Here is a 101,147-nt window from a genome sequence, read left to right as displayed (position 1 = left end):
GATCGAGTCGTTCAGTTGATCGCCCGTTTGGTTGATGGGAATCGTTTGTGTTGCCCATGACGACGCACAAAAATGATGAGAATCTGACCGCCAATGAACCCGGCTGGACACAGCGGCGGGAGAAGATCTGTGTTGATCGGTATCCATCCGTGATGATGTGGGGAGCGGAGCGAGGTTGAGCATGGCCACAGCCACATCGAGCCTATCCGTCCAGATGGAAGCGGCGCGCGGGCGGCTGCCGACCTATTTGGTTGTGTTGTTGTCCGTGCAAGTTTTCTGCACCTTCTTGACGGAAACCAAGTTCATTGCCGAGCTGAAAAACAACATCGGGGCGTTTGAAGTCTCCGGGCTTATCTTATTTGTAGTGGCGTTTGACTATTTCTTGCACCAGCAATTGCCGATACGCACGCATCCGGTGATGCGCTGGCTCGGGGTGATGGCGCTGGTGGCTACGCTCTCGCTGTTGCAACTGACGCCGGATCGGCAATGGAACGGCATCGTTGCGTATGTGCTTCTGTTGTCGTCGCTGGCCTTCACGTTGACGCTCTACAATGTAATCACGTTGCATGAGCAGTATTTTGTCCGGTTGATGCGGGCGATTGGCTACGCTGTTGGTGTGATCGCGTTGTGGTTGTTGGCCGACAGCATTCAATCGGGCGGACAGGTCAATGCCGCTGGCCCGTTTCGCAATCGCGCGCATGCCAGCGTTTACATGTTTACCAGTTTTTGGATATTGCTGCTGAATCTGAGTTGGCCAGGCACGACCCGTCGCCAGTGGTGGACGTTTACGGCGATTCTTCCGTTGGCGCTCTATTGTGTGATGGTCGGTGGCCGGCGCTCGGTTTATCTGTCGCTGCTGGTTGGTTTGGTTGGTTTGGCGCTGGGATTCATTGTCTCGCGGGCGCGTGCTCAGTTCAAACTGCTGACGCCGTTTGTCGTCAGTCTGATCGCGGTGGGCCTCTTCTATTTCGTCCTCAGTGAATTTTGGTATCCGGCGCAATTCTTTCGCCAACGGGTTGGCATGGTCAGTTCGCGCATTGAAATGGCGACAGCCCGCAGCGCGGAAGATGTGGAAAACGATTTCATGCTACAACAACGCGCCGGCGTGCTCGACGCATTCCGGGATCATCCAGTGTTGGGCATTGGCTGGGGCGGATTCTACCGTTCGGTTTACTCACGGACAGGACATGAAGTGCACAGCACGCCGATGCGCTTTTTGGCTGAAACCGGTTTGCTCGGCCTGCTCGCCTACACGATGTTCATGGGCTGTTTGCTGTGGCGCTCGTTGCGGCTGTGGTGGTTGAGCCGACGTAGTGATTTTGAGTTGTCCAGTCTGATCCTCTGCTTGGCGCTCTGGAGCCTGTCGGTGAGTTACGTCTATAACCGGCAAATGACCGACCGGACATTTTGGCTGATGCTGGTTGTGTTTATCAGTTACGAGACCATCGTGCTGAACCGGCACCGGCGCGCTCGATGGTTCCGCGAGCAGGCCGTCTGATCGCTATGAGGCCGCGCTGAGCTGAGTGGAGTGTGAGGCCGCGCTGAGCTGACCGTATGGCGTATCAAGTTAAACCGCTGACCCGCGAACTGACCGGTGTGTACCTGGAGCAATTTCTTATCATGGATCAGGTCGAAGGGGGTGAAGTTTGGGAGCGTCGCCACTTCCTGCATGAGCTGCCGGGCAAATGGGAGTGTTCATGGATCGCGCTCGAAGCAGATGAGGCCGTCGGGTTTGTGATTGCATCGCTCAAATCGCACGGGCTACACGTTCATCGGATCGTGGTGCACAGCGAGCATCGGCGGCGCGGGCTGGGTCGCATCTTGTTGCAGCGCGCGGCCGAGCGAGCCGTCGAGCGCAATCTCCCTCAGTTGACGCTGCGTGTGCCTGAACAGAATCGCGGGGCAGTCGCGTTTTATCATCGCCTTGGATTCCAGCAGCAGGATCGCCAGGCGGGACATTTGGAGCTTGCCATTGATCCGCGACGGCTGCTGCATGGTTCTCATGATTCGTGATCACCGGCTGAGCACGGCTGAGCAAGAACGCCTGTAAGACAAGGGCGCAATCAACCTTTTCTCATAGCTTTCATGATTCGGCTCGCCACGAAGCATGAAAATGATAATTCTCGAGGCACAATCAACCTTTTCTCATAGCTTTCATGATTCGTGATCGCCGGTTGAGCAAGAATTCGGGCATGTTCAATTCGACACGCCACGAGCCGATCAAAGTGCTCATTGTATGCACCGTTGATCATTCGGTGCAAAAGCTGCTGGCTCCACAAATTCGTGCGCTGGAGCAAGCTGGCTATCGAGTTGATGCGGCCTGTGGGCCTGGGCCGGTCGTCCAGTCGCTCCGGCAGGATGGTTTTCAGATTCACACGGTGGAGGCCATCAATCGAGTCCATCCGCTGGTCAATTTGAAAACAGTGCTGGCGTTGTATCGGCTGATGCGTCGGGAGCGGTATGAGATCGTCCATGTGCATACACTATCGGCGGCATTTGTCGGTCGGCTGGCAGCGTGGTTGGCCGGTGTGCCGTTGATTCTTTACACATTTCGCGGGTTCGCGTTCTATGCGGGCGCGCCGTGGTATATCAAGCCATTGAATCTGCTGATCGAGTGGTTGTGTAGGCCGATGACTGATTTTTTCTTTTCGCAGTCGGAAGAGAATCGGCAGCGGGCGATTCGCTATGGCGTTATTGACCCGGCGCGAAGTCTGACTATTGGCAACGGGATTCGATTGGCTGACTTCATCACGTCGCCGGCAGACTCAGCGGCCATTGGCGCGGCTGTGAGGCAAGAGTGGGGCATTCCGGCCTCAGCCATCGTCGTCGGCATGGTCGGCCGATTGGTCAAGGAGAAAGGCGTTGTTGAACTAATCGAAGCGGCTGAGCACATCAGGCGCGTTCGCCGTGACGTTGTGTTCCTCATGGTCGGCGAAGCGCTGCATAGTGATATTGGCATGCGTGAGCAGCTTCGCCAGATGATCGAGCGGCGCGGTTTGACCGACCACTTTGTGTTCACCGGATTTCGTCATGATGTGGCGCGGTTTTATCACGCCATGGATATTTGCGTGCTGCCGTCCTATCGGGAAGGGATGCCGCGCAGCATCATGGAAGCGATGGCCTGCGGCAAGCCGGTCGTGGCCAGCGACATTGCCGGTTGTCGCGATGAGGTAGTGCATGGTCAGACGGGCTGGCTTGTGCCAGTGAAAGATGCCGCAGCGCTTGGCGACGCGCTGCTGAAATTGATCAATGATCCGGCGCTCGCCCAGCGCATGGGGCAAGCCGGTCAACAACGCGCCAGAGAGCTGTTTGACGAAGAGCGCATCTCTGAGCGAATTGTCGAGACGTATCATCATCTGATCGAAAAGAAGCTGGGCCTTCGCTATCAGCCGCTGAACCGGTCAACGCGAAGTCAGTCTGTTGCTGGCGAGAAGGCAGGGTGAACAGCAGAGGGCAGTATGCTGGGTTACCAAAAAAGACCCGTTTCGTTTGCGATCAAGCAACTGGTGGATTACCTGGCGGCCGCCCTGCTGTTGATTCTGTTGTCGCCGCTGCTGGCGCTGATTGCGTTGTTGATCAAATTGGATTCATCCGGTCCGGTGCTGTTTCGTCAGGTGCGCGCCGGGCGCTTCAATCGGCCGTTCTGGATTCTCAAGTTTCGCACCATGATTGACGGAGCAGACAAGATCAGCCTGGAGATTATCCAGGATGATCCGCGCATCACGCGCGTCGGCCGATGGTTGCGCATTATGAGCTTGGATGAATTGCCGCAACTCATCAATGTGCTGCGCGGCCAGATGAGTTTGATTGGTCCGCGCCCGCTGCTGCCAGGCACGGTCCGTCCAAGTGAGGCGCGCCGACAAGAAATGAAACCGGGACTGTCATCATACCCCGTCTTATTCGGTCGTCATGCATTGAGCTGGGACGAGAGAATGCGGCTCGACATCTGGTATGTCGAGCACTGGAGCTTATGGCTTGACCTGAAAATTGCCCTGCTGACCATCCCACGCCTGTGGGCGCGGCAAAACGCGGGTCAGTCCCGCCGACGCCCCGACGCAGCATCGGTCGTGTCGGTCGAGCAAAACAACGCGCGATGAGCAAAGTTGTAGCCATTCATCAGCCGCAGTACTTGCCTTACTTGGGCTTCTTCCACAAGCTGCGCCACGCGGATGTGTTTGTCATCCTGGATAACATTCAGTTTCAAAAAAACGGGTTGCAAAATCGCAACAAGATCAAGACGCATCACGGGTGGCAATGGCTCACTGTGCCGGTGCTTCACCGGCTGGGGCAAGCCATCCGCGACGTTCGCATAGACCAGCGACAACGCTGGCAGAAAAAACACTGGAACGCGCTGGTGACGAACTATTCGCGGGCGCCTTATTTTCATCAGTATGCCGATGGAATCAGGCGACTGCTGGAACAGGAGTGGGAGCGCCTGAGCCAGTTGGATGTGGCGTTGATCAAGTGGGCGATGCAAGCGCTGCGGATCACGACGCCGCTGCTGTATGCCTCAGAGCTGAACGTCAGCGGGCAGCGCACCGACTTGCTCGTCAACGTGTGTCGCGCGGTCGGCGCCGATGTGTACTTGTCAGGGCCGGGCGGACGGCGTTACATGGAGTTGGACAAATTTGATGCAGCCGGCATTCGGGTTCTCTGGCAAGATGTGCCGTCGCCGGTCTACCAGCAGCTTTTTCCTGAAGCTGGTTTCATCGCTGATCTGTCTGTTGTGGATGTGTTGTTTTGTTGTGGAGCGGCAGCGCGACAATGGATTGAGTCAGCGGGTGCGCCTGCCGCGCCGTCCGTCGCCGTCGGTCACGAGGCTGACGAGGAGAAGCTGGCCGGTGTTCAACTGATGGGAGAACTCTGACGTGGAGTGCTACCAGCGATGACGCGAATCTTGGTGATTGCGCCACATCCGGATGATGAAGTGCTTGGCGTCGGTGGCACGATGGCGCGACTGGTGCGCGAAGGCCATGATGTCTATGCGGCCATCGTCACGCGCGGAGACCCTTCAATGTTCGACGCTGCATCGGTTGAGCAGACTCGTGAAGAAGCCCGCGCAGCTCACAAGCGGCTCGGCATCCACGAGACAATCTTTCTGGAAGGACTACCGGCGGCGTTGCTTGATACGGTTCCGCACGCCAGACTAAACGAAGCGCTCACGGAATTGCTCAATACCGTCAGGCCGGATTATCTGTTCATTCCATTTGCCGGCGATCTGCATCGGGATCATCGGCTCGTGTTTGAATCGGCGTTAGTAGCGGCTCGTCCCACGGGCTCGTCGCTGGTTCAGGCCATTTATGCTTACGAAACGCTATCTGAGACAAATTGGTTTGCGCCGCCGTTGACGCCCGGTTTCGTGCCAAATTCCTATGTAGACATCTCGATGGTTCTCGATGTCAAACTCGATGCCATGAGGGCCTATCAAAGTCAACTCAAATCGTTTCCGCATGAGCGTTCGCTGGAAGCGGTGGAGGCGCTGGCTCGATGTCGGGGCGCTGCTGTTGGGGTTCCGGCGGCGGAAGCGTTTGTGCTTGTTCGCCGCGTGGTGAGCGTCGGTGGCGTCGGTCTCTGAAAGCCCGTGATGGTTGGCGCGCAGTCCGATTGGCTGATGACGGTCACACCGCGCTGCCCGCTGTGTGACTCCGAAGATTACGCTGTGCAGTGGCGCTCTGGCCGCCGCGCCTACGGTGTCTGTCGCTCGTGCGGGTTGGCGTTTGTTCAACCGTTTGAGCAGGGCGCGCCCGATGACGTGGGTGAGGCGGCTGCGTCCGTGACGAAGCCTTCATACTTGCGCATGATGAGCGAGCAGGCGCACGCTCGCGCTCAGGCGGCTCGCCGGATGGCCGTTCGGCGCTTGACGGTCTATCAATCGCTGTTGGGGCGAAAGCCAGCTCGCGTGTGCGAAATCGGCGCCGGCGATGGCGCGTTCGCCGTCGCTTATGAGGCGCTAGGAATTTCCTATGTGGGCATTGATGTTAATCCGCGCATGGTCGAGCTTGCTCACTCGCTACAGCGTCATGTGATTTGCGGTTGCGCTGAGACAGCATTGACGCTCGGCGTGACATTTGACGTGATTTTTTTCTCGCAAGTGCTCGAACATGTGTTGCAGCCGAGGGCGTTTCTGGCGGTGGTGCGACGCGCGCTGGCTGACGACGGACTTGTCCATCTGGACGTGCCCAATCATGATGGGTTGTCGTCGTGGACACGTCGGCTCTGGCCACGTCGTGGCGAGTACGGGTTTCTTCAGCCGCCTCATCATCAGATTGCCTACACGGCAGACACACTGGCCAAGCTGCTCCGCCGGACGGGGCTGCCGCCGGTGTGGATTCGCGCCGTAGGAAATTTCCACGACACCTGGGGGCAGCTCACCGTTGGCCCGTCGTTGGTGGGACGGTTGGGCTTGCGGCTGGCCGGCCTCGTCGGCATGGGCAGCCTGCTCGTCGCTCTTGCCAGGAAAGACGCAGCGTGGTCGGCTTGAGCCGGTTTCATTGGAAGCTGGAGCGATCATGAGCATGAACATCATGTTCACCAGCGTTGGCCGTCGCGTTGAATTGGTGCGCGCGTTCCGCCGCGCGTATCAAGCGTTGGGGTTGGATGGGCGGATCATCGGGTTGGATATGGACCCGCTGGCGCCTGCCTTGCAATTGGTGGATCGGCCTTACATCGTCCCACGCTTGGACGCGCCGGATTATATCCCTACATTGATCGGCATCTGTCGAGCCGAGCGGGTGAACTTGATTTTTCCATTGATTGATCCAGATATTCCGCTGCTGGCACGACACAAATCGGCGCTGGAAGCGACCGGCGCGCGTGTCGTTGTGGTCAGCGAGCAGGCCGCAGAGATGGCGGCTGACAAGTGGCGCACGGTCGAATTTTTTCAACGCTTATCTATACCGACGCCGCGATCGTGGCTACCGACCGACATCAATCCCTCTGCCGCCGACTATCCATTGTTCATCAAACCACGCGGGGGCAGCGCCGCGCAGCACACCTATCGTGTGCAGAATGCTCGTGAGCTGGCGTTCTTTGTGGAGTACGTGCCCAATCCGATTATTCAGGAATACTTGCCTGGGCCGGAGATTACTAACGATGTGATTTGCGACCTGGACGGAGAAGTGATGGGCGTTATCTCTCGCCGTCGGATGGAAGTGCGATGGGGCGAAGTGGCCAAGGGCGTGACACTCTATGATCCTGAGATCACGCACGCGTGTGTTCGTATTGCGCACGCATTGTCGGCTATCGGTCCGATCACCATTCAGTGCATGATGAAAGACGGTGTGGCGCACTTCACTGAGATCAACGCGCGGTGGGGCGGCGGAGCGCCGCTTGGCATAGCCGCCGGCGCTGATTCGCCGCGCTGGTTGTTGGCCCGCGCTGCCGGACTCGCGATCGAGGTTCCGCCGCTTGGCGCTTATCAAACCGGACTCTTTATCACGCGGTATGACGATGCGTTTTACCTGACGGAGGCTCAACGTGAACAGATGGCGGGCCATCGTCTTTGATTTGGACGATACGCTCTATTTGGAGCGCGACTACGTCATGAGCGGCTTCCGAGCGGTCGCCGCATGGGCTGAGCCGCACTTGAAGATTCCTCGTGAGCAGGGATTTGACGAATTGAAAAAATTGTTTGAGCAGGGCGCGCGCGGCACAACCTTTGATCAGTGGCTCAGCGCTCATGATCTGTTTGATCCCGGTCTCGTGCAGCGACTCGTCGCTCTCTACCGTGAGCATGAACCGAGCATTGCGCCGTTTGATGGTGTCGCGCCATTGCTGCGCTCGTTGCATGAAACGTGTTGTCTTGGTCTACTGACGGATGGTCTTGTGGCTGTGCAGCGACGGAAGCTGGCTGCATTGGGCCTGGCCGAGCATTTTGATGTCGTGGTGTTTTCCGACGAATGGGGCCGCGACGCATGGAAGCCAAGTCCTATTCCGTTCAACATCGTGTTGGAGCGCCTGCAAGCGTCTGGCCGAGAGGTCGTCTATGTTGGCGATAATCCGCAAAAGGATTTCAGCGGCGCCCGGCGCGTTGGCATGACCACGGTGCGCGTGCGCCATCCAGAGGGTCTCTATGCGCAGATGGAGCCGCTCTCGCCCGATCATGCCCCTGACCTGGAGATCACGCATGTGGCTGCGTTGAAGGAAATCTGCGCTCCATGTCCATCGGCGCGAGCTAAACAGGGGGTAGAAGCGCCCAGGAGCGTCATGTGTTGTGATGAAGGAAGCTGAATCGGTGAGCCAGCGCATTTACCTATCACCGCCGCACATGGGCGAGGCGGAATTGGCCTTGGTCAAGGATGCCTTTGCGTCCAATTGGATCGCCCCGCTCGGGCCTCATGTGGACGCTTTCGAGAAGGAATTTGCTGAGCTGATCGGCGTTCGACATGCAGCCGCGCTTTGCTCAGGCACAGCCGCGTTGCACTTGGCGCTGCGGCTCGTGCAGATTGAGCCGGGCGATGAAGTTATCTGCTCGACGTTGACGTTTGTCGCCAGCGCCAGTCCGATTGTTTATGAAAGGGGACGTCCGGTCTTCATTGACGCCGACGCGGCCACGTGGAATATGGACCCTGATCTGTTGGCCGAAGAATTGAAACACAGCGCGAGGCGGGGCAAGCGACCACGCGCCGTGATTGTTGTGGACCTGTATGGTCAGAGCGCCGATTATGATCGAATCGAGCGCGTCTGCGCTGAGTACCAAATTCCACTCATCGAAGATGCCGCCGAGGCGCTGGGCGCAACCTATAAAGGCCGAATGACTGGCGCATTTGGTCGGCTAGCCGCATTTTCGTTCAATGGAAACAAGATCATCACTACGTCGGGCGGTGGCATGTTGGTCTCGGACGACGGAGCGTTGATCGAGCGGGCGCGATTTCTGGCCACGCAAGCCAGAGACCCAGCGCCTCACTATCAGCATTCAACCATCGGTTACAACTACCGCATGAGTAATATCCTGGCAGCCATCGGGCGCGGCCAACTAAAGGTGCTGCCTGATCGCATCCGCGCGCGCCGCCGCAATTTTGAATACTACCGACAGGCGCTCGGCGACTTGCCGGGGATTCAGTTCATGCCCGAAGCGCCCTACGGCCGTGCCACACGTTGGCTCACCTGTCTGACGATTGACCCGTCGGCGTTTGGCGCGACTCGAGAAGACGTTCGACTGGCGCTGGAAGCGGCCAATATCGAAGCGCGACCGGTGTGGAAGCCGTTGCACATGCAGCCGGTCTTTGCCCAGTGCCGCGTCAGAGGCGGTCGCGTGGCAGAGACTATTTTCGAGCGCGGCTTGTGCTTGCCCAGCGGGTCCACTCTGACTGAATCGGATTTGGAGAGGATTGTTACGCTCATCCGGCGGCAGCATGGCGCACATGAAGTGAGCGAGTGAAATGGCATACCGTTTTTATAGTCGAACCACGCAGGTGACCATTGACAGCGTGATCTGCGCGCTCGCCTTTTCATTAGCCTATCTGCTTCGATTTGACGGGTGGCCGCCGGCGCGGTATGCCGACCAATGGGTGACGTTGTTGCCGTACGTCGTGGTTGGTTCGATTTTGGTCTATGGCGTGAGCGGCATCTATCAGTTCATCTGGCGCTACGTGAGCACACGCGAGATGCTGATTTTGGCCGCCACGCAAGCGGCCATCGGCGCTGCTTTGATGGTCATCCGATTGACGTTTGGCCCCACTATCAGGGTGCTGGAAATCCCGTTGGGCATCATCGCGCTTTATCCGTGTCTGTCATTTTTGGGGACGGGCGGTGTTCGGATGTTGCGACGTTTGATCGCTGAACAGCAGGCGGCGCTCAGGCAGCCTGCAGCCGCTCCTGAAAAGCGCGTGTTGTTGGTTGGCGCCGGTCAGGCCGGCGTGCTCGCCGCCAAGGAATTGTCCGTTCGTCCAGACGTTGGGCTGCGGGTTCAAGGATTTGTGGATGACGACCGAGCGAAGTTAGGTCGGGTCATCGGCGGAGTGAGAGTGCTGGGCACCACTGAGGACCTCGCTCGGTTGGTTCATCAATATCGTGTGGATCAGGTCATCGTGACAATGGCCACCGTGCGACGTCGAGACCTCCGGCGGATCGTGCAGACCTGCGAGCAAATCGGCGTACCGGTCAAGATCATGCCGGCGCTGTACGAGATTCTCTCAGGACGTGTCCGCGTCAGTACGTTCCGCGACGTTCGGATTGAAGACTTACTCGGCCGTGATGTGGTTCAATTTGATTGCGACGATCAAGACGTTCGCCGCTGGTTTACAGGCAAACGCATTCTGATCACCGGCGCTGGCGGCTCGATTGGGTCTGAATTGTGTCGTCAATTGCTCCAGTTTGCGCCGACCCAGTTGTTGATGCTGGACAAAGATGAGAACAGCTTGTTCGAGATTCACCACGAGTTACAACGGCTCGGTTCGGCCACGCTGCTTACACCGCTGATTACCGACATTCGGCATGAGCTACGATTGCGGCGAATCTTTGAGCGGCATCGTCCACAGGTCATCTTTCACGCCGCGGCGCATAAGCATGTTCCGTTGATGGAACTGAACCCGTCCGAAGCGATTCTCAACAACGTATTCGGCACTCGCTTGCTGGTTGACCTGGCTGACGAACACGGCGTTGAAACGTTTGTGATGATTTCCACTGACAAAGCTGTCAACCCAACCAATGTGATGGGCGCATCCAAGCGACTGGCCGAGATGCTCGTTCAAGCAAAAGCGGCGACCAGCCCGACACGTTTTTCTTGCGTGCGCTTCGGCAATGTATTGGGGAGCCGGGGCAGCGTCGTGCCGCTCTTCCAAAAACAGATTGCTGCCGGCGGCCCGGTGACGGTCACGCATCCTGAGGTGACGCGCTACTTCATGACAATTCCCGAAGCCGCGCATCTGGTGATCAAAGCCGGCAGCCTGGGCGAGCACGGCGACATCTTCGTGCTCGATATGGGCGAGCCGATCAGGATTGTTGATCTGGCCAAAGATATGATCCGACTGTCAGGCCTGAAGCCGGACGAGGATATTAGCATTGAATTCATCGGATTGCGCCCCGGTGAAAAGCTGTTTGAGGAATTGTTGATCGGCGCCGAAGGAGTCCGCGTGACACGCTATGAAAAAATTTTCATTGCGCCGCCAACGCGCGTGGACGTTGACCAGATGCAACGCGTGTTGGCCCGCTTAGAAGTCGCCGCCAAGCAGGATGATCCCGCTGCCATCGCCCATGTGTTGGAGGCGTGGTTCAACGCCCATGACACGGCAGCCAGCACGCCGGGGCGGTCGCTTCGTTTCCTTCTGGCTCACGGACAGGGCAGGGGCGACTAATGCGATCCAGAGGTGAAAGGCGTTGCTGATGTACGCTGTGAAAGCCCATCGGCTCTATTGGCTCATCAGGCACTGGTTGCCGCCGGTGATCTGGATGGTGTTGATTTGTCCGTTCACCGGCGACATGTGGAGCTTGAGCGGCAACTCGCGGTTTCTTATCCCGTTGCTCCGTTGGTTGCTGCCGGAGATGCCCGAAGAGCAGATTCGCTCACTCTATTTGCTGATTCGCAAAATCGGTCATTTTATCGCGTATTTTATTTTGGCATGGTTATTCCTGCGCGCGCTGCGGGGGCGGTCCGTCGAGCGATGGCGTCCGGATTGGGCATTGAAGGCTGCACTGCTGACCATCGGTTATGCCGTGTTTGATGAGGTGGCTCAGAGCTTTCTTCCAACCCGCACGGGATCGGTCTTGGATGTGTTGATTGATTCAGCCGGCGCCATCACGGCGATGCTTATAACGATGCTCTATCATCAACGTGCGCCTGTCTCCGGCTGGGGGGCCGGTCGGCCTGCTCTGAAGCCTTCTGTCGGTGAGAAGGCGCGATGATTGAGCCGTTGAACGTATGCGCAGACGTCCATCTGATTGGCTGATGCACGTGAGCGAATCACCGGCGATGTCGCCTGCCGTCGGTCAGATGTCCGTTGGGCGCCGTTTGGCCGGGGCGATTGATCATCTGATATTCGGCGGTGTGGTGGTCACTGTCTTGATTACGCCTGTGCAATCGTTTGCCATTGAATTTCTCCTCGTCATGAGTGTGACGCTGTTGTTTCTGTGGGGACTGCAAGCGGCGCTTCGGGCGTATTTCAGCTTGGTGTGGAGTCCGGTTTACTGGTGGATCATGGCGTTTCTGTGTGTGGCGCTGATTCAATTGATCCCGCTGCCGTGGCGTCGCGCTCCGTTCAGTGATGTGGTCGGGCTGAATGGAACGTGGTCTGCGCTCACCATGAGCAGCGCAGCAACAGCGCAAGTTGCCATCGCGCTGGCCGCGCTGCTGGGGCTGTTACTCGTGGCCGCCCAAGTTGTCACCACCGTGCAGCGGTTGCGCCGGCTGGCTGCCTGGCTGATTTTCCTCGGCTGTTTTGTCTCGCTGATCGGTATTGCCGAGATGTTTTCCGTCGAAGGCGAACCGTTGATCAGTGGCCGACCAAATCCGCTGGGTTTGTCTTTCCCTTCGTTGACCAGCTTGGTCGGTTTGATCGAGCTGATCTTTCCGCTGGCATTGGCGACAGCGTTCTCGTCGGCGGTTGAGCCGGATCAGCGCGTGATGAGCGGTCTGGCAGCAATTGCTATGGGCGTCGCCGTCGCGCTGGCCAATACGACCGGTGGAATTTTCGTGCTGATCGTTGCCCTGTGTGCGTGGATATGGTTAATCGCACGGCAGCGCGTCGCGTTTGATCAAGCGCATCGGAGCAGCGCAGGCTTGAGGCGACTCTGGATTGGAGTGGCCGGTATTGTCATGGTGATCGTCGTTGGCGTTTCGTTGTTGGCGACAGCTTCGATTCCACAGCAAGTTCGATCAGACGTCGCAGCAGAAATAGAATCGTTGGTTGGAACCGGTTTCGATCCTGCTTCATCACATCAGAGTCGGATTCAGACGTGGAGAAATTCATGGTCAATGATCAGCGACTATCCACTGCTCGGCGTCGGCGTGGGCGCATATCCGGTGGCTTACTCGCGCTACGATACCGGCGCAGGTTATATGATGATGAACGCTGCTCATAATGATTATTTGCAGGTCGTGTGTGAGACCGGCCTGATCGGGGCCAGCTTGCTGCTGTTTTTTTTGATCGCAGTGGCGCGGCTCTGGGGTCGCGCGTTGCGTTGCCGGGAGCCTCGCTTGTGGCACGTGGCGGGAGGCGCTACGGTGGGGTGTATCGCGATACTGGTGCACAGTCTCGTGGATTTTTACCTGCAACAGCCGGCGACGGCGCTCGTCTTTTTTCTCTTGTTGGCCATGCTGATCGGCGTCAGTCGGTTTGAGCTGAGCACGGCGGCGAACGCTCAACCGATGGGCATGCAGCAACCGCGGCGCCTGTGAAGATTTGCGGGGCATACTTGTGTTGACGGCGCGGGCGCCGCGACTTATATTCAAGCTGGCGATCGAGTGCGGTCCGGCAATGCCGGTCGCGCCGGCAGGTTCAAGGAGTTTGGCATCATGAATGAACCCAGAGATTTCTCCAAACCGCAGACCGGTTTAAGTCAATCAGCTTGGTTTGATCGTTGGGCTGGTGAAGAAACCCTCGATTTGAGGCGCTACGGTCGCATCATCCGCAATCGGTGGTGGGTGATCCTGAGCATCCTGAGCATTGTCTTTGTAGCGTATGGCATCAAGGTGTACCGCACACCCTCCGAGTACAAAGCAACAGGAACGATTGCCGTTGAGCCGACGACGCAACAGATCATGACCGAGGTCGAAGGCTTTGATGTCAGCGATAAACGAGGCTATGAGCCGCAGGCCATCCAATTGCAGTTGGATATTCTGCGAAGCCAAGCGGTCGCCGAACGGGTGGTAGACCGACTGAAGTTGTGGGAGCACCCGGATTTCAGCGCCGCTGTGGCTAAAGAAACGGACCCGGAAAATCGGCGCACGCGATTGCTTGACAAGTTTCGCGAGCGATTGACGATTGAGAAACCGAGAGACATAAACTCGCAACGGGTCATTCCCGTCAGCTACCGATCATCTGAGCCGCGCCTGGCCACCGAGATCGTCAACACGTTGTTTGAAGAGTTCATTGCCTACAATCGCAAACGCAATGCCGACAGAGTTGATTTCGCCGCCGATTGGTTGGTTCAGCAATTGGCGACATTGGAAGATGAGATCAAAAAGAAGCGGGAGAATCTCGTCAAGTATCAACAACAGGCCGAACTGCTCCACATGGGTGACGCAGAGAGTAAAGAGGATCAAAACCCATCGCATGAACGATTCGCCAAGCTCAATAGCGCGTTGGCTGAGGTGGAAGCCAATCGCATTCAAGCGGAGGTGCTCTATCGGTTAAGTCAAAGTGGCGGGGTGAGCCAACTGCCGTCAACGATGACCAATCCGGTGCTAGACGAATTGAAGCAGCAACGTGTCAAATTGCAGATGCAACTAGATCAACAGCGCGGCATTTACCAGGACGATGCGCCACCCATCAAGCAACTGAAACAACAATTGGCTGAGCTTGACCTGCGCATTGAGCAGGCTCAACAAGCGCTGCTGGAGCAGGTTCGCAAAGAATATCGCCTGGCTGTTGAGAAAGCACAAGCCATGACGGAAGCGGTCGAGCGAGAGCGAGCGGAAATCCTCAAACAGAATCAAGCCTCGCTGCAATTTAGTCTACTCAAACGCGAAATCGAAGTGGACGAGAAAGTCTTCCAGATGCTCTCTGAGCGATTGCGCGAGGCCAATCTGATGAAGACGTTGGCGCCCAGTAGCAATATCCAAGTTGTGGATCGAGCGAGAGTGCCGCTTGAGCCGGCAGACTCAAAGGTGGCCGGTTATTTGCTTGGATTGCTGGTGGGGTTGGTGCTAGGCGTGGTCGGAGCGTTTGTGCTGGAGTTTCTCGACGATAGTCTGAAGACGACTGAAGAAGTCGAATCGCTGCTGCGATTGCCTCATCTGAGTATGATTCCCAAAGTTGCCGGTTACACCGACAAACCTGTATTCGCTCGCCAACGCTCGATTGAATCACGACCTCTGTTGTTGGAAACGGGCTACAATGTCGGTCATGCCTTTACCGAAGCCTATCGGACACTCCGTACGTCACTCCTGTTATCGTCAGCAACCCATCCGCCTCGGACAGTTGTCGTCACCAGCTATGAAAGCGGCGTCGGCAAGACCACCACAGCAGCAAATTTGGCCATCGCGTTGGCCCAAGCGGGCAAGCGCGTGCTCTTGCTTGACGCTGATATGCGGCATCCCAACTGCGCCGCAATGTTTAATGTGGATGCTGAGACGGGACTGAGTACCTACCTGTCCTTCGATGATAAACCAGTCAGCATCTGCCATGACTGTGGCGTAGTTGGGTTGGATGTGCTGCCGAGCGGGCCGGTCCCGCCCAATCCGTCGGAGCTGCTGCATTCGGAACGCATGGGAGTGTTACTGGAGTCAGTGAGTCAGCGCTATGATCACGTGATTATTGATACACCGCCGCTAGGCTTGGTCTCTGATGCGTTGATCTTATCCACATTGGTAGATGGCGTGTTGCTGGTGGTCAAACTGCGTGCCACGTCGCAACGAGGCATCCGTCGAGTGAAAAATCGGCTTGATGCGGTCAATGCCAAGATTCTCGGCGTTGTCCTTAATGCCGTGGATACACGCCAGTCTCAGTATGGTTACTACGACTATGGCTCCTATTATTATGGCCGAGCCGAGAAGTCGCCCAAATCAGAAAGCGTGGCGCGGTCGTAATGCGAGTCACCAGACTCGAGGAGTAGGTGCTTGATATCAGTTTCGAGCGGGCTACAATCGCTGGCTCGTTCAATTAAACTAGCATTCAATTAAACTCGGGAGGGATGATCATCGTGAGAATGAAGTGTAATGTTAAAAAACCTGAAACTGTAAACAGTATCACCAAATTCGTCGTCATGATATTGGCCGTCACAATGACGGGCTTTGGTCAATCGAAATCAGTTAACAAACCAGTGGGTGAAATCGTCACTCGTGAGGGTCAAGTGAAGATTGATGGCACTTCGGCTCAACGGGGAGCGACGGTTTTCAATGGCAGTGAAATCGAGGTAGTTGATGGATCAGCTTTCTTGAATTTATTGGCCGGCAGCGGCGTGTTGTCATTGACGGCTGGGTCGCGAGTGAAAGTGTCCCGTGATGAGCAACGGGTCATCGCTGAGCTGATGGCCGGGACGATCACGGTTCGTAGCGCGCTGGCTTCGACAGTGGTCGCGCCGGATCGCGTGATCACATCGGAGCCGGATAATCTCTATACGGTTTCTGTGCAGAAGTCGGGGACAACGGTCAGCAGCTTATCCAAGTCGCTCATGGTTCGGACGGCGGACGGAGCCGTCCAGACCGTTGCGGCGGAAGCCGCCGACACGTTGGCCAAAGCCATTGCTCGGATTGAGCCACGCAACGATCAACCAGCGCAAGCCACCGAACGAACGCGCACAGCTTGGGTCTCGGCTCGCTGCATGTTGACAGGCCTCACACTGATGGTCTCAGGTGATGTCAGTTGTCGTGGCGTTCTCATTGCGGGCGCTGAAGTCAGATTGAACGTTCAGTTGCGCGACGGAACGATCATTACACAGACGACTACAACCGATTCAGTTGGCGCATACAAGTTCACCCTGACTATACCACCACAACCGCCGGGATTCCGTGGCGCGGCTCACGTTGTGGCCATTACTAACATCCCCGGCTGCGGCGATGCTGGCAATCGGTGTTACTTCTAGTTCGGGTCGCTCGCCGAGTGGTGATTGAACCGATTTCGTGCCCCGTAGGAGCAACGCCGGCTCTGGTGGCTGCTTCTACGGGGCTTGTTGTGTTTGCACGCATGAGATGCATCTCGACAGAAGATTATGACCAGACGATGATAGTCCATTGATCGAACTTTGACGCTGGCGAACTGGGCAACTACATTTCTCGGCTCGCCCAAGACGTGAAGATATGAGGTGACCGAAAATGGGCAAAAGAAGAGCGTTAATCACAGGCATTACCGGACAAGATGGTTCCTACTTAGCAGAGTTTCTGCTGTCTCAAGGATACGAGGTTCACGGGCTTGTGCGGCATGTGAGCCTGGAATACCCCGAACAACGGTTGTGGCGGATTCAACCGATCCTCGATCGCGTGACGCTGCACGCTGCCTCGCTGGAAAGCTATGCCAGTTTGCTCAAAGCAGTCGCTGTGGTTCAACCGGATGAGTGTTATCATCTGGCCGCGCAGAGCTTCGTCGGTTATTCGTTTGAAGACGAATTTTCGACGATGAACACGAACGTCAACGGGACACACTATATCTTGGCAGCGATCAAAGAACATGCGCCGAACTGCCGTTTTTACTTTGCAGCAACGAGTGAAATGTTCGGCTTGGCCCACGAGACGCCGCAGAGAGAAACAACCGCGTTTCATCCTCGTTCGACCTATGGAATTTCCAAGGTGGCCGGTTATCACCTGACGCGATATTATCGTGAAGCATACGGGTTGTTCGCCTGCTCAGGCATTCTGTTTAATCACGAGTCGCCGCGTCGGGGATTGGAGTTTGTGACGCGCAAGATTACTCATCAGGCAGCGCGCATCAAGCTCGGCCTGGCGCGCCAGTTGCGTCTGGGCAACTTGGCAGCAAAGCGCGATTGGGGATTTGCCGGCGAGTACGTGCAGGCAATGTGGCGGATGCTTCAGCAAGATCAGCCCGATGAATATGTGGTGGCGACAGGCGAGACGCATTCAGTGGAGGATTTCGTGCGGGTCGCGTTTGAGTTGCTTGACCTTGATTATCGCCAGTATGTGGTGATTGACGAAAAGCTCTATCGTCCAGCCGAAGTTGTGGCGCTGCGAGGCGATTGGAGCAAAGCCGAGCGCGTGCTCGGCTGGCGACCGACCGTTGGATTCGAGGCGTTAGTCAAGATGATGGTAGAAGCAGACCTGGAGGCTGTTCGCCGCGAGCTTTAACCTCATGGCCGGCAGCAAACCTGCTGACCATGGGCGCCGCTCGGTGGCTAGACAGCGGCTGGCCAGCGCCAGTCATGGGGTTTCAAGCAGAGCAGAGGCAAAGCGGCTTCGAGGTTATCGGTGCGTGGCGAGTGGCAAGCGCCGGTCAATGCTGGGAGGAGGCGCTGAAGAACTCGTCGAATGAAAGCTGTTGACGATCGTCCGGTGTGGCCTCAGAAGGATTTTTCTTGGTGGCATCGGCTAGCGCGGCTTTCACGTCACGCAGATTGAAGCGGATTAAGCGATTGGTCACTTTGATCGCGGGGATGCGCCCTTGTCGTCGAAGCCGGTGGATGGTCGTTTCACTGACCTGTAAGATGTCGGCCAGTTGTCGAGCCGTTAAGAACTCGGTGCGTTTCTCTGCATCTTTCATGGCTCTGGCTCAAGCTGAATGCTGACGTGACGCCGTTCGTTTCCTGCTATGTCAATGCTCGTTGATTGTGATTTGTAGCCTTTCAAGGACGCTGTCAACCGATAGCGCGCTGGCGCTGCCGAAACGCGGAAGGCAAACGCGCCACCATCGTTGCTGATGCTCTCTTGTCTGAATGAAGGGACGGGTTCTGCTTCAAAGGGGATACGCTCAATCACGACCGTGGCGCCGCGAAGCAGGAAGCCACGATGGTCGAAGACTGCCCCTTCGATCACGGCATACAATTTGACCGGCTTCAATTCAACCGGATCGCGCAACCGTTTTTCCTGTCCCGCTTTTATTTCAACGGGCGAGACGATGGCCTGTTGAAAACGCGGCGAGTAAAACGTTAGCGTATAACGTCCTTCAGGGAGCTGGTCAAAGACGAAAACGCCTTCATCATTGGTGATGACTTCAGCCACTCGTTCATCTGTTCGCCGATTGATCGCTCGGACTCGAATATCGGCTAGAGGCTTGCCGTCCTGATCTTGAACTGAGCCGCGCAGACGCCCGCTCGTTGCCCGTTTGTCTTGGGCCAGCGTTGGCGCTAGCGCCGACGCCATACAAAAAATAATTAAGACGTATCCGCTCGCTTTGGTCATGTTTGTTTATCTTTGAGAGGTTGCAAGCATAGCATAAAGCGCCACTGGCGGTAAAATTTTGTCAGCCAATTTCTCTGTGCTACAATCCAGCCCATGAAGCGGCGAACGTTGTGGCTACTTGGTTACGGATGGATAGCGATGATACTCGGACATGGCCTCGTCTCGTTGGCTCAGGAGGTCAGGTTGGAAGGCAAGCTCGTCCCGATTGATGTGACGGTGATGGATCGCGATGGCAATTACGTGACGGATTTAAAGCAAGAGGATTTCATCCTGACCCACGACGGCGTCAACTATCCCATCGCCTTTTTTGAGGCCCAGACGACCCGTTCGTTCACGCGGCCAGTTGCCATTGTGTTTGCGCTGGATGTGTCCGGCAGTCTGGGAGTGCAAGTGAAAGATCAACAGCGCGCCGCGCAGCAGTTTGTGCGCGCGATGAGGCAACAAGCCGTCTGCGCTGTCATCGGGTTCAACGATCGCATTCACGTCTACCAAAACTTCACCACTGATATAGAGAAGCTGCAACAGGGTTTTGCGAAGGCTCGCAACATTGGTGGGCGCACACGGCTCTACGATGCGATTGACCGCGCCGTGACGATGCTGCAACGGGACGCGCCCGCGCGCGTTGACGGCCGTCGCGTCCGCCGCCTTGTGGTTGTCGTCACAGACGGATTCGACTACACGAGCTTGATCAGCGCGCCGGAAGTGATTCGACGGGCCAACCAAGCCGGCGTGACCGTCTATGCGATCATCTTGCCGTCATACATTCTGTCGCCCCAGGGGAAGCATCGCGTGCCGACCTTGCTGGATGCCACAGGAATTGTTGAACGGACGGGCGGAAAAACATTTTCGATTGATGATCAAAACTACGTGCAGATATTCAGCGAGATCGCTGAAGAGATTCGCGCCAGCTACCTGCTAGCTTTTTATCCACTGTCGCCCCCTTCAACTGGAGGACGCTCTCATCGGCTTAAAGTGATGACGACTCGCCCAGGAGTGCAGATACGTCAGAGTCGGTACGAGTATTCTTCGGCTTTGCCAAGCCGGCGCTAAGTGGCTGGAGCCTACCTGTCAGCCGACCAGCATGGATCGCGCCCGTGAGGAAAGATTACCACTCCTCCTCTTCATCAAAATAATCTTCTTCGTCGCGCTCCTGAACAACGTCCAGCTCTAGCGGGTCTGTTTCCAGAACTTCCAGTTCAACGCCGCATTCGGGACAAGACACATAGTCGCCGATGTCCACATCCGACGAGACTCGAATCTCTCCATCACATTCCGGACAAATTCCAGTTGGCATAACGCATGTCCTCTTTGAATCGTAGTCTGAAAACCTCACAACGTATAGCAAGATTTTTTACAACGCGCAATAGCAAAACTCAAGCCATACGGAAATTCATCAAGCTGGCGACCGGCGTATCATTGCGTGCTGATGTTCCATCATAAAATTGACTGAAACTGATGGCGCGCGCACTGGGACTCGAACCCAGAACCCCAGGCTTAGAAGGCCTGTGCTCTATCCTGTTGAGCTATGCGCGCGCTCGTGACGTTCATCGCGTGGCAAAGATACATCATCCGTTTTGCTACGTCCAGCAGCGATTTTCAGCAAGCAGGCCTTCGGTGTTGTGTCTTGTCGTTGAGCAGAGTGGAGGCGTCAAGCCCTGCGCTAGTCAGAGGAGCCGATGAATGCGGCGCAGAGCGTACAATGGTCGTTATGCAAATGTGTTTGAAGGAGCCAGCGCCTCACTGAGCGCATGCTGTCGCAGGTTGGTGACCAGTGATGGTCGGGGCGGGCGGATTTGAACCGCCGACCTCTTGATCCCAAATCAAGCGCGCTAACCAGGCTGCGCCACGCCCCGATCAGGTCGGCTACTTTAGCCCACCGATAAGAGATTGTCAAACCTGTCCCCAGCGGATGCCCGAAGGGCGTTTGCAACGCGAGCAAATTCTTCCAGGCTGAGCGTCTCAGCGCGACGGGACGGATCAATGCCGACGTGACGAAGCCGCCCGGCGATCCTCTCACCATCCCATCTAAGCGGCATGCGTTTCAAATTGTTCATGATCGTCTTTCGGCGCTCCATGAACAAGGCGCTGACAACGCGCAGGAAGTGAGCTTCGTCGGCAACCTCGACAGCCGGTCGCTCGCGGACTTTCAACTGCACAACCGTAGATGTCACCTTGGGTACGGGTCGAAAGGCCCCTGGCGATACAGTGAACAACTTTCGTCCTTCGCAGAAGTATTGCATCAAAACTGACAAGTAACCATATTGCTTCGTGCCAGGTTGACTCAGGATGCGATCCACCACTTCGCGTTGCAGCATGATGGTCATGTCATCAATCTGTTGGCGAAACGCGATCAAGTGCTGCAGGATAGCCGTGGCAATGTTATACGGGAGATTGCCCAGAATGCGCACTTTCCCGTCAATGTGGTGTTGTTGCAGCAGCTCATCCAGATTCGTTTTGAGGATGTCCTGCGCGATCAACACGAGTTTGCCAGCATGAATCTGGTCGGCCAATTCGATTTGCAACGCACGAGTCAGCTCGTCATCTACTTCTACAGCGATCACGCGACAAGGTCTTTGCAGAAGCACCTTGGTTAACGCGCCGCGTCCGGGACCAATTTCAATGACGACGCTGTCTGGTTCGAGCTGGATCGCCGAGACCAGCCGCCGGCCAATCGTTTGGTCAACCAGAAAATGTTGTCCGAATCTCTTTTTCGCTCGCATCGGGCGTGTGTCCTTCAGGAGTACATCGGCTTGTTGACAGGCTCAGTGCTGAACGGTACATTCTAGGCGCACCTGGTGGAAGGGGCAATAAGACGTGGCGAAAGGGCAAAAAACGGTCTACAGTTGCCAGCAGTGTGGCTATCAATCCCCCAAATGGCTCGGCAAGTGTCCTGACTGCGGCGAGTGGAATTCGTTTGTGGAAGAGCGCCCAACCTACAGCCCGCCCGACAGTGCCAAACGAGGGCAGCGCCTCAGCGGCGCGGTGCCAGTCGCCTATCACCAGATTGAGAGCCAAGATGATGTGCGCGTCACGTCGGGCATTGTCGAATTCGACCGCGTGCTGGGCGGCGGCATTGTTCCCGGCAGTCTGGTGCTCGTGGGAGGTGATCCAGGCATCGGCAAGAGTACATTGCTGCTACAGGTGGCCGAGCAACTGCAATCGGGTGGCCAGACGGTGTTATATGTCTCAGGCGAGGAATCGCACCGGCAGATTAAGATGCGCGGTCAACGATTGGGACTTCGGGCCGAACGACTCTATGTGCTGGCAGAAACGCATCTGGAATCGGTGCTGATCGAGGTGGATAAATTGAATCCAGCCGCCATGATCATTGATTCGATTCAAACGGTCTACTCCGAACGGCTCGATTCATCACCCGGTAGCGTCTCGCAGTTGCGCGAGGCAGCGGCTCAGCTTCTGATGTTGGCCAAGAGTCGTAACATACCGATTTTCCTCATCGGGCACGTGACCAAAGAAGGCATGATTGCCGGACCCAAGGCGCTCGAACACATGGTTGATACGGTGTTGTATTTTGAAGGTGAGCGCCATCATAATCATCGTATCATTCGCGCTGTTAAGAATCGCTATGGAGCGACCAATGAGGTAGGCATTTTTGAGATGACGGGGCGCGGACTCATGCCGGTGATTAATCCTTCGGCATTGTTTCTCAGTCAGCGTCCCAAAGGGGTCTCCGGTTCGATTGTCGTTGCTTGCATGGAAGGCACTCGTCCCATCTTGGTGGAGTTACAGGCGCTGGTCAGCTCCAGTCAGTATGGAACCGGACGGCGCATGACGCAGGGCGTGGATCAAAATCGAGTCGCCTTGTTGATTGCCGTGTTGGAAAAACGGGTCGGGTTGCATCTGTTAGGCGAGGATGTATTCGTCAATGTGGCCGGCGGCATCACGATTGACGAACCAGCGATTGACCTGGGCATCGTCGCAGCGATTAGTTCGAGCTTCAAGAACATTCCTCTCGATCCTGAGACGGTTGTGTTCGGTGAAGTCGGATTGGCCGGCGAAGTGCGCGCCACGTCGGCCGCCGCCATCCGGTTGCGCGAAGTCGCGGCATTGGGTTTCAAACGATGCCTCATGCCGAGCATCAATTGTTCTGGCCTTGATCCCGTTGATCACGTGGAAATCATTGGCGTGCGATCGGTGCTGGATGCGCTCGACGCGCTGTTTTGACGAGCATGAAGGAGATTTGATTCGGGCTGGCTATTTTCTATCAGACAAGTTTTGTTATAATCAACTGGCACGGGTAATTGAAGGAGGATTCATAGATGTATGTCATACAAGCGATTTTCGTTTAACACAGATGTGTTTATCCTTCGGGCCGTATTCACCTTGATTTTGGTTGGGACGGGCTACTTTTTGAGACCAATCCCCAATAGTCGCTTCTACTCGATGCTAGCCGCTGGAGCGTTGGCGGCGGTGATTCTGTTCTTTGAGACGCGCGTGCGGCGGGCGAGCTTAAAATCGTTAATTGGCGCGGCCATTGGCTCGATCCTCGGCATCGTCGGCGCGACGTTGATTGGCATTTTGCTCTCTCAACAACCGGCAATGGGACAAGGGGCACGCACGTTTGCCACGATTGCCATCCTGATTTTTATGGCCTACGTTGGACTGATGGTCGGCGCAGCCAAAGGGGAATTTCTTGATCTGTCGGCGCTGGGCGGCATCTTGATGGACCGAGGGCAGAAGCAGAACTACAAGATTCTGGATACGAGCGTCATCATTGACGGTCGCATCGCTGACATTGCTGAGACCAAATTCTTAGAGGGTGTGTTGATCGTTCCGCAGTTTGTCTTGCGCGAGCTTCAGCAGATTGCCGATTCGGCTGATGCCAGTAAACGCAATCGCGGTCGTCGCGGGTTGGACGTCTTGCGACGGTTGCAGAATAACCCTCAAATCACTGTACAAATCTCTGAGGCCAGTTTCCCAAATGTTCGTGAAGTAGACCTGAAGCTGATCGAGCTGGCCAAGCAGTTGAATGCGCGTATCATCACCAACGATTTCAATCTGAATAAGGTCTCCGAACTGCGCGGCGTAGAGGTCCTCAATATCAATGAACTCGCCAATGCGCTCAAGCCGGTGGTCCTGCCGGGCGAAATCATGAAAGTGTTCATCCTCAAGGAAGGGAAAGAGCATAATCAAGGCGTTGCCTATTTGGACGACGGCACGATGGTGGTTGTGGATAATGCCCGCCGGATGATTGGCAAGACGGTGGCGGCCAGCGTCACCAGCGTGCTGCAAACCACCGCCGGGAAGATGATCTTTGGTCGTTATGTCGAGGAGACGCGCTCAGGCAAGATTCGCCCGGTTGACGCAGAAGAATGATGGCGCCGGGCGTTTCCTCCGCGCTGCTGCATCCTATCGCCGCAGGCATGGTGTGTACAGCTCAGCCGCGCGCATCTGTGACGATGCCCGATGGCAGCCGTGGCGCTGTTGGCGCAAGCCAAGCGCAAGTTCTGTCAGAGTGCTATGAATGTCGCCATCATCGTCGCCGCCGGCGCCGGTCAGCGCATGGGCGGGGAGTGCCCCAAGCAATTTCTTAACCTGTGCGGTGAGCCGGTCTTGATTCATACACTGAGAGCATTTGAACGATGCCAATCAGTGGATCAGATCATCGTTGTATTGCCCCAGCAGCACCAGGCCGAGGCGGCAAAGCAACTGTCGGCGGCTGGATTCAACAAGATCGTCAGCCTCATCCCAGGCGGGCCAGAGCGACAGGATTCCGTGTGGAACGGACTGCAAGCCATAGATGCGACTCAAACGCAGATCGTGGTGATTCATGACGGCGTGCGGCCGCTGGTCACAGAGCAAGAAATCACAGCCGTCATCGCTGAAGCGCGAGCGACGGGCGCCGCCGTTATCGGTTATCCGGTGACGGACACGCTCAAGGAAGTTCACTCTGGCCGAATCATCAAGACAGTTGATCGTCGGCGCTTTTATCTGGTGCAAACGCCTCAGGCGTTTCGCGTCTCGATCATCCTGAAGGCTTATCAACAGGCGTTGGCTGATGGATTTCGTGCCACCGATGATGCGAGCTTGGTGGAACGCAGTGAGCACGTCGTGACCGTCGTTCAGGGGTCTCGTCAGAACATTAAGATCACCTGGCCGGAGGATTTGGCATTAGCTGAATTTTGGCTCAACAGGAGACGAGGCGGATGAGCGCAACGGCGCGTGTTGGGATCGGCTATGACATTCACCGGTTAGTCGAAGGGCGACGATTGATTTTGGGTGGCGTGCGAGTGCCATTCGACAGGGGATTGCAGGGACATTCAGACGCGGATGTGCTGACGCACAGCATTTGTGATGCGTTGCTTGGCGCCGCCGCGTTGGGCGACCTGGGACAACACTTTCCTGATACCGATCCACAATACAAAAACGTATCCAGCCTCACATTGCTGCGAGAGGTCGCCAGTCTGGTTGCTCAGCACGGTTTTACCATCCAGTGCATTGACGCCACCATTGTGACCGAAGCGCCCAAACTCAGGCCGTATCTTGATCGCATGCGTGTTCGGCTGGCGCGCGCGTTGCGCCTCAAGGTGGAAGCTGTCAACATCAAAGCAAAAACGAATGAAGGACTCGGCGACATTGGCGCCGGTCGAGCCATGGCGGCGTATGCCGTCTGTTTGTTGGCGTCCCGCGAGGTTGATTACAAAGGAAGAAGCCATGAGAGTCGTAGACCTGATTCGGAAAAAGCGCGACGGCGGCCAGTTAACGCATGAGGAGATCGCGTTTCTGGTGAATGGTTATACCCAGGGGCGCATCGCTGACTATCAAATGTCAGCGTTTCTGATGGCCGTCTTTTTTCGCGGCATGAGCGCGGCAGAAACAGTGTCGCTCACGCATGAAATGATTCATTCGGGCATCGTCGTGGACCTGTCCGAATTGCCAGGGCGAAAAATTGACAAGCACAGCACTGGCGGCGTGGGCGATAAAACGTCTTTGATTCTAGCGCCGCTAGCGGCTGCCGCCGGTGTCTGGGTGCCGATGGTATCCGGGCGCGGGCTGGGACATACCGGCGGGACGTTGGATAAGTTGGAATCTATTCCCGGATTCCGCGTTGGGCTGACGCTGGACGAATACAAGCACGTTTTGAAAACAACAGGACTGGTCTTGATTGGCGCCACAAAGGAAATTGCTCCGGCTGATAAGAAAATCTATGCGTTGCGCGATGTGACGGCTACTGTCGAATCCATTCCGTTGATCACGGCTAGCATTCTCAGCAAGAAAGTGGCCGAAGGCATTGACGGGTTGGTCATGGATGTGAAGTTTGGCAATGGCGCGTTCATGAAGAGTTTTGAGCAAGCGCGCCAGTTGGCCCAGTCGTTGGCCTCGGTTGGTCGTGGGTTAGGACTTGACGTCCGCGTGTTGCTGACGGATATGAGTCAGCCACTGGGCCAGGCTGTTGGCAATGCGCTGGAAGTGATCGAATGTATCGAAGTGTTGAAGGGACGCGGTCCGGCTGACTTGAAACAACTGTCGGTTGAGCTAGCCGCTCACATGGTGGTGCTCGGACAAAAAGCGGCATCGCTGGACGAGGCGCGGCGGCTGATGAAACAGCAAATCAGCAACGGGGCAGGGTTGGAAAAACTTCGCGCCGTCATTGCCGCGCAGGGTGGTGATCCACTCGTTGTGGATGATTACGCGCGCATGCCGCAAGCCGCTTATCGCGCCGAGGTGGTTGCCTCCGTTGATGGGTTCGTGGCCGACATCAACGCTGAAACGATTGGGCTGGCAGCCATGCAACTGGGCGCCGGACGCGAGCTGATTGATTCACTGATTGATCCAGCCGTCGGCATCGTTTTGCACAAGAAAGTCGGCGATCAGGTGCAGGTCGGTCAGCCGTTGGCCACGATTTATTACAATGCCGCTGAAAAGATGGAACAGGCGCGCCGGATGGTCATTGAAGCGTATTCCTATTCGGACGCGCCTCCAGCACCCCGACCGCTCGTAGCCGAGACGTTCTAGAGCAATGTTCATTGGCTTTGTATCGGGAAGCGCCCGCTTGTTGTTGGCTCGTTCCCGCGCGTGCGTTCAGGACAGGCGCGTTCGTTGGCTTTTCTACAACAGCATTCCGGCTATGCAGGCTGATAGGAAATTGGCAAACGTGCCGGCCAGCATGGCGCGGAAACCAAGCTGCGCCAGGTCTTGTTTCCGGCTTGGCGCCAACGCGCCGATGCCGCCGATTTGAATGCCAATTGAGGTGAAATTGGCAAACCCGCACAGGGCAAATGTCGCGATGGTAAATGAGCGAGGATCAAGCGTCGCTTTGAGGGCTCCAAGTTCTTTGAAGGCGACCAGCTCATTAAGCACCATGCGCGTGCCCAAAAGATTGCCGACCAGTTGACTATCCTTCCAGGGCACGCCCATGGACCAGGCAATCGGGGCAAACAGGTAGCCAAGAATCTGCTGCATGCTTGTGCCAAAAACCGACAGAATACCGTTGATCAGCGCGATGAGGGCCAGAAAGGAGATCAACATAGCCGCCACATTCAACGCTAAATGAAGTCCCTCACCGGTTCCGCGGGCGACTGCCGCCAGCACGTTAGAGTCCTGCTTCTCGGTGGTAATCACAACGCGACCTGCCGTTTGTGGTTGACCTGTTTCCGGCTCGAAGATTTTCGCCAGCATGATCGTGCCCGGCGCTGTCATGATGACGGCTGTTAAAATGTGCTTGGCCTCAATGCCAAAAGCGATGTATGCCCCCATGATGCCACCAGCCACGTGAGCCATTCCGGAGGTCATCACACACATTAGCTCTGAGCGCGTCATCCCAGCCAGAAATGGACGGATCGTCAACGGCGCTTCGGTCTGTCCCATGAAAATCGAAGCGGCCACGTTCAGCGATTCAGCGCCACTAGCGCCCATCAGCCGCGTCATCACGATGGCGAACATCTTGACGATCAATTGCATGATGCCCACATAGTAGAGAATGGCAAACAACGCAGCGATGAAAATAATCGTGGGCAGAACCTGAAAAGCGAACATGAACGCGAACTCTTTGGGAAAAAACGGCGGGCCATCTTTTTTCCCAAGGATGCCAAAAACAAACTCCGAGCCGACGTAGGAATATGCCAGTAAGCGATTGATTGCCTCGCCGGCCTTGGTAAAGATCACCTGTCCCCACGGTGTTTTCAAAACGAAGAGAGCAAACACCACTTGCAAGGCGAGTCCCCAGCCCACTGTCTTGAGTGAGATCATTTTTCGATTGGTGGAGAGCAGGTAGCTAATACCCAAGATAACGGCCATGCCGATGAGTCCAGAAAATGCTGTCATAGGCGCATACAGGAGTTGGGATTTCTGATGACGCGGCACTATATCAGCTTGAACAATCAAGCGTCAACCAAAATCCAAATGAGGTCGTACCGGCTGCTTCGTTCCACCGCGCATAGACACGTCCGGGCCCCGACTCGGCTGGCTCCAGCCGTAGCCAATGGCTGGGTTGATGTCAATGCTCCAGTATGCCATAATGGCAGCCGGGATTATCAGCAATGGCCATGAAACTCTCCGAAGAGCTTATCAACTTGCTTAGGAACGACCCGGTGTTTCGTGAGGAAGCGCGTCGTCAGATTCTGACCGACGAACTTTTGACACTACCGGAACGATTCGAACGCTTGACGCGAGTGGTCGAGCAATTAGCCGCGGGCCAGCAGCGGCAGAGTGAGCAGATCGAGCGGTTAATCGCAGTGCAGGAGCGGCAGAGTGAGCAGATCGGCGAGTTTTTAGCGGGCCAGCAGCGGCAGAGTGAGCAGATCGAGCGGTTAATCGCGACGCAGGAGCGGCACAGTGGGCAGATCGGCGAGTTTTTAGCGGGCCAGCAGCGGCAGAGTGAGCAGATCGAGCGGTTAATCGCAGTGCAGGAGCGGCACAGTGAGCAGCTTGCGGAGTTAGCAACTCGCCAGGAGCGGCAGAGTGAGCAGATCGAGCGGTTAATCGCAGTGCAGGAGCGGCACAGTGAGCAGCTTGCGGAGTTAGCAGCTCGCCAGGAGCGGCAGAGTGAGCAGATCGAGCGGTTAATCGCGACGCAGGAGCGGCACAGTGAGCAGCTTGAGCGATTGACGGCGGCGCAGATTCGGCTGGAAGAGGCCCAAGCGCGCACCGAACAGGCGTTACAGGCGCAGATTAGGCGGATGGACCAACTGATCGTGGCTCAAGCTCACATGGATGAAGCACTGCGCGAGTTACTGGATTGGCAGCGCGGAACGGATGGGCGTTGGAAAGGCGAGCAGTATGAGCGTGAGATCGTCAGAAGTGCGCCGATGTTATTCAACGGCGGGCAGGGTGGTACGACCGATCAGCCGTGGGTCCAGCAACGGCTGACTGATTTGCTAAGTCCTATTCTCGCCGATGGCGTGGAGCGGTTGCAGGAAAATCCGTTTCTCGCGGACCTGATTTGGTGGAAGGGCGATCAGGTCGCTGTTGTCGAGGTATCGTTGCAAGTCAATGGGTACGACGTTGAACGCGCTGCACAGCGCGCTCGGGTGCTCCGGCGCGTGGGGTTGCAGGTGGTGCCCATCGTTATTGGCAAGGAGTGGGCCAACGATGAATCCCGGGATGTAGCGCAGCAAGACCACGTCGAATGGAAGGTCGGTTCGGATATTTCTTCCGGCTTCATTGCGTTTCGCCGCATCCCGCATGCCAGTGGGCCAACTTAAGCTCACGGCGTTCACGGTCTCAGGTCTAATCCATCCACAATCTCACTAGGGTCATGCTTAGAGTGAGTGTCAATTGCCTTTAGCCTGGAGGCCCGCATCTTGCAAGCTCAAGCAAGCTGGCGTGTGCTCTCAAGATAAACACATTCGCAAACCGCTCTCGTACGGACGTCCTGAGGAGCGTTTATGATCTCAGGTCCAATCTCCCCACAATGGTATTGAATGCTTTGACTAGATCGTCGCGCATCTGTTTCGTGTAAGGATTGTAGCGTTGCAAATCGTGAAACAGTTGCCAGGTATCGTGGTTTGTCTGTTCAATGACGCCGAGAATTGCCTCAAAGCCTTTGGTTGAAATGTCGCTTGGAGACAACTGAAGCTCGCCTAGCACGCGGCCTAGTAGGTGGGTGATGCCTTGAGAATAAGCAGCGAGGCGATCATGTTCGTCTGGGCTTTTCGTGATCACCTGAACGCCGCGTCGTTGCCAGAACTCTTGCCAGCCGTGGAGTCGCGCTGCGGCGATTCGCAGGGGACAGAAAACGATCCGCAGGCCAGCCAGGCCGGCGGTGGCGCTATCAGGCCCAAACAGCGGATGGGTTGCCAGCAGCTCGACCGTCTCTGGACAGAGTTGTTGCATGAGCCGCGCCGGATGCAGCTTGACCGAACAGGTGTCCATGACCAGCGTGTTCGGCTGTAGATGTGGCCGCGCTTGACGCAGAATCGACTCAAATGTGGAAATCGGCACACAAAAGAAGATGTTTTCGGCTTGGCAGGCTTGCTCTAAGTCAACGACCCGGATGCGCTGAGCAGCAGCGGCCGCCATTGCTGATCGGTCAGTGTCATGCACAACGAGCGAGAATTCATCCATTAAAATTGAGGCAAGCAGTCGGCCAAATCGGCCGAAGCCAATGATTGAGCATGATGGACGTTCATTGGTCAGCATAAATGGCAGAGCAAAGTAGCAGACGATATGAGTGATCGTCCAGAGCACGAGCGCTGAATCGTGGGTCGTTGAAGTTTTGAGATTTTTTGAAGCGAGCGGCCTCAACGGTGGCGGCGACAGACGCCGCGAAGAGGGTAGCCAGACGCGCAACGTCTGAGCAGCGATCATCTCAGTCGCGCCTCTTGTCAGTCACGCCTCTTGAAGAGGCGCGCCGAGACTGGTCATCCTTCCATTCAAGCAAGCTCAATATAGCCACGCGGACATCGCCACGATCATGACACGAACTTCGCTGACGGCCTTTTCACAGATACTCGTGGCCCCATGCACGATGCTTCAGAGTTTGATCGCAAGCCGCAACAAATTATAATTCAGGCTTCAATGAGGAGGATTTCCGATGAACACGCTTCGATGTGAACACCGATGTGAATCAGGCCTGTGGATCAAGCTGATTCAAGGGGACATCACACTTGAATCAGTTGATGCTATTGTTAATGCGGCGAACTCGCAGTTGGCGCATGGGGGCGGCGTGGCAGCGGCTATTGCGCGTCGAGGTGGTCCTGAGATTCAACGCGAAAGCGACCGGTGGGTTGCTCAGCATGGGCCTGTGCCCACTGGCGGCGTCGCCATGACAGGCGCCGGCCAATTGCCAAGCAAGGCAGTGATCCATGCTGTCGGTCCTATCTGGCGTGGCGGTCAGGCAGATGAGGATAGCAACCTGCGTTCGGCTGTGTGGGAGAGTCTCCAGTTAGCCGACCGGCAGGGCTTCACCAGTATTGCTTTGCCGGCCATTAGCGCCGGTATCTTTGGATTTCCTGTTGAGCGGTGCGCGCAGATTTTGTTGAAAACGACCAGGCAATTTGCTGAGGAGCATCCTCAGAGCTCGCTACGCGAAGTGCGGGTTGTCCTCTACGATCAACCTACGCTCGATGTGTTTGAGCGCGAGTTTCGCCGGCTTTTTCCCATTCAAGCTGAGTAACGGCGTTTGTATTCCGCAGCCGGCCTCCCCAGCCAGCGCCAAGGCTATAACAACATCGGCGCGTGGCCATGCAGTGAAGCCGTGGGGATACACACTCAACGTGAAGCCGAATCAATGAGTGCTTTTCCTCTTGGACAATCGCGGTAGAATCTCAGCCGCTTTCCCCAGGATGGTCGTATCAGCCAGCGGAGTGAGCGGGGTGGTTTCTGGATTGATTTCCAGCAGGTATGCGCCGGCCTGTTTGGCAATGACCGGCAATTGGGCGGCTGGGTAGACCACCGCCGAAGTGCCCACCACAATAAACAGGTCACACGCCGATGCTGCCTCGACCGCCCGTTGCCAGGCCTCTTCTGGTAGCATTTCGCCAAACAGCACAACGTCCGGGCGCAGCAACCCTGTGCAGGAGCAACGGGGCGGGTTTTGTTGTAGCGGCACTTGTCGGTACTCGCTGCGTTGACCGCACGCTTGACACACGACCCGCCAGATGTTGCCGTGTAACTCGATGACATCGCGACTGCCGGCTCGCCAGTGTAAGCCATCAATGTTTTGTGTGATCAACGTGAATTGTTCAAAGTCGTCTTGCCATTGCGCGAGCGCTCGATGAGCGGCGTTCGGTTCGACCCGGCTGATGATCTCGCGGCGATAATTGAACCATTCCCAGACGAGCGTTGGATTGCGAGCGAGCGTCGCAACGGACGAGAGCTGTTCAAACGGATACCCACGCCACACCAAGCTCTGGCCGCCACTACGAAATGTAGGGACGCCGCTTTCGGCTGAGATGCCTGCACCTGTCAAAACACTCACCCTCGCAGCGCGTTGGAAAATAGCGTAGACGGATTCATCAATGCGTTGATCCATCATGGGCGTCACTCCTGCTGACTTATATCCGGTCGGATCATCAAGCGTCAATATCGGCCATGCAAGCTGAAGGTGGATTGGGAAAGGCTACCGGCTCGTTGCTCAGCGTCATGACTGAACGCTATAATGGCTGCTCTAACAGGGGAGCCGTTCTCGGGCTGGCTCCTGCAGAAGCTGTGCAGGGCGTCGTTGAGAGGGTCGCTTGTTGGTATCTGTTTAGATCAATCGTGCGGAGGAGTACCGTCATGAGACTTGCGAATCGCCGAGGTTGGTCAGTCCTGCTTGCGTGGATGCTTGTCTTGGCTCCTATTGAACCTCTGAACAATGCGCGTGCAGACGCTGCGCAGGCGCTGTCGAGCTCAGGCTCAAAATGGAAGCATTCATTGCTCAGCGCCTCTGTTGGCGCAGTCTCTTTGGCAGAAAGGTTACCCAGCCGGGACGTCGAGATTGCTTGGAAGCAGTTCAAGCAGACAGCGGCTGAAGAATTAACCGTCTTTTGGCAACGCCACGTAGGCACGGCTGAAGCGATCTATGGTGTGATGGCTGATATGTCAGCAGAGGCGGCGAATCCTGAAATCGCAGCGCGGCAGTTTCTGGCTACTGAGGCAGCCTTGTTCAAGCTTCATTCAGTCGAGGACCTGCGCTTGCTCGGTCAAACGGAAAGTGGCAGTGGCCACCATCTTTTCTTTGAGCAAACCTACCGGGGGCTGCCTGTCTATCATGCGCTGATGGATGTTCCGGGTATGATCGGCGTACATCTGACGCCATCGGGATATGTTCACGCTGTTGTCAATTCTTCAGTGCCTGCGATTAGTTTGAAGTCGGTTCAGCCTCGCGTTACGGCCGACCGCGTCTACGGGGCCATGTTGGCCGAGCTCGGTCAAAGCCATGCCGGGCCGAGTTTACTTTATGAGTCGCGTCGCGCTCTCGTTGTTTATGCTACGCCGCAGGAGGCTCGGCTTGCTTGGCAAATTACGATTCCAGCGCGTGAGCCGCTGGGCACGTGGGAAGCCTTTTGGGACGCGCAGACGGGCCAACGCCTCAGCGCGTATATGGATCGGAACTACTATGCCGACGGTGTGGGCCGCGTGTTTGTAACCAATCCGGTGGCCATGCTAGGAAAGAACGATTTGACAGATCAACGGGACAGCGCGGCCGCTGTTCCTGAAAGCGCCTACGTGGAGGTGACACTGAGCGGGCTTGATAATAGCGGGTTCTTAACTGGCCCTTATGTGAACACGCGGCTGACAGCCAATCGGATCAATCGGCCTGATCGCAATTTCACGAACTTGAATCGCAGTCATTCGCCTGGATTTGAAGAGGTCCAGACCTATTGGTCGGTGACCGACTCGCAGCAGTATATCCGCCAGCTCGGCCTTTACAATGTGGTCAATTACTCGATTCCATGCAATATCAACGGGATTACTGCCGACAACTCGTTTTACATTAGCGATGGCGGCGGACGTGGAAGGCTCACATTCGGCTCCGGCGGCGTGGACGATGCGGAAGATGCAGAGATTATCTGGCACGAATACGGTCACGCCATCCTCGATCATCAAGTCCCCAACATGAATCAAAACTTCGACGGTATGGGCGAAGGCTGGGCAGATTACTGGGCGTGCACGAATGCCGCGCGTCATCCCAGCGCTGATCATGCCGTATATGATCCAGCAGAAGGCGAATGGGACGCCGTATCGTACAATCCGGGCAATCCGCCGTTTTTGCGTCGTGTGGATACCAACGCGCATTATCCTGAGGATCGGCATAGCGACCCGCACGTAACCGGCATGATCTGGTCACGCGCGCTGTGGGATATTCGCCAGGCGCTCGGACCGGCAGTCGCTGACCGACTCTTTCTCGAAGGGAACTTCCTGATGCCGTTTGCGCCGACCTTGCCGCAGGCCGCTCAAGCTATGCTTCAAGCCGATAAAAGGATGACTGAAGGGAGTAACCAAGCCATCATGCGTGCCGCGTTCGAGGCGCGTGGGCTGATTGCTCCAGCAGGAGCGAAGATGGACCCCGTGGATAGAGGCGAATCGTGGCAAACTCGCCGCCACTCACCTGCCAGCGACTCAAACGGGCTGATGGTCTCGGAACAGCTTGGTGAGGCAGTGAGCGTCAACGTAGGCCGCAATGGTGGACCCGCTTGTGAACTCTTATTGGCCCGCGCCGATAGCGGTTCAGATGAACACTGGCCGATCAAGAATCTGCTGGTTCATAACGTCATGCGGATTTCCACCTTCCGCTCGCTCAGCGGTGCACGAGACTCGTGACCCTGTCTTTCTTCAGAACTGATTTTGAGGCAGTATCTGGGCGAGGGAACCGAATCCGATTTTCTGGCTTTTTCGAGCGACAGGGTGTAACATCGAGGGCCTCATTGGTTCGATGGTCGCTCGGTCACTGCCCAGTTGGTTGCCGGTGCCTCCGCTCGTAGGTTGCCAAGACCCTGCGCCGCTGATTGTCAATGCCTTCGCTTGTAGGTTGCCACTGCCGTCCATTCGTTGATTGCCACTGCTCTTCGCTCGTGGGTTAGCGAGGCACTCCGCCGTTGGTTGCCAATGCTCGTATCGGGCATTATAATCGCCTCTCCAGCATGAAGGCACCCATTGATCAAATGACTTATTCGACGTGCTTCAGCCAGCATGTGCTGGCAGCCTCCTGTTGGTGTCCGGGAATTTAATACGCGAGGAGAGAATGTATATGTTTTCATTCCGTTTTAGAAGCCAAGCCCGACGTAGTGCTTGGCTTTTTATATTTGTGCTGCTTGCCCAAGCATGGATAAGCGGACTAGCAGCCGCGCAATCAACCGAAAATCAATCGAAATGGACCGGCGCACGCACAGAAGCACAACAGCCGTCGCCGCCGCCCCTTGAAGGTCAACCCGACCCAGCAATCCTGCCGGCCTGGGAACGATTCCGACGACAGGCACTGGGCGAATTGAAAGTCTATTGGCAGTACGCAGTTGGCACGCCTGAAGCGATCTACGGTTTTATGGCTGACGTGTCGGCCAAGGCCTCTGACCCTGAAGCTGCGGCGCGTGCGTTTTTGGCTCAGGAAGCCGGTTTGCTCAGAATTCAATCCGTAGCCGACTTACACTTGATTAAACGCTCTGAAAGCATCGGCGGTCACCACGTCTTTTTCCAACAAACTTATCGAGGTTTACCGGTCTACCATGGTCGGATAGAAGTGCCGGGCATGATTGGCGTCCATATCAATCGAGCCGGCCGGGTTCATGCCCTTGTCAATTCCTCTGTGCCGGGCATTGCGTTGGCCAGCATACAACCACGGGTCACGGCGGACGTGGTCTATGATCGCATGTTAGCTGAGCTGGGCACAGACGCGCGTCGCGTTCAACTGCGTCGCGAGGTGCGCCGGTCTCTGGTCGTCTATGTGACGGCCAATGGCACTGCTCGGCTGGCTTGGCAAATCACGATTCCGGCACGTGAGCCGCTGGGCACGTGGCAGGCCTTCTGGGATGCGCGAACCGGTCAGCGCCTCAGCCCGTTGCGCGATACCAACTATTATGTGAATGGCACGGGTCGCGTGTTTATCACCAACGCTGTTGTTGCCACAGGCATTGATACGTTGACTGATCAAAACGACAGTGCCGCCGCCGTCCCTGCTCACGCCTATAGTACGGTGACGTTGTTCAACCTTGATGGCAGCGGGTTTCTCAATGGCCCTTACGTCAATACGAGCATCACCTCGCCGCGCGTGCAGCGCACTAATCACGATTTTACCGATTTGGATCGTTCCACCGGCGGATTCAGTGAAGTAGAAGTTTACTGGGCGATTGATGATGCGCAGCGGTACATTCAAAGCTTCGGCATCACCAGCGCGTGCAATTACTCGATCCCGGCCGACGCACATGGGACATCGGCCGACAACTCGTTCTACTCGCCCAATGGCAACGGCACTGGTGAAGTGGAATTTGGGACAGGCGGCGTTGATGATGCCGAAGACGCTGAAATCGTTTGGCACGAATACGGCCATGCCATGCTGGATAATCAAGTGACCAACATGAACCAGAACTTCGACGGCATGGGTGAAGGCTGGAGTGACTATTGGGGGGCGACAATGCCGGCTCGCCATCCCAGCGCCAATCACGCCAAATATGATCCAGCCGTCGGCGAATGGGATGCTGTCTCCTACAATCCGGGCTCGCCGCCATACTTGCGTCGGGTTGATACCGACGCGCGCTATCCCGACGACCGAAGTCCCAGCCCACACGTCACCGGCATGATCTGGTCAGGCGCCTGTTGGGATATTCACCAGGCGCTGGGGCAGTTGGTAGCCGACGAGATTTTTATCGAAGGAAATTTCCTCATGCCGTTTGCTCCGACGTTGCCACAGGGCGCCACAGCGATGCTGCAAGCCGACACCAACATCAACGGCGGCGCCAATAATGCTGTCATGCTCAATATCTACATCGCTCGTGGATTGGCCAGCGGCCCCTCGATCACCGTCAATTCGCCCAACGGCGGGGAGACATGGCTGATCGGTTCGACGCGGACGATTCAGTGGACAGGCACCGGCTTCTCCGGCGATGTCAAGATCGAACTGTCGCGCGATGGCGGTTCGACGTATGAGACGCTGTTTACGAGCACGGCCAATGACGGCTCGGAAAACTGGGCAGTCACCGGCCCGGAAACAGCCCAAGCCAGAATCAAGGTCTCCAGTGTCAGCTCGCCAACTACCAGCGATACCAGTAACGGCAACTTCACAATCACATCTACATCAGTGACCGTGATTGCGCCTAATGGTGGCGAGATATGGACCGTCGGCTCAACGCAGACCATAAGCTGGAGCACCACGGGCAGCATCAGCAACGTCAAGATTGAGCTATCGCGCAACGGCCCCGGTGGACCATTTGAAACCTTGTTTGTCAGCACCGCCAATGACGGTTCGCAACCGTGGACGGTGACGGGTCCAGGAACCATACTGGCGGTTGTGCGGATTTCCAATTTCGATAATCCACTGGTCGCTGATGTGAGCAACGGTAATTTTGAGATTGTGGACGCGCCGCCGCCACCGCCGCCACCGCCGGGTGGATGTTCAGCCAAGACGGTTGTTGAGGGACAAGAGAATGCCGATGAGACATTGGCGACACTGTATCGCTTCCGTGATGAGGTGTTGTCGCAAACGTCCAGAGGACGCGCGTTCATACAGCAGTACTATCAGGTTTCGCCAGAAATGGTGAGGATCATGCTGTTGAATCCCAGCCTCTTGTTGACCACGCAATCGAAATTGGAGCGCCATCTCTTCGTCGTGCGCGGCTTAGTGGAGCGCGGCGTTGTGACCGTCACGCAGGCTGACATCAATGACGTGGATCGGTTGGTTGAATCATTTGCCATGAAGGCCGACCCATCGGTGCGACCGATCTTTGAGCAATGGCGGCGCAATTTGCGCGATCCGCAGGTGTTGAATGAATTCGGCGTGCGCGTCAGGCCGTGAGGCGTGCCGCGTGCGGCCCGGCAGATGGCCGAATGGAATGCGCTCTGCTTCCGTTACGAGCCTTCTGTTAGGGCGTTCAATGATGAGATGTCAATCATGACAGAGGTATTGGTTTGGGTGATGATGCTGTTGGCGACATGGTCTGTTCAAAGCCAGCAACCAGGCGCTGATCTGGTCTTGCTCAATGGCAAGATATGGACTGGCCATTCGCAGCAACCATGGGCCCAAGCCATCGCCGTTCGCGGAGATCGCATTCTGGCGGTCGGCAGCGTGGAGCAGGTTCGTTCGCTGGTGGATCGTCACACTGAGGTGATTGATCTGCAAGGAAAACTGGCGCTGCCAGGTTTCATTGATAACCACACACACTTTATGAGCGGCGGCTTCCAGCTTCTGACCGTCAGTCTCCGCGACGCTGCGACGCAGCAGGAATTTGCTCGACGGCTAGGCGAGCAGGCCGCCTCGCTGCCGCCCGGCCGATGGATCACCGGCGGTGAATGGGATCATGAGAACTGGCCGGGCGCGCCGTTACCAAGAAAAGAGTGGATTGATCCGTTGACCAAGCACAATCCGGTGTTCGTCACGCGGCTGGATGGGCACATGGGCTTGGCCAATAGCTTGGCGCTTCGCTTGGCCGGCATTACCAAGCGTACCAAGGACCCGCCGGGTGGAACCATTGTTCGAGACCCGGCCACGGGCGAACCGACTGGCGTGTTGAAAGATGCCGCCATGGACCTGGTCTGGCGCGTCATCCCACCGCCAAGTGAGCAAGAACAAGATCAAGCGTTACGAGCGGCAATGAAAGAGGCTGCGCGCGTCGGTGTGACCTCGATTCACGATATTACCTCGTGGGCCGACTGGGAGGTCTACCGCCGATTTCATCGGCGCGGCGAATTGACCGTTCGCATCTATGCTCGCACGCCGATTGCTTCGTGGCAACGCCAGCGCGATTACATCGCCCGGCACGGCGCAGGCGATCATTGGTTACGGCTCGGCGGCCTCAAAGGTTTTGCTGATGGCTCGCTCGGTTCAACAACAGCGTTGTTTTTTGAGCCCTACCTGGACGCGCCTCATACCAGCGGATTGTGGCACGAAGACATGCTGCCTCCTGGACGTATGAAACGACGGGTGGCAGCCGCCGATAAAGTCGGCTTGCCCGTCTCCATTCATGCCATCGGCGATCGTGCAAACAAAGTCCTATTAGACCTGTTTGAGCAGGTGAGCCGGGAGAACGGCCCGCGTGATCGTCGGTTTCGCATCGAACATGCGCAGCATTTGCGGCCTGAAGATATTCCACGTTTTGCCCAACTCGGCGTCATTCCGTCCATGCAGCCCTATCATGCCATTGATGATGGCCGCTGGGCAGAGAAACGGATCGGTCGCCAACGATGCAAGACCACCTATGCCTTTCGCTCCTTGCTTGATGCGGGGGCGCGACTGTCGTTTGGGTCGGATTGGAACGTCGCCCCACTCAGTCCATTGCTGGGTATTGACGCGGCGGTGACGCGCCGCACGATTGATGGGCAACATCCACAGGGCTGGGTGCCCGAGCAGAAGATCAGCGTGGAAGAGGCCGTCCGCGCCTATACGATCAACAATGCTTATGCGGAATTCGCCGAGCAGCACAAGGGAACACTCGAACCAGGCAAATTAGCTGACATCGTTGTATTGTCTCAGGATATTTTCACGATTGATCCAAACCAGATTGTTGCGACGCAAGTCATTTACACGATCGTCGGCGGTCGGATTGTTTGGAAGCTGAACTAATTGGCGACTGCCCATCGCACGTTATCATCAGCTAGACCGATGGAAGCGCATCTCTATCCGAAAGGGGGTTATGATATTCAAACAACTCAACGCCGGACCATGTCGAACTTACCTGATTGCTTCAGCTAAGACCCGCGAAGCCGTGCTGGTTGATCCGCTGTTGGATCATGTTGGGGATTATTTGAGAATGCTTGAGCAGGAGCAGTGGCAGCCCGTCTGCATTATTGACACTCACACTCATGCCGACCATCTCTCGGGCGGCGCGGCGCTGCTGGATCATCTAAACGTGCCTTATGTGATGCATGCGTCGGCCAAGCCGCAATGTGTCACTGAACGTCTGACAGATGGCGATACCATTCAAGTCGGCGACCTCTCTATCTTGTGTCGGCACACCCCTGGGCATACGTCCGACAGTATGACGCTGGTCGTCGCAGACAAACTGTTGACCGGCGATTTTCTCTTCATCGGCGAAGGCGGCGCCGGTCGGACCGATTTACCATCGGGTGACCCCGGCGAACATTTCGATAGCCTGCAAAAACTCAAAGAATTTGCCGATCACTTTCTGGTCTTTCCCGCTCATGATTATCACGGACACACGTACTCGACGCTTGGACAAGAACGGCGGACCAATCCACGATTGCAATTCACCTCGCGCGAGCAATACGTTTACTGGCTGAGCAATCTGGCGCTTCCACCTGTCGAATGGATGAAGGATGTACTCAACGCCAATTATGCCTGCACACGCGACCCCAACGCCGTCTGGATTCCAAGGGACTTGCCGGCCTGCGAAGTCAAAGGAACAATCAGCGAGGTTGAAGCAGATTGTCCCGTGATGACAATCTCTCCTGAGCAAGCTCACCACATGTTGCAAAGTGGCGGCGATACAATCGTTGTGCTCGATGTTCGGACCGAGGAGGAATACGGGGGCGAGTTAGGACATATTCAAGGGGCCTACCTGCTGCCCGTTCAGGAGCTGGCTTGCCGGTTGCACGAGCTGGAACCTTATCGTGACAAGTGCATCCTGACAGTGTGTCGGAGTGGCGTCCGATCGGCCAAAGCAGCGCGCATCTTGATGCAGGCAGGCTTCACCAATGTTCAGTCTGTTGCCGGTGGAATGCTCGAATGGAACCGACAGGGCTATCCGGTAAATTATGGAGAGTATTAGCTCCCTGCTCGATATTCACTCCAAGCAGGCAAACAGATTTTGGCCTCAGGGAATGAGTTGCCTGGGTGGCCCAGCTCGTCTGGCAACAGTATCACCACAGGCAGACGGATTTTGGCCTCAGGGAATGGACCGCTGGCCTACCGTCGCTGGTCTGTACATTCGTTGCGTGACGCTGGCTGGAGCGGGTTCTTGTGCACTTAGGCTGTCAATTTTTTGGTTGACACGAGTCTTTCAACTTCATATACTACCGCCCGTAGTTTTATTCCAAAAACCAAGCAAGGAGGTAGGTTTATGATTTCTACTCCAATAGTGCTCGCTCTCTTGGCTGTGTTGCTTCTTTTAAGTAAGAAGTGAGCGTAGGAAGTTTTCCATAAACAGGTTCAATTAGAGATGGCCCGGTGGCCCCTCTGTGGGAGGTTAGTTTTGCAGCCTTGATGGCGAAGCGTCCTCCGAAGGTTTTGGGGATAGCCACAACGCATCAGTTGAGCCGAGCGTGCCGCCGAAGTGGCGAAGCGTCCTCCTACGATTTTGGAGGTAACCCACCGGGCACTCTTTCCTCGCATTTCATTCCACTGCCTTCGTAAACCACCTTCTCATGATATGGCTTGCATTAGCAAGGTTGTTTCCTCATGTTTCTTTTAGCCGAACCACACAATATCTCATTTTATTCTCACAGATTGTCCTGATATTCGCCACCGCGCTGGTTTTTTATCCGGCCTACCAAACGCTTGTGCCATTGGCGCGACGGTCTTTTCCTTCGACGGATTTAAGCCTTCTCATCAGGGTTGGGCTTGAAGTTGGGACTGCGTTACTGCTCATGGTTGTTTTGGAGAGGATCATCCATTACCGGATTGCGCCGATGCTTGTGCTTCGGCTCAGATTCTCTCAGGAAGAGATTCAAGGCCAGACATTAACAATAGCCCCGGGCAAACCCGTGATCGAAATCCTGATGGGCGAGGTTTATGACTACCTGCGGTTTTGGCGACGGAAGCCAACACCGAGACTGTTGACGGTCCTGCTCTACATCGAAACGTATAAGGGGTTGCTCGAACTCCAACGAAGGATCCGAGCTGGCTCGTGGCTTCTGCCAGAGTGGACAGTATTCATGGTCCTCACGCCGTTGCTCACAGAGCGGGCAGCGGAGCGGTTACAAGCTGCTGTCTCATCAGACGTGGTAAAGCCCCATCAGATGGCAAGGGGCAAGCTCGTGTACTATCGAGTGATGATGTTTTTTGCCACGCGAAGGAATCCTTTTGCTAGCGATTTTCCCTTGCCCAGTTTCTACCGTCGGGGGTACTTTCCGGCCCGTTCACTCGTGACTAAAGAGGTGGAAGAGTTCCTCAGGTCCGAGATCGCCAGATTATCTATCGTTGTCGCCAAGATGAGCGGTTCAATCAGCCCACCTTCGAGCCTGGCTCCCAAGCCTTGATCGAGTGCCGTTCAGACATATCTTGGGTCAAAGATCGTTTGCTGCTACAATGCTTGCCTTGCGTATGAATCAAGCATTGAGCGCAGCGGGAAGGAACCATCGCGCATGAGTGTCAGTCCTGCGTTGAAGCGATTGTTAACCTACCATCGTCGTCACCGACGAGCCTTGATTCTTGGCCTGATCTGTATCTTCGTTGGCAACGCGATTGGGATCACGGCGCCGATGGTTGTGCGTGACGCCGTCAATGAATTAACGTTGAAAGTTACCGCACGAACGTTATTGATGTATGCGTTGTTGGTGGTCGGCATCAAGCTCGTGCAAGGCGTGTTCTTGTTTTTCCAGCGATGGATACTCGTCGGCATGTCGCGCGATATTGAGTATGAGCTGCGGAACGATCTGTTCGCTCATTGGCTCACGCTCGATATGCAGTTTTACCACGAGCACCGAACGGGCGATCTGATGGCGCGCGCCACAAATGATCTGAATGCAGTGCGGATGATGGCTGGGCCAGCCGTGTTGTACGGGCTGCAAACGTTGAGCATTTTCGTGCTCGCGTTGCCGTTGATGATTCGGATCAACGGGCTGCTTACGGTGCTGGCGCTCATCTCGTTACCGTTGGTGTTCGTGGCCACCAAGTATTTTGGTCAGCGGATTCATGAACGGTTTGAGAAAATCCAGGAATTCTTTTCGATGATGAGCGCCAAGGCGCAAGAGAATCTCTCCGGCGTGCGGGTAGTGCGCGCATTCGTGCAGGAAGAGCATGAGATCAAACAATTCCGACAACTCAACGCAGAGTACGTTCGGCGCAACATGTCACTGATTAAGTTGAGTGGCATGTTCTATCCATTGTTACAGGCTCTGATCGGATTAGGATTCGTCAGTGTGTTGTGGTACGGTGGACATTTGACGTTGAACGGCGCGATCACAGTCGGCGAGTTTATTGAATTCAATCTCTACATGGGACAGTTGATCTGGCCGATGATCGCGTTGGGATTTGTTGTGAATTTGGTGCAGCGGGGCATGGCCAGCATGGAGCGTCTGGATCAGATTTTCAATCGCCTGCCGCTCATTCAAGATGCGCCGGATGCTATTGACGTTCCGTTGGAGGGCAAGGTCGAATTCCGCAATTTGACATTTAGCTACAACGGCCGCGAGCCTGTGTTGAAGAACATCAACCTGACAATTGAGCCAGGGGAGACGGTGGCGATCGTCGGTCGAACCGGTTCAGGCAAAACGACGCTGCTGGACTTGGTCACGCGCTTGGTAGACCCGCCGCCGGGGCAACTGTTTATTGATGAGATAGACAGCCGCCAATTGAAGTTGGAACGCCTTCGCGCCTCAATCGGTGTTGTGCCGCAGGAGCCGTTCCTGTTTGGGTTGACGTTGAAAGACAACATTGCATTTGGCGCTCCGGGCGCGCTCATGGAGGAGATCGAGCGAGCCGCTGTGATTGCCGGGCTTGACGGCGACATCGCCGATTTTCCCAACGGTTATGATACCCTCGTTGGCGAGCGTGGCATCACATTATCCGGTGGACAAAAGCAACGCACGGCCATTGCGCGCGCCGTGATTCGCCGTCCAGAGCTGTTGATCTTGGACGATGCGTTGTCCTCTGTTGACACGCAAACGGAGGAGCGCATCTTGCATCACCTGCGCGATGTCATGCGAGATCGCACTTGCATAATTGTGTCGCACCGTCTTTCAGCGGTCAAAGATGCCGACAAGATCATTGTGCTGGATCACGGCCGCATCGTTGAGCGGGGCACACACGATGAGCTATTGGCGCGCGGCGGACTCTACGCTGATCTCTACGAAAAGCAAATGTTGGAAGAAGAGCTGGCGGCCAGCGATTGATTGAGCAGCCGACAACAGATTGCGCGAGAATGGTTCGGGTACAAATTGAGGTAGAGGTACACGGGCGACGCTGCCGATTTCGGCTGCCTGCGCGGCCGCTGGAGAAACTTCAACCTGCTGATATTGAACCCAGGCACCGGTTTTTGCGAAAACTTGAATCGGTTTATGAAAACTCGATGCAGGCTCTGGAGCATGCTGATCGCGGCCTGCTGCTTTACCTCAAGAAACTAATCCGGTATTTGGAATCGCATATTAGCCCAGATGAGTCGCTGATGAAACAGTTGCGAAAGGCTGATCTGGTGGAGATCAGACATCCACCACAGGCCCAGGAGAAATGGGTACGTCGCATGTTTCGACGGTTTATCAATAAACAGGTGCGTTATCACCGACAGTGGTTAGTGATCAACTTACTGGTTTTACCGTTGACCGGCGCGATGGTGGTTATTCCAGGGCCGAATGTGTTTTTTGGTTGGAATGCCTTTCGCTTGATCTCGCACTACCTTGCTTGCGAAGGCGGCAAGCGAGTGCAGTCCGGTCAGTGCGAGATTCAGGTGAAACCGCAGTCCGTCTTGGGCGATCCGCACGTGATATGATGCCCCGCGTCTATGCCATCACGGATCGGGTTTTGACCGGTTTGTCTCACGCCGAGCAGGTTCGCCAGTTGGCTGCCGGCGGGATTTCCTGGATTCAACTGCGCGAGAAGGCGGCGTCGCCGCGCGCGTTTTACCAGGCGGCTGAAGAAGCCATGCGCGTAGCCCGCGATCATGGTGTCACATTGCTTGTGAACGACCGTGTAGATATTGCGCTGGCTGTGGATGCCGATGGGGTGCATCTCGGTCAGGATGATGTGCCGGTGCAGAAAGCGCGTGCCGTGATCAAACCGGGTAAGATCATCGGCCTCTCCACGCATTCACTTGAGCAGGCTCTGGCGGCTGACGCCTTGCCGGTTGATTACATCGCCATCGGTCCGGTGTTTGCTACCACAACGAAGCCCGATCATGAGCCGGTCGTCGGTCTAGAAACGATCAGACGCGTGCGCCAGCGCATCAGTAAGCCACTGGTCGCCATTGGCGGTATCACGTTAGAAACTGCGCCCCAGGTCATCGCAGCCGGCGCTGACGCCGTCGCTGTGATTAGCGATTTGTTAACCAGCGGCTCGATCACCGAGCGGGCGCGCGCCTTTTGCCGGGTGCTTGAAGCTGTAGAGCGAGCCGACATCAAGTGATGGGAAAGAACGAGGCCTTTGGGCCAGATGAGCAACGAGCACGCACTTGCTGGACTACGCTCAGCCGGCGCTGACCAACGCGCGCCGTATTTCTTCAGAAACTTCCTCAAACGCGCCCATCCGGCGGAACTTTTCGTACCGTCGCTTGATCAGCTCATCAATTGGTAAGTTTTTGGCTTGGTTGAGCGCAGCCACCAAATGCTCATCCAGGATGCGGGCTGTCTCAGTGTGGCTGAGATGGGCGCCGCCGCGTGGCTCTGGGATGACGCTGTCAATCAATCCTAACTGGAGTAAATCCTGGGCTGTGAGTTTGAGGCTTTCGGCTGCCTTCTCAGCTTGCCCGGCATCCTTCCACAAGATGGCCGCGCAGCCTTCAGGCGAAATGACCGAATAGATGGCGTTTTCTAACATGCCAACATAATCGCCGACGGCGATGGCCAACGCGCCGCCTGAACCTCCTTCGCCTGTGATGGTGACAATAATCGGCACGCGCAGCCGCGACATCTCGCGCAGGTTATAGGCTATTGCTTCAGCCTGCCCGCGCTCTTCGGCTTCAATGCCCGGATATGCGCCCGGCGTGTCAACGAAACAGAAGACGGCTCGACCGAATTTTTCAGCCAGCTTCATCACGCGCATTGCCTTTCGATAGCCATCGGGTTGCGCCATGCCGAAGTTACGGTATTGGCGTTCCTTCAAATCACGACCCTTTTGTTGGCCAATGACGACGACCGGCTCACCATGAAATCGAGCCATGCCGCATACCATGGCCGGATCATCAGCGTAACGACGGTCACCGTGGATTTCAGAAAAGTCGGTGAACATGTGCCGAATGAAATCCAACGTGTAAGGACGGTTTGGATGCCGGGCTAATTTGACTCGTCCCATCGGGGTTAAATTCGCCATGATGTTCGTCTGAAGACGCTCCAGCCGTGCAACGAGTCGTTCCAATTCTTTTCGCGCTTCGGCAGTGGTCGCAAGAGGGATCAACTGAGCGATCTTCTGCTCTAGCTCGTCGCGCATCTGGTCAAGTTTTTCGAGTTGCTCACTCATGCATCAGTTCAATGGGCGCATCATTGTAACCAATCAGGTGGATAAAGGCGAGAGAACGCGAGAAACAGTGAAACACTGAGCACAGGGCAGCTCATTGAGGCGGCGACACAAGCCAAACGCAGTCACCGCCTCATCACATCACGTTATCACCTTTTGTCACCTTTGATCGGCTGGGCGTCGCCGCGGTCTATCGCTCTATGCGTTCATTTCCTGGCGGCTGCATCCTGAGTCCGCGCAGTCGCGGCACGCCCGATGAACGCGCCCGCTAGGCGTTCATTTCCTAGCGGCTGCATCCTGATTCAAATAGTGGGTGAACCACTCCAGATTGCGCTTCATGGCATCCAGCCGCAGCTTAGGCTCACGCAGACCGTGCGGCGTGCGTGGGTAAACAATCATTTTCACCGGCACGTTCTGCCGCTTGAGCGCGTTGTACAACTCAAATCCTTGCGAAATCGGCACGCGCTCATCCTGTTCGCCATGTTGAATCAAGGTTGGCGTCGTCACGCCTTTGATGTTGAACATGGCTGAATGATTTCGGTAGACGTCCAGATTGTCCCAGAATTCAGCCCTCATGTAATCGGGGATGAAACTAGGAATATCCGTTGTGCCGGTGAAGCTCATCAGATTGGTAACGCCGGCGCCGACTGAGGCAGCTTTGAATCGTTTTGTTTGTGTGATGATCCACGAGGTCATGAAGCCGCCGTAGCTCCATCCCATCACGCCGAGGCGCTCTGGGTCTGCGATGCCCATGCTAATGACGTGATCCACACCGGTCATCAAGTCCCGAAAATCGCCGCCGCCCCAGTCTTGGTAGTTCGCGTAGCGGAATTGCTTCCCATAGCCTGACGAGCCTCGCACGTTCGGGCGCAGCACGGCGAATCCTTGATCGGCAAAAGCAGCGATCGGATAAGCGCCGCCTCCACCGGCAATGAATGTCTCTCGAAAGACGCCAGCAGGCCCACCATGAATGATGAGCAACAGCGGATACCGGAGCCCGGGTTTGTAATTGACCGGGTAGGTCAGCAATCCTTCGATCTCCATCCCATCCGATGACTTCCAGCGGATGACCTCGGTGCGACCGGTCACATGATTCAAGAACTCAGCGTTGACGCGACTGACTTGCACAGGCACATACGCTGGTAATCGGCTCACGTAAGCCTCGTTCGGACGCGCCGACGTTTGCCCGATAAATCCGATAGCCGTTCGTGTGGCGTTTAGATTGACACCCAGCATGTCCACGTCTCCGCGATCGAGGTCTTGCGGCCGTCCGCCGGTGACAGGCAACGCTGAAAGTCGGCCTACCGTGCCGCGCGTTTCGGTGAAGTAAACCGATTGACCATCGGCTGACCATCCTACGAGGTCTGGCTGGCGATCATAGGTTTCGGCCAGTGGCCGCGCTTGCCCGCCGCCGGCGCTGATGATATAGACCCGCGCATCTCGTGCCCATGTTGGCGGATTGTCTGTCGCCACGAAGGCAATCTGACGACCGTCAGGCGAAAACAGCGGCGAACTCTCTGCTGCGCCGGTGCTGACAAGCCGCTTCACTTCGCCAGACGCCACAGCCACTGTGGATATGTCAGCCGATGGCCAATCATCTGCGCGCGGCGTCAACGTGTGAGAAAAGACAATCGTTTTGCCGTCGGGCGACCAGTCGAAATTGCCACTGACGTTGTAATTTTCTTTGGTCAGTTGCCTCGGCTCACGTTTGCCGTTGGCGTCTTTTTCGATAGGAATGACCCAGAGCCGATTGAACTTGATGTTCTCATCAATGACCTTAGCGTCGTTCTTTCCTTTTTCAGCTTTCTCCTGCGCTTCGGTTGGTGGATCAGGCATGGTGAACGCGATCAATTTGCTATCAGGAGACCAGCGGTAGCTTCCCACGCCGCTTTTGACATCGGTCAATTGTTGGGCTTCACCGCCATCGGCGCGGATCAACCAGATGTTCTCCTTGCCCGACCGACTCGATGTAAACGCGATCCAGCGCCCGTCCGGCGACCATCGTGGGTTGGAACAGGATTTATCGCCGTAGGTGAATTGATAGGCGTTCGACCCATCGGCGTTGGCCATGTGGATGTGAGTCAGCATGTCGCTTTTGTCATCGGTCATGATGGCCTCAGTCACAGTGAAGACCACGCGCCGGCCATCAGGCGAAACCTGAACGTTCCCAACCGATTTGACTTTCATCATTTCATCGAGCGTCCAGCCTTTCGGTTGTGATGTCCCATCCTGGCTCAGGGCCGGCGTGCAGGTTCCGACGACCACCGACCAGATGAGCAGAGTCGTGACAAGATATGGTGAGATCAAACGACGACTGTAGTGCATAGTGCCTCCTCAGATGGTGAACCAACAAGGGCACGAAGCGCACCAGGCCAGACAAGAGGCTCTTTGTGTCCTTCGTGTCCTTTGTGGTTTTTTGTTCATTATCTTTCGGCCATGAGCGCCTCAAACGTGTGTATCGCCACGTGCGGCGAGGCCGGCTGTGGATGATTTCCCGGACGAACGGCCAGTCGCGTGGCCATGCCGGCTGATTGCGCGGCATCCAGTTCTTCCGTCACATCGGAGATGAAGAGCATCTGTTCGGCAGCGTGTCCGAGCGTTGTCGCGATCCGCCGATAACTTTCCGGGTCTCGTTTCGAGCCGATCGTTGTATCGAAATAGGCATGGATGAACCGCGTCAAGTCGCCGTCCGTGGTGTGCGCGAACAAGAGTTGTTGCGCCAGGACGCTGCCCGAAGAGAAAATGCAAATTTCTATTTTCTGCCGTTGCCACTGCTCAAACGCCATAGGCACATCGGGAAAGACCTGGCTTCGCAGGTGACCGGTTCGGTAGCCCTCTTGCCAGATTTTGCCTTGCAACGACTTCAGGGCTGTTGACTTTCGGTCGTGATCAATCAACCAGTGAACGTAGCTGACCAATGATGAGAGACGCGCTTCCGGCGGACTGGCCGACAGAGGCGGGGGCGTCAGCCCGTTTTTCACATCATCGGTGTGTTGCTGCCAGAGGCCAGCAATATCAGCGCAGACTTCATCAGAGGCAGCGTGCTGCCAAAGAAAATCGGCTACGTACATCTTGGCGTAGGGAAACAACACCTCATAAACGAATGCAATTGGCGTCGTTGTCCCTTCGATATCCAGTAAAATGCTGCGAATCGGACCAAGTGATGGCATGATGATAGGCCTCAACTTGCTTGCAGAGGAAGATGACTGAAGCCGAAACAGACAGGCTGATAGTTTTCGTCAACGTGGCTGTCTGTGTAATGCGGAGTCCAGCCAGCCGGGTCTTGGAATAAACGGATCACTCGAATACGCCGGTCGGCGCACAGATTGAACCAGTGCCAGGTCCCGCGCGGCACGCAGATCAAGTCACCGGCTTCAACTTCGATGGCCGTGACCGGCCCTTGCTGCGGTCGAATATGAAACAGCCCGCGACCATCAATAATGAAACGGACTTCGTCCTCATCGTGCCAGTGTTCGCGGCTGAACTTGGCCAGCATCGCGTCGAGGCCCGGCGTCTGCGGGGTGACGTCAACGACGTCGGCAGTGACGTAGCCGCCACGCGCTTTCAGCGCTTCAATCTCGGCGGCATAAGCTGCTAGGATGGCCTCGGGTGGGGCATCGGGAGCGACAGGATGCGCCGGATTCCATCGCTCGTAAGCGATGCCGATGCTGGCCAGGTGTGACCTGATGGCCGTTGGATCGGTCAATGTTTGGTGCTTGTCGGGAATGGTGACAATTGCCATAGGTTTTTGCCTCATTGATCAGGGGCGACCGTTGACATGCGGCAGCGTTCGTCCTGTGACTTCCAGCAGGAACTCCAAAATTTCCACGTGCCGTTTCGCTGCGGCCAGATCGGCGCCCCAGGTATAGAGTCCATGTCGGTAAAGCAAAAGGCCATGTGTGTTGGGATGACGTTGTAAAAGCGCCTCAACCGCGCCAGCCAGTTGCCGATAATCCTGCGAGTTATCCAGAATCGGAATCCACTCGCAATGCTCGTGTGAGCGGACGCCCTCCAATCCTTTCAACATTTCGTAGCCTTGAATCGTCAAGCCTCCTTCATTGAGATGGGCTTCTGAGACCAGTGTGCTCCAGATCGAATGAGTGTGAAACACAGCGTTGGCGCCAAGCGTGCGCGCGATCGCCACATGCAGGAGCGTTTCCGCCGATGGCTGGCCTGTTCCATCCACCGGCTGGCCATTCTCATCAACCAGCAAAATATGCTCAGTGGCCAACTGCCCTTTATCTACGCCGCTGCTTGTAATGGCCAGTCGCAATGGATCACGGCTGATCACGGCGCTGAAATTTCCGCTCGTTCCCAGCGTCCAGCGGCGGTCGTAAAACATCCGACTGATGTGAGCCAAGCTGGCCGCTATTTCAGTGAATGGAACATCACCTGGAGGATTGTTGACTGGGTTGGTCATCGCGGTCGAATTGTAGGCAGACGCACGCGGACAGTCAATGAGCGCGTTGACGCGCCAATCACCGAGCGCCAGCAAATTGCCTCTGTTGTTGGTGAGAGAGTATAATGCCGCCTCGTGAGCTGATCTATGAAGCAAGAGAGTATGCTGGCTGCTGTCCTCTATGGCCAACGTGATGTGCGCATCGAACGTTTGCCGATCCCCCGCGTTGAGCAAGGGGAAGTGCTCGTCAAAATTGATACGGCGCTGACCTGTGGCACAGACTTGAAAGTCTATCAACGCGGCTATCATGCGCGGATGATCGTGTTGCCATCGGTCTTCGGCCATGAATTCTCAGGGACGATTGTTGAAGTCGGTCCGGGCGTCAGTGACTTTCACGTCGGCATGCGTGTGGTGGCCGCCAATTCAGCGCCGTGCGGTCAATGCTTCTACTGCCGGAAGCAGAGTTTTAGTGCCTGCACGGATTTGCTCTTTCTCAATGGCGCCTATGCCGAATACATCAAAATTCCTGCACGCATCGTCCGGGTGAATCTTCTGCCGATTCCTGATTCAGTTTCATTTGCCGCCGCCGCCATGGTTGAACCAGTGGCCTGTGTTGTACAAGGGCTTGAAGAAAGCGATATCAGGGAAGGTGACACGGTGATGGTGCTGGGACTGGGGCCGATTGGGTTGTTGTTCGTCCGCTTAGCGAAATTGCAAGGCGCGCGCGTGTTGGCATTCGGACGACGTGCAGCGCGATTGCACGCCGCTGAGCGACTGGGAGCCGATGCTGTCTTCGATGTGAATACAACCGGCGACGTTGTCGGGAAGGTTCGCTCATTGACCAGCGGGTACATGGCCGACAGAGTTGTCGAGTGCGTCGGGCTGCCGGCTGCTTGGGAGTTGGCAGTCAGTTGCGCGCGCCGGGGCGGCACGGTGACCTTGTTCGGTGGATGTGCAGCCGGCACGGCCGTCAATCTGGATGCTGAACGAATCCACTATGACCAACTGACCGTCAAATCGCCATTTCATCACACGCCGCGCCATGTGCGCGAAGCGTTGCGCATCATCGCTGCTGGCATGATCAATCCCGCTGAATGGATTTCGCATACTGCGCCGCTCACCGAGTTGCCTCAGGTGTTGGCTGACTTATCGCAATCAACCGACATGTTGAAAGTTGCCATTGATCCGAAGCAGTGATCACACCGCCGATGATCGGCTTCCGTCACCATGGAGCAAGAGTGGAGTCGGCCAATCAGCGCGTGTTTGTTTCAGGGCAACATCGAAGCGAGCCTGGGCCAGACACGCAAAGTTGAAGCAATGGTGAATCGTGGGTTTGTTTCAGGGCAACATCGAAGCGAGCCTGGGCATTTTCATAGGCGACCTATGGCGATCTTCAGATGATCTTCGTCCTGGAGCGCCCGCGCCTTGCCAAATGATGCTGGCTCCGGCGGGTGCCCCAGGATGAACTCATTTTATGCACTGCTCTCCAGCAGTTTGTGAATGAGTTTACTCTGGGGGTGCACACTTGCAGCGTGCATGAGCCGGCAAGATGCGGGGCTCCTAAGGAAGGCAATTGAAAATTGCTCTAAAACCTGAGTTTCAGGCTTGAGCTCAGCAAATGGGCGCGATAATCCTGAATCGCGACGCCCTTTTCGTTGTAGCCATACCAACCCCAACTGGCAATCCAACTGAGCCGTCGGTGCAGATCAAGCGACAGGCGCGCGCGCGGTTGGTGATAATTAAGTGGAAATGTCCCCTTGGAGTTAATCACGCCATAGCCGACAGACAGATGAACCCGCCTCGACGGCGAAAACGTGAGGTCCGCGTTCACGGCATTATCATCGGCTCGATAGGGCGAGTTGCCGCGTTCGAGCGTGCGTGGATTCAGGATGATCGAAGTGTCTGATGAAATGTCCACGCGCGTATAGCCGAGGTCCATATCCAAGCGTTCGTTCAACGATACGGTGGAATGAATGTTGAAGGCGCGATGCCGGTGCAGGGTGTCAACAAACGGATTGGGATTGCGCGCGTCGGTGAGCGTGTACTCGCCGCTCAGCCGCCATTGCGAGAGCGGCTGGAAACTGGAGCGCACGCGCAGTCGCGTCAGGTGATACGGCGCAATCCGGGTGAAGACATTATCGGCAGAGCCGCGCTCCAATTGAGCCATCAGGCGAAATTGCTTCGGCGCGCGCAGGGTCAGGCCAGCAATCCCGGTGTGTGTATCGAGGCTTGACTGGTCAATAGCGCGAAACGGAACGGGAATCGTCAACCGGGCGCGCCGGTTGGTGAACCGGTATCCGCCGCGCAGTGTCAGGCGAGGATGCGCCTCAAGGCTCGCTTCAAACAGATTGCGCAGCGAACGCAGCGACGTGCGTTCATCCAGAAACGAAGAGACCAGGCGCTGCATTTGATTCGGTGGCGGCGGCGTCCCTTGAAAGGTGAGACCGAGAATTTGAAGTGTCTCTAACAGACTGCCGCCGGCGATGACGAAGTGATTGAATGAGGTCGAATTGGTCAGCGTCAGGCGCTCGATTGGGCTGACGCGCAACGCAGTGTCAGCGGTGGTGATGGGGCGAGAGGCTGCTGCCAGCGCGTTGGAGCGTTGCCGCGTGACGAAGCTGAGCGCTGATAAATCGAAGAGATTGCCCGATAGGATTTCGTTTCGATTGAAATCGAATTCGGCATCGCTGTAGACCACGCGGCCGGTGAATTGAACCTGTTTGCTCGGTCGGATATTCAGGCCGAGGCGCGTGGCCGGCATGAAGCCGCGTACCGCGCTGTCGCGCTGAAACGAGGTCAGCAGAATTTGTTGCGGGTTGACAGCGCCAATCGGCCCAACTCGCGGGCTATTGCCGTTGTTGATCAGGCCGGGCGTTTGGAACGTGGTCATATCATCCTTGAACGTGCGGAAGGTTTGCTCAATGGTCAGGTCAACCATACCGAGTGTGGTATCCACTCCGACCAGATAATCATTCGTCGTCGTTCGCATTGGGTCTTGGAGCACAAACTCATCCAGTCCGATAGAAAACGTGGTGAGTGCCTGGCCAAACGCAAAGTTTCGTTCGTAGCCCAGTCGGATTTGAAAGTCCCGGTTGGGCAGCAGCGTGAGCCAGTAGCTGGAGACGCGGCGAGCCTGATTGAAGCTATGTTGGTTGATCAATAGTCCTTGGTTGACCAGTGGATTGGCAAACGTGGGCAGCAGGTTGACGTAATCCATGCGCCAGTATCGTAGATCGAATCGGTAGAGGTGACGCTTCTGGATGCTCAGCCGGACGGTGTTGTAAGGGTCGCCGCCCCAGCTTGTCATGTGGTAAGAGAGCGTGTCATAGAGTGGGCCGGCGTTATCGGGCGAGCGCGATTGCACGGCGATGTCAAAGAGGCGCACCCCGGCGCCTAAGTTAACTTGACTGCGATAGACATCTTGATTGCCGCCGATCCACGTCTGGCGCGTCCCCATTTCAATCGTGCCTGAGGTGATCAGGCCGCCAAGTTTGAATCCTTCGACCGGCCCTTGCTGTGGTGTAGGCTCCTCTGGCGACGTTGATTGCGCGTAAGCCGTCGAGGTGGTCAGCCCCAGCGTGAGCAGGAGCGCGAGCATGATCGGAAACGCGATTTGTCGAGTGTCCAATATCGTGTGCTGCATATAACCTCCGCTGGCCCTCATTGCAGAAACAGGCGATTGACGTATGAGCCGTGAATCTTCACGTGACAGGTTGTGCAGTTTTGGTATCGCGGGCTGCGAATATCGTGAAATGCAGGCGGCTCTGGACCGAAGATGCCCGGCGTATCGGAGTGACATTCCAGACACAACTGTTGCACTGTGCTCCGTTTGAGCATCTTGGGATTATTGGAGCCATGCGGCACGTGGCAGATGACGCAGCCTTCCAACCGAACCGGCGCATGCTCAAAGGCGAAAGGTCCTTGTTTCTCTGTGTGGCATTTCAAGCAGATGGCATCGGTTCCGCCGGCTGACGCCCGTGTTTGTGCGAGGTTGAAGCCGCCGTGCGGATTGTGGCAATCCTGACAGCTCATGCCTTTTTCATGAACGCGATGATGGAATGGGCGTTGAAATTGCTGCTTGATTTGGCCGTGACATTGATAGCAAAGCGCCGGACTCTCCTTCACCAACAGGTTTTCGAGCGGTTTGGCCGGATGCGGTGAGTGGCAATCAATGCAGGCCACTTGATTGAGTCCATGCTCGCTTTGGCGAAAGTTGTGACGCTCTTCCTGTTGTTGATGGCAACTGAGGCACCGCTCATTGGCGAGGCGCGGCGGCTTGCCTTTTGGATTGAAAATTTTGGTCGCGTCGCCGCCGGCATCCACATGTTCCTGGCCAGGCCCGTGACAGGCCTCGCAGCCTTTCATCGGTTGCTGATAGCGGGCGCTGGTGTCGGTCACGTAATGAGCGGTCATCGCATATTGTTTGTGAATGTCTTCATGACAACCCATGCAAGTTTCCGAACCGACATACGAGCCGGTGGCCGCCGTTTCTTGTGTTGCCGACTGCGCTTGCTGCGGCAGAGCGAACGACGTTGTGACCGGTACATCCACGCTGACGGCAATGACCGTGATGAGAAGAAAGCAGAGCGTCGTGACGAGCTTCACATGTGAAAGAGCTGATCGCGTTCTCATAGAGCGCCTCAAAAGTTACCGGCAGAGATCGCTGCGCGTGCTAAGCGAGGCTGAAAACGCGCCTGGCCTGCTGGCCGCTGTCTCTGCTGAATCCACGAACATTATTTGATCTCCAACTGCTTGAGCACTTCTGGGTCTTGTTCATCCTGAGCCAAAATCGTATGACACAAACTACAATCCTGGCTGATCGTCTTGCCGGTCTTGCTCACGTGCTGATCATCATGACAGCGGAAACAACCGGGGAATCGTTCATGACCGATATGATCGGGATGCGTTCCCCATGTGACGTTCATGGATGGAAATATATTGCGACGATAGATCGCCTGAATTTCCTCGATGGCTGCTTCAATCGCTGGTTTCTTCGAGATGACCAGTTCAGGGTAGTTTTGCTGGAAGTGGTCGCGAACGCGCCGGGCAATCTTTTCCAGCGCCTCCTGTTTCGGTCCGGTGGCTTGTTTCAGCGCTTCAACGCCGACTTTCTTGATGTAAGGCAACGAACGATCAATGCGGCCGGCTGCCAACGATTCGTCCATAGCTTGATCGGGCAATTTGAAGATATGCGTCGGACGATTATGACAATCAATGCAATCCATGGTGCGTTTCTGACCCTTGGCAAGCTGTTCGGCCGTTGGCGCACCTTCGCGGGCGACAAACTCATGAACCGTTCCATCGGCTTCTCTGACATGAATCCACGGGATGACTTCTCGGCGCGGGTCCGTGGTGATATAGGTTGTTTCTTTCTTCGGATCAATGTGCCAGCTATGAATGCCGCCTTGGCCGGTCGCGCCGCCACCGATATGCAAGAGCAAGACCGTTTTGGTTTCAGTGTTCGATTCGTCTTCGGCAAATTTGGTGATGACTTTGATACGATTGCCGGTGAATCGTTCAGGCCAGTGACACTGTTCGCACGTATCGCGCGCCGGGCGCAAATTCTCCACCGGCGAGGGCACAGGTCGGCTATAGGTGTTGAAGGCGACGGCCAGCACCTGTCCTACGCCGGAGAGTTTGGAACGAACAAACCACGGCGCACCTGCGCCAATGTGACATTCCACGCATTTGACTTTGGAATGCGGCGAGTTGAGGTACGTCGTGTATTCCGGCTCCATCACGGTATGACAGGTCGTGCCGCAAAACGCCACTGAATCCATGAACACGACGCCTTGATAGCTGACGAATGACAAAATCATCAGGTTGATAGCCGTCAACACGGCCACCACGCCGGCCATGCGTCGTAGACGAGGCTGATTGAAGTCAAAGACGGGGTAAAGCTCAGGTTCGTCTTGACGCGTGGCGCGTTTTTTTCGGTCGTAGTGAAGGCCAATCGGGATCAGAAACAGCCCGACGATAAATAGGGCCGGCATCACCAGAAATGCCATGACGCCCAGGTACGGCGTGTCAAGTCCGAGAAATCCAAGCGCGACGAACGCGATGATTGAAAGGGCGCTGAATGTGGCCAGAATCGAGCCGAGCGACGTGAGCCAGTTGCGCCAAAACAACGTCACCAGCGTCCATACCCATTTCCGCGATAATAGTCTCATAGGAACCTACCTCATGCGTACCAGTTTTGTCATGCCGATTGCAGTATCAACAAAGAGCTTGCCCAAGACGCGCGCCGGATGTGGCCGATGGCAGGCATACTGTTTTGTCTGCCATCGGCCGCCTTCGCTCATCGGGCATCAGGTCGCCGGAAGTGCGACTTCGATACGGCAAACTCGCGCCCTTCGCCGTGACAGACGGCGCACGATTCGCCGAATAGAGAGGTGTTCAATGAAACATGAGCCAATGTGGCCTGACTATCGTGGCAGCCAACGCAGGCCGCAGAAATCGGCGGTGTTGGATTGATCAGACTTCTGGGCGTGACCGTTGGCAATCGTCCGGCGGTCGAACCAATCAAGTGGGTTCCAGCCACATGGCACATCGTGCAGTTGGTCAGCCGTCCAGGGAAACCAACGTTATTGTAGTTATACGCCGTGCCGCCGAATCCGTATACGGTGAAGTCGCTGGATAGCTCTTTGCCAGCGTGGATGCGGTGAATCATGTATTTGAAATCCACGCTCTCAGCAGGCAGCTCCGCTTGCGGTCGGCGCGCCACGTCCGTCTGATTCGGGTTGTGACACACGGCGCAATACTGCACATTGTTAAACCGATTGTCGCCGTGCACCCGCAACATATCATGACAAGCGTTGCACTTGGCCAAATCCACAACGACACGACGTTCGACCAGCGGTCCGGTCACAGCAAATGACTTGGTGACATTCGGACCGGTGTCTTGAATTGTTGTTGGTTGAAAGTTCGGGCCGATGATCTGAACATTGCGGCGGCCCTCCAACGTCACTGTGTACGTGCCTGTGGCGTCAGCAGGAATGGCCGTGTTAAAGGTGTAAGCGTAGTTGCCGTCGCCGGTCGGCGTGGCCATGCGAGCATCTTCCGTCCACCAGCGGCTGTAGTCGCTCGTTGGCCCGCCCAGCACAAGCGCCAGTCGGCTCATTTGACTGGGTTGAATCGGACGGCCGGCATTGTCCGTGATGTTGAATATAACTCTGGGGCGTTGTCCTGCCGCCGTGTTCTCAACCCTGACGATCGTGTACTTGATGCCGGGCAGTTGTCTGGATTGATTGGGAATCACGTGCGCGCCGGCAACCGACAGATCGAATTCTGTTGTGGAGGTCGGTTGATGGCAGAACCCGCAGGCTAGGTCATTGGTCTGCGGGATGCCCGGTCCATGACCCTGACCAGTAGCGAAGTTGACGTTATCATGGCAGGAGCCACACGCTATCCGCGACGGACGGGTTAGTGCATTCATCCCTTGACTGCCCGTGTGGCAGCTATCGCAGTTGCGAATGTCTTGCGGAAATCGAACCTTCGAGTAGTCATGAACGACACCGCGATTGCCAATCAGTTGATAGGGCCGGCCAGCTCGCACACTGGGCAGATCAGCGCCCCGATGAATCTTATGGATCATGACATTGAAGTCGGTTGTATTGCCAGTATCGGGATCGGGTGTTTGTGGCGTATGGCACAGCACGCACAACGCGACGCTGCGACGCACGCCATGCGCTGTCAATTGATCATGACACTTGTTGCAGGCCGCGTCATTGACAACATCCCGCTTGACGGTTACCGGAGTGCCGTTCGGCACAAAATCAAACGTCGCGGCAGCCACATAATCATTGCCATCAACATGTGTCATGTCTCGATTGGCATAAACGCCGACTGTATGTGTGACCGTCCGATCATAATTGGCCGGCAGCGTCGTTCCGAATGTGTACGTGTAGGTGCCGGGACCGACCTGCGCATACGTGCCGCCTGAATCGGCTGCTGCTTGGTCCACCGTTCCCAGGGCGGCGCCGGTTTGCTGACGAACAATATAGGATGTGTACTGCCGCTCGCCACGTCGAATACGAGCGATCAAAAATCGTAACGTCACCACGCCTTCAGTTGTGACGCCGTCTTTGTCCAGAGGCATTCCCCGTTCATCGGTGATTTTGAATGTAACTTCTGGCTTGCGACTTTCGGGAATGGTGACGCCCAGAATCTCCAGTTTCAAGCCCGGTCGCGGCAACACCTGCTGCTGCGCAATTAAGCCGCCCGGATCAAATCCGGCCACCAGGGCAATGAACCCGGCGATTAAGAATGCGAGCTTGATGCGTGTTCTCATTGTAGTGCTTCTGATCATGACACGGCCTCCTTGCAGTGAGTTGGGGTATGAATTGGTTCATCTGGCATTGGTTCGTTCATAGAACTACACGTTGAGCAATTGGTATGCCGACCATTGCTGCTTGCTCAGTTGTGCTTCTAATCGCTACTGACGCAACCATTTCTTGACAACGAACAGATCTATCATGGCTCCCCGCCCATGGGTTATATCGCGCAAGCGGGTGATAATCCCCACACTGTTGCTGTGGGTTTATCACCGACCGATTGTGCAACCTTCGCTGACGAAGGGATCACGTTGCAGCTTGGTCAATCAGTTCTCATCCTGGCGTGGAAGGTTGTCTCGCCACGGGCGATCCACCACTAGGTCGGGGTATTGACGACGGAAGCTCTCGGCAATGTGGCAATTCCAGCAAACCGGCGCGTGCGTTTGCAGCACCTGCGGCAACTGCTCCAGATGAATATCCTGCCAACTGTATGTTCGACCCTGCTGATCCCTCAAGGCCGGCTTATGTTCGGCCCAGTGAATTTTTTCAAAAACGTGGCCGCACAGCACACAGGACTTGCCCGCATACCAATTTGATAGCATCGTTTGTATCAAACAAGCTTCGGGTGCCGCTTCAATCTGTCGCAAGCACTCTTGGCCGCAGTGTGCTCGTTCGGGCCAGCGAGAGCATGCATCAAGCTCAAGCTGCGGCTTGCCAACCATCGCGGTCCTGGCCGCCTGCAGCGCGTTGACTTCAACGACAGCCGGCTGGTTCGTTTCCGGGCAGGTGACCAGCCGTTTGCCACGATAGGTCAGATAGGCGCCGATAACAAGCCGCATCACCAGGTATAAGACGCCCAGCGCCACGACGATGATGATCGTATACAGCACGGTGCTCATGACTCCATCTCCTTACTGAAAAATTCCCAGAGAACCGGAATCAATAAAGAGGCAATCTGCATGCCACGTCTGAGTCTATGATCTGGACGCCATAAATAGGGCTTCTTCACCGATCCGCAAGCAGTGCGGGGCTTGACGACGAAGCTTGTGGGGAATTTGGCGGAGCAGGTTGGGTCAAGAGACTCAGGTGTTGTCAACTTGGCCGTGGCGATTGTGCATGAGTCATTGACGGCCACACCGAGTTATACCAATTGAGCGGGAAAGACCATGTTGTGTGTAGGGGCGTCGCTCTGTGGGCGTTGACTGAGTCCGAGCGGCGGCGGCAGCCGGACGCATGATGATAGCCAGACGTGCAATGTCTAGCAGCCGTCATCCTCCCATCCGTCGCGCCTTCAAGAGCCGCCACCTGTTCTTCCATCGGCTCGTTCGTGTGCAACGGCGTCGAGAAGGCCGAGCCTGACGCTGCTCTCTTGCCTTCTCGACGCCCTAGATCGGTTTACGAACGAGCTTACCCTGGGAACACACACCCAACGTGCCTCAGCCCCCAAGGTGCAGGCCCCCGGGCTAAGTGCAATTGAAAATCGCTCTAAGTAACGTGACAAAAGTTCGTGACGTTTTTGGAAAGCGGTGACACGTCACCGCACTCCAAAACGTCCCGTATCCCCAGAACCTTTGTCCACGTACTTAGGCCAAGGCAAATGAAAATCGCCCTAGCAATTCAACAACGAGTTATTTTTTCTTAGCCAATGCACGGATATGCCCCACCAGTTGGCGAATTTCCTTTTCACTCATGCTCTTTTCAAGTTGATGGAAGGATTTTTCGCCTTTGGCAATCGCTTTGAACAATTGGTCGTCTGTTTTCTTTTGAACCTCACTGGAACGCAGATCAGGCGCTTTCATCTTCTGGCCCATCTGTGTTGGGGTGCCATCAGCGCCGTGACATTTGGCGCATTTGGCTTCATAGAGTTTGGCTGCGTCGTTGACCAGCGTAGTGGCCGTCGGCGCAGGCCATGAGGAAATCATCGTCAGCGTAAGGAGAGCGACAAAAAGGCTGAATGTGAGTTTCTTGATTAACACCATCATAGTCCCTCCGTGTTAATCATCTCCGCTACTAGCCGGAGATGGTTTGAATTCGTCAGTTGAATCATGCCGCGCCGGTTTGCCCGCCGGTTCGCGGCGTTCTTGTTCCTGCTCGGCAAGCATCTGCTGGTAAGCCAGCGGGTGTTCGTGGCGGAACTGTTCGATAGACATTCGCCCGTCCCACCAAGCCCAGTTCATCGGGTAAACGTCTGGGTCGAACACAACATGATATAAGTGCCATACGATGATAGCCAGCGTGGCCAGCACGGCTTCGTAAAAGTGAATGGTCAAGGCGACATCAATAGACCAACGAGGAAGCAGTTTCGTCACGGTCACTTCAAACCAGGCCATCAGACCGGTGATGCCCATGATGATGATGCCCCAGACCAACGCCCAGTATTCCAGCTTCTCGGCATAGGTGAACCGCCCAAACAGGGGGCGGTCTGATCGGCGGCCAAGATAATACAGTATGTTGTGGACAGCATCATACACATCTTGTTTTGTCGGGCGAAACGCTTTGAATCCCTCCCATCCTTCTTTTGTGCAGAAGACGTAGACGATATGGTAAAGCCCAACGCCGATCATGACAGCGCCGGCCACGCGATGGGTGATTCGCCGAAATGGTTCACTAGAACCAAGCAACCAAGCCAGCCATGAATCGGGATACTTCAACGCGAATCCGGTCAACGCCAGCACGGTGAAGCTGATGAGCAACAACAGATGCTGCCATCGTTGTTGCGGCGTCATGCGGATGATGGAGCGGTCTTGCGCGCGACGCACGGCGATCGCTTTTTTCCGCCAGATGATCACATTGTGACCGACCATGCCGCCAATGAGAATGACGATCAACCAGATGTAGAACGTCCTGATCCACGCGCTGACAATGCTGCCCGTATCCTCTGAAATCGGCACATCTACGTGGACTCGGCCGCGAATGAAGTTTTCGCTGGCGCCCGGATGACAGCGCCCGCAGGTACTGACCAGATTGGCTTTTGAGATCGTCGAGCGCGGATCAGACGAAGGAAGGATATTGTGCACGCCGTGGCAACTGGCGCAATTGGCAGCGACCTTGGAACCCAGTCGCGAGGCCAGGCCGTGATAGCTATCCAAATAGGTGCTGGTGCGCCGGCCTGGCACGCCAAACTCTTGCGATAATCGCACGCCTTCATGACACGTCGCGCAGGTGGTGCGCGCCAGCGCTTGCGCAGCTACAGAAGACGTCGGATCAATGTGCGACTTGATCGAATGAATGCCGTGACAATCGGTGCAGACAGGCGCTTGCCATCGGCCGCGCTGGATGGCTTGTCCGTGGATACTCTGGTTGAACTCAGCGGTCACTGATTCGTGGCACTTGCCGCACAGCGCGGGCACGTTGAATTTGAAAATCTCCGATTTTGGGTCGCCGGGGGAACGAATGTCGTGGCTATGATGGCAGTCTGTGCAGACGGCAGCTTTCAGCGAGCCGGCGGCGACCGCTCGTCCATGCACGCTCTCTTGATACGAGAAAAACGGCTGGGCGCTCAAATGTGACGGCTCCATGACGAACTTGAGACTATGACACGAGCCGCAGGTCTGCGGAATGTTGCTGCGATAGGTTTTCGACGTCGGATCACTGGACGGCCTGATCTGGTGGGCATCGCCATGACAATCTAAACAACTAGCCGCTTGCGCCCTGCCGCCATTACGGGCTTTGGCGTGCAAGCCCTGCATGTAGGCCTGATGTGCCTCAGCATGGCAGCTTGCGCAGGAAACCGCTTTGGGCGGCGGCTCGTGTGGGTAGTCTTTGACATCAGTGTGGCAGTCGGTACAGTTCAAAACGCCGTGAACCGACGCCTCGAACGTTTCTGGTTTGATAGCAAGACTGACCGTCCGTCCGTTCACTTGCTTGGTCAAGGTGGCATCCTGATGGCAGCTCATACAGTCCACCGATTGTTTCGCCGATTGGGCGAAGACCGCTGCCGTGCTTGCCAATATCACAACTACTGCCATCCAGCGATGCCGTGCCATGATCTCACCTCCTTTGGGTCGCTCAGACCCGAGCGACTGATTGACGCCGCTCGATATGATACTTCTTGATCTTGTAGCGAATCGCATCGCGCGAGATGCCCAATAGATCGGCCGCGCGCGTCTGGTTCCACCCGGTTTGCTCCAGCGCTTGTTCAATCATGGTTTGTTCCATCTGTTCCAACGTCATCCGGCCGACCAGCTTCGGCGTGCCCAGTTTGGGCGTGAGATTGCTGGCCGGCAGGCCGTGGTGGCTGATGCGTGTGTGCAGATGCTTAGGCGTGATATAGGGTGATTCCTCGAAGATCATCGCGTGTTCAATAGTGTTGCGCAGCTCACGCACATTACCCGGCCATGTGTATTCCAGAAATAGCTTCTTTGTTTCGGGCGCCAGTCCGATGATGTTTCGCTTCATTTTGACGTTGAAGTTCTTGATCAGGTGCTCGGCGATCAACAGCACATCTTCTTTCCGTTCGCGCAGCGGTGGAATGGTGATCTGCACGACGCTGAGCCGGTAGTAGAGATCAGCGCGAAATCGGCCCTGTTGCACTTCTTCTTCCAGATTGCGATTGGTGCTGGCGATGATGCGCACGTCAATGTTGATGTTGCGCACGCCGCCGACGCGGCGGAATTGTTGTTCTTCGATCACACGCAGCAACTTAGCTTGCAGGCCGAGGGGCAGGTCGCCGATTTCATCGAGCAAGATGGTGCCGCCGTCAGCCAATTCAAACACGCCTTTCTTTTGGCCGCGAGCGTCGGTGAAGGCGCCTTTTTCGTGACCGAACAGCTCGGTTTCCATCAGCGTTTCAGGGATGGCCGCGCAGTTGATGGCGACGTAAGGATACTGCGCCCGACGGCTCTGATAGTGAATCGCTTTGGCCACAAGGTCTTTGCCGACGCCCGATTCGCCCAGCAGCACGACGCACGAAGCTTCGCTCTCGGCGACGCGCCGCACCGTCTCCAGTAGCTCGCGCATTTGTGGCGATTCGCCGACAATCATGTCGAAACTGAATCGCTTCTTGGAATATGATTGAACGCGGTCGAGCGTGTCGCGCAGGTGGCTGGCTTCCAGCCCGTTTCTGATGGATGCTTGCAGCTCGTCGTAGTTGATTGGCTTGCAGATGAAGTCAAACGCGCCCAGGCGCAGCGCCGCGACGGCGTTGTCAACGGTCGTATTGGCAGTGATGATGATGACCGGTGTGTTGGGATTCTCTTCTTTGATCTTCCGGAGGATGTCAATGCCTGAGCCGTCCGGCAATTTGATGTCCAGAATGACGAGGTCTGGCGCTTCGTCAGTGAATAGTTTCAGACCATGACTGGCCGTCTCTGCTTCGATCGTCTCGTAGCCCCATTTTTCCAGCTTGGTTTTGATAGACCACCGCAGCAGGTCTTCGTCATCCACGACAAGAATTTTTTGTTTGCTCATGGTTGCCTCCGTTCAATTGACTCGCTAAATTGATTCACGCTACCATTGCTGTGCGTCTTGAATTATGCCGGTCAGGAAAAACAAAGCGCCAGCCGTTGCCATCCCTCATTCTGCGGGCATTGCCACTGCCGCGCCGGCTCAGCCCCCAATGAAACGAGTAGCTGCCTTGAGCCGGTTGGCTGCGGTGTTGAGTCATTCGCAGCAGTTGGACCCGCTGATGGAAGAAGCGCTCGCGGTTGTGACCGATGTGATCGGCACCGATATGGCGCTCGTCTTGCTCTTCGACCCGCACAGCGGCGACCTCCGTGTTCGCGCAGCGCGGGGCGTTGCGCGTGAGTATATCGCCGGCATTGATCATCTGAAGCCGAGCGAAGGATTGGCTGGTCAGGTGTACGTCAGCGGTGAGCCGTTGGTCGTTCGCGATGCTGCCCGTGATCCACGTGTGACTCGTTCGGTGGTGGCGAAGTTCAATGTTCACGCGTTGGCCTGTGTCCCGCTGATTGCTGTAGGCAAGGTCATCGGCGTGCTGGTGACAGCAAGCTATGATCCTGAGCGCGCGATTGCCGACGACCTGGAGCTGCTCGAATGTATCGGTTTGCAACTGGGCATGGCGATCGAAAATGCGCGGCTGCTGGCCGAAAGCACCTACGCCAGCAAACTGTGGGAGAGCACATTTAACGCCATTCAGGATGGCATTTCGGTTCATCGGCCTGACCTGCAAATCATTAAGGCGAACCAAGCCTTGTCGCGCATTTTGGATCAACCGTTGGACACGTTGGTGGGCAGCTCGTGTTGCTTGGCCATACTGGGTCGTCAGGGCAGCTTGCCAGATTGCGCTGACCACCGAGCCACCGTTAGCCGCTGTCCCACAACTGAGATTGTCGAGCGACCCGGCGGCAAAGTCCTGCGCGTGACGGTCAGTCCCTTGTTGGACGATCAACAACAGGTGATCGGCTCGGTTCACGTTGTCTCCGACATCACCGAACACGTGATGCTGGAGCGGCGCATCGCCCGCGCTGAGCAACTGGCCTTGATCGGCGAGCTGGCGGCAGGACTGGCTCATGAGGTGAAGAATCCGTTGGCTGGCATCAAAGGCGCCTTGGAAATTGTCTTGGAAAATTTGCCCGAAGGCGATGCCAATCGCGCCGTCTTGAAGCATGTGTTGGATGAAACCATGCGTGTCAATCGCGTCATCAGTGACCTGCTTGATTATGCGCGGCCGCATACAGCCAGTAATACGCGAACCAATCTGAATCAACTGATCGAACATGCCATCACGATGACCCAGATGCAGGTCGCCGACGGCCATGTTGAGATCGAATTTCGTCAAGACCCTCACTTGCCTACCGTCATGGTAGACCCCGATGAGATGCAAAAGGTGATCCTCAACCTTTTGCTGAACGCCGTCCATGCTGTCCAGGGCAAAAGCAAAGGCCGAATTATCGTGACGACGAGCTTTGATCCCAAAGACGAAGCGATCATCCTGCAAGTGACCGACAACGGAGAGGGCATCGCCCCAGAGCATCTGGAGAAAATTTTTCGCCCCTTTTACACGACCAAGAAAAAGGGCACCGGATTGGGACTGGCAACGTCTCATCGTATCATCACCAATTATGGCGGAACCATCTCCGTGGAAAGCACCGTAGGCCAGGGAAGCAGCTTTGTTGTGCGATTGCCGGCGTCGCTTAAGAGTCGGACTTTAACGCCACACATTTTTCAACCACCTCATTGACGTGAGCCTGATGCCCGCCTGAACTAGCCTTTCGGTGTGTACCCGTCAAGCGTCTTGTGATCGCGATAGTACTTGCCCGCGTCATTCAGGTCATCTTTGCTGGGCTTGTTCGATGTATGGCAATACTTGCAGCTCTTCTTTTCCTTCTTGCTATATTCTGGCTTGGCATACGTTCCGGGCAACGACGCGCTGACCGTGAGCGCCGCCACCGCCGCCATCAGACTGATGAGTTTCAGTAATCGCATCATCGTTTTTCCTCCAGCATTGCGACATTAAAACAGCATCAACAAGAAGCAATCATCATACCAAGTCACGGTCGAGCCTAACAGGCCAAGTAAATCGTTGAAATCTACCAACTCGTTATGCGTTCCCTTGGATTAGGCGTGAGGAGAGAGCGGGCGATATGCCCCAGATGGGGTGAAAGAGCGCAGCCGATCAGGGCTTCTTGAACCGGCCAGCTCGACCGATGGAGTGGACAAGAGCTCACGATTGTCGCCACAGTAACTCAGGTGAGCTGATTTCGATGCCGGCGCGTTGCAGCTCACTGATGATCGGCCTGGGATCAATCGTTTGCAACCGCACGACGACGATGCGTTTGCCGGCTGTCTGGCATGGTTCGGTGACCAGGCTGACGATGTTGACGCCGTGATCCTTGACAATGTGCGTGACTTTGGCCAACGGTTCAGGGCCGTCGTCCAATAGCAATTGCAAGCGAGAGCTTGGCAACATCACCCCCATGATCTGGATGAATGCGCGGAAGATGTCGCTCTCTGTAATGATCCCCACCAGGCGGTCGTTTTCCAGCACCGGCAAACAACCGATTTTGTTTTCGTACATGATCGCTGCGGCTTGTTCAATGGCCATCAAGGGAGAGGCCGTCATGACCGGTTGTCGCATGATCTGACGAATCTGTTTCTGCTGCATCGTCTGTAGCGCCGTCTCTCGTGAGTTGAGGAATAACGGGATACGAATATCCCGGTCTGAGACAATACCGACCAATCGGCCTGCTTCCACCACGGGCAGATGACGAAACCGTCCTTTCATCAGCAGTTGGTCAGCTTGCCACAGCGTGTCGTTCGGAGCGACTGTGACAACGTCTTGTGTCATGATCTGTTTGACAAGCATAGAACCCTTCCTTGCCGTGCTCAACGGTTATGCCACCGGTGAGAGCCGGCGTGTTAAAAACAGAGTCGGAGCCGACAGGCATCCGCTTCCGCTCGCCTCTGGTCAGGCCGACGCGGTCCGTTCTTTCTCGCGTTCGCGATTGCGTTCGGTTGCGCTGATGCTGGCCAGATTCACTAATTCGGTTCCCAACAACAACAACAAATCATCCAGCGCGATGATGCCGACCAGATGGCCTTCCTCATCAACCACCGGCAATCGGCGCACGCCCTCATCACACATCAAAGAAATAGCATCGAACACACCGGCCTGCCTTTGGACAGTGACCACTTCGTGCGTCATTGCATCGTTGACCAGCGTTTGCGTAGCATCAAGTCCTTCGGCCAGCACACCTCTGACAATGTCCCGGTCGGTCAGAATGCCGACCGGCCGGTTTCCCTCAACAACGACCAGGCAACCCACATGCTGATCGCGCATCAGCGCAGCGGCTGCGGCGATCGTTTCATCAGGCTGGATGGTCACGACCTCAGTCAAACAATAATCGGAAATTGGCATACCTTCCTCCTTATACCAAATGCCGAGTGAGGATCGCGCGTACCCGCTCACTCAGTCAGGTTCCACCATGCTTTTTAGCTCCGTGAACGTGATCTTTTCCTCCGCAATTGGTCTGACTGCTCATGAAAATCCTCGCTTTGTCGTCATGCAAGCTGCATGCCAGCCCAGTCCGGGCTGCCCGTGACCGACAACGTCGTGAAATCGAGCGTGCTGCGGCCAGGTCTCGCATGAGCGCAAATCAGGTGATATGGCTGATATGCCTTGAGTCGTGCCCGGATTCACATTGACCGAACTATCACGAGGGTCGGCCGCCCACTCCGGAACCGCGCCTGTGCCCCGCGTTAGCGTTCCCTTTTGTTCGTGTGAATTTTCCCAACTGGGTTCGTGATTTAACACAGATGAGAACCTGAGCGGCCGCCGACCGATCCGGCGATGAGCCGAGAAATCAGCCGATTAGCCCTCCTGAGCCTGGGGATGGTATCTCGGCATAGCATTTGCATCGCTAGTCATGCTAATGCGCTTCGGACCGAAAGGGCCGCAGTCGCAATGAAGGAGTAAATGAGCGATGAGGGTCGAGCAGAAACAAGATCGAGGCGTCATCGAAATCTTAGAAGATGAGTGCAAAGGGTGCGGTTTGTGCGTGGCAGCGTGCCCTGTCCACGTGCTGACGCTGAGTGACGGATTGAACGGCTATGGATACCATCCGGTCAGGTATGAAGGTCGCGGCTGCACAGGCTGTGGCATTTGTTTTTATGCCTGTCCGGAACCAGGGGCCATCACGGTCTATGTGGTGAAGCCGGAGACAAACAGCATCAATTGAGGATCATGACGCATGGTGAAGGAACTGATCAAAGGAAATGAAGCCGTCGTCAAAGCGGCCATCTTGGCCGGTTGCCGGTCGTTTTATGGCTATCCGATTACGCCGGCCAGCGAGATTGCCGAGGCCGCCGCTAAGTATTTTCCGTTGGTGGGAGGAACATTCCTTCAGGCAGAGAGTGAGGTAGCGGCGATCAACATGGTGTATGGTGCAGCCGCGGCCGGTGAGCGCGCGATGACGGCTTCGTCTGGGCCGGGGTTGAGCCTCATGCAAGAGGGCATTTCATACCTCGCGGGCTCGGAATTGCCCTGTGTCATTGTGGACATCATGCGAGGCGGCCCCGGCCTGGGCAACATCGCGCCAGAACAATCGGATTATCATCAGATCGTCAAAGGTGGTGGGCATGGCAACTATCGGACGATTGTGCTGGCCCCCAATTCCGCGCAGGAGATGTGCGACTTGACGATCCTGGCCTTCGAGTTGGCCGATCAGTTCCGCAATCCAGTGATTGTGCTGGCCGATGGGTTCATTGGCCAGATGATGGAGCCGGTTGAGTTCCCAGAGACGCTGATCTCACCGCCGATCAAAGACTGGGCGGTCCGCGGCGATGCAGAGACACGGAGCAATTTGATTAGCTCAATATACCTATCGCCTGAAGAGTTGGAGCAACACATTCTGCGATTGGAAGAGAAGTACGAGCGGATGCGTCAGACAACCGACCTCTACGAAAAGTACAAAACCGATGATGCCGACATCATCCTGATCGGCTACGGCATCGTCTCGCGTGTGCTGAAAACAGCAATTGATCAAGCGCGCGCGCGAGGCATTCGAGCCGGATTATTCCGACCCATTACTCTGTGGCCATTCCCGGCCAGAGAAATTGCCGTCATGACAGAGTGGGCCGACTGTTTCCTGACAGTTGAACTCAGTCATGGTCAATTGGTCGAAGATGTGCGGCTGGCCGTCGAAGGTCGTCGGCCCGTGCTGTTGTATAGTCGCTATGGCGGCATGATCCCGACGACGGAAGAGTTGGTCGAGCAAATTATTCAAGCTTGCGAGGTGGACCATGTATGTGAAAGCATACCAGCGCCCGAAGAGTTTCTATGGGGTGTTTGAGCGTAAGCCGGGCGATCACCTGACCACGCACTACTGCCCCGGTTGCGGCCACGGCAATCTGCATAAGTATGTAGCCGAGGCGCTGGATGATTTGGGTGTTCAAGACCGCACTATTTTGATCAGTCCGGTTGGCTGCTCGGTGTTTGCTTACTACTACTTCGATGTAGGCAACATTCAAGTCGCTCACGGGCGCGCGCCGGCGGTGGCCACGGCTGTCAAACGCGCTCGACCTGACAGCATTGTCATTACCTACCAGGGCGATGGCGACCTAGCAGCCATCGGCGGCAATGAAATTCTGCACGCAGCCAATCGCGGTGAGAATATCACCGTCTTTTTTGTGAACAATGCCATCTATGGAATGACGGGCGGTCAAATGGCGCCAACTACGCTGTTGGGCCAGAAGACGTCCACCTCGCCGTTGGGACGGACACCGCAAGCAGAAGGATTTCCGCTGCGCGTCAGTGAATTGCTGGCCACGCTGGAAGGTCCGACCTATATCGAGCGCGTCGCGTTGATAGATAATCGGTCGCGGATGAAAGCGCGTAAGGCCGTGCGCAAGGCCATCCAAAATCAGATCGAAGGCCGAGGCTTCTCGCTCGTCGAAGTCCTCTCCCCATGCCCGACCGGTTGGGGATTATCGCCGACGGAGGCGTGCCAATGGATTGAACAACAGATGTTGCCAGTCTTTCCGCTGGGCGTGTTCAAAGACGAATCGGCCAAGCGGCAGGGCTGGACGCGCTACCGGCAGCAGGTCCCCGTAGAGCAAATTCCTATGATTCTCGGCCTCAATGGTCACAACGACGAGCAGCTTGCGCCGCCGGTGACAACGCAGCTTGCCGGCGATTGGCAGATCAAGATTTCAGGATTTGGCGGCCAAGGCATCCTGTTCTTAGGGCGCCTCATGGCCGAAGCGGGTATGCGCCAAGGCTACCATGTCTCATGGCTTCCCTCGTATGGACCCGAAATGCGAGGTGGCACAGCCCATTGCCACGTCCACATCTCTACAAACCCAATCGGCTCACCGCTGGTCTCTCACCCCACGGTTCTAATTGCCATGAATCGGCCCTCGTTGGACAAATTTGAACCAGAGATGACCAGCGGTGGGTTGGTCATCTATGACTCCTCCCTGATTGATAAGACGCCTACCCGAGAGGACGTGGTGCCCATCGGCTTGCCCGCCACCAAGATAGCCGATGAGCTGGGCAGTGCCAAAGCTGCCAACATGGTAGTCCTTGGCGCATTTCTTGAACGGACCCGTTTGCTTGATGCTGCCGGCATCGCCGCCGCGTTACAGGCTACAACTGCCAATCGCTCACTGTTGGAACTCAACAGTGCAGCCATTGAAGCGGGCCGCCGCTTTGTTCAAAAGGAGCCTGAATCATCATGGCGAAGCAACGACCCCAGAGTTGCTTGAAGGCTGCTGAAACGCTGCTCATGCTGTCGGAGCTGGAAACGCAAATCGCCCGCTTCTATGAACGTCTGGCCGAAATGTTCGAAGACGATCAGCAACTGGGCGCCTTCTGGATGCATCTGGCCGAGGACGAACTAGACCATGCCGACGCCTTGCGCTCAGCCGCCGAGCAATTATGGCTCACCCCTTTGCCACTTGACGGCCCATTGGTTGAGCCTGCGCTCATCACGAAACTCGTCCGTGAGATTCACCGGTGCGAAGAACGAATGACTCAGCACGAAGCTTCATTGGATCACGCACTGTACTGCACGCTGCTGTTGGAGACCTCGGAACTGAATTGGATTTATCAATGGCTGCTCGATAAATTGCCGGTTTTATGGACCGAGACGCTGCGGTCCATGCACGATCGCCCGGACGATCATCTGGGGCGAGTCTGTGCCGTTATTGAGCGATTCGGCCGGAATTCCACATTGCGTCAGCAAGCGCGAGCGCTCCGCCACCAATGGGAAGATTCGCTGACACCCTGAGCAGCCGACACAGCCGCAGCACGGATCAACAAACAACCAGGCCTACTGCGGTCGCCGCAGTTGTTGAGCGCACACTGAGGCATTGCCGCAGCACGGATCAACAAACAACCAGGCCTACTGCCCCGCCGCAAAGCGAGGCGCGTGGGTAACGAATCGCAGGAGGGTGTCTATGGTTCGAGAACAAGAGGCATTGGATTATCACAGCATGGGGCGAAAAGGAAAACTGGAAGTTGTCCCAACCAAACCATGTATCACGCAACGAGACCTTTCATTGGCGTACACGCCCGGCGTCGCTGTGCCGTGTTTGAAAATTCAGGCCAATCCCGAAGAAGCCTACAACTATACGGCCAAGGGTAATCTGGTCGCCGTTGTCTCTAATGGAACCGCTGTCTTAGGGCTTGGCGACATCGGCGCGCTGGCCGGCAAGCCCGTGATGGAAGGCAAGGGCGTGTTGTTCAAACGATTCGCCGATATTGATGTCTTTGACCTAGAAATCAACACACACGACCCGGACGAGGTCATCAAGCTCGTCAAGCTATTGGAGCCGACCTTTGGCGGCATTAACCTGGAGGACATCAAAGCGCCCGAATGTTTTTATATCGAAGAGACGCTTCGACGTGAATTGAGCATACCTGTTTTTCATGACGATCAGCACGGCACTGCTATTATTTCGGGCGCTGCTTTGCTGAACGCGCTGGAGATCGTCGGCAAATCCATCAGCGAAGTCAAAGTTGTCTTCAATGGCGCTGGCGCCTCCGGCATTGCCTGCGCCAACTACTACCTGCAATTGGGCGTCAGAAAAGAGAACTTGATTGTTTGCGACACTAAAGGTGTGATCTATAAAGGTCGCACCGTCGGCATGAATCCCTACAAAGAAGCGTTGGCTGCTGAAACTGACTGTCGCACGTTGGCCGAGGCGATGGTTGGTGCCGATGTGTTTGTTGGCCTCTCAGTCGCCAACTGTGTGACGCAGCAGATGGTGCGCTCGATGAATGAGCGCCCGATCGTCTTTGCGATGGCTAATCCTGACCCGGAAATCAGCTATGAGGAGGCCAAAGCAGCCCGCCCCGATGTCATCATGGCGACCGGCCGATCCGATTATCCAAATCAGGTCAACAATGTGCTCGGTTTCCCGTTCATCTTCCGTGGCGCACTGGATGTGCGCGCCACGACTATCAACGAAGAAATGAAGCTGGCTGCCACCCGTGCGCTGGCCGCATTAGCCAAAGAAGATGTCCCGGACTCGGTCATCAGAGCCTATGGCGGCGAGCGGCTTCACTTCGGACCAGATTACCTAATCCCGAAGCCATTTGATTACCGCGTGCTGATTTGGGAAGCATCGGCTGTGGCTCAAGCAGCGATGGCCTCAGGCGTCGCTCGGCGTCACCTGGATATTGAGGCTTACAAGGAAGAACTGGAGAATCGGCTCGGCAAATCGCGCGAAGTGATGCGCATGATGATCAATCAAGCTAAGCGCCAGCCCAAACGGGTCGTCTTCCCAGAAGGCTCCAATGAGAAGGTGCTGCGAGCGAGCCACATCTTGGTGGATGAAGGTATTGCGCACCCCGTGCTGCTTGGCGATCCAGAGCAGATTCGTTCGGTCGCTCAAGAACTGGAGATTGGTCTACACCCGATTGAGATCATTGACCCGGTCCACTCGCCCAAGTATCAAGAGTATGCTGATGAGTTATATCGGTTGCGTCAACGCAAAGGCGTGACCTGGCAGGAGGCATTGGAACAGATGCGAAATCCAACGGTCTACGGCGCCATGATGGTTCGGCGAGGCGACGCCGACGCATTGATTGCCGGTGTGACTCAGCATTATCCCGATACGATTCGTCCTGCTTTGCAGATCATCCGAATGCGTCCTGGCCTGTCGCGTGTCTCAGGCTTGTTCATGATGATCCTGAAAGAGAAGGTCTTCTTCTTTGCCGACACGACCGTCAACATCGAGCCGACGGCTGAGGAACTGGCAGAGATTGCGCTGTGCAGCGCGGAGATCGCCCGGCGATTCCACATTGAACCACGAGTTGCCATGCTCTCCTTCTCCAATTTCGGCAGCGCGCGCCACCGGTTTGTTGACAAAGTGCAGGAAGCCACGCGGCTGGTCAAGCAGCGTGCGCCAGAGCTGATGGTGGATGGTGAAATGCAGGCCGACACGGCTGTGACGCCTGAACTGATCAACGAATACTACCCGTTCAGCACGCTCAAAGGTGGAGCGAATGTGTTAATCTTCCCCGACCTGCAATCGGCTAACGTGGCGTACAAATTGGTGGCTCGGCTGGGCGGCGCCGAAGCGATCGGACCGATCTTGATGGGTATGGCCAAACCCGTTCATGTGTTGCAACGTGGTTGTGAAGTCAAAGACATCGTCAATATAGCCGCTATCGCCGTGGTAGATGCGCAAGAAGCGGAAGGCTTGCAGCAGCAGATGACTACAACATCGCGCTTGCATCGAAGCGCGTCTGTTGATTAGCCTGCATGAAAGTCACGTCAGGAGTTGTTCACGTTGCCTGTGGCGACGCCCTCCTGTGAGAATGTGGCACAGGCATTCCTGCCTGTCCCAGATTCTCAAAGGCGGCCCACTGTAAAGTTCAAGCCAGGCTTTCGGGATGCTCAAGCGTCGCCGGTCGCTCTGGCATGCCACTCAAGATCCACTCGACGGCTTCTCGATCCGCGTCCATGACGTAGGGGATACCACTGACTTCAGCGGCCTCCCGAGTGAGCGCCGCAATGTCGTCCCGTGTAATGTAATCCAGAGCGAATTTTCGATTGCCACACATCAACTGCCGCAGCCCCTGAGCCAATCGTTGGAGGTAAGTGTACAGCCCAATGGCTCCCGCTGGGATCTTCTCGAAATCAGAACCAAACCGCTGCTTCAGCTCCGGCGCGGTGACGAAAATCTCCTCGATCGTCTCACCGAATCGCACAATGTAAACGGGAATGTCACCGTCTTCAATCTTGCGACCGATTGTCTTGCCCACCATGGCGGCGGCTAACGGCGCTCGCGCCATGCCGATCAGTTTGAAATACGGCGCGCCCAAGGCGAGCCCTTTGAAGATTTGGTCCTCAAAGGCAAACCCGCCGGCGATGGCAATGTCCGGTACATACTCGCCGCGTTGCATCAGCGTCTCGGCATATTGATAAAGCAAAGAGTGTAGCTCGACCGGCGGCACGCCCCACTCATTCATCATGCGCCAAGGGCTCATGCCGGTGCCACCGCCGGCGCCATCCACCGTCAGCAGATCAATCTTGGCCAGCGACGAGAACTTGATCGCCCGCGCCAGGTCAGCCGGTCGGTAGGCGCCGGTCTTCAGAAACACGTACTTGGCCCCGGCGCGCCTCAGCTCTTCCACCCGCCGAATGAAGCTCTCCTCATCCACCATGCCAACGCGCGAGTGACGCTCAAACTCTTTGAACGAGCCGCGCCGGAACGCTCCGATGACGTCGGGATTCTCCGGGTCGGGCAATACAATGTAGCCTCTTCGCTTCAACAACTGGGCTTTGGCCAAATCTTTGATCTTGACCTCGCCGCCGATGTCCTTCGCCCCCTGTCCCCATTTCAGCTCTACCGCCTCCACGCCGAGCTGTGAAATGACATACTCGTGAACGCCCAGTCGAGTGTCTTCCACATTAGCCTGGACCACAATGGCTCCGTAGCCGTCCTGTTGCCAGTCTTGGTAGAGCTTCACCCGCCGAACCATCTCGGGAGAATGGATCACCCGCCCGTGCTTGAATTCTGCCTGCTCGTCCATGCCGCAGACGTTTTCGCCAATAGTCAACGGAATGCCCGAAATGGCGGCTCCGATGGCCAGGCCCTCCCAATTGTTTTTGGCGATGGTGGTTGAGCCGAGTCCGGGAATGATGATCGGGAGTTTCGCTTTGATGCCCTTGTCCCGACCGATGCGTCGTTCCAGAGAGACAGCCGGGAAGATGGCGGCGTCCGAATCAGCCGGGACGCCCCACGCGCCCGTTGCCGTTCCCATGATGGTCAAGTGCGACAGGTCCACGGGATAATTCTTTTGCGAGGCCGCCGTGATGATGCCGAAGGGCTGCGCATAGATTACCTCGGCGCCTTGGTTGATGCGGCTACTTCGGAAGTGTTGCGTCCAGCTAACCGCGCGAGGCCAGGTCTGGAGGATTGACGTTCTAAGTAACGTGACAAAAGTTCGTGGCGTTTTTTGGAGTGCTGCGACGTGTCGCAGCGTTGGCCGGAAAGCGGTGACACATCACCACACGCCAAAACGTCCCGTCCCCCCAAAATGTCCCAGAACTTTTGTCAACCTACTTAGGCTTTTGGTATCCGACATTGGTGATGCTGTACTTGCAGAGAATTTCTATGGTTGGCTGCCGTTGCCGCGGTATGCCACGCCGAAATCGGCTTCGCTTGGTTCATGCATCCTGGCTGGAAAGTTGACCAGGGAATCAACCTGGACGCTTCATCTTCCTACAAATTTCGGGTGGTTGAGCGCGCCGCCAGCGCTATACTGAGCCTCGTAGCTCCGACAGAGGCCGCTGAAACCATCTTCTCCCGTGTTGAGACTCAATGCTTGAGTTGCCAACATCTGGCGTTGGCCGAACCAACATCGGTTCGATCACGGCATGGCTCAATGAACGCTATTCGAGCAAAAAGCTAAACCCGCCGAGCGCACCCACTCGGTTGATGATGTGGTTTCACAGCTTCCTGCACAATCGGTTTTGTCCGTCCATGTACCTGTGGTATGATGCTGCCGACCGATGGTACCCGTGATTTACACGATAGGACATAGCCATGCGTCCGTCGAGCAGTTTGTGCAACTGCTCACGCAGTGCCGGATTGACGTACTGGTGGATACCCGTAGTCAGCCCTATAGCCGCTACGCGCCTCAATTCAACCGCGAAACGTTGAAAACCTCGTTGGAGCAAGCGCACATCAAGTACCTCTACCTGGGTGACGCGTTGGGTGGTCGGCCCGTCGAGGAGCAGTACTACGGCCCGGACGGCCAAGTTGATTATGATCGGTTGGCGCAAGCGCCATTCTATCGGGAGGGGCTGGAGCGGTTGAAGAAAGGTGCTGAAGTTTATCGCCTGGCGATCATGTGCAGTGAGGCTGATTATCGCAAGTGCCACCGCTACTGGTTGATTACGCGCTCACTGGTTGCTGAAGGCGTTCAGGTTCAACACATCCTACATTCAGGAGAGGTTGTCGAAACCGATCCAACGGCGTTCCGACGCCACGCTACACAGCCTCGCCTGTTTTCCTGACGGAAGAGCACTTGATGAGGCGGACGGCCGCTTCGCACACCATCCGTCTCTGATGAGTGGCTGCGTATGAAAACGATTTACACAATCGGCTTTACTCAGAAGACGCTCCAGCAATTCATTGAGCGGCTGCGCAGCGCGGGTGTGCGCGAAACCCATGTCTCGGCGCGCTGCAGACGCGCCACGATTGTTTGGTGTGCTGTTCCAGACGTCGCAGTCTGGCTACCTTCTATTTGCGCCTCCGGCGCAAGCTGAGTGATGAAAATGGAGCACAGGCAGGAATGCCTGTACCACATTCTCACAGGAATCGCCCATGCGCTCCGCGCTCGCCACGAACGATGAGAGTGGTTATTCCCAAAGGACGACCCATCTGACTATGTACGACTGGCTGCGCAAGTGGCTGTGACGCTGATCCCAGTGGCTTCATGAACCAACGCTCAGCCATCAACAATTAAGGAACCACCTTGGCCGTGAGCACGACCAGCACTGGCGTGCCCGGCGCTAACATGGGGGCTTGACCAAGAATCACTGGCTCACCTTCGGGGACGTCAAGGTTGATCTCGAAACCAGTAGTCTCGTAATCCACCTTCTCTGGCTGTCCTTCTTTCTGTGGCGGCAAAAGCCCGATCGGCACTCGAGCAGTCAGCCGCAATCCGTCAAAATGGATTGTTCGGCGCGCTCCTTCTGATACGACCCAGACTCCCTTAAACCCAAACTGGTAAAAACTCTTTTGTGGCCCTGATTCGCTGCGTGGAGCGAGCGCATCCACCTGATTGACATCCTCGCCAGCGCGGGCGCGTAGCAGTAGCGTGTCCACTAACCGATATGACTCGGTCGCCGGCCCCATACGCTCAAGCACTCGTCGCACCGGGGCTGGCACGGGTTGGCCGGTCGCGCCGGATGCCGCTAGCAGATAAGCCGTCACCTCCACGTTTTCTCGGAGCTGTGGCCGATCAATCCTGGCAATCAACTCTCCAATCGCGTCTAAATCCTGAGACCGGGCACGCACGATGAGAGCACCCATCTGAGCATGCGGGACGACGGCGACGCGCTGCCCCAAGAGAGCCGAGATTGCCGTCTGCAATGTTTGCACAACGTGTGGACTGGCATATTTCAATTGAAAGGTGCGCATAAACATATCCTGCACCCGAGCTCGATTGGCTACATTAATCTAACACCACGAGGATCGTTCGATCGTTGATCGGCTCAGCCAAGAGTTTATTCGCCTCCAGAACGGCTTCGAGCGCCTGATTGGGCTTGAGCCCGCGCAAGTGCAGATTCTTCTCATTTCATTCGATGTCCCGTGCCTGGCTATCATCCGGTCGGGTTCTGCCGAGGCCGCTCTGCTGGTTGTTTGTTCTAAGCGCCAATGTGGAAGTATCCAAAAATTTGGATGCGAATCTCCAAAATTTTGGTTGAAGCAATCCCTGCTAGAACCTTTGCCGGCAGCCATAGTTTTTTGTTTGGCAACAGGTTAGCCACTGCGAACCGGTTGCTGCCTACTCTCTGGCACAGCAGTTGCTCAATATCATCTTTGCAATTCTGAGGTGATTCCATTTAAGGGAGGATGTTCAAGCGTATGAAACGACGAATCCGTTTTACCGGTGTTATGCTGCTGTTAATGGCTGCATGGGTATCGGGAGCGTCGGCGCAGGTTAGTACGGCCGAGGTGACTGGCACCGTGCTGGATCAAGCCGGCGCAGTGGTAGCCGGCGCCAATATCATCGTCACGAATCAGGCTATCGGGCTTGAGCGACGAACTGTCACCAGCGACTCCGGCGATTATTTTGTATTCAAGCTGCCGCCGGGTGAGTACGAGGTGAAAGTTGAGGCTGCCGGCTTTAGCAGCGTGGCGCAGAAAGTGACGCTGGGGGTTGGACAGCGGGTCACGCTCAATTTCACGCTCAGGCCGGGTGTGACAACGGAGGTCATGTATATCGAAGGCGGCGCGCCGTTGATTGAAACCACCAAATCGGAGATCGCCGGCGTGGTCACGCCAACCGAGGTGCAGAACCTACCGTTGTTGAATCGAACTTTTGCGGCGCTCTCGGTTATCATGCCAGAGGCTCGGCCTGCTGGCAATTTTGATCCAACCAAGACGCGCATTGGCAATTTCGCCATGAATGGCGGCGATGGCCGACAACTGGACGTCAACGTGGATGGCGGCGATAACAAGGATAACGTTGTCGGCAGCCTGCTGCAGAATTTCGCTTATGAAGGAATCCAAGAATTCCAAGTGTTGCAGCACCGATGGACGGCTGAAAGCGGTCGCGCCGTTGGTGGTGTCGTCAATGTGGTCACCAAATCAGGCAGCAACGAGTGGCACGGTTCGTTCTTTGCCAATTTCCGAGATGAGGCGCTGCGGACGAAGGATTTCTTTGAGAAACAAACGGCCAGAGAGAAACCGACATTCAGTCGTCAGGAGATCGGCGGTTCGTTTGGCGGGCGCATCGTGCGCGACAAGCTCTTCTTCTTTGGCGCGCTGGAGCGCTTCCGTGAGCGTCAACAGAATCTGGTTGTGCCGGCTGCGCTGCCTCAGTTGCGCGCTATTCCGGGGGCCAATGTCGTGGAGGCCATTCCCACACCCTACGATGATTGGCTGTTGACGACCAAGGTGGATCATCGGTTATCGGGCAAGCAGTCCATGTTCTATCGGTTTTCGTTTCAGGACAACTCCTCGCCCAACGACCAAATTCCTGTTCCGGCAAGAGCCGACCTCAATAACGGCAACACGAACGATAACCGGCTCTATAGCTTCGTGGTCAACCACACCTATGCGATCAGTGGCACTAAGCTGAATGTGATCTCGTTCCACTTCCAGGATTTCAAGAACGAGATTCTCGGCGTCACCGATGCGCCACAGCTTTCCTTCCCGACTGTTGTCACAGGCAAGAACACCAATGTGCCACAGGCGACATTGGAGCGGAAGTACCAATTTCGTCATGACTTCTCATGGCAGGTGAACCGCCACAGTCTGAAGTTTGGGTCCAACTATATTTGGACTGACTTAGGCGGGTACTTTTTCTTCGGTGCCCAAGGGTATGCGATTGCCTTTTTCGACGATCCGCTGACCATTGTCAACAACACCAATGGTCTCTACCCGCAGGGTTTTGCCACGCCTGGAGCCGTGCGGCAAATCACTTACTCAGATGGTCGCGGGGATCACGAGCAGCGATTGCATCAGTTGGCGTTCTACTTTCAGGATGACTTTAAGGTGTCACCACGCCTGACACTCAATCTGGGCCTGCGGTGGGATGCCAACATCGGCAATCTGGTGGATCAGACCAACAATCGCACAATCCGAATTCTGCAACGACTGAACCACCCGCTGGCTCAGGCGTTGACGCGAGACCCCGACAAACTGAGTCGCACGACGCCGAGCTGGAGGGAGTTTCAGCCACGACTGGGCTTTGCTTACGATCCGATGGGCGAAGGTCGGCTGGTCATCCGCGGTGGGTACGGCATCTTCTTTGACCAGCTCTTCCAGAACCTGACGTTGTTTTCGTTGACGCAATCCAACCCGGAGCTTTATCAAACGGCGCTGGACTTGCGTAACGATCGGGTTGGCTCCGGGCAGCTTGCGACATTCCGATTTGGTGTTGATCCACTGCCGCCGTTGCCCCCCGGATTCTCGTTCGCTGATTTGGCCTTTGGCGGCTTTGGGCGCATCAATGATCCGGACGCGCGGGAGCCCTATGTTCAGAAGTTTTCTATTGGCTTCCAGAAATCGCTCGGCCAGAACTGGGTCCTGTCCAGCGACTATGTGCACACGCTGGGCATTCATGAGCCGCGCGTGCAGGTCATCAATCCGCAGATTCGCCAGATTTGCGATCCGGCCTATCCCGGCTCAACCCCAACGTCGCCGTTGTGTGTGCGTGGAGCCAGCAGCCGGCTGCTGGATCGTGCGTTTGTGGATGCCGGATTTCCCATCACCGGCGGGCGCGCCCGCATCGAGCAGATCAATATGATCGGCACGACCAACCGCTCGCTGTTTGATAGTTGGACGACGGAGATTCGCGGTCGCATGAGCAAGATGACGTTCCGGGCTGCGTATGTCTTATCCAATTCCCGGTCTTGGGGTGGGCAGCCCGTTGCTTCGTACAGCGGCAATGCGATCCAGATCACACCTGAAAACCAGTTCAAACCCGAAGAATTTGGGCCGACCCGCTTCGATGAGCGACACCGATTTGTGGCCAGCGGCGTCTTCGATCTGCCGTTTGGTTTTCAGTTAGCGCCCATTTTGCAGGTGGCCAGTTCACGACCCTACTCGCTCAACACAGGGTTTGACATTGACGGCGATGGACTGGGCGTCATTGATCGCATCTGCGCGAGCGCCAATTTGCAAGCCGTCTTCCAAGCGCGAGGCAACTCAGCGGCGCTGCGGGCGTTGAATCCGCCTGGTTGCACACAGGTTCGCGTCAACAGCCAGCGCAAAGGGTTCATCGTGGATGCCTCGGGCAACATCAAAGAGCGCAGCGGTCGCTACATCAACATGGACCTGCGCGCCAGCAAGGTGTTCCGCCTGGGCGAGAATGTCAATCTGAGCGGGTACATTGACCTGTATAACCTGTTCGATGTGGAGAATTTGGCGTTTGCTGAGCGGCGCGGCTTGAGCTTTGCCACCTCAGGCAGCACGTTCATGCAACCCTTCTCGCTGTTTGGCCCGGGCTTCGGTCCACCGGTGGGGCGTCCGTTGACAGTGCAATTAGGCCTCCGGTTGGGCTTTTAAGCACATTCCTCCTTAGAACAGCTTAATGACAGGGCGTCGAGCCCGCGGGGCTCGGCGCCCTTTTTGTTTGTTGCACGCGCCGGCCACGAATGTCGTGATTGGCGGAGAGTGGACAGGGGAGCGTGATGAGTGGAAAGTGATGAGTGAACAGTTCGCGTCGGTGTCCCATTCAAAAAATGCCTCTTGCCTGGAGCGTGATGAGTCGAGAGTGGAGCGTGATGAGTGAGCAGTAGGGAGTGGTACGAGCCTGCCTATTCCTTGCAAGGCTCACACAGGCTCGCGCCTCAAGTAGACTCAAGCCGCTTGCAGGACTCGCGCAGAGCGACATCTCAATCAAACCCTGCGGTATTGCAGATGTCGCGTGAGGAGTTCGCTGGCAGGACTCACACAGACTCGCGCTTCAATCAAACGATGGTCGGTGGCGGCCATTCATCTTGACCCTGTGCACGCAAACCGCTTATAGTCTCCGTTCCTTTCGTCTATGCAAGAGCTGCGCCGGTTGCTGGGTTATCTCAAGCCGTATCTCGGCTCATTCATCACGGCTTTGTTCCTGATGCTCATTGTGGCCTTGTTTGAAGGCGCGACACGGGCCTTGTTGGTGCCGATTACAGACCGCTTGTCCGTAGCCGGTCGCGCCACACAGGAGTTGCCGGCGGCTTCCAATCTGATTGACTTCAACCGCTACTTGCCCGCCGATTTTCAGCAGGCCATGTACTTGATTGCTTTGCTGCTGATCGTGTTTACGGTGATCAAGGGTGTTGCCGAATTCCTATCCAATTACCTGATGGCCTGGATCGGGCAGCGCGCCGTATTCGATCTGCGATGCTCGCTCTACAATCACATCATTCACCAATCAGCTCGCTTCTTTTCTCAGCATCATACCAACGAGCTGACCGCGCATCTGGTCAATGATGTGGAAAAAATTGATCAGGCAGTTTCCCGCACGGTCAATGATGCGCTCCGTGAGACATTCACGTTGATCGTTTTTCTGGTGGCGATTTTCAAGCTCAATTGGAAGTTGGCTACATATTCGCTGGCGCTCGGTCCGTTCGTCTATGCGGCGACGATTTTTTTCAGCCGACGCTTGCGTCGCACATGGACGTGGGTTCAGCAAGGCTACCAGGACATTCTGAATCTGGCGCAGGAGACCATTGCTGGGCATCGGGTTGTCAAAGCGTTTGGCATGGAGTCATTCGAGTCGGAGCGGTTCAGGGGACTGGCGCGACGGCTGATGGGCGCACAGTTGAAATCGGCGCGATTCGCCGCGCTCTCGCCGCCGGTGATTGAATTGATGGGCATGCTGGGAGCGGCCGGTTTCATCCTCTATGCGTTGCACATCATTGCGGCTCGCCAGATGACGCTCGGCGAATTTCTCGGATTCTTGTTCTTCCTCTTCAGTTTGTATGATCCGGTGCGCAAACTGAGTCGCATTCATAATGCGTTACAACATGCGTTGGCTGCCGCTGGCCGCGTGTTTGCTTTGCTGGATCAGCATACCGAGATGCGTGATAAGCCGCATGCGCGACCGCTCACCACGTTCCGCGACAAGATAGAATTTCGCCACGTGTGGTTCGCCTATCCTGATGCCTCGTCATGGGTGCTGGAAGACATCACGTTCGAGGTTCGCGCCGGCGAAGTTGTGGCCATCGTTGGCTCCAGTGGCGTGGGCAAGACGACGTTGATCAATCTGCTGCTGCGGTTCTACGATGTCAGCCGTGGCGCCATTTTGATTGATGGCGTGGATATTCGTGATGTGCAGTTGAAGTCATTGCAACAGCAGATGGCGCTCGTTACGCAGGACGTGATGTTATTTAACGACACGGTGCGGCACAACATCGTCTATGGTCGGTCGGACGTAACAGACAGGCGGCTGATCGAGGTGGCGCAAGCGGCGCTGGCGCATGAATTCATCAGTCAACTGCCGCAGGGGTATGATACGGTGATTGGGGAGCGCGGCGTTCGACTCTCCGGTGGTCAGCGGCAACGATTGGCCATGGCGCGCGCGTTGCTCAAAGATGCGCCGATCCTCGTGCTGGATGAGGCGACCTCAGCGCTCGATAGCGAATCGGAGTTCTATGTGCAAAGCGCATTGGCCAATCTGATGAAAGGCCGTACCACGATTGTGATTGCTCACCGGCTCTCCACAGTGCGCAAGGCCGATCGTATCATCGTGCTGGAGGATGGCCGGATTGCTGAAGTCGGCACACATGAGCAGCTCATGCAGCAAGGAGGCGTTTACCAGCGCTTGTACGAATTGCAATTTGCTGATGAAGAATCGGCATCATCGCTGCTCATGCAGCCGCAGAAGTGGGCTTAATCAACAGTGGAATGGATGTTGGGATCTCGCATGAAAAAGTAGGTCGAGTGTTATGATCAGAAGCATGACCGGATTTGGCCGGGGGACATATCAGAACAACCGATTCACGATTGACGTCGTTGTTGCCACAGTCAATCATCGTTTTCTGGACATCCAATTGCGGTTGCCCGACGAGCTGGTTGCTGCCGAACCACAGGTGCGGGGATTGGTTTTGCAGTATTGCCAGCGTGGACGAATCAACGTCAGCGTGACGTTGAAACACACCGGGGAGATCGCTTACCAGTTGAATCGGCCGATGATTCGTGGTTATCTGGGCGCGGTTGCGATGATGAAACAGGAGTTTTCCATCGGCGGCGAGTTAGATATCAATACGCTGGCCTCATTGCCCGATGTGATTGAGCCGGTCAGCCAGTCAGGCGAGCTGGAAACGGAGCTGGTTGCGGGCCTGGATGCGGCCATGAAACAGGCGCTTGAATCAGTCGCCGAGATGCGCGCGGTGGAAGGGCGCGCCATTGCCCAAGAAATGTATGAACGGTTGAACGTGATTACCAATTTGGTTGCTGACATCGAACGCGATGCTCGCTCAAATCTGGCCATAGCCCGTGAGCGGCTCCTGCGGCGTGTTCATGAGCTAGCCGCTGACATCACGCTGGACGAAGGCCGAGTGGCGCAAGAAGTAGTCTTGCTGGCTCAGCGGTCTGACATCAACGAGGAGATCAATCGGCTCAAGAGTCATCTGGACCAATATCGCGCGCTGCTGGGGAGCGACCAAGCTAATGGACGCAAACTCGAATTTCTGCTGCAAGAGATGAACCGCGAAGGCACAACGATTCAATCGAAATCACCCAGCATCGCCACCGCTAAGGCCGCCATCGAGCTTCGCGCGGAAGTTGAAAAGCTACGGGAGCAGGTTCAGAATGTCGAGTAACAGAAATTTCCTGGTGGTCATCTCGTCGCCCTCCGGCGGCGGCAAAACCACTATCGTCAAGGCGCTGCTGGAGCGCGTTCCCCAGACCCGTTTATCGGTTTCGCATACGACGCGCAAGCCGCGATCCAACGAGGTGCATGGCCAAGATTACTTCTTTGTCAGCCGTGATGACTTCCTGAAGATGCGCGCGCAGGGGGAGTTTCTGGAATCCGCCGAAGTATTCGGCAATCTGTACGGCACATCCAAGCGAATGGTTGACGAGATTCTGGCCGCTCACTGTGACGTGATTCTGGATATTGATGTGCAAGGCGCGGCGCAAATCCGAGCGCACTCGCCCGATGCGTTAACCATTTTCCTGATGCCGCCCTCGTTCGATGAGCTGAAACGACGATTGAACTTGCGCGGCACAGAAACGCCGGCCTCCATGAGCCGACGGCTGGAAGTCGCTCGTCAGGAAGTTACGCGCTACGCTGAGTTCGATTACTTGGTCATCAATGATGAGCTGCAAGAAGCTTGTCGGGCGGTTGAGGCGATCGTTCGCGCTGAACGTCACCGGCGAGTCCGACAGGAAGAGGAAGCGCGAGCCATCCTGCAAACGTTCATGTGAAGAACGCTGATGAACATCCTGTTGGGACTCACTTCATCTACGACGACGCTTTGATTGGACTTTGCATGTGAGGAACGCTGATGAATATATTGTTGGGAGTCACCGGTTGTATTGGCGCTTACAAAGCGGCTGAACTGCTCCGTCAGCTTCAGCAACGAGGCGCTGTTGTTCGTGTCGTGATGACGCAGAGCGCGTGCCAGTTTGTTGGCCCTGTGACGTTCGAGGCGCTCTCTGGCCACAGCGTCATGACCGGCCTCTTTGAGCCGGGCGCCAATACGACGATCAAACATATCGAAGCCGCGCGCTGGGCTAACCTCCTGCTCGTTGCCCCGGCGACGGCTAACATCATAGCGAAATTCGCGCGTGGCTTGGCCGATGACATGCTCTCGACGATTTACCTGTCGGCCACCTGTCCGGTCATGATCGCGCCGGCCATGAACGTCGAGATGTGGCGACACCCAGCCACGCAAGAGAATGTCGCCATCTTGCAGGCGCGAGGGGTTGAAATCATTGAACCGGAAAGCGGCTTCCTTGCCTGCGGGGCAGTTGGCGAAGGTCGCCTGGCCGAGCCGGAGGTCATTGCGGCGCGCGCCATCGCTTTTTTGCAGCGGGCCAGCGCCGGCGCAGACTTGAGCGGGCACCATGTACTGGTGACCGCTGGCCCGACCTGCGAAGACCTTGATCCGATTCGATTCTTGACCAATCGCTCCTCCGGCAAAATGGGCTATGCGCTGGCTGAAGCGGCGCTGGCTCGCGGCGCCGACGTGACGCTCATTAGCGGGCCGACCCGCTTGACCCCGCCTCCCATGGCGCGATTCATCCCCGTCTGGTCAGCTCAGCAGATGTGTGACGCTGTCACACGCCACCTGAATGAAGCCACGATTGTCATCAAAGCAGCCGCAGTAGCCGATTTTCGGCCACGCCATCCACAGGCAAGCAAAATCAAAAAGTCAGATCAAAGCGTCACACTTGATCTGGAACCGACGCCGGATATTTTAACTGAGGTCGGCCGTCGTAAAACTCATCAAATCGTTGTGGGGTTTGCCGCTGAAACAGACAAGCCAGTGGAGCATGGCCGCGACAAATTGCAGCGCAAGAACCTGGATATGATCGTAGTCAATGATGTGACCGCGCCTGGCGCCGGCTTTGATGTGGATACTAATCGCGTCACCATCATAGACCGTTATGATCATGTTATCGCGCTGCCCTTGCTCTCGAAGCGCGAAGTTGCCGACCGCATCTTTGATCATCTGATTGAAGTGTTTCTTTCGACGCAGGTGGATGAATGATATGGTAGAGCCACCGCTCACTGAAGATGTCATCGTCCTCGCTCGTGATCTTCAACGCGAGTTGAAGTATCTGATGGACCTGGGCCTCACTGACTATGGTGATGATCCACCGGCGCTGCCGCGCGTGGAAGCCAGGAGTCAGGAGCCAGGAGTCAGGAGCCAGGAGCCAGCAGCCAGCAGCCAGGAGTCAGGAGTCAGGAGTCAGGAGTCAGCAGCCAGGAGTCAGGAGTCAGGAGCGATGATCCACGGATCACGGCTCACGGTCCACGATCCACGAATCACGCCTGCAAAGAAAAAGACACTCCCGCCGATTGGTCAGGCGTCACTTTTTGGCGAGCTGGGACCGGCGCCTCCGGCTGTGCAACCCGACGTTGAGCAGCCTGTTGATGAAACACTCGACGCGATTCGCGCCGATATTGGCGATTGTACTCGCTGCAAGCTGCATGCGACGCGCACGCACATCGTCTTTGGGGAAGGCAATCCGAGAGCCGAATTGATGTTTATTGGTGAAGGACCGGGCGCAGATGAAGACGCGACAGGCCGACCGTTTGTCGGTCGCGCTGGCCAACTGCTCGACCGTATGATCGAGGCTATCGGCATGAAGCGTGAAGACTGTTACATTGCTAACATCGTCAAGTGTCGTCCGCCGGGTAATCGCGAACCGGAGCCTGATGAGGTGGCGACCTGCGAGCCGTTTCTCTATCGGCAGATTGCTGTGATTAAGCCTCGACTGGTTGTCGCGCTTGGGGCAACGGCAGCCACGACATTGCTTGGTAAGAAAATTCCTATATCGAAGATACGTGGACAATTTCTGGAGTTTCGTGGCACGAAATTACTGCCGACGTTTCATCCGGCGTTTTTGTTGCGCTCGCCCGGCATGAAGAAAGAGGCTTGGGAAGACCTGAAAAAGGTGCGCGATTTCCTCCACGGCAAAATCTCAGGATAGCCTTCAGAACTTCGCCTTAACGCCACGAACTTTTGTCACGTTACTTAGAGCGGTTTGCGAATCAATCTACCCTGGGGCGCGCACTTGCAGCGTGCATGAGCCCGCAGGCGGGCGCTGCCCGGCTAAAGGCAATGGAAAATCGCTCTAAGTTAAGAAGCTCATGGAACACGGATGACACGGATTGGACTGATCAACGCGGATCAATCCGTGAAAATCCGCCGCATCCGCCTCATCCGCGTTCTATCCAACTCCACGAACTAATGCCGTTCATGGAACGCAGATGACACGGATTGGGTTGATCAACGCGGATCAATCGGCGAAAATCCGCCGCATCCGTCTGATCCGCGTTCTATCCAACTTCACGAACTAATGCCGTTCATGGAACGCGGATGACACGGATTGGGCTGATCAACGCGGATCAATCGGCGAAAATCCGCCGCATCCGCTTCATCCGTGTTCTATCCAACTCCACGAGCTTAGAGCGATCTTCAATTGCCTTTAGGCTGGAGGCCCTGCATCTTGCTGGCGAATGCACGCTAGCAAGCGTGCGCAGGATCAACGCATTCGCAGACCGCTCTAATGTTCCGTCGTTAGCCGTAGTGAACCGTGTAGGTGCCGCGGATGCCGTATTTTTTCATGCGTCGCCACAGCGTGACGCGGCTGATGCCGAGGTCTTTGGCGGCGCGTTCCAGATTGCCTTGGTTGCGCCCGATTGCTTCCAGGATCAACTCACGTTCGCGCTCATCGAGCGCTCTGAGCCGGCCCTTATGATGACCGTTCAGATGGCCGTTGGGCGATGTGATCGGTTGAGCATACGGCATTGGGGTTGATTGAAATCCGAATGAGAGTGGCTCGACGCCTTCGCGCACATGAGGCGGCAGAACGTCGCATGTAATCACCGGCCCAGCGCACATAGCCACAGCCTGCTCGATGATATGTTTCAACTCCCGGACGTTGCCCGGATAATTGTAATTGAGCAGCAACTGCATGGCCTCGGGCGCAATGGCCTGGATGATCTTGTTCTCGCGTTGGCAGTACTTTTTCAGGAAGTGTTCGGTCAGCGCCGGAATATCACTGCGGCGCGCGCGCAGCGGTGGCACGTGAATCGAGACGACGTTGAGACGGTAGTAAAGGTCTTCGCGGAATTCGCGATTCTGAATGGCCGTCTCGAAATCCAGATTCGTAGCCGCAATGATGCGAATATCAACGGTGATCGTTCTGTTTTCACCGATGCGTCGAATCGTGCGGTCTTCCAACACGCGGAGCAGTTTGGCCTGCACGCTGAGCGGCATGGTGCCGATTTCATCGAGGAAGAATGTGCCGCCGTGTGCTTCTTCGATCAATCCTTTCCGGTTAGTCGAAGCGCCGGTGAACGCCCCTTTGACGTGACCGAACAGCTCGCTTTCCAGCAGGTGCTCGGGGAACGCAGCGCAATTGACAGAGACAAACGGCTTGTTGGCGCGGCGGCTCAACGTGTGAATGGCCTTTGCCACGAGCTCCTTGCCTGTGCCTGTCTCGCCGGTGATGAGCACAGTGCTTTCGCTTGGGGCGATTCGACGCAGCGTATCTAGAATCGTTCGCAGTTCCTTCGATTCACCGACGATGTTTTCCAGGCCGAATTCGCGTTGGAATTCGCTCCGCAGGAAGACCACTTCCTTCTCCAAGCGTTGCCGATTCAGCGCGTTTTTCACCCGCTGCAACAGCTCGTCGCGGCTGAGCGGTTTGGTGATGAAATCGCACGCCCCTTCTTTCATGGCTTGCACGGCGATGTCCACCGTAGCATAGCCGGTCATCATCATCACTTCTGTGTGCGGCGACGTGCTCTTAATAAACCTGACCAGCTCCATGCCGGAGACGGAATCCATCCGCAGGTCTGTGATCACCAGATCATAGACGCTATGCAGCATCATGTCTCTGGCTTCGGCGACGCTGCCTGCCTGGTCAATTTCGTACTGTTCGTGGCGAAAACAACTGATCAAAAACCGACGTACCGATTCTTCATCATCAACAATCAGTATTTTGAACATTGGCCAGCACCATCCTCACGTATTACCTACCTCTTCCACAACCTCCTGTTCGTGCCCATCCCATGCCACGCGGAGGCTTTGTTGTTTTGCCCGGTTCAATGTTTTTATGTGCTAATAGAATAAGCTTTTTCTCCATCAAGAGCAAGAGTTTTTTTCTCAAACGCGCGCGGCATGCCGTCTGGATACCGACTGCTTGAACTCGCCGATTAACTGCGCTAGGATACTGTGGCCCGGAAAAGAACGCGATCAAAGCTGAGAAATCAAAGGAGGCTTCTTCTTATGAAATTCAATGGATTGCTCTCACCGACATATCACCAACGATGGTGGATGATTGGTGCGATATTACTGGTCTTCGGCCCACTCATGGTTGGTCATTCATTTAGTGAAGCTGAAATTCCTCAAGCGCTCGTCAATGGTGGCCAATCGCTTTACAAGGTCACCGGCGCAGAGCAGGTTGCTCGGCGGGTTGCTGCTCCGTTTTCCGGTCAACAAATCTATGAGCTGAAGTATGACTCGAAGCCAGTACAACGGTATTATGCCGCCACCGAAGTCGGCCTCTTTATCAGCGATAATGCTGGGCACTCATGGAGCAAGCAGGACCTGCCGGTCGCCGGCGCTGCTCGCTTGCGCCAGGATGTATTTGCTGTCGCTGCTCTCAATGGGATGTTGTGGATTGGCACACACGATGGTCTGTTCATGACGACTCAGGCAGATGCAGGTTGGCGCAAGGTCACCGACGGACTACCGGATGGTTTGATTCCGTTAGCCATTGAAGTGGCTGCTGCTGATGCGCGTGTGATGTATCTGGGGTCAGCTCGTCATGGCGTCTTCCGCAGCGATGACGGCGGCTACAGTTGGCGTGCTGTCAATCGCGGGTTGCCGGCGGCTGTCGGGGCCGCGCCGATGTCGCCGATTGACCACCTGGTCATTGATCCGTCCGAGAGCGACATCGTGTACGTCTCGACCGACGTCAACGGCTTTTACGTGACGCATGACGGCGGCAGTCAGTGGACAGCCATCAATGAGGGATTGCCGGTCCCCTTGCCATATCGCACGCATACACCGCGATTGGCTGTGCATCCGCGGCAACCGCGCGTGCTCTATGCGCTCATTGCATACCCCGTTCATTCACATCGCATTGAACACCGATTGTATCGCAGCAGCAGCCGGGGCGCTCAGTGGGATTACGTCGGCACATTGCCCGATCAACTCAGCGGTCACACGCTGGAGTTTCACCCTGACCGGCCTGATCTGTTGATTGTGGGGCATGAGCAAGGCGTGTTGATGTTCAGCGATGAGGCAGTCGTGATGGATCATCCAACCGCGCAGGATACGCCGCTGCCGGAGGCTCCGGCCCGCGCCAGTTCGCAGGCTCAGCCGCCGGCTGATTTCGACGTTGGCAATGTGGCTGTGCTCCACGATGACGGCACGCTGTTTCATTTATTTGATCTAAACGGCCGCTCGATCCAGTTTGAGCGATTGGAGCCTGATAATTACGGCGCGTCATTTGTCCCGTTCAGCTTTGATTCAACGCCCGGCACGCCGCTGAGCTTGGGCGATAATGATTTCGTCTCGGTGAACATTCCGTTCACGTTTCTTTTTTATAACCGCGAGCACACCAGCGTCTTCGTTAATTCCAACGGCAATTTGACGTTCGGTCAAGGCAGTCGAGACCGCATCCCTTCGATTGGTTTTCCGCCGGCGCGGATTGCGCCGTTTTGGACAGATTTGGATCCCAGTCGCGGCGGGCAGATCACTGTGCGCGCGGCCGCCGACCGATTGGTTGTTACCTGGAGCAACGTGCCGGAAGTTGGCACAGGCGCGCTCAATACGTTTCAGGTTGTTCTATTCAGCAATAACCGGATTCTCTTCACCTTCAGCGATGTCCGGTCGCGCACCGGTTTGACCGGCATTAGTCAAGGACTGGCCTTGCTTGGCAGCGTCGTTGACTTCACTGAAGACTTGCCGCTGCCGCGCGTCGCCTTTCGCACGGCCATCTATGAATCGTTTGATGGGCGATTTCAAATCGCTGCCATCGCTCGCCGATTTTATCGAACGCATCAGGACGATTACGAATTTCTCACTGCTATTGGCACGAGCGACACGCCCTACGATGTGGTGGGCGGCGGCGGATTCGCGTTCTACGCTCCGATACAAAACAATGTACGCGGCATTGGTCGCAGCGTCGGCGAATTCAACGGCGGACCGCGCGCCTTCGGCAGCGCCGGTCGCTTGGAAGGGTTCATCAATTTCAACAAACTGAGCGAATACCCCGACAATCCCAATCAAACGTTCTTGGGCACAAACTCCACACTCGACATTATGGCGCAGGAGTTCGGTCATCGTTGGCTGGCTTTCGTTGAGTTCAGCGATGCTGGTGTGCCCAGTAGCGCGCTGCTGGGTCGGGATTTCGCGCATTGGAGCTTTTTCAAAGATAGCGATGCGTCCGAGATGGAAGGCAACAAGTGGCTCGATCAAGGCGGCGGCCTCTTCCTCTCGATTGAAGCGACCAGTCGTTACAGCATGCTGGATCGCTACCTGATGGGATTGGCTTCTGCCGCTGAAGTGGCGCCGTTCTTCTTCATTCGCGCGCCGACGGATACCAATCGTGTCAGCAGCAGTCCGCCGGAAGTCGGCGTGCGCGTCAGAGGCACGCGACAAAACGTGACGGTTGCTCAGATCATCGCCGAAGAAGGCGTGCGCATTCCGGCGTTTCCGACGGCGCCCACAAGGTTCAGACAAGCGTTCATCCTGGTGGTGCCGGAAGGGCGACGCGCTTCGCAAGATGATCTGAACAAAGTAGAGATCATCCGGCAAAGCTGGGAACTCTTTTTCAACGTGATCACAGGCGGACGAGGCACGGTCAATGCGCGATTGTCAACCGCCACCGGCGCGGATTTGGTGCCTGCCCAGGTGAGCGTTTCACCGGCCAGTGTCGCGCCGGGCAGCAGCGTCAATCTCAGTTTTCTCGTGATCAATCAAGGGCAGGCGCCGGCGGCTGCCGCCGTCCATGAGATTCGGTTGTCTGAGGACGCCATCGTTAATGCCAATGATCTACTGTTGAGCACGGTGGCAACCAGCACATTGGCGCCGGGCAGTTCGGTCAGTTTCTCAATCTCCATCGTCATACCTCCGGGAATACCGCCGGGCCAGCGCTTCATTGGCATTATCGCCGATAGCAGCAACGCCGTGAGCGAAACCGACGAAACGAACAACATTGCCGTCGCACCGCTTACTGTATTGGGCGCAGCGCAGGCCGATTTGCTGCCCACCAACTTGAGCGTCTCTCCTTCGACAGTGCCTGCTGGCGGCTCGATCACGGTCAACGTCACGATTGCCAATCAAGGCGTCGGTGTGGCGGCTTCGACGATCCACCAGATTCGGTTGTCTGCTGATGGCTTCATTGATGCTAATGATACGTTGCTGACGACGCTGGTCACGCCTGAATTACAGCCGGGCGCAGCGTTGCCGTTCGTGGTTACGACGACGATTCCTGCCGGCACGCCTGCCGGCGGCCGATTCGTCGGTGTGCTGGTTGATGCTACCAATCAAGTCAGTGAGACGAACGAAGCCAATAACACGCTCTCGGTGTTCATCAACGTCACTAATCCTAAGCGGTGATGGGCAAGGGCAGGCCAGAGAGGTTAAAGAGTATTGGCGTGGATATGAGCCACTAGAGCGGTTTGCGAATCAATCTACCCTGGGAGCGCCCACTCAAGCGTACATGAGGCGGGTGCTCCCCGGGTAGAGGCAATTGAAAATCGCTATAAAGATCACGAAGCGCACAAAGAGCCTCGCGCCTTTCTTTGGGGCTACCTGCGCTTCGTGGTTTGTCTTGGCTGGAGGCAGGTATGTGGAAAGGTGGTGCTCGTGGGGCCGCGCTCGTTCTGCTGCTTGTTGGCGCGATGCGTCCTGCTCAATCGGATCATCTGGCGCGGGCTTTTTTGCGTGACGCTGCCGGTCGGGCCGTTGGTCAGGTCAGCTTTGAGGACCTGGGCGGAACAGTCTATGTGCGGGTTGTTTTGGAGAGAATAACGCCGGGATGGCATGCCATCCACATTCACAGCACGGGCAACTGCACGCCGCCAACGTTTGCCTCAGCAGGCGAGCATTTCAATCCGGGCGGGCAACGACATCCAGGCCATGCCGGCGATTTACCGGTCGTTTATGTTATCAGCGATGGCACGGCTGACATGCTGTTCAAAACGGATCGCTTTGCCGTGGCTGATCTGTTTGACGCCGATGGCAGTTCAGTCATTGTTTACAGCAACCCCGATAATTTTTCCAACATTCCCAGCCGGTATCGCTCGACGGAACCTGGAGCCACGGCTTCTGGTCCAGACCTAATCACATTGCGTTCCGGCGACGCAGGCGCGCCGATTGCCTGCGGTGTCGTGGTACGATGATACCAATACACTGGAGAAAGGCCATGTTTGATGAGTGACATGGGAGAGCAGGAGCAGAACACCCCAAGTGGCCGTCTCCGATTTTCTGTATGCATTTGTATGACATCGTCATGATGGTGAGTCAACCTCCAGAGGCCGCGCAAGCGGCCTGCGAGCTGGTGGGCTGCTGCCGCCGCCGCTGCTCGGAGGTCGCTCACTTCAATACGCCGAACTTCAGTGCACGCTGCACGCGTGCGCTCCCAGGGCAAGCTCATTCACAAACGCCTCTAAGCCGTGTCGGGTAAATCACGCCAAGCAGCGAGGGAACGGCATAAAGGTGCCCGCCGCTGGAACGCCTGACCCGTTGAAAGAGTCTACCACCGACACAAGCAGGGCAGGTTGATCGTCATTCAACCTGCCCCTGCTGTGCGGGAAGAAGGTGCTTAATACTTGCTCCCGCCGCCGCCACCACCGCCCGGACAGTTGCACGTATCGTCACACGAATTCACGTTGGAAACGATCGTGATCGTTCGTCTCGGCACACCGGGTAGCGTCAACCGGAAGTTTGCTCTACAGCGAAGCGTGTCAATGAGACCCTGAGCGATGTTGGTGTCTCCTGGACCGCTCTGCACGTTGATGGTAAAGCCCTGCTTGGTGATGGCAGCCGGTCCGGTGTACGTTTCGGTGCCTGCCCGCATACAGTACGTGCCGTCAGTGGTAGCAGCACATCCGCGACGTATGGTCACGCACTTGCTCGGGTCGGCATCATCTCGGACGGCAATCGTGTCTGCCGTTCTGATGACGACGGTATCCGTGGCCATGGCGCCGCACGGGTCCGTCACCTTTAGTTGGAACGTCAGCGTCAAGCATTCCACATCGGGCGCTTCCGGTGCCGTGAAGGTGGCCGTCGCCATGTTGGCATTAGTGATGACGACTGGCGGTCCGCCTGTTTGCGTCCATTGGAAGGAAGCGGCTGCCGCATGACCTGTGTTGGGATCGGTCGCCGAGCCGGCCAGTGTCACGGTCGCGCCTTCATCAACAACTTGATCTGGTCCGGCATTGGCAGTGGGCGGTGCATTGGTCACGGTGACGGTGAACGAGCAGCTCGGCCCAGCCGTCGTGGTGCACGTCACTGTGGTCGTACCTAATGGGAACGTCGAGCCCGATGGGGGCGTGCAGGTGACCGTGCCGCAACTGCCCACCGTGGTCGGCGCTGGGTAAGTCACCGGAGCGCCACAGGTGGACCCTGAAGCGGCCCGCGTTTGGTTGGGCGGACAACTGATCGTGCAGACAACCCAGGTCTTCGTAGCCGAACACGTGGCGACACAGGAGAGCACACCAAAGGGCGAGTCTCGTTCCGCGTCAGAAGGCCTGAAATCGCCAAAGTCTGCGAGCACACAGGCCGTGATCGTATCCGTGCCGCCTGTCGTCAGCGGGCCTGCATCGGTGTAAGTGAACGTGGCCTGGCCCGAGGCATTGGTGGTTCCCGTGCCGGTGGTGGTGTTGCGACCTGAGACGCTGAAAAGTACGACCAAGCCGGGAACGGGGCTGCCGGCGCTGGTCACTGTCGCGGTCACCGAATGGCTGGTGCCTGCCGGGTTTGTGCTGGTAGCAGGCGACAGCGTGCAAGTCGTATCGGTCCAGGTTTTGGTGGCCGTACACTCAGCGCTACAGGTCTCGTCGTCAACCACGCAGACGGAAATTGTATCCGTGCCCGCGCCAATTCCTGTATAAGAGAATGTCACTTGACCGCTCGCATTGGTGATGCCGAAATCCGTTGTGCCTGCATTGGGCCCGGCGGTGATCTCATACACAACAAATTCTCCAGATAATGGGTCACCGTCATCGGTAACCGTCACCGTGAATGTGTGAATGGTGCCTTCAGGATTCGTGTCTGTCGCCGGCGTTACACTACAGCTCACTCCTGTTGAAGGCGCAGTCGTGGTGAACTCCAAGCACCAGCATTGGAGCGTGCCGCTGTCGGCAGTCAGGTCGTCGCAGATGGACAGCGTCCATGTGCCCATCGCCTCCTGGCCATCAAAGGCTGAGAGCACAGCAGCGCCTTCGGGGTTATAGCTGCCTGGAGCTCCAACAGGGGACCCGCCGGTGAGCGTGCCAACATCGATGGCTGCCTCATCGTCAATCACAAAATCTGGCATCGGCGTGCACGTTGTGCCGAAGTTATCCCCGAAGCCGCCGACGTCGGTGAACAACACGACGGACGTGCCCATCGGCGACGTGAGCGTGACATCCAGATCTTCGCGCCAGGTGTGCGTGATGTACATCTTCACATTCACATCGCCGATGGTCAAGCTACTTGGCACGGTGATGGTGTTGACAGTTGTTTGCACACCCGGCGTGCAGGCTGACCCGCCCGTCCCCGTCGGCGGCACCGGTACGGGCGTGGTGGCGCTGCAAACGGTCACTACTGTTTGCTCCGGAGCCGTGCGCTCTTTTGCGCCGATCAGCCCGCGGTACTCACTTTGTTTGCTCTTTAATACAATTTGTAGCTCGCGCAAGTGCCCTTGCTCTTTCGGGGTGAGGTCAGACCTGCGCTTCAACTGCCGAACCTCCCGAAAGAGTGCGAGCATCTCTTCTTTCACCAGCTCAGCCTTCAGTTGCTTGAGCCGTTGTTCGTGTTTCTGGCTCTTGCTATCGGCCAATCCCGTGAAGATTAACATTGAGAAAAGACAGATCGTACACAAAGGAACCAACATTCGCTTCAATTGATCCATAGACTCCTCCCTCGTTCTAAGAAACCACAGAGACCCGAAGAACGCGGAGAACTAAAGGACTCTCACCGGCTTCAGAGTTTCGGCGGTTTTGGTTGAATCACGCATGGCGTGTCCGGCCCTCATGAACACTGCCTCAAAAAACTTAAATTCAATGCTAGAAAAACCACCACTTCAGACCACACCATTCCGGTTGTGGTGCCCTGCGTAGCTGGGAAACTCACCGAGGAGCCACCAAAAGACGCCTAATTTGATTCCCCGAAAACTCCCGAAGGGCTGCATCAACTAACATAGTTGCCTCCGGCACCAACAGACGCCTAATTTGTTTCCCCGAAAACTCCCGAACCTCGTTTACCACGCAATGACGGCTACTATTGTATTGATCCTCAGGGGGCAAGGCAAGAAAAATTTTGGGAAAAGCCGCCAAGTCCTAAGATGCTTCACCCGCGTGCCTGTTTCCGATTCGGGTTCGACAAAGATGCTGGCCAAGCGGCGCGGCGTTTGATAATATGGTGCACACACTCGGATCATTCTATGAGTCGGCGGGCAAAAAAACGCGCTGTCGGAGCGCCATCGCATGACGGGCGGAACCGGGCCTTGATACTTGCGCTGACGCTGCTGCTGATGCTGGGCGCGGCATTGGCTGTGTATCTGTTTCCTCGTTTGGGGGTGGCTCCCGGCGAAACTGCATCCTCACGGAGGGCGCCGCTTCACACATCATTGGAGTACGCGCGCGAGCTGGAGCGGCAGGGCCGCTGGTCGGAAGCGGCTGAATACGTGCACCAGGAGATGAAACGAAACCCAAATGATTCTGAACTCTATCAAGCGCTCGGCCGCATCTATATTCAACAAGCGCATTGGTTGCCGGCCAAGGAAGTCCTGGCAAAAGGCTTGAGCTTAAATGCCTCCGACCCGTTGCTGCATTTTTATATGGGCCGTGTCTATTATCATCTGAAGCAGCCGGAGGAAGCGGCCAAACATTTTCAGCAGGCGATTCAGTTTGATCCGAAAATGGCTGACGCCTACGACTGGCTCGGCCTGACGTATCTGTTACAGGCAGCAGCGCCGGCAGTCGCGGGATTCCCGCTAGACCGTCTGAAGGTGGAAGCGGCATTGAAGGAAATTGCCAAAGCCATTGCGCTGGACAGCAGTAAGGCGCTCTATCACGCTCACGCGGGCGCGGCCTATAGCGCGCTCAACGAGTACGGCAAGGCTCTCGAACATCTGAACCAGGCCGTCACACTTGACGACAATCAGGCGGAAGCGTTTCAGCAACTGGGCGACGTCTACCGCAAACAGAGCAACTGGCAGCAAGCTGAATCCGCCTACCGACGCGCGTTGCAACTGGCTCCAGAATCGGCTGCCATCGCCCATGCGCTCGGCGAAACGCTGATGCAGCAAGGACGCTACAGCGACGCGCGTCCATTGCTGGAGCAGGCTGTGCGCCTTGACCCCAGCACAGCGCAGTATCGCTACAGCCTGGGCACGACGCTGATTCGATTGGGTGAGTCACAGGCAGGTCAAGCCGAACTGGCCCGATACGAGTCGCTGCGCCAAAGCTCGCAGAATTTGGCGTCCTTGCAACGGGACGCGCTGGCTCAGCCGAAGAATCTGCAACTAGCATTGGCGCTGGCTGTTGCTTTCAAAAAAGCCGGTCGGTTTAACGAAGCGGTGCTGGAGTATCGTCGTGGCATCGCGTTGGATCGGGCGTGCGCCGATTGCTACCTGGGCATTGGCGTCGTCCTGCTAGAACTGGGCAAGCTGCCGGATGCTGAACAGCACTTCCGTCAGGTGTTAAGCATTGATCCGACGCATGCGCAGGCGCAAAACAACCTGGGCTTGATCTACCTCCAGCAGGGAAAGGCGCGCGAGGCTGTCGCCATTTTAGAAAAAGCTGCTGCCGCAAAACCGGAAGCCTACATCCTCTCGAATCTGGGCGCTGCCTACATAGAGGCAGGCGAGATTGAAGCGGCCTTGCAAACGCTGCGACACGCGCAAAAACGCGATCCGCGCTCGGCGCAAGTCCGGGTTAACCTTGGCCGGGCGGAACTGGGCGCCGGCCGAGCTGAGCAGGCCATCAACCAATTACAACAGGCCGTGCAACTCGCGCCCAACGATGCAGCAGCCTACTACTGGTTGGCGCAAGCGTATGAGAAAGCCGGCCGCGCCAGCGAAAGTCAAGCGGCCCGCCAGCGGTTTCAACAGCTCAGCCAGCAGTCCCGGCAGTAGAGCCTTCTGATGCAGCACGGTTCATGAACGGCGTGAGGCTGATTATCCGGGGACGAGTCGAACGAAAGGCAGAGCCTTCGATGCTGCACGATGCACCGGCGGCAGGATCAGAGCCATGAGCATGACGGCGGCACATTCGCGCATCACGCGCAGATGGGCGCTTGGCATGCTCCTGCTCTGTGTGTGCTCGCTTCAGTGCCAGCGCCAATCAGTTGGTGAAAGAAAGCAAATTCCTTCATCGGTATCTGACGCTCGTCCGCTTGTTCACTTCGTGGATGTCACTGAATCGGCTGGCCTCAGTCGTTTCTTGCAGGAGAACGGTCATCGAGAGAAACCGTACATTGTCGAATCCATCGGCGGCGGTGTCGCGTTTTTGGATTACGACAATGACGGCGATGTTGACATCATCGTCAACAATCTGGACGATCGTCCAACGTTACTCAGGAACGAGGGCGGCAACGCCTCTCACTGGCTCAGCGTGCGATTGATCGGAACTCAGAGTAGCCGCGACCCAGTAGGCGCTGTGCTCACCGTGACGGCAGGCGGCAAGACGCAAACATGGCCGGTCGTCTCAGGCACCAGTTTTCTATCGGCCAACGATCCGCGCCTGCATATCGGACTGGGCCGGGCGACACAGGTTGATCACCTGGAAGTGCGATGGCCCAGCGGGCGACGCGAACGATTTGAGAATATCCAGGCTGACCAACGGATCACCATTGAAGAAGGCCGCGGTCTCTATCAGCAAAATGCGCGCCAGCAGGCTCAGTGATTGATTTGTGGCTGGTGATGAGCGATCCCGTGTGGTTTGCCCATAATGATGATTGGCACAGGAGAGCCGCTGTGCTACACTGGGGCTGCATGAATCCGAACGTGGCCATCATTTCTGCCGTGCTTGCTGTGTTGACGCTTGTACTGGCTATTTTGGGCGCGTCATGGTTGAACCAACGTGGCATGGAACGATTGATTGATGCGCTTGCTGCTGAGTTTCGCGCTGAGGTCAAGCGTCTGGATCAGCGGCTTGATTCTGTTGAGCAGCGTTTGGATCAGCGGCTTGATTCGATTGGGCAGCGTCTGGATCGCATTGCGCGTCAACTGGAAGCGATTTTCAAACCGATGCTGCCGCCGCGTGCATAGTTTTCGGCCGCACTCTTGCCGACAGGCCCTCCTCTGCAAATAACATTTGAGCGATTCTTCGGAAACACCATTGATGAACACAGATGGACAGTACCAATTGCGGGTTGAAGAATTCGGTTCTATCCGCTCAGACGCATTCTACGCGGGGGCCCACAGCGAGGCCCCCATACAGGCCTGCCCGCTTTCCGGGCAAAAACGCGAGCCCACAGCCACCCTGTACGGGCGGCTCGCCGTGGCCGCCCGACTCCTCAATAACATTTGAGCGATTCCTCGGAAACACCACTGATGAACACAGATGGGCAATACCAATTGCGGGTTGAAGAATTCGGTTCTATGCGCTCAGACGCATACTACGCGGGGGCCCACAGCGAGGCCCCCATACAGGCCTGCCCGCTTTCCTGGCAAAAACGCGCGCCCAGAGCCACCCTGTACGGGCGGCTCGCCGTGGCCGCCCGACTCCTCTGAAAATAACATTTGAGCGATTCCTTGGAAACACCATTGATGAACACAGATGGGCAATACCAATTGCGGGTTGAAGAATTCGGTTCTATCCGCTCAGACGCATTCTACGCGGGGGCCCACAGCGAGGCCCCCATACAGGCCTGCCCGCTTTCCGGGCGAAAACGCGGGCCCACAGCCACCCTGTACGGGCGGCTCGCCGTGGCCGCCCGACTCCTCTGCAAATAACATTTGAGCGATTCCTCGGAACCACCACTGATGAACACAGATGGGCAGTACCAATTGCGGGTTGAAGAATTCGGTTCTATGCGCTCCGCAGGATTCTTCGCGGGGGGCCACCGCGTGGGCCCCATACATGCCTACCTGGCTGGCCGGTTTACTGGCAAAAACGGGTGGCCACATCCACCCTGTTAGGGGGGGTTGCCGGGGGCGGCCGCATCCTCTCCCCCC

Annotated in this window: 79 protein-coding genes, 2 tRNA genes and 1 pseudogene; 53 read left to right on the top strand and 29 right to left on the bottom strand. The window is 56.2% G+C overall.

The window, feature by feature from the left end; all coding sequences use genetic code 11:
* The first annotated feature begins 181 nt into the window (after positions 1-181).
* The 16 genes from NZ823_02215 (at position 182) to NZ823_02140 (ending at position 17,893) form a co-directional block, all read left to right on the top strand.
* Positions 182-1,498 carry an O-antigen ligase family protein gene (locus NZ823_02215; GenBank protein ID MCS6803941.1) on the top strand — a complete coding sequence of 439 codons (1,317 nt, stop codon included), beginning with the start codon at positions 182-184 and terminating at the stop codon, positions 1,496-1,498.
* Positions 1,499-1,554: 56 nt separating this feature from the next.
* Complete coding sequence (locus NZ823_02210) at positions 1,555-2,013, top strand: GNAT family N-acetyltransferase (protein ID MCS6803940.1); 459 nt, start codon at positions 1,555-1,557, stop codon at positions 2,011-2,013.
* 143 nt (positions 2,014-2,156) lie between these two features.
* The gene (locus NZ823_02205) at positions 2,157-3,443 is read left to right on the top strand and encodes a glycosyltransferase family 4 protein (protein ID MCS6803939.1); all 1,287 of its coding nucleotides are present in this window, start codon (positions 2,157-2,159) and stop codon (positions 3,441-3,443) included.
* Positions 3,444-3,458: 15 nt separating this feature from the next.
* On the top strand, positions 3,459-4,097 hold the full coding sequence (locus tag NZ823_02200; protein ID MCS6803938.1) for a sugar transferase: 639 nt from the start codon (positions 3,459-3,461) through the stop codon (positions 4,095-4,097).
* Complete coding sequence (locus tag NZ823_02195; protein MCS6803937.1) at positions 4,094-4,867, top strand: WbqC family protein; 774 nt, start codon at positions 4,094-4,096, stop codon at positions 4,865-4,867. The genes NZ823_02200 and NZ823_02195 overlap by 4 nt, the downstream gene beginning before the upstream one ends.
* Positions 4,868-4,885: 18 nt before the next feature.
* Positions 4,886-5,575: a PIG-L family deacetylase gene (locus NZ823_02190; protein ID MCS6803936.1), complete on the top strand. Its 690-nt coding sequence runs from the start codon at positions 4,886-4,888 to the stop codon at positions 5,573-5,575.
* Positions 5,576-5,584: 9 nt separating this feature from the next.
* Complete coding sequence (locus tag NZ823_02185) at positions 5,585-6,481, top strand: class I SAM-dependent methyltransferase (GenBank protein MCS6803935.1); 897 nt, start codon at positions 5,585-5,587, stop codon at positions 6,479-6,481.
* Positions 6,482-6,509: 28 nt separating this feature from the next.
* Positions 6,510-7,505: an ATP-grasp domain-containing protein gene (locus tag NZ823_02180; GenBank protein MCS6803934.1), complete on the top strand. Its 996-nt coding sequence runs from the start codon at positions 6,510-6,512 to the stop codon at positions 7,503-7,505.
* A complete protein-coding gene (locus NZ823_02175; GenBank protein ID MCS6803933.1) occupies positions 7,477-8,229 on the top strand; it encodes an HAD family hydrolase in 753 nt (250 codons plus the stop codon). Before NZ823_02180 ends, NZ823_02175 begins: the two co-directional genes overlap by 29 nt.
* Before the next feature lie 4 nt (positions 8,230-8,233).
* Positions 8,234-9,379, top strand: a complete 1,146-nt coding sequence (locus NZ823_02170) for an aminotransferase class I/II-fold pyridoxal phosphate-dependent enzyme (protein ID MCS6803932.1) — start codon at positions 8,234-8,236, stop codon at positions 9,377-9,379.
* A 1-nt stretch (position 9,380) separates the two neighbouring features.
* On the top strand, positions 9,381-11,294 hold the full coding sequence (locus NZ823_02165) for a polysaccharide biosynthesis protein (protein MCS6803931.1): 1,914 nt from the start codon (positions 9,381-9,383) through the stop codon (positions 11,292-11,294).
* Positions 11,295-11,322: 28 nt separating this feature from the next.
* Positions 11,323-11,841, top strand: coding sequence for a VanZ family protein (locus NZ823_02160; GenBank protein ID MCS6803930.1), 519 nt, complete (start codon positions 11,323-11,325; stop codon positions 11,839-11,841).
* A gap of 16 nt (positions 11,842-11,857) precedes the next feature.
* Complete coding sequence (locus tag NZ823_02155) at positions 11,858-13,333, top strand: O-antigen ligase family protein (GenBank protein ID MCS6803929.1); 1,476 nt, start codon at positions 11,858-11,860, stop codon at positions 13,331-13,333.
* 117 nt (positions 13,334-13,450) lie between these two features.
* Positions 13,451-15,685 (top strand): polysaccharide biosynthesis tyrosine autokinase, encoded by a 2,235-nt coding sequence (locus tag NZ823_02150; protein ID MCS6803928.1) that lies wholly within the window; start codon positions 13,451-13,453, stop codon positions 15,683-15,685.
* Positions 15,686-15,798: 113 nt separating this feature from the next.
* Positions 15,799-16,680 (top strand): hypothetical protein, encoded by an 882-nt coding sequence (locus tag NZ823_02145; GenBank protein MCS6803927.1) that lies wholly within the window; start codon positions 15,799-15,801, stop codon positions 16,678-16,680.
* Between the two features lie 229 nt (positions 16,681-16,909).
* Positions 16,910-17,893, top strand: coding sequence for a GDP-mannose 4,6-dehydratase (locus NZ823_02140; GenBank protein ID MCS6803926.1), 984 nt, complete (start codon positions 16,910-16,912; stop codon positions 17,891-17,893).
* A gap of 145 nt (positions 17,894-18,038) precedes the next feature.
* Here the strand turns inward: NZ823_02140 and NZ823_02135 are convergent, their stop codons facing one another.
* Together NZ823_02135 and NZ823_02130 are read right to left on the bottom strand one after the other, a co-directional pair.
* Positions 18,039-18,305 (bottom strand): helix-turn-helix domain-containing protein, encoded by a 267-nt coding sequence (locus NZ823_02135; GenBank protein ID MCS6803925.1) that lies wholly within the window; start codon positions 18,303-18,305, stop codon positions 18,039-18,041.
* Positions 18,302-18,943 carry a carboxypeptidase-like regulatory domain-containing protein gene (locus NZ823_02130; protein ID MCS6803924.1) on the bottom strand — a complete coding sequence of 214 codons (642 nt, stop codon included), beginning with the start codon at positions 18,941-18,943 and terminating at the stop codon, positions 18,302-18,304. Before NZ823_02130 ends, NZ823_02135 begins: the two co-directional genes overlap by 4 nt.
* A gap of 138 nt (positions 18,944-19,081) precedes the next feature.
* On the opposite strand from NZ823_02130, the gene NZ823_02125 reads away from it, so the two are divergent.
* A complete protein-coding gene (locus NZ823_02125; protein ID MCS6803923.1) occupies positions 19,082-19,993 on the top strand; it encodes a VWA domain-containing protein in 912 nt (303 codons plus the stop codon).
* Between the two features lie 55 nt (positions 19,994-20,048).
* Here the strand turns inward: NZ823_02125 and NZ823_02120 are convergent, their stop codons facing one another.
* From NZ823_02120 to rsmA, 4 genes are all read right to left on the bottom strand, one after another.
* Positions 20,049-20,237 carry a lysine biosynthesis protein LysW gene (locus tag NZ823_02120; protein MCS6803922.1) on the bottom strand — a complete coding sequence of 63 codons (189 nt, stop codon included), beginning with the start codon at positions 20,235-20,237 and terminating at the stop codon, positions 20,049-20,051.
* A 162-nt stretch (positions 20,238-20,399) separates the two neighbouring features.
* Positions 20,400-20,476 (bottom strand) — tRNA-Arg (locus NZ823_02115).
* A 242-nt stretch (positions 20,477-20,718) separates the two neighbouring features.
* Positions 20,719-20,796: transfer RNA gene (locus NZ823_02110), tRNA-Pro, on the bottom strand.
* A 15-nt stretch (positions 20,797-20,811) separates the two neighbouring features.
* On the bottom strand, positions 20,812-21,663 hold the full coding sequence (gene rsmA / locus NZ823_02105) for a 16S rRNA (adenine(1518)-N(6)/adenine(1519)-N(6))-dimethyltransferase RsmA (protein ID MCS6803921.1): 852 nt from the start codon (positions 21,661-21,663) through the stop codon (positions 20,812-20,814).
* Positions 21,664-21,757: 94 nt separating this feature from the next.
* Between rsmA and radA the strand changes: the two genes are divergently transcribed.
* The 5 genes from radA to NZ823_02080 all read left to right on the top strand — a co-directional run bounded on the left by radA (position 21,758) and on the right by NZ823_02080 (position 26,917).
* Entirely contained in the window at positions 21,758-23,125 is a 1,368-nt protein-coding gene (gene radA / locus NZ823_02100) for a DNA repair protein RadA (GenBank protein MCS6803920.1), read from the top strand.
* A gap of 99 nt (positions 23,126-23,224) precedes the next feature.
* Positions 23,225-24,277 carry a PIN domain-containing protein gene (locus tag NZ823_02095; protein MCS6803919.1) on the top strand — a complete coding sequence of 351 codons (1,053 nt, stop codon included), beginning with the start codon at positions 23,225-23,227 and terminating at the stop codon, positions 24,275-24,277.
* A gap of 90 nt (positions 24,278-24,367) precedes the next feature.
* A complete protein-coding gene (gene ispD, locus NZ823_02090) occupies positions 24,368-25,111 on the top strand; it encodes a 2-C-methyl-D-erythritol 4-phosphate cytidylyltransferase (GenBank protein MCS6803918.1) in 744 nt (247 codons plus the stop codon).
* Positions 25,108-25,671 carry a 2-C-methyl-D-erythritol 2,4-cyclodiphosphate synthase gene (gene ispF / locus NZ823_02085; GenBank protein ID MCS6803917.1) on the top strand — a complete coding sequence of 188 codons (564 nt, stop codon included), beginning with the start codon at positions 25,108-25,110 and terminating at the stop codon, positions 25,669-25,671. Before ispD ends, ispF begins: the two co-directional genes overlap by 4 nt.
* On the top strand, positions 25,616-26,917 hold the full coding sequence (locus NZ823_02080; GenBank protein MCS6803916.1) for a thymidine phosphorylase: 1,302 nt from the start codon (positions 25,616-25,618) through the stop codon (positions 26,915-26,917). Before ispF ends, NZ823_02080 begins: the two co-directional genes overlap by 56 nt.
* Before the next feature lie 93 nt (positions 26,918-27,010).
* On the opposite strand, the gene NZ823_02075 is transcribed toward NZ823_02080, so the two are convergent.
* On the bottom strand, positions 27,011-28,225 hold the full coding sequence (locus NZ823_02075) for a NupC/NupG family nucleoside CNT transporter (GenBank protein MCS6803915.1): 1,215 nt from the start codon (positions 28,223-28,225) through the stop codon (positions 27,011-27,013).
* A gap of 215 nt (positions 28,226-28,440) precedes the next feature.
* On the opposite strand from NZ823_02075, the gene NZ823_02070 reads away from it, so the two are divergent.
* The gene (locus NZ823_02070; GenBank protein MCS6803914.1) at positions 28,441-29,604 is read left to right on the top strand and encodes a hypothetical protein; all 1,164 of its coding nucleotides are present in this window, start codon (positions 28,441-28,443) and stop codon (positions 29,602-29,604) included.
* 181 nt (positions 29,605-29,785) lie between these two features.
* On the opposite strand, the gene NZ823_02065 is transcribed toward NZ823_02070, so the two are convergent.
* A complete protein-coding gene (locus NZ823_02065) occupies positions 29,786-30,709 on the bottom strand; it encodes a prephenate dehydrogenase/arogenate dehydrogenase family protein (GenBank protein ID MCS6803913.1) in 924 nt (307 codons plus the stop codon).
* A 226-nt stretch (positions 30,710-30,935) separates the two neighbouring features.
* On the opposite strand from NZ823_02065, the gene NZ823_02060 reads away from it, so the two are divergent.
* The gene (locus NZ823_02060; protein MCS6803912.1) at positions 30,936-31,517 is read left to right on the top strand and encodes a macro domain-containing protein; all 582 of its coding nucleotides are present in this window, start codon (positions 30,936-30,938) and stop codon (positions 31,515-31,517) included.
* A 111-nt stretch (positions 31,518-31,628) separates the two neighbouring features.
* On the opposite strand, the gene NZ823_02055 is transcribed toward NZ823_02060, so the two are convergent.
* Entirely contained in the window at positions 31,629-32,375 is a 747-nt protein-coding gene (locus tag NZ823_02055) for an NAD-dependent deacylase (GenBank protein MCS6803911.1), read from the bottom strand.
* A gap of 413 nt (positions 32,376-32,788) precedes the next feature.
* On the opposite strand from NZ823_02055, the gene NZ823_02050 reads away from it, so the two are divergent.
* The 8 genes from NZ823_02050 (at position 32,789) to thiE (ending at position 45,266) form a co-directional block, all read left to right on the top strand.
* A complete protein-coding gene (locus tag NZ823_02050) occupies positions 32,789-34,648 on the top strand; it encodes a M36 family metallopeptidase (GenBank protein ID MCS6803910.1) in 1,860 nt (619 codons plus the stop codon).
* 427 nt (positions 34,649-35,075) lie between these two features.
* Positions 35,076-37,829 (top strand): M36 family metallopeptidase, encoded by a 2,754-nt coding sequence (locus NZ823_02045; protein MCS6803909.1) that lies wholly within the window; start codon positions 35,076-35,078, stop codon positions 37,827-37,829.
* Positions 37,830-37,925: 96 nt separating this feature from the next.
* Positions 37,926-39,593 carry an amidohydrolase family protein gene (locus tag NZ823_02040; protein MCS6803908.1) on the top strand — a complete coding sequence of 556 codons (1,668 nt, stop codon included), beginning with the start codon at positions 37,926-37,928 and terminating at the stop codon, positions 39,591-39,593.
* 70 nt (positions 39,594-39,663) lie between these two features.
* Positions 39,664-40,758 carry an MBL fold metallo-hydrolase gene (locus NZ823_02035; GenBank protein MCS6803907.1) on the top strand — a complete coding sequence of 365 codons (1,095 nt, stop codon included), beginning with the start codon at positions 39,664-39,666 and terminating at the stop codon, positions 40,756-40,758.
* Between the two features lie 826 nt (positions 40,759-41,584).
* Complete coding sequence (locus tag NZ823_02030) at positions 41,585-42,187, top strand: hypothetical protein (GenBank protein MCS6803906.1); 603 nt, start codon at positions 41,585-41,587, stop codon at positions 42,185-42,187.
* Between the two features lie 105 nt (positions 42,188-42,292).
* The gene (locus NZ823_02025) at positions 42,293-44,041 is read left to right on the top strand and encodes an ABC transporter ATP-binding protein/permease (protein MCS6803905.1); all 1,749 of its coding nucleotides are present in this window, start codon (positions 42,293-42,295) and stop codon (positions 44,039-44,041) included.
* Between the two features lie 29 nt (positions 44,042-44,070).
* Positions 44,071-44,634, top strand: coding sequence for a mitochondrial K+-H+ exchange-related family protein (locus NZ823_02020; protein MCS6803904.1), 564 nt, complete (start codon positions 44,071-44,073; stop codon positions 44,632-44,634).
* A complete protein-coding gene (thiE, locus tag NZ823_02015; GenBank protein ID MCS6803903.1) occupies positions 44,631-45,266 on the top strand; it encodes a thiamine phosphate synthase in 636 nt (211 codons plus the stop codon). Before NZ823_02020 ends, thiE begins: the two co-directional genes overlap by 4 nt.
* A 60-nt stretch (positions 45,267-45,326) precedes the next feature.
* Here the strand turns inward: thiE and NZ823_02010 are convergent, their stop codons facing one another.
* The 5 genes from NZ823_02010 to mtnB all read right to left on the bottom strand — a co-directional run bounded on the left by NZ823_02010 (position 45,327) and on the right by mtnB (position 50,868).
* A complete protein-coding gene (locus NZ823_02010) occupies positions 45,327-46,316 on the bottom strand; it encodes an acetyl-CoA carboxylase carboxyltransferase subunit alpha (GenBank protein ID MCS6803902.1) in 990 nt (329 codons plus the stop codon).
* A 273-nt stretch (positions 46,317-46,589) separates the two neighbouring features.
* On the bottom strand, positions 46,590-48,638 hold the full coding sequence (locus NZ823_02005; GenBank protein ID MCS6803901.1) for a S9 family peptidase: 2,049 nt from the start codon (positions 48,636-48,638) through the stop codon (positions 46,590-46,592).
* A 98-nt stretch (positions 48,639-48,736) separates the two neighbouring features.
* Positions 48,737-49,483 carry an acireductone synthase gene (mtnC, locus tag NZ823_02000; protein MCS6803900.1) on the bottom strand — a complete coding sequence of 249 codons (747 nt, stop codon included), beginning with the start codon at positions 49,481-49,483 and terminating at the stop codon, positions 48,737-48,739.
* Between the two features lie 11 nt (positions 49,484-49,494).
* A complete protein-coding gene (locus tag NZ823_01995) occupies positions 49,495-50,055 on the bottom strand; it encodes a cupin domain-containing protein (GenBank protein MCS6803899.1) in 561 nt (186 codons plus the stop codon).
* A gap of 18 nt (positions 50,056-50,073) precedes the next feature.
* The gene (mtnB, locus tag NZ823_01990) at positions 50,074-50,868 is read right to left on the bottom strand and encodes a methylthioribulose 1-phosphate dehydratase (GenBank protein MCS6803898.1); all 795 of its coding nucleotides are present in this window, start codon (positions 50,866-50,868) and stop codon (positions 50,074-50,076) included.
* On the opposite strand from mtnB, the gene NZ823_01985 reads away from it, so the two are divergent.
* Positions 50,860-51,909, top strand: coding sequence for a zinc-binding dehydrogenase (locus NZ823_01985; protein ID MCS6803897.1), 1,050 nt, complete (start codon positions 50,860-50,862; stop codon positions 51,907-51,909). The two genes, mtnB and NZ823_01985, sit on opposite strands and share 9 nt — an antisense overlap.
* Positions 51,910-52,297: 388 nt before the next feature.
* Here the strand turns inward: NZ823_01985 and NZ823_01980 are convergent, their stop codons facing one another.
* The 8 genes from NZ823_01980 to NZ823_01945 form a co-directional block, all read right to left on the bottom strand.
* Positions 52,298-54,355, bottom strand: coding sequence for a hypothetical protein (locus tag NZ823_01980; GenBank protein MCS6803896.1), 2,058 nt, complete (start codon positions 54,353-54,355; stop codon positions 52,298-52,300).
* Between the two features lie 17 nt (positions 54,356-54,372).
* On the bottom strand, positions 54,373-55,344 hold the full coding sequence (locus NZ823_01975) for a DmsE family decaheme c-type cytochrome (protein ID MCS6803895.1): 972 nt from the start codon (positions 55,342-55,344) through the stop codon (positions 54,373-54,375).
* Between the two features lie 101 nt (positions 55,345-55,445).
* On the bottom strand, positions 55,446-56,882 hold the full coding sequence (locus NZ823_01970; GenBank protein ID MCS6803894.1) for a NapC/NirT family cytochrome c: 1,437 nt from the start codon (positions 56,880-56,882) through the stop codon (positions 55,446-55,448).
* Between the two features lie 128 nt (positions 56,883-57,010).
* Positions 57,011-59,020, bottom strand: coding sequence for an OmcA/MtrC family decaheme c-type cytochrome (locus tag NZ823_01965; protein MCS6803893.1), 2,010 nt, complete (start codon positions 59,018-59,020; stop codon positions 57,011-57,013).
* A 291-nt stretch (positions 59,021-59,311) separates the two neighbouring features.
* Positions 59,312-59,884, bottom strand: a complete 573-nt coding sequence (locus NZ823_01960) for a hypothetical protein (protein ID MCS6803892.1) — start codon at positions 59,882-59,884, stop codon at positions 59,312-59,314.
* 729 nt (positions 59,885-60,613) lie between these two features.
* A complete protein-coding gene (locus tag NZ823_01955) occupies positions 60,614-60,967 on the bottom strand; it encodes a cytochrome c (protein ID MCS6803891.1) in 354 nt (117 codons plus the stop codon).
* Between the two features lie 12 nt (positions 60,968-60,979).
* Positions 60,980-62,971 carry a cytochrome b/b6 domain-containing protein gene (locus NZ823_01950; GenBank protein MCS6803890.1) on the bottom strand — a complete coding sequence of 664 codons (1,992 nt, stop codon included), beginning with the start codon at positions 62,969-62,971 and terminating at the stop codon, positions 60,980-60,982.
* 22 nt (positions 62,972-62,993) lie between these two features.
* On the bottom strand, positions 62,994-64,394 hold the full coding sequence (locus tag NZ823_01945; protein ID MCS6803889.1) for a sigma-54 dependent transcriptional regulator: 1,401 nt from the start codon (positions 64,392-64,394) through the stop codon (positions 62,994-62,996).
* A gap of 148 nt (positions 64,395-64,542) precedes the next feature.
* On the opposite strand from NZ823_01945, the gene NZ823_01940 reads away from it, so the two are divergent.
* The gene (locus tag NZ823_01940; protein MCS6803888.1) at positions 64,543-66,126 is read left to right on the top strand and encodes an ATP-binding protein; all 1,584 of its coding nucleotides are present in this window, start codon (positions 64,543-64,545) and stop codon (positions 66,124-66,126) included.
* A gap of 23 nt (positions 66,127-66,149) precedes the next feature.
* Here NZ823_01940 and NZ823_01935 read toward each other — a convergent pair whose 3' ends face one another.
* The 3 genes from NZ823_01935 to NZ823_01925 all read right to left on the bottom strand — a co-directional run bounded on the left by NZ823_01935 (position 66,150) and on the right by NZ823_01925 (position 67,803).
* Positions 66,150-66,374 carry a hypothetical protein gene (locus NZ823_01935; protein ID MCS6803887.1) on the bottom strand — a complete coding sequence of 75 codons (225 nt, stop codon included), beginning with the start codon at positions 66,372-66,374 and terminating at the stop codon, positions 66,150-66,152.
* 235 nt (positions 66,375-66,609) lie between these two features.
* Positions 66,610-67,251: a CBS and ACT domain-containing protein gene (locus tag NZ823_01930; protein MCS6803886.1), complete on the bottom strand. Its 642-nt coding sequence runs from the start codon at positions 67,249-67,251 to the stop codon at positions 66,610-66,612.
* A 102-nt stretch (positions 67,252-67,353) separates the two neighbouring features.
* Complete coding sequence (locus NZ823_01925) at positions 67,354-67,803, bottom strand: CBS domain-containing protein (GenBank protein MCS6803885.1); 450 nt, start codon at positions 67,801-67,803, stop codon at positions 67,354-67,356.
* A 565-nt stretch (positions 67,804-68,368) separates the two neighbouring features.
* Between NZ823_01925 and NZ823_01920 the strand changes: the two genes are divergently transcribed.
* The 5 genes from NZ823_01920 to pta all read left to right on the top strand — a co-directional run bounded on the left by NZ823_01920 (position 68,369) and on the right by pta (position 74,150).
* Positions 68,369-68,623: a ferredoxin family protein gene (locus NZ823_01920; GenBank protein ID MCS6803884.1), complete on the top strand. Its 255-nt coding sequence runs from the start codon at positions 68,369-68,371 to the stop codon at positions 68,621-68,623.
* 12 nt (positions 68,624-68,635) lie between these two features.
* A complete protein-coding gene (locus NZ823_01915; protein MCS6803883.1) occupies positions 68,636-69,736 on the top strand; it encodes a 3-methyl-2-oxobutanoate dehydrogenase subunit VorB in 1,101 nt (366 codons plus the stop codon).
* The gene (locus tag NZ823_01910; GenBank protein ID MCS6803882.1) at positions 69,687-71,150 is read left to right on the top strand and encodes a 2-oxoacid:acceptor oxidoreductase family protein; all 1,464 of its coding nucleotides are present in this window, start codon (positions 69,687-69,689) and stop codon (positions 71,148-71,150) included. Before NZ823_01915 ends, NZ823_01910 begins: the two co-directional genes overlap by 50 nt.
* Complete coding sequence (locus NZ823_01905) at positions 71,120-71,674, top strand: hypothetical protein (GenBank protein MCS6803881.1); 555 nt, start codon at positions 71,120-71,122, stop codon at positions 71,672-71,674. Before NZ823_01910 ends, NZ823_01905 begins: the two co-directional genes overlap by 31 nt.
* 169 nt (positions 71,675-71,843) lie before the next feature.
* Positions 71,844-74,150: a phosphate acetyltransferase gene (pta, locus tag NZ823_01900; GenBank protein ID MCS6803880.1), complete on the top strand. Its 2,307-nt coding sequence runs from the start codon at positions 71,844-71,846 to the stop codon at positions 74,148-74,150.
* Positions 74,151-74,268: 118 nt separating this feature from the next.
* Here the strand turns inward: pta and NZ823_01895 are convergent.
* Positions 74,269-75,753, bottom strand: a pseudogene (locus tag NZ823_01895) (FMN-binding glutamate synthase family protein).
* Between the two features lie 467 nt (positions 75,754-76,220).
* Here NZ823_01895 and NZ823_01890 point away from each other — a divergent pair.
* From NZ823_01890 to NZ823_01880, 3 genes are all read left to right on the top strand, one after another.
* Positions 76,221-76,424 carry a hypothetical protein gene (locus NZ823_01890; protein ID MCS6803879.1) on the top strand — a complete coding sequence of 68 codons (204 nt, stop codon included), beginning with the start codon at positions 76,221-76,223 and terminating at the stop codon, positions 76,422-76,424.
* Positions 76,412-76,918, top strand: coding sequence for a DUF488 domain-containing protein (locus tag NZ823_01885; GenBank protein MCS6803878.1), 507 nt, complete (start codon positions 76,412-76,414; stop codon positions 76,916-76,918). The genes NZ823_01890 and NZ823_01885 overlap by 13 nt, the downstream gene beginning before the upstream one ends.
* Before the next feature lie 66 nt (positions 76,919-76,984).
* Positions 76,985-77,170, top strand: coding sequence for a hypothetical protein (locus NZ823_01880; protein MCS6803877.1), 186 nt, complete (start codon positions 76,985-76,987; stop codon positions 77,168-77,170).
* A 196-nt stretch (positions 77,171-77,366) separates the two neighbouring features.
* On the opposite strand, the gene NZ823_01875 is transcribed toward NZ823_01880, so the two are convergent.
* Complete coding sequence (locus NZ823_01875; GenBank protein MCS6803876.1) at positions 77,367-78,047, bottom strand: hypothetical protein; 681 nt, start codon at positions 78,045-78,047, stop codon at positions 77,367-77,369.
* Positions 78,048-78,494: 447 nt separating this feature from the next.
* On the opposite strand from NZ823_01875, the gene NZ823_01870 reads away from it, so the two are divergent.
* The 6 genes from NZ823_01870 to NZ823_01845 all read left to right on the top strand — a co-directional run bounded on the left by NZ823_01870 (position 78,495) and on the right by NZ823_01845 (position 87,731).
* Positions 78,495-81,644 (top strand): TonB-dependent receptor, encoded by a 3,150-nt coding sequence (locus NZ823_01870; protein ID MCS6803875.1) that lies wholly within the window; start codon positions 78,495-78,497, stop codon positions 81,642-81,644.
* A gap of 481 nt (positions 81,645-82,125) precedes the next feature.
* Positions 82,126-83,961: an ABC transporter transmembrane domain-containing protein gene (locus tag NZ823_01865; protein ID MCS6803874.1), complete on the top strand. Its 1,836-nt coding sequence runs from the start codon at positions 82,126-82,128 to the stop codon at positions 83,959-83,961.
* Positions 83,962-84,013: 52 nt separating this feature from the next.
* A complete protein-coding gene (locus NZ823_01860; GenBank protein MCS6803873.1) occupies positions 84,014-84,889 on the top strand; it encodes a YicC family protein in 876 nt (291 codons plus the stop codon).
* The gene (gmk, locus tag NZ823_01855) at positions 84,879-85,496 is read left to right on the top strand and encodes a guanylate kinase (GenBank protein ID MCS6803872.1); all 618 of its coding nucleotides are present in this window, start codon (positions 84,879-84,881) and stop codon (positions 85,494-85,496) included. Before NZ823_01860 ends, gmk begins: the two co-directional genes overlap by 11 nt.
* Before the next feature lie 80 nt (positions 85,497-85,576).
* Positions 85,577-86,785, top strand: coding sequence for a bifunctional phosphopantothenoylcysteine decarboxylase/phosphopantothenate--cysteine ligase CoaBC (coaBC, locus tag NZ823_01850; protein ID MCS6803871.1), 1,209 nt, complete (start codon positions 85,577-85,579; stop codon positions 86,783-86,785).
* Between the two features lies 1 nt (position 86,786).
* Positions 86,787-87,731: a uracil-DNA glycosylase gene (locus tag NZ823_01845; protein ID MCS6803870.1), complete on the top strand. Its 945-nt coding sequence runs from the start codon at positions 86,787-86,789 to the stop codon at positions 87,729-87,731.
* Positions 87,732-88,321: 590 nt separating this feature from the next.
* On the opposite strand, the gene NZ823_01840 is transcribed toward NZ823_01845, so the two are convergent.
* Positions 88,322-89,758, bottom strand: a complete 1,437-nt coding sequence (locus tag NZ823_01840) for a sigma-54 dependent transcriptional regulator (GenBank protein MCS6803869.1) — start codon at positions 89,756-89,758, stop codon at positions 88,322-88,324.
* A 279-nt stretch (positions 89,759-90,037) separates the two neighbouring features.
* On the opposite strand from NZ823_01840, the gene NZ823_01835 reads away from it, so the two are divergent.
* Both NZ823_01835 and NZ823_01830 read left to right on the top strand, forming a co-directional pair.
* Entirely contained in the window at positions 90,038-93,379 is a 3,342-nt protein-coding gene (locus NZ823_01835) for a hypothetical protein (GenBank protein MCS6803868.1), read from the top strand.
* 230 nt (positions 93,380-93,609) lie between these two features.
* Positions 93,610-94,164: a superoxide dismutase family protein gene (locus tag NZ823_01830; protein ID MCS6803867.1), complete on the top strand. Its 555-nt coding sequence runs from the start codon at positions 93,610-93,612 to the stop codon at positions 94,162-94,164.
* Between the two features lie 422 nt (positions 94,165-94,586).
* Here the strand turns inward: NZ823_01830 and NZ823_01825 are convergent, their stop codons facing one another.
* Positions 94,587-96,878: a proprotein convertase P-domain-containing protein gene (locus NZ823_01825; protein MCS6803866.1), complete on the bottom strand. Its 2,292-nt coding sequence runs from the start codon at positions 96,876-96,878 to the stop codon at positions 94,587-94,589.
* A gap of 531 nt (positions 96,879-97,409) precedes the next feature.
* Between NZ823_01825 and NZ823_01820 the strand changes: the two genes are divergently transcribed.
* The 3 genes from NZ823_01820 to NZ823_01810 all read left to right on the top strand — a co-directional run bounded on the left by NZ823_01820 (position 97,410) and on the right by NZ823_01810 (position 100,238).
* Positions 97,410-99,104 carry a tetratricopeptide repeat protein gene (locus tag NZ823_01820; protein ID MCS6803865.1) on the top strand — a complete coding sequence of 565 codons (1,695 nt, stop codon included), beginning with the start codon at positions 97,410-97,412 and terminating at the stop codon, positions 99,102-99,104.
* A 115-nt stretch (positions 99,105-99,219) separates the two neighbouring features.
* Positions 99,220-99,873 carry a CRTAC1 family protein gene (locus tag NZ823_01815; protein MCS6803864.1) on the top strand — a complete coding sequence of 218 codons (654 nt, stop codon included), beginning with the start codon at positions 99,220-99,222 and terminating at the stop codon, positions 99,871-99,873.
* Positions 99,870-100,238: a hypothetical protein gene (locus NZ823_01810; protein MCS6803863.1), complete on the top strand. Its 369-nt coding sequence runs from the start codon at positions 99,870-99,872 to the stop codon at positions 100,236-100,238. Before NZ823_01815 ends, NZ823_01810 begins: the two co-directional genes overlap by 4 nt.
* The last annotated feature ends 909 nt before the right edge of the window (positions 100,239-101,147 follow it).

The sequence above is a fragment of the Blastocatellia bacterium genome (assembly GCA_025054955.1).
Classification (GTDB): Bacteria; Acidobacteriota; Blastocatellia; order HR10; family J050; genus JANWZE01.
This window is presented reverse-complemented; position numbering and strand designations above follow the sequence as displayed.

Coding starts and splice junctions, on each gene's coding strand:
- NZ823_02215 (MCS6803941.1), top strand. CDS start 182: ATGGCCACAGCCACATCGAGCCTATCCGTCCAGATGGAAGCGGCGCGC.
- NZ823_02210 (MCS6803940.1), top strand. CDS start 1,555: ATGGCGTATCAAGTTAAACCGCTGACCCGCGAACTGACCGGTGTGTAC.
- NZ823_02205 (MCS6803939.1), top strand. CDS start 2,157: ATGATTCGTGATCGCCGGTTGAGCAAGAATTCGGGCATGTTCAATTCG.
- NZ823_02200 (MCS6803938.1), top strand. CDS start 3,459: ATGCTGGGTTACCAAAAAAGACCCGTTTCGTTTGCGATCAAGCAACTG.
- NZ823_02195 (MCS6803937.1), top strand. CDS start 4,094: ATGAGCAAAGTTGTAGCCATTCATCAGCCGCAGTACTTGCCTTACTTG.
- NZ823_02190 (MCS6803936.1), top strand. CDS start 4,886: ATGACGCGAATCTTGGTGATTGCGCCACATCCGGATGATGAAGTGCTT.
- NZ823_02185 (MCS6803935.1), top strand. CDS start 5,585: ATGGTTGGCGCGCAGTCCGATTGGCTGATGACGGTCACACCGCGCTGC.
- NZ823_02180 (MCS6803934.1), top strand. CDS start 6,510: ATGAGCATGAACATCATGTTCACCAGCGTTGGCCGTCGCGTTGAATTG.
- NZ823_02165 (MCS6803931.1), top strand. CDS start 9,381: ATGGCATACCGTTTTTATAGTCGAACCACGCAGGTGACCATTGACAGC.
- NZ823_02160 (MCS6803930.1), top strand. CDS start 11,323: ATGTACGCTGTGAAAGCCCATCGGCTCTATTGGCTCATCAGGCACTGG.
- NZ823_02155 (MCS6803929.1), top strand. CDS start 11,858: ATGCGCAGACGTCCATCTGATTGGCTGATGCACGTGAGCGAATCACCG.
- NZ823_02150 (MCS6803928.1), top strand. CDS start 13,451: ATGAATGAACCCAGAGATTTCTCCAAACCGCAGACCGGTTTAAGTCAA.
- NZ823_02140 (MCS6803926.1), top strand. CDS start 16,910: ATGGGCAAAAGAAGAGCGTTAATCACAGGCATTACCGGACAAGATGGT.
- NZ823_02135 (MCS6803925.1), bottom strand. CDS start 18,305: ATGAAAGATGCAGAGAAACGCACCGAGTTCTTAACGGCTCGACAACTG.
- NZ823_02130 (MCS6803924.1), bottom strand. CDS start 18,943: ATGACCAAAGCGAGCGGATACGTCTTAATTATTTTTTGTATGGCGTCG.
- NZ823_02125 (MCS6803923.1), top strand. CDS start 19,082: ATGATACTCGGACATGGCCTCGTCTCGTTGGCTCAGGAGGTCAGGTTG.
- NZ823_02120 (MCS6803922.1), bottom strand. CDS start 20,237: ATGCCAACTGGAATTTGTCCGGAATGTGATGGAGAGATTCGAGTCTCG.
- rsmA (MCS6803921.1), bottom strand. CDS start 21,663: ATGCGAGCGAAAAAGAGATTCGGACAACATTTTCTGGTTGACCAAACG.
- NZ823_02095 (MCS6803919.1), top strand. CDS start 23,225: ATGTCATACAAGCGATTTTCGTTTAACACAGATGTGTTTATCCTTCGG.
- ispD (MCS6803918.1), top strand. CDS start 24,368: ATGGCAGCCGTGGCGCTGTTGGCGCAAGCCAAGCGCAAGTTCTGTCAG.
- ispF (MCS6803917.1), top strand. CDS start 25,108: ATGAGCGCAACGGCGCGTGTTGGGATCGGCTATGACATTCACCGGTTA.
- NZ823_02080 (MCS6803916.1), top strand. CDS start 25,616: ATGAGAGTCGTAGACCTGATTCGGAAAAAGCGCGACGGCGGCCAGTTA.
- NZ823_02075 (MCS6803915.1), bottom strand. CDS start 28,225: ATGACAGCATTTTCTGGACTCATCGGCATGGCCGTTATCTTGGGTATT.
- NZ823_02070 (MCS6803914.1), top strand. CDS start 28,441: ATGGCCATGAAACTCTCCGAAGAGCTTATCAACTTGCTTAGGAACGAC.
- NZ823_02065 (MCS6803913.1), bottom strand. CDS start 30,709: ATGATCGCTGCTCAGACGTTGCGCGTCTGGCTACCCTCTTCGCGGCGT.
- NZ823_02060 (MCS6803912.1), top strand. CDS start 30,936: ATGAACACGCTTCGATGTGAACACCGATGTGAATCAGGCCTGTGGATC.
- NZ823_02055 (MCS6803911.1), bottom strand. CDS start 32,375: ATGGATCAACGCATTGATGAATCCGTCTACGCTATTTTCCAACGCGCT.
- NZ823_02045 (MCS6803909.1), top strand. CDS start 35,076: ATGTTTTCATTCCGTTTTAGAAGCCAAGCCCGACGTAGTGCTTGGCTT.
- NZ823_02040 (MCS6803908.1), top strand. CDS start 37,926: ATGACAGAGGTATTGGTTTGGGTGATGATGCTGTTGGCGACATGGTCT.
- NZ823_02035 (MCS6803907.1), top strand. CDS start 39,664: ATGATATTCAAACAACTCAACGCCGGACCATGTCGAACTTACCTGATT.
- NZ823_02025 (MCS6803905.1), top strand. CDS start 42,293: ATGAGTGTCAGTCCTGCGTTGAAGCGATTGTTAACCTACCATCGTCGT.
- NZ823_02020 (MCS6803904.1), top strand. CDS start 44,071: ATGGTTCGGGTACAAATTGAGGTAGAGGTACACGGGCGACGCTGCCGA.
- thiE (MCS6803903.1), top strand. CDS start 44,631: ATGATGCCCCGCGTCTATGCCATCACGGATCGGGTTTTGACCGGTTTG.
- NZ823_02010 (MCS6803902.1), bottom strand. CDS start 46,316: ATGAGTGAGCAACTCGAAAAACTTGACCAGATGCGCGACGAGCTAGAG.
- NZ823_02005 (MCS6803901.1), bottom strand. CDS start 48,638: ATGCACTACAGTCGTCGTTTGATCTCACCATATCTTGTCACGACTCTG.
- mtnC (MCS6803900.1), bottom strand. CDS start 49,483: ATGCCATCACTTGGTCCGATTCGCAGCATTTTACTGGATATCGAAGGG.
- NZ823_01995 (MCS6803899.1), bottom strand. CDS start 50,055: ATGGCAATTGTCACCATTCCCGACAAGCACCAAACATTGACCGATCCA.
- NZ823_01985 (MCS6803897.1), top strand. CDS start 50,860: ATGAAGCAAGAGAGTATGCTGGCTGCTGTCCTCTATGGCCAACGTGAT.
- NZ823_01980 (MCS6803896.1), bottom strand. CDS start 54,355: ATGCAGCACACGATATTGGACACTCGACAAATCGCGTTTCCGATCATG.
- NZ823_01975 (MCS6803895.1), bottom strand. CDS start 55,344: ATGAGAACGCGATCAGCTCTTTCACATGTGAAGCTCGTCACGACGCTC.
- NZ823_01970 (MCS6803894.1), bottom strand. CDS start 56,882: ATGAGACTATTATCGCGGAAATGGGTATGGACGCTGGTGACGTTGTTT.
- NZ823_01965 (MCS6803893.1), bottom strand. CDS start 59,020: ATGATCAGAAGCACTACAATGAGAACACGCATCAAGCTCGCATTCTTA.
- NZ823_01960 (MCS6803892.1), bottom strand. CDS start 59,884: ATGAGCACCGTGCTGTATACGATCATCATCGTCGTGGCGCTGGGCGTC.
- NZ823_01955 (MCS6803891.1), bottom strand. CDS start 60,967: ATGATGGTGTTAATCAAGAAACTCACATTCAGCCTTTTTGTCGCTCTC.
- NZ823_01950 (MCS6803890.1), bottom strand. CDS start 62,971: ATGGCACGGCATCGCTGGATGGCAGTAGTTGTGATATTGGCAAGCACG.
- NZ823_01945 (MCS6803889.1), bottom strand. CDS start 64,394: ATGAGCAAACAAAAAATTCTTGTCGTGGATGACGAAGACCTGCTGCGG.
- NZ823_01940 (MCS6803888.1), top strand. CDS start 64,543: ATGAAACGAGTAGCTGCCTTGAGCCGGTTGGCTGCGGTGTTGAGTCAT.
- NZ823_01935 (MCS6803887.1), bottom strand. CDS start 66,374: ATGATGCGATTACTGAAACTCATCAGTCTGATGGCGGCGGTGGCGGCG.
- NZ823_01930 (MCS6803886.1), bottom strand. CDS start 67,251: ATGCTTGTCAAACAGATCATGACACAAGACGTTGTCACAGTCGCTCCG.
- NZ823_01925 (MCS6803885.1), bottom strand. CDS start 67,803: ATGCCAATTTCCGATTATTGTTTGACTGAGGTCGTGACCATCCAGCCT.
- NZ823_01920 (MCS6803884.1), top strand. CDS start 68,369: ATGAGGGTCGAGCAGAAACAAGATCGAGGCGTCATCGAAATCTTAGAA.
- NZ823_01915 (MCS6803883.1), top strand. CDS start 68,636: ATGGTGAAGGAACTGATCAAAGGAAATGAAGCCGTCGTCAAAGCGGCC.
- NZ823_01910 (MCS6803882.1), top strand. CDS start 69,687: ATGTATGTGAAAGCATACCAGCGCCCGAAGAGTTTCTATGGGGTGTTT.
- NZ823_01905 (MCS6803881.1), top strand. CDS start 71,120: ATGGCGAAGCAACGACCCCAGAGTTGCTTGAAGGCTGCTGAAACGCTG.
- pta (MCS6803880.1), top strand. CDS start 71,844: ATGGTTCGAGAACAAGAGGCATTGGATTATCACAGCATGGGGCGAAAA.
- NZ823_01890 (MCS6803879.1), top strand. CDS start 76,221: ATGCTTGAGTTGCCAACATCTGGCGTTGGCCGAACCAACATCGGTTCG.
- NZ823_01885 (MCS6803878.1), top strand. CDS start 76,412: ATGGTACCCGTGATTTACACGATAGGACATAGCCATGCGTCCGTCGAG.
- NZ823_01880 (MCS6803877.1), top strand. CDS start 76,985: ATGAAAACGATTTACACAATCGGCTTTACTCAGAAGACGCTCCAGCAA.
- NZ823_01875 (MCS6803876.1), bottom strand. CDS start 78,047: ATGCGCACCTTTCAATTGAAATATGCCAGTCCACACGTTGTGCAAACA.
- NZ823_01870 (MCS6803875.1), top strand. CDS start 78,495: ATGAAACGACGAATCCGTTTTACCGGTGTTATGCTGCTGTTAATGGCT.
- NZ823_01865 (MCS6803874.1), top strand. CDS start 82,126: ATGCAAGAGCTGCGCCGGTTGCTGGGTTATCTCAAGCCGTATCTCGGC.
- NZ823_01860 (MCS6803873.1), top strand. CDS start 84,014: ATGATCAGAAGCATGACCGGATTTGGCCGGGGGACATATCAGAACAAC.
- gmk (MCS6803872.1), top strand. CDS start 84,879: ATGTCGAGTAACAGAAATTTCCTGGTGGTCATCTCGTCGCCCTCCGGC.
- coaBC (MCS6803871.1), top strand. CDS start 85,577: ATGAATATATTGTTGGGAGTCACCGGTTGTATTGGCGCTTACAAAGCG.
- NZ823_01845 (MCS6803870.1), top strand. CDS start 86,787: ATGGTAGAGCCACCGCTCACTGAAGATGTCATCGTCCTCGCTCGTGAT.
- NZ823_01840 (MCS6803869.1), bottom strand. CDS start 89,758: ATGTTCAAAATACTGATTGTTGATGATGAAGAATCGGTACGTCGGTTT.
- NZ823_01835 (MCS6803868.1), top strand. CDS start 90,038: ATGAAATTCAATGGATTGCTCTCACCGACATATCACCAACGATGGTGG.
- NZ823_01830 (MCS6803867.1), top strand. CDS start 93,610: ATGTGGAAAGGTGGTGCTCGTGGGGCCGCGCTCGTTCTGCTGCTTGTT.
- NZ823_01825 (MCS6803866.1), bottom strand. CDS start 96,878: ATGGATCAATTGAAGCGAATGTTGGTTCCTTTGTGTACGATCTGTCTT.
- NZ823_01820 (MCS6803865.1), top strand. CDS start 97,410: ATGAGTCGGCGGGCAAAAAAACGCGCTGTCGGAGCGCCATCGCATGAC.
- NZ823_01815 (MCS6803864.1), top strand. CDS start 99,220: ATGAGCATGACGGCGGCACATTCGCGCATCACGCGCAGATGGGCGCTT.